This is a genomic window from Saccharothrix isguenensis, from assembly GCF_052936305.1.
The window spans coordinates 7,827,976-7,942,103 of sequence record NZ_CP193626.1; the positions used below are offsets into that span (position 1 = coordinate 7,827,976).

General features: G+C 70.2%; 105 protein-coding genes and 1 tRNA gene (2 of these 106 only partly in view). 50 read left to right on the forward strand and 56 right to left on the reverse strand.

The genetic code is table 11. The annotated features are described in order from the left end of the window. A protein-coding gene (gene clpB, locus ACRAKI_RS35525) for an ATP-dependent chaperone ClpB (protein ID WP_447004832.1) crosses the window boundary here: on the reverse strand, positions 1-1,560 show its 5' portion. The gene continues 1,023 nt to the left of window position 1, outside the view; 1,560 of the gene's 2,583 nt are visible here — the first part of the coding sequence; it begins with the start codon at positions 1,558-1,560; its stop codon lies beyond the left edge, outside the window. A gap of 195 nt (positions 1,561-1,755) precedes the next feature. Between clpB and ACRAKI_RS35530 the strand changes: the two genes are divergently transcribed. After that, the gene (locus ACRAKI_RS35530) at positions 1,756-2,136 is read left to right on the forward strand and encodes a VOC family protein (RefSeq protein ID WP_447004833.1); all 381 of its coding nucleotides are present in this window, start codon (positions 1,756-1,758) and stop codon (positions 2,134-2,136) included. Between the two features lie 589 nt (positions 2,137-2,725). Further along, positions 2,726-3,829: an FAD-binding oxidoreductase gene (locus ACRAKI_RS35535; RefSeq protein WP_447004834.1), complete on the forward strand. Its 1,104-nt coding sequence runs from the start codon at positions 2,726-2,728 to the stop codon at positions 3,827-3,829. A 211-nt stretch (positions 3,830-4,040) separates the two neighbouring features. On the opposite strand, the gene ACRAKI_RS35540 is transcribed toward ACRAKI_RS35535, so the two are convergent. The 5 genes from ACRAKI_RS35540 to dnaK all read right to left on the reverse strand — a co-directional run bounded on the left by ACRAKI_RS35540 (position 4,041) and on the right by dnaK (position 9,006). Further along, the gene (locus ACRAKI_RS35540; RefSeq protein WP_447004835.1) at positions 4,041-4,400 is read right to left on the reverse strand and encodes an alpha/beta fold hydrolase; all 360 of its coding nucleotides are present in this window, start codon (positions 4,398-4,400) and stop codon (positions 4,041-4,043) included. Between the two features lie 306 nt (positions 4,401-4,706). Beyond that, positions 4,707-5,135, reverse strand: a complete 429-nt coding sequence (locus ACRAKI_RS35545; protein WP_447004836.1) for a heat shock protein transcriptional repressor HspR — start codon at positions 5,133-5,135, stop codon at positions 4,707-4,709. Then, on the reverse strand, positions 5,132-6,307 hold the full coding sequence (dnaJ, locus tag ACRAKI_RS35550; protein ID WP_447004837.1) for a molecular chaperone DnaJ: 1,176 nt from the start codon (positions 6,305-6,307) through the stop codon (positions 5,132-5,134). The genes ACRAKI_RS35545 and dnaJ overlap by 4 nt, the downstream gene beginning before the upstream one ends. An 18-nt stretch (positions 6,308-6,325) precedes the next feature. After that, positions 6,326-7,159 carry a nucleotide exchange factor GrpE gene (grpE, locus tag ACRAKI_RS35555; RefSeq protein WP_447004838.1) on the reverse strand — a complete coding sequence of 278 codons (834 nt, stop codon included), beginning with the start codon at positions 7,157-7,159 and terminating at the stop codon, positions 6,326-6,328. Further along, on the reverse strand, positions 7,156-9,006 hold the full coding sequence (gene dnaK, locus ACRAKI_RS35560) for a molecular chaperone DnaK (RefSeq protein ID WP_447004839.1): 1,851 nt from the start codon (positions 9,004-9,006) through the stop codon (positions 7,156-7,158). Before dnaK ends, grpE (ACRAKI_RS35555) begins: the two co-directional genes overlap by 4 nt. Before the next feature lie 264 nt (positions 9,007-9,270). On the opposite strand from dnaK, the gene ACRAKI_RS35565 reads away from it, so the two are divergent. Further along, a complete protein-coding gene (locus tag ACRAKI_RS35565; RefSeq protein WP_447004840.1) occupies positions 9,271-9,441 on the forward strand; it encodes a hypothetical protein in 171 nt (56 codons plus the stop codon). Here the strand turns inward: ACRAKI_RS35565 and ACRAKI_RS35570 are convergent. The 4 genes from ACRAKI_RS35570 to ACRAKI_RS35585 form a co-directional block, all read right to left on the reverse strand. Beyond that, on the reverse strand, positions 9,438-10,226 hold the full coding sequence (locus ACRAKI_RS35570) for a DUF4097 family beta strand repeat-containing protein (protein ID WP_447004841.1): 789 nt from the start codon (positions 10,224-10,226) through the stop codon (positions 9,438-9,440). The genes ACRAKI_RS35565 and ACRAKI_RS35570 overlap by 4 nt on opposite strands. A 228-nt stretch (positions 10,227-10,454) precedes the next feature. After that, positions 10,455-11,024, reverse strand: a complete 570-nt coding sequence (locus ACRAKI_RS35575) for a hypothetical protein (protein ID WP_447004842.1) — start codon at positions 11,022-11,024, stop codon at positions 10,455-10,457. A gap of 23 nt (positions 11,025-11,047) precedes the next feature. Then, entirely contained in the window at positions 11,048-11,581 is a 534-nt protein-coding gene (locus tag ACRAKI_RS35580; protein ID WP_447004843.1) for a TetR/AcrR family transcriptional regulator, read from the reverse strand. Beyond that, the gene (locus ACRAKI_RS35585; RefSeq protein WP_447004844.1) at positions 11,568-11,693 is read right to left on the reverse strand and encodes a hypothetical protein; all 126 of its coding nucleotides are present in this window, start codon (positions 11,691-11,693) and stop codon (positions 11,568-11,570) included. The genes ACRAKI_RS35580 and ACRAKI_RS35585 overlap by 14 nt, the downstream gene beginning before the upstream one ends. Positions 11,694-11,832: 139 nt before the next feature. Between ACRAKI_RS35585 and ACRAKI_RS35590 the strand changes: the two genes are divergently transcribed. Next, positions 11,833-14,106, forward strand: a complete 2,274-nt coding sequence (locus tag ACRAKI_RS35590; RefSeq protein ID WP_447004845.1) for a (Fe-S)-binding protein — start codon at positions 11,833-11,835, stop codon at positions 14,104-14,106. A gap of 111 nt (positions 14,107-14,217) precedes the next feature. On the opposite strand, the gene ACRAKI_RS35595 is transcribed toward ACRAKI_RS35590, so the two are convergent. Further along, positions 14,218-14,595: a phage holin family protein gene (locus ACRAKI_RS35595; RefSeq protein WP_447004846.1), complete on the reverse strand. Its 378-nt coding sequence runs from the start codon at positions 14,593-14,595 to the stop codon at positions 14,218-14,220. Between the two features lie 95 nt (positions 14,596-14,690). Here ACRAKI_RS35595 and ACRAKI_RS35600 point away from each other — a divergent pair, with 95 nt between their 5' ends. Further along, the gene (locus tag ACRAKI_RS35600) at positions 14,691-15,674 is read left to right on the forward strand and encodes a cation diffusion facilitator family transporter (protein WP_447004847.1); all 984 of its coding nucleotides are present in this window, start codon (positions 14,691-14,693) and stop codon (positions 15,672-15,674) included. On the opposite strand, the gene dcd is transcribed toward ACRAKI_RS35600, so the two are convergent. Further along, complete coding sequence (gene dcd / locus ACRAKI_RS35605) at positions 15,671-16,252, reverse strand: dCTP deaminase (RefSeq protein ID WP_447004848.1); 582 nt, start codon at positions 16,250-16,252, stop codon at positions 15,671-15,673. The genes ACRAKI_RS35600 and dcd overlap by 4 nt on opposite strands. Positions 16,253-16,290: 38 nt before the next feature. Here dcd and ACRAKI_RS35610 point away from each other — a divergent pair. Both ACRAKI_RS35610 and ACRAKI_RS35615 read left to right on the forward strand, forming a co-directional pair. Then, positions 16,291-16,361: transfer RNA gene (locus ACRAKI_RS35610), tRNA-Gly, on the forward strand. Between the two features lie 291 nt (positions 16,362-16,652). Continuing rightward, on the forward strand, positions 16,653-17,228 hold the full coding sequence (locus tag ACRAKI_RS35615; RefSeq protein WP_447004849.1) for a Uma2 family endonuclease: 576 nt from the start codon (positions 16,653-16,655) through the stop codon (positions 17,226-17,228). Positions 17,229-17,554: 326 nt separating this feature from the next. Here the strand turns inward: ACRAKI_RS35615 and ACRAKI_RS35620 are convergent, their stop codons facing one another. The 5 genes from ACRAKI_RS35620 to ACRAKI_RS35640 form a co-directional block, all read right to left on the reverse strand. Further along, positions 17,555-17,926 carry a helix-turn-helix domain-containing protein gene (locus tag ACRAKI_RS35620; RefSeq protein ID WP_447004850.1) on the reverse strand — a complete coding sequence of 124 codons (372 nt, stop codon included), beginning with the start codon at positions 17,924-17,926 and terminating at the stop codon, positions 17,555-17,557. A 1,223-nt stretch (positions 17,927-19,149) separates the two neighbouring features. Beyond that, on the reverse strand, positions 19,150-20,100 hold the full coding sequence (locus ACRAKI_RS35625; RefSeq protein ID WP_447004851.1) for a phosphotransferase enzyme family protein: 951 nt from the start codon (positions 20,098-20,100) through the stop codon (positions 19,150-19,152). Positions 20,101-20,132: 32 nt separating this feature from the next. Then, on the reverse strand, positions 20,133-20,531 hold the full coding sequence (locus tag ACRAKI_RS35630; RefSeq protein ID WP_447004852.1) for a DUF5313 family protein: 399 nt from the start codon (positions 20,529-20,531) through the stop codon (positions 20,133-20,135). Then, positions 20,528-20,977 carry a MarR family winged helix-turn-helix transcriptional regulator gene (locus ACRAKI_RS35635; RefSeq protein WP_447004853.1) on the reverse strand — a complete coding sequence of 150 codons (450 nt, stop codon included), beginning with the start codon at positions 20,975-20,977 and terminating at the stop codon, positions 20,528-20,530. Before ACRAKI_RS35635 ends, ACRAKI_RS35630 begins: the two co-directional genes overlap by 4 nt. A 200-nt stretch (positions 20,978-21,177) precedes the next feature. Continuing rightward, positions 21,178-22,692: a sodium:solute symporter family protein gene (locus ACRAKI_RS35640; RefSeq protein ID WP_447004854.1), complete on the reverse strand. Its 1,515-nt coding sequence runs from the start codon at positions 22,690-22,692 to the stop codon at positions 21,178-21,180. 243 nt (positions 22,693-22,935) lie between these two features. Between ACRAKI_RS35640 and ACRAKI_RS35645 the strand changes: the two genes are divergently transcribed. Continuing rightward, the gene (locus ACRAKI_RS35645; RefSeq protein WP_447004855.1) at positions 22,936-23,640 is read left to right on the forward strand and encodes a response regulator transcription factor; all 705 of its coding nucleotides are present in this window, start codon (positions 22,936-22,938) and stop codon (positions 23,638-23,640) included. A 202-nt stretch (positions 23,641-23,842) separates the two neighbouring features. Then, entirely contained in the window at positions 23,843-25,681 is a 1,839-nt protein-coding gene (locus ACRAKI_RS35650) for an acyl-CoA dehydrogenase (protein ID WP_447004856.1), read from the forward strand. 82 nt (positions 25,682-25,763) lie between these two features. Here the strand turns inward: ACRAKI_RS35650 and ACRAKI_RS35655 are convergent, their stop codons facing one another. The 4 genes from ACRAKI_RS35655 to ACRAKI_RS35670 form a co-directional block, all read right to left on the reverse strand. Continuing rightward, positions 25,764-26,534 (reverse strand): DUF1206 domain-containing protein, encoded by a 771-nt coding sequence (locus ACRAKI_RS35655; RefSeq protein ID WP_447004857.1) that lies wholly within the window; start codon positions 26,532-26,534, stop codon positions 25,764-25,766. Between the two features lie 82 nt (positions 26,535-26,616). After that, positions 26,617-28,974: a VanW family protein gene (locus ACRAKI_RS35660; RefSeq protein ID WP_447004858.1), complete on the reverse strand. Its 2,358-nt coding sequence runs from the start codon at positions 28,972-28,974 to the stop codon at positions 26,617-26,619. Between the two features lie 101 nt (positions 28,975-29,075). Beyond that, positions 29,076-29,396 (reverse strand): GroES family chaperonin, encoded by a 321-nt coding sequence (locus ACRAKI_RS35665; protein ID WP_447004859.1) that lies wholly within the window; start codon positions 29,394-29,396, stop codon positions 29,076-29,078. A gap of 9 nt (positions 29,397-29,405) precedes the next feature. Continuing rightward, positions 29,406-31,241: an NHL domain-containing thioredoxin family protein gene (locus ACRAKI_RS35670; RefSeq protein ID WP_447004860.1), complete on the reverse strand. Its 1,836-nt coding sequence runs from the start codon at positions 31,239-31,241 to the stop codon at positions 29,406-29,408. Between the two features lie 109 nt (positions 31,242-31,350). On the opposite strand from ACRAKI_RS35670, the gene ACRAKI_RS35675 reads away from it, so the two are divergent. After that, positions 31,351-31,827: a helix-turn-helix domain-containing protein gene (locus ACRAKI_RS35675; RefSeq protein ID WP_447004861.1), complete on the forward strand. Its 477-nt coding sequence runs from the start codon at positions 31,351-31,353 to the stop codon at positions 31,825-31,827. 3 nt (positions 31,828-31,830) lie between these two features. After that, positions 31,831-32,397 (forward strand): PIN domain-containing protein, encoded by a 567-nt coding sequence (locus tag ACRAKI_RS35680; protein ID WP_447004862.1) that lies wholly within the window; start codon positions 31,831-31,833, stop codon positions 32,395-32,397. A 1-nt stretch (position 32,398) separates the two neighbouring features. On the opposite strand, the gene ACRAKI_RS35685 is transcribed toward ACRAKI_RS35680, so the two are convergent. The 4 genes from ACRAKI_RS35685 to ACRAKI_RS35700 form a co-directional block, all read right to left on the reverse strand. Continuing rightward, positions 32,399-32,548 carry a hypothetical protein gene (locus tag ACRAKI_RS35685; RefSeq protein ID WP_447008622.1) on the reverse strand — a complete coding sequence of 50 codons (150 nt, stop codon included), beginning with the start codon at positions 32,546-32,548 and terminating at the stop codon, positions 32,399-32,401. Positions 32,549-32,630: 82 nt separating this feature from the next. Continuing rightward, on the reverse strand, positions 32,631-33,008 hold the full coding sequence (locus tag ACRAKI_RS35690) for an NTP pyrophosphohydrolase (RefSeq protein WP_447004863.1): 378 nt from the start codon (positions 33,006-33,008) through the stop codon (positions 32,631-32,633). A 419-nt stretch (positions 33,009-33,427) separates the two neighbouring features. Next, a complete protein-coding gene (locus ACRAKI_RS35695; RefSeq protein ID WP_184926356.1) occupies positions 33,428-33,574 on the reverse strand; it encodes a hypothetical protein in 147 nt (48 codons plus the stop codon). A gap of 248 nt (positions 33,575-33,822) precedes the next feature. Further along, complete coding sequence (locus tag ACRAKI_RS35700; RefSeq protein WP_447004864.1) at positions 33,823-35,016, reverse strand: AAA family ATPase; 1,194 nt, start codon at positions 35,014-35,016, stop codon at positions 33,823-33,825. Between the two features lie 123 nt (positions 35,017-35,139). On the opposite strand from ACRAKI_RS35700, the gene ACRAKI_RS35705 reads away from it, so the two are divergent. Beyond that, on the forward strand, positions 35,140-35,763 hold the full coding sequence (locus tag ACRAKI_RS35705; RefSeq protein ID WP_447004865.1) for an SIMPL domain-containing protein: 624 nt from the start codon (positions 35,140-35,142) through the stop codon (positions 35,761-35,763). A gap of 67 nt (positions 35,764-35,830) precedes the next feature. Here ACRAKI_RS35705 and ACRAKI_RS35710 read toward each other — a convergent pair whose 3' ends face one another. Together ACRAKI_RS35710 and ACRAKI_RS35715 are read right to left on the reverse strand one after the other, a co-directional pair. Continuing rightward, entirely contained in the window at positions 35,831-36,961 is a 1,131-nt protein-coding gene (locus ACRAKI_RS35710; protein ID WP_447004866.1) for an OmpA family protein, read from the reverse strand. A gap of 64 nt (positions 36,962-37,025) precedes the next feature. Beyond that, positions 37,026-38,294 (reverse strand): acetyl-CoA C-acetyltransferase, encoded by a 1,269-nt coding sequence (locus ACRAKI_RS35715; RefSeq protein ID WP_447004867.1) that lies wholly within the window; start codon positions 38,292-38,294, stop codon positions 37,026-37,028. An 87-nt stretch (positions 38,295-38,381) separates the two neighbouring features. Here ACRAKI_RS35715 and ACRAKI_RS35720 point away from each other — a divergent pair, with 87 nt between their 5' ends. Beyond that, entirely contained in the window at positions 38,382-39,707 is a 1,326-nt protein-coding gene (locus tag ACRAKI_RS35720) for a 3-oxoacyl-ACP reductase (RefSeq protein ID WP_447008603.1), read from the forward strand. Further along, the gene (locus ACRAKI_RS35725) at positions 39,707-40,528 is read left to right on the forward strand and encodes a MaoC family dehydratase (protein ID WP_447004868.1); all 822 of its coding nucleotides are present in this window, start codon (positions 39,707-39,709) and stop codon (positions 40,526-40,528) included. Before ACRAKI_RS35720 ends, ACRAKI_RS35725 begins: the two co-directional genes overlap by 1 nt. Here ACRAKI_RS35725 and ACRAKI_RS35730 read toward each other — a convergent pair. After that, a complete protein-coding gene (locus tag ACRAKI_RS35730; RefSeq protein WP_447004869.1) occupies positions 40,525-41,211 on the reverse strand; it encodes a TetR/AcrR family transcriptional regulator in 687 nt (228 codons plus the stop codon). The two genes, ACRAKI_RS35725 and ACRAKI_RS35730, sit on opposite strands and share 4 nt — an antisense overlap. Before the next feature lie 101 nt (positions 41,212-41,312). Here ACRAKI_RS35730 and ACRAKI_RS35735 point away from each other — a divergent pair, with 101 nt between their 5' ends. Together ACRAKI_RS35735 and ACRAKI_RS35740 are read left to right on the forward strand one after the other, a co-directional pair. Continuing rightward, positions 41,313-41,957 (forward strand): SCP2 sterol-binding domain-containing protein, encoded by a 645-nt coding sequence (locus ACRAKI_RS35735; protein WP_447004870.1) that lies wholly within the window; start codon positions 41,313-41,315, stop codon positions 41,955-41,957. A 7-nt stretch (positions 41,958-41,964) separates the two neighbouring features. Further along, positions 41,965-43,179: an acyl-CoA dehydrogenase family protein gene (locus ACRAKI_RS35740; protein ID WP_447004871.1), complete on the forward strand. Its 1,215-nt coding sequence runs from the start codon at positions 41,965-41,967 to the stop codon at positions 43,177-43,179. Positions 43,180-43,232: 53 nt separating this feature from the next. Here the strand turns inward: ACRAKI_RS35740 and ACRAKI_RS35745 are convergent, their stop codons facing one another. Both ACRAKI_RS35745 and ACRAKI_RS35750 read right to left on the reverse strand, forming a co-directional pair. Then, complete coding sequence (locus ACRAKI_RS35745) at positions 43,233-43,496, reverse strand: hypothetical protein (RefSeq protein WP_447004872.1); 264 nt, start codon at positions 43,494-43,496, stop codon at positions 43,233-43,235. A 54-nt stretch (positions 43,497-43,550) separates the two neighbouring features. Beyond that, positions 43,551-44,291, reverse strand: coding sequence for a DUF3885 domain-containing protein (locus tag ACRAKI_RS35750; RefSeq protein WP_447004873.1), 741 nt, complete (start codon positions 44,289-44,291; stop codon positions 43,551-43,553). A gap of 44 nt (positions 44,292-44,335) precedes the next feature. Here ACRAKI_RS35750 and ACRAKI_RS35755 point away from each other — a divergent pair, with 44 nt between their 5' ends. Then, positions 44,336-44,707, forward strand: a complete 372-nt coding sequence (locus ACRAKI_RS35755; RefSeq protein WP_447004874.1) for a VOC family protein — start codon at positions 44,336-44,338, stop codon at positions 44,705-44,707. Between the two features lies 1 nt (position 44,708). Here ACRAKI_RS35755 and ACRAKI_RS35760 read toward each other — a convergent pair whose 3' ends face one another. The 4 genes from ACRAKI_RS35760 to pdhA form a co-directional block, all read right to left on the reverse strand. After that, positions 44,709-45,608 (reverse strand): helix-turn-helix domain-containing protein, encoded by a 900-nt coding sequence (locus ACRAKI_RS35760; RefSeq protein ID WP_447004875.1) that lies wholly within the window; start codon positions 45,606-45,608, stop codon positions 44,709-44,711. A 250-nt stretch (positions 45,609-45,858) separates the two neighbouring features. Then, a complete protein-coding gene (locus ACRAKI_RS35765) occupies positions 45,859-47,241 on the reverse strand; it encodes a dihydrolipoamide acetyltransferase family protein (RefSeq protein WP_447004876.1) in 1,383 nt (460 codons plus the stop codon). Between the two features lie 10 nt (positions 47,242-47,251). Beyond that, positions 47,252-48,274: an alpha-ketoacid dehydrogenase subunit beta gene (locus ACRAKI_RS35770; RefSeq protein WP_447004877.1), complete on the reverse strand. Its 1,023-nt coding sequence runs from the start codon at positions 48,272-48,274 to the stop codon at positions 47,252-47,254. Next, on the reverse strand, positions 48,274-49,467 hold the full coding sequence (gene pdhA, locus ACRAKI_RS35775; RefSeq protein WP_447004878.1) for a pyruvate dehydrogenase (acetyl-transferring) E1 component subunit alpha: 1,194 nt from the start codon (positions 49,465-49,467) through the stop codon (positions 48,274-48,276). Before pdhA ends, ACRAKI_RS35770 begins: the two co-directional genes overlap by 1 nt. 473 nt (positions 49,468-49,940) lie before the next feature. On the opposite strand from pdhA, the gene ACRAKI_RS35780 reads away from it, so the two are divergent. From ACRAKI_RS35780 to ACRAKI_RS35805, 6 genes are all read left to right on the forward strand, one after another. Continuing rightward, positions 49,941-51,353: a M20/M25/M40 family metallo-hydrolase gene (locus ACRAKI_RS35780; protein WP_447004879.1), complete on the forward strand. Its 1,413-nt coding sequence runs from the start codon at positions 49,941-49,943 to the stop codon at positions 51,351-51,353. Between the two features lie 289 nt (positions 51,354-51,642). Beyond that, complete coding sequence (locus ACRAKI_RS35785; protein ID WP_447004880.1) at positions 51,643-54,324, forward strand: MGH1-like glycoside hydrolase domain-containing protein; 2,682 nt, start codon at positions 51,643-51,645, stop codon at positions 54,322-54,324. Positions 54,325-54,480: 156 nt separating this feature from the next. Beyond that, positions 54,481-55,299, forward strand: a complete 819-nt coding sequence (locus tag ACRAKI_RS35790; protein WP_447004881.1) for a transporter substrate-binding domain-containing protein — start codon at positions 54,481-54,483, stop codon at positions 55,297-55,299. 74 nt (positions 55,300-55,373) lie between these two features. Next, the gene (locus ACRAKI_RS35795; RefSeq protein WP_447004882.1) at positions 55,374-56,198 is read left to right on the forward strand and encodes an amino acid ABC transporter permease; all 825 of its coding nucleotides are present in this window, start codon (positions 55,374-55,376) and stop codon (positions 56,196-56,198) included. After that, on the forward strand, positions 56,195-56,956 hold the full coding sequence (locus ACRAKI_RS35800; RefSeq protein ID WP_447004883.1) for an amino acid ABC transporter ATP-binding protein: 762 nt from the start codon (positions 56,195-56,197) through the stop codon (positions 56,954-56,956). Before ACRAKI_RS35795 ends, ACRAKI_RS35800 begins: the two co-directional genes overlap by 4 nt. A gap of 59 nt (positions 56,957-57,015) precedes the next feature. After that, the gene (locus tag ACRAKI_RS35805; protein ID WP_447004884.1) at positions 57,016-59,175 is read left to right on the forward strand and encodes a hypothetical protein; all 2,160 of its coding nucleotides are present in this window, start codon (positions 57,016-57,018) and stop codon (positions 59,173-59,175) included. 97 nt (positions 59,176-59,272) lie between these two features. Here ACRAKI_RS35805 and mctP read toward each other — a convergent pair whose 3' ends face one another. From mctP to ACRAKI_RS35820, 3 genes are all read right to left on the reverse strand, one after another. After that, on the reverse strand, positions 59,273-60,907 hold the full coding sequence (gene mctP / locus ACRAKI_RS35810; protein WP_447004885.1) for a monocarboxylate uptake permease MctP: 1,635 nt from the start codon (positions 60,905-60,907) through the stop codon (positions 59,273-59,275). Next, positions 60,907-61,173: a DUF3311 domain-containing protein gene (locus ACRAKI_RS35815; protein ID WP_447004886.1), complete on the reverse strand. Its 267-nt coding sequence runs from the start codon at positions 61,171-61,173 to the stop codon at positions 60,907-60,909. The genes mctP and ACRAKI_RS35815 overlap by 1 nt, the downstream gene beginning before the upstream one ends. Before the next feature lie 119 nt (positions 61,174-61,292). Further along, positions 61,293-61,991 carry a GntR family transcriptional regulator gene (locus ACRAKI_RS35820; protein WP_447004887.1) on the reverse strand — a complete coding sequence of 233 codons (699 nt, stop codon included), beginning with the start codon at positions 61,989-61,991 and terminating at the stop codon, positions 61,293-61,295. A 110-nt stretch (positions 61,992-62,101) separates the two neighbouring features. Between ACRAKI_RS35820 and ACRAKI_RS35825 the strand changes: the two genes are divergently transcribed. The 3 genes from ACRAKI_RS35825 to ACRAKI_RS35835 all read left to right on the forward strand — a co-directional run bounded on the left by ACRAKI_RS35825 (position 62,102) and on the right by ACRAKI_RS35835 (position 65,108). Continuing rightward, positions 62,102-62,890: a LamB/YcsF family protein gene (locus tag ACRAKI_RS35825; protein WP_447004888.1), complete on the forward strand. Its 789-nt coding sequence runs from the start codon at positions 62,102-62,104 to the stop codon at positions 62,888-62,890. A gap of 125 nt (positions 62,891-63,015) precedes the next feature. Further along, positions 63,016-64,275, forward strand: coding sequence for a hypothetical protein (locus ACRAKI_RS35830; RefSeq protein ID WP_447004889.1), 1,260 nt, complete (start codon positions 63,016-63,018; stop codon positions 64,273-64,275). 5 nt (positions 64,276-64,280) lie between these two features. Beyond that, positions 64,281-65,108 (forward strand): septum formation family protein, encoded by an 828-nt coding sequence (locus tag ACRAKI_RS35835; protein ID WP_447004890.1) that lies wholly within the window; start codon positions 64,281-64,283, stop codon positions 65,106-65,108. Positions 65,109-65,159: 51 nt separating this feature from the next. Here ACRAKI_RS35835 and ACRAKI_RS35840 read toward each other — a convergent pair whose 3' ends face one another. The 7 genes from ACRAKI_RS35840 to ACRAKI_RS35870 form a co-directional block, all read right to left on the reverse strand. Continuing rightward, positions 65,160-65,624, reverse strand: coding sequence for a hypothetical protein (locus ACRAKI_RS35840; protein ID WP_447004891.1), 465 nt, complete (start codon positions 65,622-65,624; stop codon positions 65,160-65,162). A gap of 111 nt (positions 65,625-65,735) precedes the next feature. Further along, positions 65,736-67,547, reverse strand: a complete 1,812-nt coding sequence (locus ACRAKI_RS35845; protein WP_447004892.1) for a phosphoenolpyruvate carboxykinase (GTP) — start codon at positions 67,545-67,547, stop codon at positions 65,736-65,738. A 369-nt stretch (positions 67,548-67,916) separates the two neighbouring features. After that, positions 67,917-68,444 (reverse strand): hypothetical protein, encoded by a 528-nt coding sequence (locus ACRAKI_RS35850; RefSeq protein WP_447004893.1) that lies wholly within the window; start codon positions 68,442-68,444, stop codon positions 67,917-67,919. A 69-nt stretch (positions 68,445-68,513) separates the two neighbouring features. Next, positions 68,514-69,200 carry a hypothetical protein gene (locus tag ACRAKI_RS35855; protein WP_447004894.1) on the reverse strand — a complete coding sequence of 229 codons (687 nt, stop codon included), beginning with the start codon at positions 69,198-69,200 and terminating at the stop codon, positions 68,514-68,516. A gap of 110 nt (positions 69,201-69,310) precedes the next feature. After that, positions 69,311-71,137 (reverse strand): dynamin family protein, encoded by a 1,827-nt coding sequence (locus ACRAKI_RS35860; protein WP_447004895.1) that lies wholly within the window; start codon positions 71,135-71,137, stop codon positions 69,311-69,313. A 58-nt stretch (positions 71,138-71,195) separates the two neighbouring features. Beyond that, positions 71,196-71,576 (reverse strand): nucleotide exchange factor GrpE, encoded by a 381-nt coding sequence (grpE, locus tag ACRAKI_RS35865; protein WP_447004896.1) that lies wholly within the window; start codon positions 71,574-71,576, stop codon positions 71,196-71,198. Continuing rightward, complete coding sequence (locus tag ACRAKI_RS35870; RefSeq protein ID WP_447004897.1) at positions 71,573-73,129, reverse strand: dynamin family protein; 1,557 nt, start codon at positions 73,127-73,129, stop codon at positions 71,573-71,575. The genes grpE (ACRAKI_RS35865) and ACRAKI_RS35870 overlap by 4 nt, the downstream gene beginning before the upstream one ends. An 85-nt stretch (positions 73,130-73,214) precedes the next feature. On the opposite strand from ACRAKI_RS35870, the gene ACRAKI_RS35875 reads away from it, so the two are divergent. The 3 genes from ACRAKI_RS35875 to ACRAKI_RS35885 all read left to right on the forward strand — a co-directional run bounded on the left by ACRAKI_RS35875 (position 73,215) and on the right by ACRAKI_RS35885 (position 75,648). Then, positions 73,215-73,679 carry a hypothetical protein gene (locus ACRAKI_RS35875; protein ID WP_447004898.1) on the forward strand — a complete coding sequence of 155 codons (465 nt, stop codon included), beginning with the start codon at positions 73,215-73,217 and terminating at the stop codon, positions 73,677-73,679. A 121-nt stretch (positions 73,680-73,800) separates the two neighbouring features. Beyond that, a complete protein-coding gene (locus tag ACRAKI_RS35880; RefSeq protein WP_447008604.1) occupies positions 73,801-74,964 on the forward strand; it encodes a sensor histidine kinase in 1,164 nt (387 codons plus the stop codon). A gap of 27 nt (positions 74,965-74,991) precedes the next feature. After that, positions 74,992-75,648 carry a response regulator gene (locus ACRAKI_RS35885; RefSeq protein WP_447004899.1) on the forward strand — a complete coding sequence of 219 codons (657 nt, stop codon included), beginning with the start codon at positions 74,992-74,994 and terminating at the stop codon, positions 75,646-75,648. 70 nt (positions 75,649-75,718) lie between these two features. Here the strand turns inward: ACRAKI_RS35885 and ACRAKI_RS35890 are convergent, their stop codons facing one another. Both ACRAKI_RS35890 and ACRAKI_RS35895 read right to left on the reverse strand, forming a co-directional pair. Beyond that, a complete protein-coding gene (locus ACRAKI_RS35890) occupies positions 75,719-76,639 on the reverse strand; it encodes an SDR family oxidoreductase (RefSeq protein WP_447004900.1) in 921 nt (306 codons plus the stop codon). Further along, on the reverse strand, positions 76,639-77,208 hold the full coding sequence (locus ACRAKI_RS35895; protein WP_447004901.1) for a TetR/AcrR family transcriptional regulator: 570 nt from the start codon (positions 77,206-77,208) through the stop codon (positions 76,639-76,641). Before ACRAKI_RS35895 ends, ACRAKI_RS35890 begins: the two co-directional genes overlap by 1 nt. Before the next feature lie 65 nt (positions 77,209-77,273). Between ACRAKI_RS35895 and ACRAKI_RS35900 the strand changes: the two genes are divergently transcribed. Continuing rightward, positions 77,274-78,068, forward strand: a complete 795-nt coding sequence (locus tag ACRAKI_RS35900) for an HAD family hydrolase (RefSeq protein WP_447004902.1) — start codon at positions 77,274-77,276, stop codon at positions 78,066-78,068. Positions 78,069-78,141: 73 nt separating this feature from the next. Here the strand turns inward: ACRAKI_RS35900 and ACRAKI_RS35905 are convergent, their stop codons facing one another. Further along, entirely contained in the window at positions 78,142-78,576 is a 435-nt protein-coding gene (locus ACRAKI_RS35905; RefSeq protein ID WP_447004903.1) for a PPOX class F420-dependent oxidoreductase, read from the reverse strand. Between the two features lie 213 nt (positions 78,577-78,789). On the opposite strand from ACRAKI_RS35905, the gene ACRAKI_RS35910 reads away from it, so the two are divergent. From ACRAKI_RS35910 to ACRAKI_RS35920, 3 genes are all read left to right on the forward strand, one after another. Next, positions 78,790-79,710 carry an ABC transporter ATP-binding protein gene (locus ACRAKI_RS35910; RefSeq protein ID WP_447004904.1) on the forward strand — a complete coding sequence of 307 codons (921 nt, stop codon included), beginning with the start codon at positions 78,790-78,792 and terminating at the stop codon, positions 79,708-79,710. Between the two features lie 6 nt (positions 79,711-79,716). Then, complete coding sequence (locus ACRAKI_RS35915; protein WP_447004905.1) at positions 79,717-80,478, forward strand: hypothetical protein; 762 nt, start codon at positions 79,717-79,719, stop codon at positions 80,476-80,478. A gap of 155 nt (positions 80,479-80,633) precedes the next feature. Beyond that, positions 80,634-81,542 (forward strand): ABC transporter ATP-binding protein, encoded by a 909-nt coding sequence (locus tag ACRAKI_RS35920; protein WP_447004906.1) that lies wholly within the window; start codon positions 80,634-80,636, stop codon positions 81,540-81,542. Between the two features lie 11 nt (positions 81,543-81,553). Here ACRAKI_RS35920 and ACRAKI_RS35925 read toward each other — a convergent pair whose 3' ends face one another. Then, positions 81,554-82,744 carry a S8 family serine peptidase gene (locus ACRAKI_RS35925; RefSeq protein ID WP_447004907.1) on the reverse strand — a complete coding sequence of 397 codons (1,191 nt, stop codon included), beginning with the start codon at positions 82,742-82,744 and terminating at the stop codon, positions 81,554-81,556. A 229-nt stretch (positions 82,745-82,973) separates the two neighbouring features. Between ACRAKI_RS35925 and ACRAKI_RS35930 the strand changes: the two genes are divergently transcribed. The 4 genes from ACRAKI_RS35930 (at position 82,974) to ACRAKI_RS35945 (ending at position 86,993) form a co-directional block, all read left to right on the forward strand. Then, complete coding sequence (locus ACRAKI_RS35930) at positions 82,974-83,555, forward strand: hypothetical protein (protein WP_447004908.1); 582 nt, start codon at positions 82,974-82,976, stop codon at positions 83,553-83,555. A gap of 92 nt (positions 83,556-83,647) precedes the next feature. Continuing rightward, entirely contained in the window at positions 83,648-84,289 is a 642-nt protein-coding gene (gene trmB, locus ACRAKI_RS35935) for a tRNA (guanosine(46)-N7)-methyltransferase TrmB (RefSeq protein WP_447008605.1), read from the forward strand. A 145-nt stretch (positions 84,290-84,434) separates the two neighbouring features. Beyond that, positions 84,435-85,556 (forward strand): nitric oxide synthase oxygenase, encoded by a 1,122-nt coding sequence (locus tag ACRAKI_RS35940; protein WP_447004909.1) that lies wholly within the window; start codon positions 84,435-84,437, stop codon positions 85,554-85,556. A 276-nt stretch (positions 85,557-85,832) separates the two neighbouring features. Further along, positions 85,833-86,993, forward strand: a complete 1,161-nt coding sequence (locus ACRAKI_RS35945; RefSeq protein ID WP_447004910.1) for a sensor histidine kinase — start codon at positions 85,833-85,835, stop codon at positions 86,991-86,993. A gap of 64 nt (positions 86,994-87,057) precedes the next feature. On the opposite strand, the gene ACRAKI_RS35950 is transcribed toward ACRAKI_RS35945, so the two are convergent. After that, positions 87,058-88,401 (reverse strand): hypothetical protein, encoded by a 1,344-nt coding sequence (locus ACRAKI_RS35950; RefSeq protein ID WP_447004911.1) that lies wholly within the window; start codon positions 88,399-88,401, stop codon positions 87,058-87,060. Between the two features lie 171 nt (positions 88,402-88,572). On the opposite strand from ACRAKI_RS35950, the gene ACRAKI_RS35955 reads away from it, so the two are divergent. Further along, positions 88,573-89,874, forward strand: coding sequence for an amidohydrolase family protein (locus ACRAKI_RS35955; protein WP_447004912.1), 1,302 nt, complete (start codon positions 88,573-88,575; stop codon positions 89,872-89,874). Positions 89,875-89,940: 66 nt separating this feature from the next. After that, a complete protein-coding gene (locus ACRAKI_RS35960; RefSeq protein WP_447004913.1) occupies positions 89,941-90,525 on the forward strand; it encodes a hypothetical protein in 585 nt (194 codons plus the stop codon). On the opposite strand, the gene ACRAKI_RS35965 is transcribed toward ACRAKI_RS35960, so the two are convergent. Continuing rightward, on the reverse strand, positions 90,522-91,208 hold the full coding sequence (locus ACRAKI_RS35965; RefSeq protein ID WP_447004914.1) for an SDR family oxidoreductase: 687 nt from the start codon (positions 91,206-91,208) through the stop codon (positions 90,522-90,524). The genes ACRAKI_RS35960 and ACRAKI_RS35965 overlap by 4 nt on opposite strands. A 102-nt stretch (positions 91,209-91,310) precedes the next feature. After that, positions 91,311-93,350 carry a PhoX family protein gene (locus ACRAKI_RS35970; protein WP_447004915.1) on the reverse strand — a complete coding sequence of 680 codons (2,040 nt, stop codon included), beginning with the start codon at positions 93,348-93,350 and terminating at the stop codon, positions 91,311-91,313. Positions 93,351-93,623: 273 nt separating this feature from the next. Between ACRAKI_RS35970 and ACRAKI_RS35975 the strand changes: the two genes are divergently transcribed. Next, complete coding sequence (locus ACRAKI_RS35975; RefSeq protein WP_447008606.1) at positions 93,624-94,262, forward strand: HAD family hydrolase; 639 nt, start codon at positions 93,624-93,626, stop codon at positions 94,260-94,262. Between the two features lie 62 nt (positions 94,263-94,324). On the opposite strand, the gene ACRAKI_RS35980 is transcribed toward ACRAKI_RS35975, so the two are convergent. Beyond that, on the reverse strand, positions 94,325-95,416 hold the full coding sequence (locus ACRAKI_RS35980) for an inositol-3-phosphate synthase (protein WP_447004916.1): 1,092 nt from the start codon (positions 95,414-95,416) through the stop codon (positions 94,325-94,327). A gap of 74 nt (positions 95,417-95,490) precedes the next feature. Further along, entirely contained in the window at positions 95,491-96,036 is a 546-nt protein-coding gene (locus tag ACRAKI_RS35985; RefSeq protein ID WP_447004917.1) for a PadR family transcriptional regulator, read from the reverse strand. Between the two features lie 169 nt (positions 96,037-96,205). Here ACRAKI_RS35985 and ACRAKI_RS35990 point away from each other — a divergent pair, with 169 nt between their 5' ends. From ACRAKI_RS35990 to ACRAKI_RS36035, 10 genes are all read left to right on the forward strand, one after another. Then, entirely contained in the window at positions 96,206-96,610 is a 405-nt protein-coding gene (locus tag ACRAKI_RS35990) for a DUF5318 domain-containing protein (protein ID WP_447004918.1), read from the forward strand. Between the two features lie 94 nt (positions 96,611-96,704). Then, on the forward strand, positions 96,705-99,653 hold the full coding sequence (locus ACRAKI_RS35995) for a transglycosylase domain-containing protein (RefSeq protein ID WP_447004919.1): 2,949 nt from the start codon (positions 96,705-96,707) through the stop codon (positions 99,651-99,653). Between the two features lie 544 nt (positions 99,654-100,197). Then, entirely contained in the window at positions 100,198-103,968 is a 3,771-nt protein-coding gene (locus ACRAKI_RS36000) for an SGNH/GDSL hydrolase family protein (RefSeq protein ID WP_447004920.1), read from the forward strand. Then, on the forward strand, positions 103,965-104,387 hold the full coding sequence (locus tag ACRAKI_RS36005) for a hypothetical protein (protein WP_447004921.1): 423 nt from the start codon (positions 103,965-103,967) through the stop codon (positions 104,385-104,387). The genes ACRAKI_RS36000 and ACRAKI_RS36005 overlap by 4 nt, the downstream gene beginning before the upstream one ends. A gap of 348 nt (positions 104,388-104,735) precedes the next feature. Then, the gene (locus ACRAKI_RS36010) at positions 104,736-108,131 is read left to right on the forward strand and encodes a golvesin C-terminal-like domain-containing protein (RefSeq protein WP_447004922.1); all 3,396 of its coding nucleotides are present in this window, start codon (positions 104,736-104,738) and stop codon (positions 108,129-108,131) included. Positions 108,132-108,138: 7 nt separating this feature from the next. After that, entirely contained in the window at positions 108,139-109,053 is a 915-nt protein-coding gene (locus tag ACRAKI_RS36015) for a S8 family serine peptidase (protein WP_447004923.1), read from the forward strand. Continuing rightward, positions 109,050-109,391 (forward strand): hypothetical protein, encoded by a 342-nt coding sequence (locus ACRAKI_RS36020; protein ID WP_447004924.1) that lies wholly within the window; start codon positions 109,050-109,052, stop codon positions 109,389-109,391. The genes ACRAKI_RS36015 and ACRAKI_RS36020 overlap by 4 nt, the downstream gene beginning before the upstream one ends. Before the next feature lie 51 nt (positions 109,392-109,442). Continuing rightward, a complete protein-coding gene (locus tag ACRAKI_RS36025; protein ID WP_447004925.1) occupies positions 109,443-109,895 on the forward strand; it encodes a hypothetical protein in 453 nt (150 codons plus the stop codon). 112 nt (positions 109,896-110,007) lie between these two features. Further along, positions 110,008-111,567 (forward strand): glycosyltransferase family 87 protein, encoded by a 1,560-nt coding sequence (locus ACRAKI_RS36030; protein WP_447004926.1) that lies wholly within the window; start codon positions 110,008-110,010, stop codon positions 111,565-111,567. 79 nt (positions 111,568-111,646) lie between these two features. Continuing rightward, entirely contained in the window at positions 111,647-111,805 is a 159-nt protein-coding gene (locus ACRAKI_RS36035) for a hypothetical protein (protein ID WP_447004927.1), read from the forward strand. A 38-nt stretch (positions 111,806-111,843) separates the two neighbouring features. On the opposite strand, the gene ACRAKI_RS36040 is transcribed toward ACRAKI_RS36035, so the two are convergent. From ACRAKI_RS36040 to ACRAKI_RS36050, 3 genes are all read right to left on the reverse strand, one after another. Further along, on the reverse strand, positions 111,844-112,014 hold the full coding sequence (locus ACRAKI_RS36040; RefSeq protein WP_447004928.1) for a DUF397 domain-containing protein: 171 nt from the start codon (positions 112,012-112,014) through the stop codon (positions 111,844-111,846). A gap of 14 nt (positions 112,015-112,028) precedes the next feature. Continuing rightward, the gene (locus ACRAKI_RS36045) at positions 112,029-112,901 is read right to left on the reverse strand and encodes a helix-turn-helix domain-containing protein (RefSeq protein WP_447008607.1); all 873 of its coding nucleotides are present in this window, start codon (positions 112,899-112,901) and stop codon (positions 112,029-112,031) included. A gap of 152 nt (positions 112,902-113,053) precedes the next feature. Next, positions 113,054-114,128, reverse strand: partial view of a glycosyltransferase family 87 protein gene (locus tag ACRAKI_RS36050; protein ID WP_447004929.1) — the 3' portion only. 338 nt of this gene lie beyond the right edge of the window; 1,075 of the gene's 1,413 nt are visible here — the last part of the coding sequence; the start codon falls outside the window, past its right edge — the gene reads right to left on this strand; it ends in the stop codon at positions 113,054-113,056.

Sequence of the window (114,128 nt, forward strand, 5' to 3'; positions counted from 1 at the left end):
GCGGGTGGCCGCCTCCAGCTCCTTCTCCAACGCCGGGATGCGCCCGTACCGCAGCTCGGCGGCGCGGCCCAGGTCACCGTCCCGCTCGGCCCGCTCCGACTCGCCGCGCAGCTGCTCCAGCTGCTCCTTGAGGTCCCGGACCTTCTCGATCGACCCCTTCTCGTTCTGCCAGCGGGCGGTCAGCCCGGCCAGCGTCTCGCGCTGCTCGGCCAGCTCGGCGCGCAGCGCGGCGAGGCGTTCCACCGAGGCCGCGTCCGACTCCTTGGCCAGCGCCATCTCCTCGATCTCCAGCCGGCGCACCGCTCGCTCGACCTCGTCGATCTCGACCGGCCGGGAGTCGATCTCCATGCGCAGCCGGGACGCCGACTCGTCCACCAGGTCGATCGCCTTGTCGGGGAGGAACCGGGCGGTGATGTAGCGGTCGGACAGGGTGGCGGCGGCGACGAGGGCGGCGTCGGTGATGCGCACGCCGTGGTGCACCTCGTACCGGTCCTTGAGGCCGCGGAGGATGCCGATGGTGTCCTCGACGGACGGCTCGCCGACGAAGACCTGCTGGAAGCGGCGCTCCAGGGCCGGGTCCTTCTCGACGTGCTCGCGGTACTCGTCCAGCGTGGTCGCGCCGACCATCCGCAGCTCGCCGCGGGCCAGCATGGGCTTGATCATGTTGCCCGCGTCCATGGCGGACTCGCCGGTCGCGCCCGCGCCGACGATCGTGTGCAGCTCGTCGATGAACGTGACGACCTGGCCGGCCGAGTCGGTGATCTCCTTCAGCACGGCCTTGAGCCGCTCCTCGAACTCGCCCCGATACTTGGCGCCCGCGACCATCGAGCCGAGGTCGAGCGCGACGACCTTCTTGCCGCGGAGGCTCTCGGGCACGTCGCCGGCGATGATCCGCTGGGCCAGGCCCTCGACGATGGCGGTCTTGCCCACGCCGGGCTCGCCGATCAGGACCGGGTTGTTCTTCGTGCGGCGGGACAGGACCTGCACGACGCGGCGGATCTCGGTGTTCCGGCCGATGACCGGGTCCAGCTCGCCCTTGCGGGCGCGTTCGGTCAGGTCGACGCCGTACTTCTCCAACGCCTTGTAGGTGCCCTCCGGGTCCGGGCTGGTGACGCGCGCCGAGCCGCGGACCTTGCCGAACGCCTCCTTGAGGGACTCGGGGGTGGCGCCGTGGCGGCGCAGCAGGTCGGCGACCTGGCCGCCGTGGTGGGAGAGGCCCACGAGCAGGTGCTCGGTGGACACGTACTCGTCCCCCATCTCGGTGGCGAGTTCCTGCGCCTTGCTCAGGACGCGGACCGCTTCCCGGGAGAACTGGGGCGCGGACACGGACGATCCGCTGGCCGCGGGGAGACCCCTGGCGATCTGCTCCAGTTCCTTGTGCACCTGCGTCGGGTCCGCGCCGACGGCGGACAGGAGGGGCGCGGTCAGGCCGTCGCCCTGGGCCAGGAGGGCGCCGAGGAGGTGGACCGGGCCGACGTCGGGATTGCCCGCGATGGTCGCCGCCTGCACGGCGGCGGACACGGCCTGCTGGGTCTTCGTGGTCGGGTTGAAAGCGTCCATTCCTCACCTCGGTCGGTGTGCTTGCGCGCGTGGCCGGCGTTCGCACCAGCCTTCATCACGCACAACGTCAGAAAAGTTGAGCCAGTTCCGCTCAACCTAGTGGAAGTGGTGTGGCGTGGGCCACGACCCGCCCTGCCGGACGGCAGCCGTGGAAACTCGGGTGCGGCTGACACGCCCACACATGAGGATCCGGGCATGAGTTCCCTCGTGCACCACATCACGGTCGACTGCAAGGACGCCTACGCGCTGGCCCAGTTCTGGGCCCAGGTCACCGGCCGGCCGGTGAGCGACGACGACCAGCCGGGCGACCCGGAAGCGCTCGTGGAACTGCCGGAAGGGCCCGGGCTGCTGTTCATCCAGGTCCCGGAGGGGAAGACGGTGAAGAACCGGGTCCACCTCGACCTGCGGCCCGACACCACTCGGGATGCCGAAGTCGAGCGGCTGCTCGGGATCGGGGCGACGCTGGTGGACGACCAGCGCCGGCCCCACGGTCGCGGGTGGGTGGTGCTGGCCGACCCGGAGGGCAACGAGTTCTGCGTCGAGGTCAGCGCTGCGGAGCGTGCCGCGCTCTCCTGACGCACGTCACCCACCTGTCGCAACCGGTTGTCCACACCGATGCCTGAGTTGTCCACAATCCGCAGGTGAGCATCCACAGGCCCGTGCGGAAGCCCGCACTTGAGCGGTCCGCCGGCCGCCACTGGGGTGAACGTCCCGCCGTCGACTCGGCCCGCAGGGCGGAAGTGGGGTGGTGGCGTCTCAATCGGCCGTCCCGATCGGTGGCTCCACCACCGCCTCGGCCGGGCGCCGGGAACGGCCCTAACGGCGCTCACGTGCGCAGTCGTGCGCGGGCTGTGCGCGAGCCGTTCACCCAGGAGTGGGCTACGAGCTGGGAGTTCGGTATACGTGGAGGGGAATGTCCACCCTTTCGCAGGAGCAGCGTGTCACTGTGTGTAACTGCACTGCACTCGAAGGTGGCATCAAGGAACCGACCGGCCAGTTGGCGGGTTAGTGTCGCCTCGTCGGGGATGGATGCTTGACGAGGACGTAGCGCCCTTGCTGGCGCCGCCAGAAACGTGGAGACTGCGCCCGGACCATGACTGCGAACGCTGTGTTGAGCCCCTTCCCGAGCCCCCCACACCGAGAACCTCCTCCTGGTGTCACCGCTATGGTGCGGATGATCCGGGAGAGCTTCGCGGTGGTGGAGCCGCGCTCCGACGAGGTAGCGAAGTTCTTCTACGGCATGCTCTTCAGCCTCGCGCCGGAGACCCGCGAGATGTTCCCCGCGAACATGCAGGTCCAGCGCAGCCGGTTGTTGCGCGCCTTGGTCCACGTCGTGCAGATGGTGGACAGACCGGACGACCTGATCCCGTTCCTCCGCCAGCTCGGCCGCGACCACCGCAAGTTCGGTGTCGTCAACGTGCACTACGAGTCGGTCGGCATGGCCTTGCTGTCCGCGGTGAAGAAGTTCGCCGGGCCGGCGTGGACGCCGCAGGTCGAGATGGCCTGGGCCGAGGCGTACACGATCATGGCGCGGGCGATGCAGGAGGCCGCGGCGGCGGACGACGGGCCCGCCTACTGGCACGCGACCGTGCTGGAGCACCAGCGGGTGAGCTGGGACCTGGCCGTGGTGCGGCTGCAGCCCGATCACCCGGTCGGGTACCAGGCCGGTCAGTACGTGAGCGTGGAGACGCCGCAGCGCGCGCGGCTGTGGCGGTACTACTCGCCCGCCAACGCGCCGCGCGACGACGGCATCATCGAGTTCCACATCCGGTCGGTCGAGGGCGGGTGGGTGAGCCGGTCGGTCGTCGGGCACACGCAGCCCGGCGACGTGTGGCGCATCGGGCCGCCGATGGGCCGCCTGAGCGTCGACCGCAAGAGCGGCCGGGACGTGCTGATGGTCGCCGGCGGCACCGGTGTGGCGCCGATGCACGCGATCATCGACGAGATGGCCCAGTGGGGCGACAACCCGCGCGTGCACCTGTTCATGGGTGGGCGGACGCGGGAGGACCTGTACGACTTGGACAACCTCCAGCGGTTCGCCATGACCAACCCGTGGCTGACCGTCGTGCCGGTGCTGGAGTCGGACCCGGGTGCGCGCGGTGTCGAGCAGGGCACGCTGGCCGACGTGGTCACGCGCTACGGGGCGTGGGAGGAACGGGACGTGCTGGTGTGCGGCTCGCCGTCGATGATCCGCGCGACCGTGTCGCGGATGCTCGTCGCCGGGACGCCGCTGGACCGGATCAAGTACGACCCCTTCACCCTGGACTGACCTGGTCGCGGCACCGGTCCGGTCGTGGGCTGCCTGGTCCCGGCACCGGTCCGGTCGTGGGACTGCGCCGGCGGCGAGGGTTGCCGGTCGCGGGACGGACCGGCTGCGGGATGGGCCCGACTGCGCGACCGCCCTGGTCGAGATCTGGTCAACGGGACGGACTGGCCGCGCCGCCGGTCCAGGCGCGACCCCGTCGTGCGTGCGTGCCGGCTCAGGCAGGTCCCGACCACGCCGCGCCGAGCACCGCCGCCAGCGTCTCGGGCCTGCTGGTCTGGGGGCAGTGGCCGCCGTCGACCTCGATCGCCTCCACCCCGAGCCGTTCCCGCGCCGCACGGCGCATCCACGACGGGCGGAGGGTGCGGTCGTCGCGGGGCAGGACGTAGGTCGACGGGAGGCGCGGCAACTCGTGCACCTCGCGGTACGCCGAGGCGGGGTAGAAGAGGCGGAGGGACTGCAGGCCTGCCCGCACGTCGGCCAGGTCGCAGTCGTGGAACAGGAAGTACGCGGCGCGGGCGATGGCGGGCATCAGCAGGCCGGCGCCGGAGTGGCCGACGGGGACCGGGGCCGGCATGTCGCCCGCCTGGGCACGGGCGATCGCGGCGTAGTCGACGGCGCGCAGTCCGGCTGGTCGGTGGGCAGGTCCACGGCGACCGTGCGGTGGCCTCGACGGCGGAGCAGGTCCTCGACGGGGCGCCAGGCTGACGGCGACTGGGTCGTTCCGTGCACGAAGACGTAGTCCACGGGCCCCGGTCTGGCCGGGGTCCGGCGTCGCGGGGTTCCTCATGGTTCAACCGAGTAACGGGAACAGTGTTTCCGTACATATCTCGGCCATGATCACCCCATTGGGCGACACCGCGGTCAGCGCTCGGAGCGCCGGTCAGCGCTTGGAGTTCGGCTTCCAGACGACCAGGGCCGTCTCGTGGCGCACCGGGACCAGGTCACGGCGGTACGACGCGTGGACCGAGGCGGCGGCGTGCTCGGCGGCGGCCATGGCGGACGCGAGCTGCTCGGCCAGCTCGTTCACCCGGGCGCGCAGCGCGCCGACCTCGTTCTCCAGCTCGATGATCCGCTTGATGCCGGCCAGGTTCACGCCCTCCTCCTGGGACAGGCGCTGCACCTCCCGCAGCAGCACGATGTCGCGCATCGAGTACCGGCGCCCACCGCCGGAAGTGCGGCCCGGCGACACCAGACCCAGCCGGTCGTAGGACCGGAGGGTCTGGGCGTGCAGCCCGGACAACTGGGCCGCCACGGAGATGACGAAGAACGGGGTGTCCTCGTCGGTGCCGGGCGGGAACGGGAAGCTCACACCGACCTCTTCTCCAACAGGGCGTTGAGCTCGGCGCGCGGGTCGTGCTTCGCCGTCGCCGACGCGTAGCTCTCCAACGCCTCCCTCGCTTCGGCGTCCATGTTGTTCGGCACCGCCACGTTCAGCGTGATGAGCAGGTCGCCGACCTGGCCGTCGCGCTTGGCGATGCCCTTGCCCTTGGCCCGCAGCACCCGGCCACTGGCCGTGCCCGCGGGCACCTTCAAAGTCACCTTGCCCTCCAGCGTGGGCACGGTCAACGTCGTGCCGAGCGCCAACTCGGGGAACGTGACCGGCACGGTGAGGGTCAGGTCGTTGCCCGACCGCCCGAACAGCGGGTGCGGGTTGACGTGCACGCGCACGAACAGGTCGCCGTTGGGCCCGTTGTTGCGCCCTGGCTCACCCTGCCCGGCCAGCCGGATCCGCTGGCCGTCGTCCACGCCCGGCGGGATGCGGATGGTCAGCGTGCGGCTCTTCGTGCTCACGCCGTCGCCGCCGCACTCGGGGCACGGGTCGTCCACGATCCGCCCGGTGCCCCGGCAGTCGGTGCACGGCTCGGAGAACGCGAACGCGCCCTGGCTGCGGGTCACCAGACCGGCGCCGGCGCAGTTCCCGCAGGTCCGCGGCGTCGTGCCGGGACGTGCGCCGGAACCGGAGCACGTGCCGCAGGCCGCCGGGCTGGACAGGCGCATGGGCACGGTCGCGCCCTTGACGGCTTCGGTGAAGTCGATCCGCACGTCGGTCTCGACGTCCTCGCCGCGCCGCGGTCTGGCCGGCGACCCGGCCGCACCGGCCCGGCGGTTGAACAGGCCGCCTAGCAGGTCGCCGAGCCCGCCCATGCCGCCGGGCTGCTGCGCGCCCTGACGGCCGAACAGGTCGCCGACGTCGAACCCGCCGCCGCCACCGGTGCCGAACCCGCCGGGGAACCCGCCGCCTCCGGAGAAGAGGCGGCGGGCCTCGTCGTACTGCTTGCGCTTCGCGGTGTCCGAGAGCACGCCGTACGCCTCGGACACCGCCTTGAACCGCGCCTCTGCCTTGGCGTCACCGGGGTTGGCGTCGGGGTGCAGTTCCCGCGCCAACTTCCGGTACGCCTTCTTGATGTCGTCGGCCGAGGCGTCGGAGGTGACGCCCAGCTCGCGGTAGAAGTCCTTCTCGATCCAGTCACGAGCGCTCACGGACGCCGCCCCCCTTCGTCAATCCTGCTGGTGCTGCTCTTCGGCGGACTTCTCGGCGGACTTCTCGGTGGCCTGCTCCGCCGACTGGTCGACGGGCTGGTCGGCGGGCTCCGCGGCCGGCTGGGCAGCCGGCTCGTGGTCGGTCACCGCGACGAGCGCGGGCCGGAGCACGCGCTCGCCGAACCGGTAGCCGCGGCGCAGCACGGCGGTGACGGTCGGCCCGCTGACGTCCGGGGACGTGCTGTGCTGCACGGCCTCGTGGACGGACGGGTCGAACTCCTCACCCTCGTGCCCGAACGGCACCAGACCGGTGCCGTGCAGGGCGCCGACCAGCTTGTCGGCCACCGCCTTGAACGCGCCGGTGAGGTCCCCGTGCGCGCCGGCCCGCTCGATGTCGTCCAGCACGGACAGCAGCTCGCCGGCCACCTGCGCCTTGGCGGTGGTGATCACCAGTTCCCGGTCGCGGTCGACGCGCTTGCGGTAGTTGGCGTACTCCGCGGTCAACCGCTGGAGGTCGGCGGTCCGCTCGTCCAGCTGCACCTTCAGCTCGGCGCTCGGGTCGTCGGCCAGGGCCTGGCCCTGGTCCACGCCCGACTCCTGGTCCGACTGGTCGGGGGCGGCGTGCTTGCCACCCGCCGCGCCGAGCTCCGAGTCCGCGACGGAGTCCGCCAGGGAGCCGGACACGGAGTCGGACTCGGGGTCGAACGCGGGGCCGGGCTCGGCGCCCGACCCGGCGTCCGTCGCCTCGACCGGCGTGTCCTCGGGCGACGCGGTCCGCATCTCACCGGTGTCCGGGTCGACGCGCCTGCGGTCGTGCACCACGACGTGTGGCTGTTCCTCGGGCTGGGTCACTTCTTCTCGTCCTCGTCGACGATCTCCGCGTCCACGACGTCGTCGGCCTTGGGCGCGTCACCGGTGGGCGCACCACCGGCGGCACCGGCCGCGTCGGCCGTGGGGGCGTTGGCGTACAGGGACTGGCCGATGGCCTGGGACTCCGTGGCCAGCTTCTCCACCGCAGCGCGGATCTTGGCGATGTCCTCGCCCTTCAGCGCCTCGCTGGTCTCGGCGACGGCCGCGGCGACCTTGTCCTTGACCTCGGCCGGGATCTTGTCCTCGTTCTCCTTGAGGACCTTCTCCGTCTGGTAGACGAGCGTCTCGGCCTGGTTGCGGACCTCGGCCTCGTCGCGGCGGCGCTTGTCCTCCTCGGCGTGCGCCTCGGCGTCCTTGATCATCCGGTCGATGTCGTCCTTCGGCAGCGCGGAGCCGCCGGTGATCGTCATCCGCTGCTCCTTGCCCGTGCCCATGTCCTTCGCGGACACGTGCACGATGCCGTTCGCGTCGATGTCGAAGGTGACCTCGATCTGCGGGACGCCGCGCGGCGCGGGCGGCAGGCCGGTCAGCTCGAACATGCCGAGCTTCTTGTTGTCCCGGGCGAACTCGCGCTCGCCCTGGAAGACCTGGATCTGCACGGACGGCTGGTTGTCGTCGGCCGTGGTGAAGATCTCCGAGCGCTTGGTCGGGATCGTCGTGTTCCGCTCGATGAGCCTCGTCATCACGCCGCCCTTGGTCTCGATGCCCAGGGACAGCGGGGTGACGTCGAGCAGCAGGACGTCCTTGACCTCGCCCTTCAGCACACCGGCCTGCAGGGCGGCGCCGATCGCGACGACCTCGTCCGGGTTCACGCCCTTGTTGGGCTCACGGCCGCCGGTCAGCTCCTTGACCAGCTCGGCCACGGCGGGCATGCGGGTGGAACCACCCACGAGCACCACGTGGTCGATGTCGCCGACGCTGACGCCGGCGTCCTTGATCACGTTGTTGAACGGCGCACGCGTGCGCTCCAACAGGTCGTTCGTGATGCGCTGGAACTCGGCGCGCGACAGCGTCTCGTCCATGAACAGCGGGTTCTTGTCCGAGTCCACGGTGATGTAGGGCAGGTTGATGGAGGCGTTGTTCGAGCTGGACAGCTCGATCTTCGCCTTCTCGGCGGCCTCGCGGATCCGCTGCAACGCCATCTTGTCCTTGGTCAGGTCGATGCCGTTGGTCTGCTTGAACCGCTCGACCAGCCAGTCCACGATGCGCTGGTCCCAGTCGTCGCCACCGAGGTGGTTGTCACCGGAGGTCGCCTTGACCTCGACCACGCCCTCGGCCAGCTCCAGCAGCGAGACGTCGAACGTGCCGCCACCGAGGTCGAAGACCAGGATGGTCTGCTCCTTGTCGCCCTTGTCGAGGCCGTAGGCCAGGGCGGCGGAGGTGGGCTCGTTGACGATGCGCAGCACGTTGAGGCCGGCGATCTGGCCGGCCTCCTTGGTGGCCTGGCGCTGCGCGTCCTCGAAGTAGGCCGGGACGGTGATCACCGCGTCGGTGATCTCCTCGCCCAGGTAGGCCTCGGCGTCGCGCTTGAGCTTCATCAGCACGCGCGCGCTGATCTCCTGCGGCGTGTACTGCTTGCCGTCGATGTCGTCCGTCTTCCAGTCCATGCCGATGTGGCGCTTGACGGACCGGATGGTGCGGTCGACGTTGGTCACCGCCTGGTTCTTGGCGGGCTGACCGGTGAGCACTTCGCCGTTCTTGGCGAAGGCCACGATGGACGGGGTGGTGCGCGACCCCTCGGAGTTGGCGATCACCGTCGGCTCGCCACCCTCGAGAACGGCGACGACGGAGTTGGTCGTCCCAAGGTCGATGCCGACCGCTCGCGCCATTGGATTCCTCCTGGTAGTGCGTTTGTGAGAGCCCCGCGTTGAGCGGTACCGGCTCAAGTTTGCCAGCACTGGCGGACTTGAGTCCACCCGGCTCAATCTTTCTGCCTGTCCAACGACCGGGCGGCCTCCGGTGTTCCCGGGATGAGGTGATCCGGGACACTCGCGGCCAGGACCCGCTCGCCGACAGGTCGAGCCCACGTTCGCGGAGCACGTCGCGGAGCAGTACTCGGGGCGCGAGGAAGTGCTGCGGCCGTTGTCCGAGCGTTGGCGTCGCGGGTCGACCTGGGACCGCGGTTCACGACCGCGCCGGACAGCGCGCGCTTGACGCCGGGCGGCCCCGGCCAGTCGACCCACAAGGTGTCGCTGACCGGGGCGGACGAGGTGGGCGGGGAGGTGGAGGCGCTGCTCCCGGCGTCGTACGAGCAGAACGCCTAGGCGGCGCGCAACGTCACGTCGCCGCTGCCGGCGTGCAGCACGAGTTCGGCGGAGGCGTTCGGGTCGTTCGCGATCTCGACCTCCTTGTCACCGCTGCTCGCGCCCACGTTCACCTTGTAGGCGCCCTTCGGCACCTTGACGGTCAGGTTGCCGCTGCCCGTCTCGGCGCGCACCGAGAGCACGGCGGCCATCTGCACGTCGACGTCACCGGAGTGGGCGTCGACGGTCACCGCGCCGCGCATGTTCGCCAGTCGGGCGTTGCCGGAGCCGACCAGGGCCTGGGAGTCGCCGCCGACGTCCGCCACGTCCAGGTCGCCCGAGCCGATGTCGACGCGGACCACCCCGGACACGTCGCGGACCGTCGCGTTGCCGGAGCCGACCTCGACCTCGACGGCGGCCACGCCTTCGAGGCGGACGTCGCCGGAGTCGTTGACGCCGGAGATCCGGACGTCCTCGGAGGGGACGGTGACCTCGTAGTCGACCGAACACCGGTTGCCGCAGCCGTCCAGGACCAGGGTGGAACCCTCCATGCGGTGGCTGATGCCCTCCGGCTTGTTCGCGTCCTTGGGGTAGCTGACGTGCCGCCGGACCTCGACGTCGCCGCCGCCGCCCGCGCGGCTGCGGACCAGGACGTCACCCGAGCCGTTCTGGAGCCGGACCTCGGCCACCTGCCCGGTCACCGAGTGCTGGTCGTCGAAGCCCGACTGCACGAGCCGCACGCACGACGTGAGCGCCACCGCCGCGGCCACCACCACGACGGCCGTCAACGCGATCCGCTTTACCACCACTGCCCCCTCAGGCGTCAAGGTTGTTGACGTTCAAGTTAGGCGCGGCCGACCGGCCGGCACACCAGGAAGACCCCCGACCCCGTACGGGGGCTGGCCCTACCCCGCGCCTCGGGGACCGGCGGGTTCACGGTGTCTCGGCGGACCGCTCGCGGTGCCTGAGTGGACGGCTCGCGGTGCCTGAGTGGACGACTCGCGGTGCCTGAGTGGAGGGCTCGCGGAGGTGGGTTAGGCGAGGGCTTCCACGACGGTGCGGAGGGCGGGGGCGGAGCGGGCCGGGTCGCTGAGGAAGCGCTGGGAGGCGATCACGTGCGTGTCGGTCATCCGCTCCCACACCAGGCCCTGCACGGGCACCTCGGTGATGACCAGGCGGAACGGCTTCACGTACCGCCCGATCCGACCCTCCACCCCGCGCACGACCTCGCCGATCGGCAACGCGCCCCGCGACTGCACGTGCCGGTGTTCGTACTCCGCCGCAGCGGCGCCGAGCGCCAGCACGGCGCCCCGCAGTCCGGGCCGGATCTCCAGCGACGGCCCGGCCGGGTCGTCCGGCGCACCGCCCGGCAGGTCGGCGCGGGCGTGGTCGAGCACGTCCGCCCACCAGCCCAGCCACTCTTCAGCCGCCGCCGCGCGGTCGACGCCCGGCGGCACCACGACGGGCACCGACGGTTCGAGCCCGGGCAGCTCGGGCACGGTGTCGACCGAGAGCGCGAGCGTGTCGCGGATGAACAGCGCGGTGTTGACCACCTGACTCGTCCCGTGCGACACCTGCCACGACTCACGACCGGCGAACCTCATGCCACCAGTGTCCCGCGTGAAGGTCATCCGCCGAGCATCAGAAGGGACACAACGGGCTCCAAATCGTGCGCCATTGGGGGGAAATCCGCGATCAACGCCTGGATCAGCAGCCCGTCGAGGCCCGCGAGGAGCGCGCGCAGCGCCACCGGGTCCCACGGACCGGCCACTTCCGCCATGAGCGAGATCCACCGGCGCGCGGCCGGCCGGAGCTCGGGCCGGCGCGCCGCCAGGAGGTACAGCTCGTACTCCGCGAGCGTCCGGCCGCGATGCTCCCCGGCGGCGTCCGCGATGAACCGCGCCACCTCCGACGGTGTCAGCGGCATGTTGCGGAAGCTCGAAGCCATCTGATCGGCCGACCACGTCAGCGTCGCGATCAGCAGGTCGTCCAACGTCGCGTAGTAGTAGGTCGTCGACGTCGTCGGCACGTCCGCCTCGCGCGCCACGGAACGGTGGCTCACCCCGGCCACGCCGTCCCGTTCGACCACCCTCAGAGTGGCTTCCAGGAGCGCCTGCCGACGCCGGTCGCCGCGTGCCCGCCGACCGTCAGGCGCCCGCACCGCTGCCCACCTCGATGGCCACCACGCCGGCGATCACGAGCACCAGCCCGCGCGACACCGTGGCCGTGACCTCGCCGACGATCGCCACGGCCAGCGCCAGGTACACGAGCACGGGCACACCCCAACAAGTTGAACGTCCGTCCCACTACTCTACCGCCCGTATGTGATCGGCCACGTCCAAGTGGTTACCGGCCAGTAAGCGGGCGTAGGCTGCCGAGCCAGGAGAACGGACGAGAAAGGCCGCCACCACAATGGGAGCCCTCCAGCTCACCCTCGGCGCCATCGGCGTCGCCGTCAGCGTGTACGCCTGGGGCCTGTTCGTCGCCGGTGTCCTGCGGATGATCAAGATCATCCGGCTGGGGCAGCCCGACGCGACCCGCAACGGGCCGTTCGTGCCCCGCATGCGCACCCTGATCGTGGAGTTCGTCGCACACACCAGGATGGCCAAGCTCCGCAAGGTCGCGCCCTGGCACTGGATGGTGATGTGGGGCTTCCTGATCGGCTCCGCGGCGCTGTTCGAGGCCTACGGCGAGGTCTTCTACCCCGGCTTCCACTGGCCGATCATCGGCACCTGGTCGCTCTGGTCGCTGCTGGTCGAACTGCTCGGCCTCGGCACCGTGGTCGGTGGTGTGGCCCTGGCGGTCATCCGCCAGCTCAACCACCCGCGCCGCGCCGACCGGGTGTCCCGGTTCGCGGGCTCCGACTTCAAGGCCGCGTACTTCGTCGAAGCGGTCGTGATCATCGAGGGCCTCGGCATCCTCGGCGTGAAGGCGTTCAAGCAGTCCTCCGGCCTGGAGGACCCGCCGCTGTGGTCGTCGTTCGTGACCGCGCCGCTGTCCGAGATCCTGCCCTCGAGCCCGAACTGGGTCTCGATCATGGCGTTCATCAAGCTGCTGTCCGCCATGCTGTGGCTGATCGTGGTGGCGAAGAACCTGACCATGGGCGTCGCCTGGCACCGGTTCAGCGCGTTCTTCAACATCTACTTCAAGCGCGAGGACGACGGCGGTGTCGCGCTCGGCGCGCTGAAGCCGATGATGAGCGGCGGCAAGGTCCTCGACCTGGAGGAAGCCGATCCCGACAAGGACGTGTTCGGCGTCGGCAAGGTCGAGGACTTCTCCTGGAAGGGCTGGCTGGACTTCAGCACCTGCACCGAGTGCGGTCGCTGCCAGTCCCAGTGCCCCGCGTGGAACACCGGGAAGCCGCTGTCCCCGAAGCTCCTCATCACCCAGCTCCGCGACCACGCGTTCGCCAAGGCCCCGTACCTGCTCGCCGGCGGCAGCAAGGACATGGCCGGCGACGAGGTCGGCCTGACGAGCGACAAGTACGAGGACTACAAGAAGCGCCTCGAGTCCGTCGACGTGCTGGCGATGGCCGAGTCGGAGCGCCCGCTGGTCGGCACCGCGGACGAGCTGGGCGTCATCGACCCCGAGGTGCTGTGGTCCTGCACCTCGTGCGGCGCGTGCGTCGAGCAGTGCCCGGTGGACATCGAGCACGTCGACCACATCGTCGACATGCGCCGCTACCAGGTGCTGATCGAGTCGAACTTCCCGTCCGAGCTGGGCGGCATGTTCAAGAACCTGGAGAACAAGGGCAACCCGTGGGGCCAGAACTCCAAGGACCGCCTGGCGTGGACCGAGGGCCTGGACTTCGAGGTGCCGGTGTTCGACGGCGAGCTGGGTGACGCCGAGTACCTGTTCTGGGTCGGCTGCGCGGGCGCGTTCGAGGACCGGGCGAAGAAGACCACCCGGGCGGTGGCCGAGCTGCTGCACACCGCGGGCGTCAAGTACACCGTGCTCGGGCCGGAGGAGACCTGCACCGGTGACCCGGCGCGGCGCGCGGGCAACGAGTTCCTGTTCCAGATGCTGGCGCAGCAGAACGTCGAGGTGCTGAACACGGTCTTCGACGGTCGCGGCCCCGGCCAGCGCAAGGTCGTCGTGACGTGCGCGCACTGCTTCAACACGCTGGCCAACGAGTACCCGCAGGTGGGCGGCACGTTCGAGGTCGTGCACCACACGCAGTTGCTGAACAAGCTGGTGCGGGAGCGGCGCCTGGTGCCGGTGGCGGAGGTCGCGGAGGACATCACCTACCACGACCCGTGCTACCTGGGCCGGCACAACAAGATCTACGAGGCGCCGCGCGAGCTGGTCGGCGCGTCGGGTGCGACGCTGCGCGAGATGCCGCGCCACGGCGACAGGTCCATGTGCTGCGGCGCCGGTGGCGCCCGCATGTGGATGGAGGAGCGGATCGGCAAGCGCATCAACCTCGACCGGGTGGACGAGGCGCTGGGCACCGCGCCGTCGAAGATCGCGACGGGTTGCCCGTTCTGCCGGGTGATGTTGACCGATGGTGTGACGGCACGGCAGAACGAGGGCGCGGCGGGCTCGCACGTCGAGGTCGTGGACGTGGCGCAGCTGCTGCTGACGTCCGTGCGCCGGGGCCAGGCCCTGGAGCGCGGGGACGTGCCGACGGACGAGGCGCCCACCGGCACGCCGCTGCCGGACGAGGACAAGACGCCGTCCGGCTAGTCCCTTGTGGCCGGTCGCTTGTGGACGGTGAACGCCCCTCGGTCCTGTTCGGACCGGGGGGCGTTGTCGTGTTCCCGGGTTGTCGTGTTCCCAGGTCGCGGGACTCGGCCGTCAGTCGGTGATGCGGTCGTAGACGAGGTTCAGGATCCAACTCGTCAGGGCCACGATGATCGCGCCGAAGAACGCCGGCCAGAAGCCGGTGACGTCGAACGGCAGGCCCAGTTCGCCCGCCAGCCACCCGGTGAGCCAGAACAGCAGCGCGTTCACCACGAGGCCGATCAGACCGAGCGTGACCAGGTAGAACAGGCAGCCGAAGAACTTCACCAGCGGCTTGACCACCGCGTTGACCAAGCCGAAGAGCAGCGCGACGCCGATCAGCGTGCCGATCTTCGCCGGTGTCGACGCGCCCTCTCCCAGGTCGATGCCCGGGATGAGCGTGGCGACCCAGACCGCCACCGCCGTCAGCAGTACGTGCACCAAAATGCCCATGCCGCAGGCTAACGGTGGCGGCGGCCGTCCAAAAGGGTCGGACGCGACGGTGGTCACACCGGGCGGGGCCTGCCGTCGAGCCCTAACGTCGAACCATGGCACCTGACCACTCGAAGGGCGGTGGGAGCACGGTCACCGTCCTCCTCGCCCTGGCGGTGAACCTGGCCATCGCGGTGATGAAGGCGATCGCCGGGGTGATCACCGGGTCGGCGGCGATGATGTCCGAGGCGGCGCACTCGGTCGCCGACACGTTCACCGAGGGCCTGTTGCTGACGGCGCTGCGCCGGTCCGCCCGCCCCGCCGACCGCAGGCACCCGTTCGGGTACGGCAAGGACCGGTACTTCTGGTCGCTGCTCGCGGCGGTGTCGCTCTTCGTGTCGGGTGCGGTGTTCGCGCTCTACGAGGGCTTCCGGACCGTGTTCGGCGCGCCGGAGGAGCAGAACAGCCCGGTGGTCGGGTACGTCGTGCTGGCCATCGCGTTCGTGCTGGAGGCGGTGTCGTGGACGCAGGCCGTGCGGCAGGTGCGGCGGGAGGCGCGGGCCGAGGAGCGGTCGGTGCTCGCGTTCCTGCGGATGTCGGACGACCCGACGGTGAAGACGGTGTTCCTGGAGGACTCGGCGGCGCTGATCGGGCTGCTGCTCGCGTTCGGCGGGCTGGGCCTGCACCACGTGACCGGTTCGTCGGTGTGGGACGGCGTGGCGTCGTTGGCGATCGGGGTGCTGCTCGCGCTCGCCGCCTACACGTTGGCGTCGACCAACCGGGGGCTGCTGATCGGCAGGCAGGCCGACCCGGTGCTGGTGCGGGCGGTGTGGGCGGAGATGCGGGCGGCGCCGGAGGTCGAGCAGGTGGTGGACCTGCTGACGATGGCGGTCGGCACGGACCGGGTGCTGGTGTGCGCGCGGCTCGACTTCGACGACGCGCTGGGCGCGGCGGAGCTGGAACGGGCGTGCGTCCGCATAGACGCCGAACTGCGTGCCGCGCACGCCGAGCTGGACGAGGTGTTCCTGGAGCCCGTGCCGCGGAACGACCCGGACCTGCGGTCGCGCGTGCTGGCCAGGTACGGGGCGCTGGAGCTCTAGCGCTTGGTGTCGGTGCGGTGGAAGTTCAGGTACGCGCGGGACGGCGTCGGGCCGCGCTGGCCCTGGTAGCGGGAGCCGGCCTGCGACGAGCCGTACGGGAACTCGGCCGAGCTGCTGAGCCGGAACAGGCACAGCTGGCCGATCTTCATGCCGGGCCAGAGGGTGATGGGCAGGTTGGCGACGTTCGACAGCTCCAGCGTGATGTGGCCCGAGAAGCCGGGGTCGATGAAGCCCGCCGTGGAGTGGGTGAGGAGGCCGAGGCGGCCCAGCGACGACTTGCCCTCGAGCCGGCCCGCCAGGTCGTCCGGGAGGGTGACGAGCTCGAACGTCGAGCCGAGCACGAACTCGCCCGGGTGGAGCACGAACGGCTCTTCGTCGGCCGGTTCGACCAGCGAGGTGAGGTCGTCCTGCTGCATCGTCGGGTCGATGTGGGTGTAGCGGGTGTTGTTGAAGACGCGGAAGAACCGGTCCAACCGCACGTCGATGCTGGAAGGCTGCACCATGACGTCGTCGAACGGCTCCAGCACCAGCCGGCCGGAGCCGACCTCCTTGCGCAGATCGCGGTCACTGAGCAGCACGGTGACAGCCTATGTGTATGATCGGGCTCGCAGCACGCGCGGGTGTAGTTCATTGGTAGAACGACAGCTTCCCAAGCTGTAGAGGCGGGTTCGATTCCCGTCACCCGCTCAGGTAGACGAAGGCCCAGGTCAGCACCGGTTTTCCCGGTTGACCTGGGCCTTCGTCGTGTTCGGGCGCTGCCCGCTTCACCTCGTAGGTGGGACGAATCCCACCTCTGCCGTATCGTTGTTTGGGGCCCGCCCCGCGCAAGCGGAGGTGGTCCGCACCTGGCCCGGTTCACCCGGGACGCGAGCCCTTCCCGGATGCGCGGGCGCACTCGGAAGGCTCGTGCACCAGGTCGACGGATCTTCCTCCTGCGCGAGACGGGCTCACCGGCAGCAGCGCCTCGGAGGCCACACCATGACCAGTGCACGCCGCTTGGACGGCTACACGTTGGAAGATTGGGAGCGCCTTGAGCCTGCGGAGGGCCACCGCGTCGAACTGGTCGACGGGCGGTTCGTGGTGAGCGCCGCCCCGGCTGTCGCGCACCAACGCGTCGCGGATCGGCTCTGCCGGTTGCTGGACGACGCGGTCGCCGACGGCGGCATGGAAGCCGTGACGGCAGTTGGCGTGCGCGTGGCCCCGGGACTGGGTTACATCCCGGACGTGGTGGTGTGCACGGAGCTGGTGGAGACCACCGCCGTCGAGGTCGAACTGGTGGCGCTCGCGGTCGAGGTGGTCAGCCCGTCGACCGCGCGCCGTGATCGGTTGGAGAAGCCCGCCGCGTTCGCTGCCGCCGGAGTGCCTGCCTTCTGGCGGGTGGAAGTCGGTCGTGAAGGTGGGCCGGTCATTTACTGCTACAGGCTGGACCAGGGCGTGTACGTGGAAACCGTGACGCTCCAAGACGGCGCCACCGGCACCGTCGACGTTCCCGGCGGTGGAACCGTCACGTTCGACCCCGCCGACCTGATCGGCTCGCGCCGTCCCCGGTCGTGATCAGCCTGTTCCAGCAGTACGAGCCCCAGGACGACCAGCTCGTGCAACTACCGTGCGACAAGCACCGGTCCATAACGGGCGACACCGGTCATTCATGGCCGAACACCCCGCAGGTCGTGATTCGGAGCAGGACTGACTGATCGGGTTCCCAAGCTGTAGAGGCGGGTCCGATTCCCGTCCGCTCCAGTGAACGAGGGCCCAGGTCGGTTGACCGGGGCCTTCGTCATGGTCGGGCCGGCGGACCCGCCCGACTGGACGAGCGCACCCGACGCGCCGCGGTCGGGCCCCGTGCGGTCGTGATCGCGTGCTGCGGTGGCTCAGAGGGGTCACACGCCCCGCAGTGGCGGGTAGGGCTCGCCGGGTGGGTGCTGCGACCTGTTGGCGTCCTTGGCGTCCTGGAGCTGGTCCTCCAGGGTGACGATGCGACAGGCCGAGTCCAGCCCTGTGCCCTGGTCCACCATCACCCGGACGCGGGCGGCCAGGCGCAGTTGGCTGCGGGAGTACCGGCGGTGTCCCCCGACCGAGCGCTGCGGCTCGATCAGCTTGGCCTCGTCCAGGCTGCGCAGGAACCCAGCCGAAGTGCCGAGCATCTCCGCGGCCCGTCCCATGGTGTAAGCGGGGTAGTCGTCGTCGTCGAAACGCTCGGCCGTGGTCTGCGCGTCCGGCACCTGGTGGTCGTGGGCTTCCTGTGGGTTCATCGCACCTCCGCATCACGAGGGGCCCCGGCGCAGTAGCGCCGGGGCCCCGGGGTGTTGGGTTCCACTTCCACCTAGCCGACCGTGAGACCGGCTTCCTCTGTCCGCGCCACCCGCACTGGAAGCGGGCGCTGCGGGGATCGCATGTGCGTAACCGCAGGCCACCTTCGAAACCGATGGAACTGCGGTACCCGTCCGGCCGAGTTCAGCCGAAGCCGGGCGATCCGATGGTGTACAGCCCTTCCCTTTCCTCTGATTACTACTTCTCGCACTCTCACGCGACGGTCGGCACCGGTCCTGATGCACGTGCCGGAATCACTTCACCGACCACCCTTGGCCACCTACCTGGAGCCCCGTCCACTGATCGGCTCCGGCACACCTGGCCGTACTGCACACCTACTGCCACTCACCACAACTGATTTAACCGCTTGCCATTTCATCCAGTCGTCGGCACCGGGATCGTTCCTCCGGTCGTAACCGCCGATCAACCCTTGGTCCACTGCCGCGGAGGCCCCTTCACCGACTGGCCCCAGCACGTCCGACCGTCAAGCACCTAGCTCACGGGCAGTTCGTCATCTCCCGTGTCACTGACTTTCTCTCTTCCAACGAGGTGAATACTACACACACAGGCACGCGAATGTCTACCTCGGCGGTCACAGGTTTTCTGACTCAGGCAACAAAAGGCTCTCACCAGCGAAGATCGCTACGGCTGCTGGCGAAAAGTGCTCGGGGTGCACGACACCACGTACGAGCTGAACGTGGTGAGCGGCCGGCCGCGGGACCTGGAGGCGGACGACTGGCACCGCGGGCACGTCGACGAGGGCGAGTTCGCGACCGCGGTGCAGGAAGGGCGACCACGTGGTCTGTCCGCGCCACGATCAGGGGACATGGGGCACATGGTGTACGTGCGGTTTCAGAGGGCGGTCCGGCATGAGCGGGGGTTCTTCCCAGGGGTGTTCTGGCTGGTCAACAAGCTCGCCCGGGACGGGGTGCTGACCGACGGCGAGGAGCGGTTCCGGCGGGAGGCCAACGACTGGTACGACGCGGCGTACACGACGCCGTCGCACGTCGACCCGACCGTCTACGACCGGGAGCTGAACCCGGGCGCGGTGGCGTGGTTCAAGTCGTCGGCCCGGCACCTGGTCGAGCGGGTCGACGGGTACCTGGAGATCCTGACCGCGCACGGGGTCGCGTGGGAGCGGGTCGAGTCCACCGATCCCGCACGGCTAGCGGAGGCGGTCCACCCAGGAGTCCGACCGGACGAGGGACGTGCGCAGGTCGGCCAGCAGCTCCAGCGCGTGGGTGTGGGCGGCGGCTCGTTCGGGTGGGGTGACGGGGCGGTGGCCCAGTGCCCGCCACACCATCCACGCGGCACCGGCCAGGTAGGTGTGGAGCAGGCCGGCGAACGCGGCGGGGGACGCGGGTGGGCGGTGGCCGCCCGCGGCTTCGTACGACTTGATCACCGTGTCGAACGCGGCGCGGTCCTCGCCCAGCCCGCTGAAGTACAGCGCCGCACGGGTCAGCTCCCACTCCGCGTAGTCCGGACCCGCGCCGTCCCAGTCCACCAGCAGCGGTCCGTCCGGGGTCTCCAGGACGTTGTCCGGCTTCACGTCCCGGTGCGTGCCCACCGGCGTCAGGTCACCCGTGTCCGCGGCGATCGCGAGAGCCTCGGCGATGTCCGGCAGGTACCCGCGCACGGCGGCGGTGAAGTCGTTCGGCGCCTCGTCCAGCCACTCCAGCCACTCCTCGACCGGGTGCGGCTGCCGGTCGGGCGCGCCCGCGGCGGGAAGGGCGTGGAGGGACGCCAGGGTGGCGCCGACCCACGCCGAGACGTCCGAGGTCAGCGGCCCGCCCTCGTGCCACTCGTGCACCAGGTAGCTGGCGACCTCGTCACCCACCCGGACGTCCGCCAGCAGCGGCGCGGCCGGTTCGAGCGGGTGGACGGGGCGCGGCATGGGGAAGCCGCGCGCGTGGGCGGCCAGTTGCACCTCGGCGGACACCAGGTAGTCCCGCATCCACCAGTCCTCACGCGACCGGTTCAACCGCTTGACCGCCCACGTGCCCCGTGACGTGCGCAGGCGCCACATCAGGTGCGCGCGCCCACCCGCCACGGGCGTCCACGGTTCGAGGACGTCACCGAGCCCGAACGCCGCCGCCACCCTCGTCTGCCACTCCACACCGTCAGACGCTAGGCGACCCGCACGGAGATTCAGGACCCGTTTTCCGTCGAACGCCACACCTGCTCGTAGCGCTCCTGGTCGCGCTTCGTCCGCTCCTTGCGCACCTCCGCCGCCGCGCCCGCCGGGTAGCCGTACTTCGTCATCCGGTGGTCGGTGCTCTCGATCGCGTACGACACACCGAAGTACACGCCCACCACCAGCCCCAACGACCCGCACGCGACCGCCAGCGGCCACGGGGAACCCAGGCCCAGCACCAGCGCCAGCGTGATGGCCACCGTCAACGGCAGCACCTGGAGGAACATCCGCACGGCGAACCAGACCAGCCACGTCGGCTTCGTCGCCTGCCGGAACACCCACTCGCGGTGGCGCGGGGGGAGCCTGCCGCCGAGCAGGTACCACGCGCGCAGCGGGACGCCGGGCCGGCTCACGTCCGCTCCGTCGCGGCGATCACCCTGGTCAGCGCCGAGTGCAGGTCGCGCAGCTCGTCCAGCGACATGCCCAGCCGCTCCACCACCGCCGGCGGGATGGCCAACGCCTGGTCGCGCAGCGCCGCACCGGTCTCCGTCAACGTCACGGCGAGCAGCCGCTCGTCCGCCGCGTCACGCGACCTCGTCACGTACCCGATCGCCTCCAGCCGCTTGAGCAGCGGCGACAGCGTGGCCGGCTCCAACGCCAGCAACCGGCTCAGCTCCTTCACCGACAGCGGCGCGCGGCCCCAGAGGGCGAGCATCACCAGGTACTGCGGGTGGGTCAGCCCCATGGGCTCCAACAGCGGCCGGTACAGCCCGACCACGTTCCTGGACGCGATGGACAGCGCGAAGCAGACCTGCCGTTCCAGGGCCAGCGGGTCCTCGACGTTTTGTGCACTAATCATTAGTGCCCACACTACGTCGTGACCCGCGGTCCACGGATGCGACGATCACCACAGGGGGAACGGTTGAGGCGTCCGGTGGCCCACCGCCCGCGCAGCGGCTTCTTCGCCGACCGACTGCGGCTGTTCCTGCACCTCCGCCGTGCGGGCGCGATCGACGACGCGCCCGCACGGCGGAGATGACCGAACCCACGGTCAACAGGTCACGTGCGCGCGGGCACCTTCTCCTCGTCCGGGTCGGACCGCAGCGAGTCGACCAGCGCGTCCCGGTCCGCCGACGGCTCGGGCTTGAGCACGAGGCCGATCGCCAGGTACAGCACCAGCGACACGAGCAGCGGCCAGGACACGATCACCGCTTGGGTGACGAACTCGACCTTGTTCTGCTGCATCACGTACAGCACTGCCCACGTGCCGAGGCCGCCGATCACCGACGCCTTCGCGGCGGTCGGGCCGACCTTCCGGAACCACGGCAGCATGCCGAGCATCAACGGGATCGCGATCGGGCCCATCGTGGCCGCCACCAGCGCGATCACGACCTTGAGCACGAACCCCTTGGTGTCCGCGGTCAACGCGATCGTCATGCTCAGGCCGATGAACGCGAACGTGGTGACCCGCGCCAGCTGCAACTGCGCGGGCTCGCTGAGCCGCGTCACGCCCTTCCACAGCCTGGGCAGCATGTCCCGGGTGATGACGGCGGAGATCACGTTGGCGTCCGACGACACCATCGCCATGGTGTGCGAGAAGAACCCCGCCAGCACCAGACCGATCATGCCCGCGGGCAGCATGAGCTTGCCCATCTCGACGTACGCCTGCTCGGCGTTGCCCTCCATGCCCGGCACGATCAGCGGCGCCGCCCACATCGGGAAGAACAGCACCAGCGGCCAGAGCAGCCACAGCGCGCTCGACAGCAGCGCCGAGCGCTTGGCGGCGGCACCCGTGGGCGCGGCCATGTAGCGCTGCGCCAGGTTCCACATGCCGCCGTTGTACTCCAGCGTCTTGATCAGGAACAGCGCCATGAAGAAGATCAGCGTGTACTGGCCGGACAGCGGCTCGGAGTGCCGCTCCGGCAGCTGGTCCCAGATCTTCCACATGAAGTCGATGCCGCCGAAGTGCGCGGCGACCGCGACGAACATCGCGATGCCCGCCACGCCCTGGATGATGAACTGGCCGAAGTCGGTCAACGCGTCGGCCCACAGGCCGCCGAGCACCGAGTAGACCATCGTGACGGCGCCGACGACCGTGATGCCGAGCCAGATCGGGACGCCCGCGAAGCCTTGGAGCAGCAGCGAGACCGCGACCCACTTGGCCGCGATGTCGACCACCTTCAGCGCCGCGCCCGCCCACGCCATGATCTGCTGCGTCGGCACGTCGTAGCGGCGGGCCAGGTACTCCAGCGGCGACTTGACGCCGTGCTTGGAGCGCAGCCTGTTCCACGCGCCGGCCCACAGGAACGCGCCGATGCCGACGCCGAGCCCGATCGTGAGCGCCCACCAGATGTAGACGGTGAGCCCGAGGCGGTAGGCCTCGGCGGCGAAGGCCACGAACATGACCGCGCTGTAGCCGGACATGTGGTGCGAGATGCCGGACAACCACCAGGGCATCTTGCCGCCCGCGGTGAAGAAGTCGGAGATGTTCTTGATCCGCCCGCGTGACCAGTAGCCGATCGCCACCATCACGAAGAAGTACCCACCGACGACGACCCAGTCGAGGGTGTCCATGAGGCCTCCACGAGTGCTCGGCCCACGGGTGGCAGCGCGTGATTCGGGCGGCGGTGCGCGGCGTCCCACATGGGTGTGTGACGTAGGTCTTACGAGGCTGTTGCCTCCGGCGGAAGGCCGTGGGCGATCATTGAGTCACATTCGTGACTCTTGTTCATGTACATGACCAGCGAGACCGCCCATCTACGGAAAGTAGTGAGGTGAATCGGCGTCATGGCCGGTTCGCCGGCAGGTCGCACCGGCATGCGAACCGTTCTCAACGCGCGCCCGGTCGTGCCGGGCGCCGAGGGGCGAGGCCCTGGACCGGGGATCGCCCTGGTCGACCCACTGCCCCTGTTCCGCGAAGGACTGGCGGCCGTGGTCCGGCGAACACCGGCCATGCACTGGCTGGGCGCCACCGGACACCTGAACACGGCGGTGCGGATGCACGAGCGGCTGAGGCCCGACGTGCTGCTGATCGACTCGATGCTCGATCCGCAAGGTCACCTGGCGACCCTGCTGACCGGCAACGACTCGTCCCTGGCGGTCATCTCGCTGGTGCGGGAGCCGCACCGGACGGCGAAGTTCGTGCGCGCGACCCTGACCGCCGGCGTGAGCGGGATGGTGCCCCGGTCGGCCGAGATCGCCGAGGTGATGCAGGCGGTCGCCCGGACGCACCTGGACCGGACGTACCTCGACCCGACCCTCGCGCCGCTGGCCTCCGGGTTCACGCCGACCGCCGAGGCCGGCACGCGGCGGTCGCTGTCACGCCGGGAGTACGAGGTCCTGCAGCTGATCGCGGACGGACTGGAGAACCAGGCCGTGGCGAGCGAGCTGTACGTGTCGGTGGAGACCGTGCGCACCCACGTGAAGAACATCCTCCGCAAGCTCCGCGCCCGCGACCGCACCCACGCCGTGTCGCTCGCCTACCAGTCCGGCCTCCTGTCCGGCGGCGTCCTGCAAACCTGACCCGACACCCCGCGAGTCGTCCGCTCGGGCACCGCGAGTCGTCCGCTCGGGCACCGAACCTTCCGCCCGGGAAGTCCGCACCTCACGCCCGTCTGCTTCGCCACAACCCGTCGTTCGGCCTTGCCGAGGTTACTGACAGGTAATACCCTGTTGTTACCGGTCAGTAGGGGACCGCCCCGACCAGCATGGAGTGAGCGACGAGATGGGTCACTACAAGAGCAACGTCCGAGACCTCGAATTCAACCTTTTCGAGGTCTTCAACGTGCAGGACCACCTCGGCACGGGGCCGTTCGAGCAGTCCGACGAGGACACCGCGCGCGGCGTGCTTGCCGAGCTCAACAACTTGGCGGTCGGACCGCTGGCGGACTCCTTCGCCGACTCCGACCGCAACCCCCCGGTCTTCGACCCGAAGACCCACTCGGCAACACTGCCGGAATCGTTCAAGAAGTCGTACCAGACGCTGTGGGACGGCGAGTGGTACCGCCTGGGCCTGCCCAACGAGCTGGGTGGTTTCGGCATCCCGCCGTCGGTCCAGTGGGCGGCGTCCGAGCTGATCCTGGGCTCCAACCCGGCCGCCTACATGTACCTGGCCGGCCCGAGCTTCGCCTCGGTCGTGCACCAGAACGGCACCGAGCAGCAGAAGCGCTGGGCCGAGATCATGATCGAGCGCGGCTGGGGCGCCACCATGGTGCTGACCGAGCCGGACGCCGGTTCGGACGTGGGCGCGGGCCGCACCAAGGCCACCCTCCAGGACGACGGCACGTGGCACATCGACGGCGTGAAGCGGTTCATCACGTCCGCCGACCAGGACATGACCGAGAACATCATGCACCTGGTGCTGGCCCGTCCCGAGGGTCCCGGCATCGAGCCGAAGCCCGGCACCAAGGGCCTCTCGCTCTTCCTCGTGCCGAAGTGGCACTTCGACCCGCAGACCGGTGAGTCGACCGGCGAGCGCAACGGCGCCTTCGTCACCAACGTCGAGCACAAGATGGGCCTCAAGGTCTCCACCACGTGCGAACTGACGTTCGGCCAGCACGGCGTCCCGGCCAAGGGCTGGCTGCTCGGCGAGGTGCACGACGGCATCGCCCAGATGTTCCAGGTCATCGAGTACGCCCGCATGATGGTCGGCACGAAGGCCATCGGCACCCTCTCCACCGGCTACCTGAACGCCCTGGCCTACGCCAAGGAGCGGGTCCAGAGCGCCGACCTGACCCGGATGACGGACAAGACCGCGCCGCGCGTCACCATCACCCACCACCCGGACGTCCGCCGCAGCCTGATGCTGCAGAAGGCGTACGCCGAGGGCCTGCGCGCGGTCTACCTGTACACGGCGACGCAGCAGGACAAGATCGCGCTGGGCGGCCCGGACAAGGAGCTGGCGGAGAAGGTCAACGACCTGCTGCTGCCGATCGTCAAGGGCGTCGGCTCGGAGCGCGCGTACGAGCAGCTGGCGCAGTCGCTCCAGACGCTCGGCGGTTCCGGCTTCCTCCAGGAGTACCCGATCGAGCAGTACATCCGGGACTCCAAGATCGACTCGCTGTACGAGGGCACCACGGCCATCCAGTCGCTGGACTTCTTCTTCCGGAAGATCATCCGCGACAAGGGCCAGGCGCTCGGCTTCCTGAACGGCGAGATCCAGCAGTTCCTGGACAACGAGGCCGGCAACGGTCGCCTCAAGGAGGAGCGCGCGCTCCTCAAGCAGGGCCTGGAAGACCTCCAGGGCATGCTCGGCACGATGGTCGGCTTCCTGACCAGCTCGCAGGAGGACGTCCGGAACCTGTACAAGGTCGGCCAGAACACCGTCCGCCTCCTGATGACGGCGGGCGACGTGCTGGTGGGCTGGCTGCTGCTGCGCCAGGCCGACGTGGCGCTGGCCAAGCTCGACGGCCAGGTCTCGGCCAAGGACAAGGCGTTCTACGAGGGCAAGGTCGCGGTGGCGTCGTTCTTCGCCAAGTCCGTGCTGCCGGAGCTGACCGCGCGCCGCAAGATCGCCGAGGCCACCGACAACGCCCTGATGGACGTGGACGAAGCTTCCTTCTGACGCTTCTGGCGCTTCCAGCGCGAGGCACGGCAAGCCGAAGGGCGGCACCCCCCGACGTCGGGGTGCCGCCCTTCGGCTTCGGTCAGCCCTTGTGCGCCTTGGCGGCGGCGAAGCAGTACGCGCCGAAGCCGAGGAAGCCGAACGCGATCAGGGCCAGCGCGAACAGCCCGTACGGCTGCCCGGCCAACGTGTGCAGCGCCTTGTCCATCCCGCCGGACTCGGACGCGTCGGCGTTCACCGCGGCGAAGGCGACCAGGATCCCGATCAGGAAGTACGACGCGCCCTTGCCGATCCAGCCGACCCGGCCCAGCCGCTCGACCAGGGTCCGGCTGCCGTCGGGCAGCTCGGACATGTCCAGGTCGTCCTCGAAGGACTTCTTCACGCCCTTGCGCGCCACCATCACGCCCAGCCCGAGCACGAACAGCGCCACCGCACCGACCAGCACCTGCCCGAACGGCAACGCGAGCACGCGCGCCGTCCAGGTCTGCGACTGCTCGGTGCCGCTCTTCTGCGACGCCCCGGTCGCGTAGCCGATCGCCGCGATCCCGATGACCGTGCCGGTGACCGCCCGGCCGACCGAGCCGACCTTCCGGTACAGGCGCTTGCGCTGCTTGTGCACCCACCCGTAACCGGACACCGCCATGATGAGCTGCCAGCCCGCGAACGCGAACAGGCCGAACGCCATCACCCACAGCAGGACCGGGCCGAGGGACGTCTGGGCGAGGGTCGAGACCGCGCCCTTCTGGTCGGTCCGCTCACCCGCGTCGCCGAAGACCACCTGCGCCGTCAACACCGCCAGCAGCACGTGGACCAGTCCGTAGCAGACCATCCCGGCGCGCCCGAGCAACTGCACGGCGGGGTGTCTTCGAACCTCTTGCCCTGTGGTAGCCACGATCGGGTGATACCCCTTCGTGGCTACCGCGAACCGCGGAGCGTCAGCCCGCGGGCGGCGCGTCCGGCGGCTTCGCCTCGCAGATGATCTTGTGCGAGGGGTCGTACCGGACCGTCCGGCTCTCCGAGCGGGTCGCGCCGGTGCGCCGGTCGGTGATCGTGCGGGTGTCGGTGACGGAGAAGCCCGGCGCGCCGTTGCTCGGCGAGCACGGCTGGGTGGTGACCTTGCGCTCCTCCGGCTGCGTGTGGTCGAACTCCGCGCTGGTCGAGCCGGTCACGTCGTAGTTCTTGGTGCCCCACAGGACGATCTTCAGCGACGACGGCGTCCAGATCGTCTGGATCGCCACGCCCGTCTCGTCCGGGTTGGTGAACTTGATGTCGATCACGCTGTTGCCCGCCGGGTCCTGGAACACGGTGGCCTCGCGCCCCTTGGGGTACCGCGAGATCCAGTAGCTGTGCTCCTTGTGGCCCGCGTCCTTCATGCCCGCGTAGTAGTACGCGTTGTAGAGCGTGGTCGCGAACTGCGAGATGCCGCCGCCGACCGCGCGGCCGGGGATGCCGTTCTCGATGATGCCCGCGTCGACGTAGCCCTGCGCCCTGCCGCGCGGCCCGGTGTAGTTGTTCAAGCTGAACGTCTCGCCCGGCTTCACGATCGCGCCGTTGACCTTCTCGGCCACCACGCGGATGTTGACGCCGGAGTCGGGCGCGAAGCCACCGGTCTGGAACTCGCCGATGACCTCCTTGATGCCCATCTTGTTCGCCTCTTCGGTGGTCACCTTGGCCGGCGTGTGCTTGTACTCGGCCTTGATGGCGCGGTCGTTGTCGCGCTTCAGCACGTCGAGCACGGTGGTCAGGGACTTCTCCCAGTCGACGCCGAGGCCGTCGACCGACTCCTTGACGGTGGGCCGGCCGCCTTCGAACACGATCTCGGCGTCCTTGCCCTCCTTCTCCGTCTCCTTCAGCTGCGGACCGGCGTGCTCGACCACCTTGGCGTTGTCGACCTTGGCGGTCAGGCTGCCGTCGTCGGCGGGCTCGAACACCAGCACGGTGGCCAGCTGCTCGGGCGTGAGCGTCGCGTCCTTGCCCTCCCCGAGGATGATCAACGGCGCGGCGGTGGCGGGCTTGGCGACCTCTTCGAGGGCCTTCTGCACGCCCTCCTTGGTCGTCTTGACCGGGGTGGTGGCCACCGGCAGCTCGATCGTGCCGCCGTCCGCCCAGCCGGCGAGCAGCTTCTCGGACGCGCCGGGCACGTCCAGCTTCTGGCCCTGCTTCGGCTCGACCGCGATCGGCGTGGCGCCCTCGAAGCGGATGCCGCCCTCGGCGGGCTCGTGGTCGGTGGTGGCGCGCAGGCCTTCCAGCGTGGCGGCCAGCTTGCCCTCGTCGCTGCGGGTGGCGAAGCCGACCTCGCGGGAGGTGAAGAACGAGGTGATGCGGGTGACGGGGGACAGCGGCTGGCTGCCCGCGCGGTCCAGCGTGGCGGTCCAGTCCAGCTCCAGGCCGGCCGCCTGCGGGTCGACCTCGGTCTCCACGTCGCCCGCGCGCGCCTTCACCGGCGAGGCCAGGCGGGGGCCGATCTCCTCGCGCAGCTTCCGCTCGGCTTCGTCCCGGCTCATGCCCCCGATGTCGACGCCCGCGACGGACACGCCGCGCGGCACGTCGCCGCCGGAGATGAGGATGTCCAGGCCGTAGAGGAGGACCATCACGCCGAGCACGGCGGCGGCGATCAGGCCGCCCTTGCGCAGGCGCTTGCGGCGGGCGTCGGCCTCGTCGGTCGGCGCGGTGGCGTCGACCATCACCGGGCCGTAGACGGTGGCGTCCGGTTCCGGCCCGCCCACCGGCGCGGCGAAGACCGTGGTGGCCTCCGAGGGCGACGACGGTCGGTTGAAGCCGCCGGGCGGCGTGTTCGCGGGCCGGTCGAAGCCGCCGGGAGGGGTGTTCGCGGGCCGGTTGAAGCCACCGGGCGGCGTGGCCGGCCGGCCGAACCCGCCGGGCGGGGTGTTGATGGCCTGGGTCTGCTCGGCGGCGGAAGGCGGCGTCTGGGCGCGCGTCTGTTCACCGGCCGACGCGATCGCCTGGGTGGCGTCCGCGTCCCTGGCCGGCGGGTTCTGTTGCGCGTTGCGCGTCGGCTGCTGCTGCGTCACGTCGTGAGAGACGTCCTGGGGGGCCGTCGCGTTGTCCTGGCCGGGCGAGGAGGTGGTCACGTTCCGCACGGTCGGCGCCGGGTCGGTGTCCGCGTCCGGCTCCTCCTGCGGCCACGCGGCGTCCTCCTGGGGCCACTCGGCCTCGTCCACCGAACCGGCGGAGAGATTCCTCGTGCGCTCCGCAGCGGTGTCCGACGGGCGGACCGGCCTCATGGCCGTGGTCCGCTCAGCGTCGTACTCCGGTCGCTGGTTCTCCGGCACCGCTCCCCCTCTTGCTCTCCGCAAGGTCCTGGGACTACTTACCCGACGGTCGTCACACGCAGGTCACGGGCGCGCCGGACTCACGGGTTCCACCACAGATGTCACAGGTAAAGCCCGGTCCCGTGGTCCGTCCGCTCCGTGGCGGTGGCGTGCACGTCGCGTTCCCGCATGACCAGGTAGGTCTGACCCTGCACCTCGACCTCGAACTGCTCGTCCGGGTTGAAGAGCACGCGGTCGCCGACCTTGACGTGCCGTACGTTCGTGCCGACGCCGAGCACGTCTCCCCAGGCCAACCGCTTCGCGATCTGCGCGGTCGCCGGGATCACGATGCCACCGCTGCTGCGACGTTCGCCGTCTTCCGACGAGATCCGCACCATCACGCGGTCGTGCAGCATCTGGATCTCAAGCTTGACATCGGGCACCGGCAGAGTCTAGTGGTCGTGGTCGAGGCCACCCATCATCAGGGGTAGCCGGTGAGGTCCACCTCTTACCACACGGACGGGAACACCCCAGTCCTGACGTGCCAGTTTGCACACCGGGTGCTCGACCGCCGGGTCGTCCGTGCAGCTCGCGGCCTGGGCGACGACGTGCAGCACGCCCTCGGTGAAGCCCTCCGCGACGCGCAGCGTGCGGACGAGGTCGGTGCCGACGCCCGCGCCCGACTCCAGCAGTCCGGGCGGGGAGCTGGTGATCTCCAGCCGGGTGGACGGGCCGTACCGGTCGTCCAGCTTCTGGCCGCTCGGCGGGGTGAAGACGACGGCGAGCTCCAGGTCGCCCGGCGCGATCTCCGACGGCGGCCGGCGGACCTTGTGCGCGTCACCGCTGACCAGCCTCGTGCCGGGGGCGACGGGGCGTTCGAGGCGGTGCGCGGCGGAGGCGACGACGACCAGCTCGCCGTCCACCAGGACCGCGTCGGACGGCTCGGCGATGTCGGTGGCCAGGGTGGACACCTCGCCGGTCGCCGGGTCGTAGCGGCGGATGGCTCCGTTGTAGGTGTCGGCGATGGCGATCCCGCCGTCGGGCAGGACCGTCACGCCCAGCGGGTGCTGGAGGAGCGCCTGGTCGGCCGGGCCGTCGCGGTGGCCGAAGTCGAACAGGCCCTTGCCGATGGCGGTGTGCACGGTGCGGTCGGCGTCCAGGCGGCGCAGGGCGGACGTTTCCGAGTCGACCAGCCAGAGCGCGTCGCCGTCGGCCGCGAGGCCCGAGGTCTGAGCGAAGAAGGCCTGGTCGGCCGGGCCGTCGTGCAGGCCTTCGACGGTGGTGCCGGCGAGGCGTTCGAGGCGGCGTTCCAGCGGCTTGAACAGGCCGAGGGTGTGGTTGCCCGCGAGGGCGATGACGACTCCTCCGGCGGGTTCCCACCAGGCGACGTCCCACGGGCTGGTGAGGTGGATGCGGTCGGCCGGGCCGTCGGTGTCGCCGTCGCGCCACTGCTCGCCGGTGCCGGCGATGGTGGTGACCTCGCCGGTGTCCAGGTCGACGCCGCGCAGCAGGTGGTTGACCGTGTCGGCGACGACGGCGTGGTAGCCGACCCGGGCCGCGACGTCGTCGGGGAGGAGCGCGATGCCAGCGGGTTCGGAGAACGTGGGGCGCAGGCCGTCCCGCCGGCCGCGTTCGCCGGTGCCGATGCGCCTGATCACGGTCTCGCCGTCGAGGTCGAGCTCGACCAGGCCGTGGTGCGCGGAGTCGCTGACCAGGAGGGTGTTGGCGCCGGTCAGGACCGCCTTCGCGGGGAAGCGCAGCGCGGTGGCTTTCGGTGCCGGCGCGACGTACGGGCCGTCGCCGCGGTGGAGGGTGCCCTTCGCGTCGTGCTCGGCGACGATCTCGGACACGACCTGGCGCAGCGCGTCGAGGTGGCCCTCGCCCGCGGCGACGTGCACGACGTACCCCTCGGGGTCGACCAGCACCAGCGTCGGCCACGCCTTCACCGCGTAGTTCTGCCACGTCGTCAACTCGGGGTCGTCCAACACCGCGTGCTCCACCGCGTACCGCTCGACCGCCGCTTCGAGGGCCGCGGGCTCGGCCTCGTGCACGAACTTGGGCGAGTGGACGCCGATGGTGACCAGGACGTCGGCGAACTCGGCTTCGAGGGGCCGCAGCTCGTCGAGGACGTGCAGGCAGTTGATGCAGCAGAAGGACCAGAAGTCCAGCAGCACGACCTTGCCCCGAAGGTCGCTGAGCCTGATCTCCCGGCCACCCGTGTTCAGCCAGCCCCGGCCCACCAACTCGGGGGCGCGGACACGGGCGCGGCGGCGTTGAGCGGTCGTCACGTCGGGAGTCAACACGACTCGCACACCGACCTATTTCCGCGTCCACCATGTGGATGAAGGATCTTTCGTTTTGTTCGTTTCGCGTTACTGTGGCTACATGACAGCGACCATGGGAGAACGCACACTGCTGCCGCCTGCGAGTTCGGAAGCCCTGTCGTCCTGGGTCGCGGCGTTGGCCCGCCCAGGTGGCGGAACCGCAGCACTGCTCGCCCCGGACGGCACTCGGCTGGACCTGCCGGCTGAAGTGTTCGACGTGCTCCGCAGCGTGGTGGCCGCCATGTCCCAGGGGTTGGCGATCACCGTCGCACCCCAGCACACCATCCTGACCACGAGCGAGGCCGCGCAACTGCTCGGTGTTTCACGGCCGACCCTGGTACGGCTGCTCGAAGCGGGAGAGATTCCGTACGAGCAGCCGAACCGGCATCGGCGGGTCCGACTTGCCGACCTGCTCGCGTACCAGGAACGCGCCCGCCGGGCACGTGCGGTCGGTCTGGACGAGATGGTGCGGGCCGGTGAGGAGGGCGGCTTGTACGACCTGCCCCTGGACACGCCGTTTGAGCGGATGCCGACCGACGAGCACAGGTGATTCTTGTTCCCCGTCTTCCTCGACACCTGCGTACTGCTCAAGCCCTACCTGTGCGACACGCTTCTGAGCGTCGCCGAGTGCCGGGTCTACCGACCGCTCTGGTCTGAGGGTGTGCTCATCGAACTCGACCGCAACCTGCGCAAGCGCGGTGCGACAGCGGAACAGGTGGCCCACCGCATCGACCAAATGAGCCGCCACTTCCCCGACGCCCAGGTTCTGGGCTACGAGCACCTGATCGACTCGATGGAGAACCACCCCAAGGACCGGCACGTCCTCGCCGCAGCTGTCCGAGGAGGAGCCGAGGTTCTGGTGACCGAGAACTTGAAGGACTTCCCAGAGAGCGCGCTCCGGGAGTACGACGTCGTAGCCGTGCACCAGGACGACTTCCTACAGGACCAACTCGACCTGTTCCCGGACGCAGTCCACTCGGCGTTGCGGCGGCAGGTCTCCCGTTATCGCCGTGCTCCGCGATCAGTGGACGACCTGCTCGACGTGTTGGGCAACGAAGGGCACGGTTGTCCTGGGTTCGCGAATGCCTGTCGGCGACACCACAGCACTTGGAGGAGTTGACCTACTGGCAGCAGAAGGACGAGAAGTCCAGCAGCACGACCTTGCCCCGAAGGTCGCTGAGCCTGATCTCCCGGCCACCCGTGTTCAGCCAGCCCCGGCCCACCAACTCGGGGGCGCGGACACGGGCGCGGCGGCGTTGAGCGGTCGTCACGTCGGGAGTCAACACGACTCGCACACCGACCCAGTTCCGCGTCCAGGATGTGGACGGCAGCCCCACTGCGGCGCCGGGCCGCTCAGCGGGTGCGGCGGACTGCGCGGGGGCCGAGGACTGCGGCATTGAGGGCCGTGACGCGCTCGCGGAGGCCGCGGTCGGCGGTGACGACGGTGCGGGGGCGGTCGGGGTTGGCGCGGACCACGTCCACGATCGTGTCGTCGCCGGAGCCGGGGGCCGGGACGACGCGGACGCCGGGGATCGACTCGACGTGACGGGCCTCGCCCTCGACCACGAGGACCACTTCCAGCGGACCGGAGAGGGTCGGCAGGCCTTGTTCGGCGACTTCCACCAGGTCGTCGCGCAGCCGGGTGGCGGCGCCGGCCCGGTCGCGCCACCAGCCGTCCGGGACGGAGCCGACGACGTTGGCCGCGTCCACGACCAGGAGCGGAGGCGTCATCGGTTCATGCTCTCAGCAAACGTCCGAGAAACTGTCAGACCCCGGTGGCACGATGGTGTTGTCCACATGGGGGATGGAATGACCATTCAGGGGGAGCAAGTGATGATCAGGCGCGCCCGCAGGACGGACGACACCTGGAACGGCTCGGCCACCACCAGCTAGCCGGGGCATGGGAAACCCCGCGGTGCTGCCAGGTCGGGGGTCCGACAGCATCGCGGGGTCAACTGACACATCGATACACGATCGTGGACTGTTACACCCCATAGGGTGCGTGACCCAGATCACGTTTTGATGGTGACAAAGGCCCTGCCGCGCGGGAGGTGCGGCAGGGCCTTGCCGTTCCCCTCGCCGGTGCGCGGACGACGGGGCGCGCACCCGGTGTCGATCGGGTGGTCGTCACGCGCGCCGGGGGATCGCCCTCAGCGGAGGGACGACACCTGGGCCTGGGCGATCGCCATCAGCTCGTGCCGCATGGCCGGGGTGGACGCCATGTCGATCGCGCGGGCGACAGCCTTGCGGTTGCGAGCCTCGACACGACGAGCGCGGAGCTTCGCAGTGAAGTTCATCGGGGGTTCATCCCTCTCACAGTGCTTCTTCGGTGGTGTGCCTCAAGTATGCACCCTGACCACGGCCCAAGCACCCGATTTTCCGGTGAGATGCCGCACATACCGGCGAATCGTCGGCCGTCACCCGGAATCCCCCGTTGATTCGCCTGGCGTATACCTTCCGGACCGGACGCGGTCAGGCCAACTCCCCAGCGTGCGCGCCAGACCACGCAAGGCGACCGAAGCGGACGTACAACCGCAGGTCAGCGCTAGTCCTCACGCCCGAGCAGGAACCGGCCGAAGTGCGGCACGGTGAACGCGATCTGCCCCCGCTCGGCCGAGTACACGAGCCCCTTCTTGATCAGGCTGTCCCGCGCGGGCGACAACGACGACGGCTTGCGCCCCAGGTGGTCGGCCACCTGCGCGGTGTTCACGCCCGCGTCCTTGCCGTCGGTCAGCTCGGCCATCGCCCGCAGGTACTCCCGCTCGGCCGGCGTCGCCCGCTCGTACCGCGACCCGAAGAACCCGACCGCCAGCTCGGCGTCCGCCTCCGGCGCGGCCACCGCCACGTCCACCGCGGTGATCGGGTCGGCGGGCGCCGCGTCCCACGCCGCCTTGCCGTAGGCCTGGATGAAGTACGGGTAGCCGCCCGACGCGTCGAACAGCGCGTCCAGCGCCTCCGGCTCGATCCCCGCCTCCTCGCGGTCGACCGGCGCCAGCACCGCCCGGTCCGCGTCCTCCCGCGACAGCCGGTCGATCCGCACGTACCGGAACAGCCGCTCCGAGTACGACTTGGACGCCGACAGCACGGCGGGCAGGTGCGGCAGCCCCGCGCCGACCACGACCAGCGGCGCGCCGGACTGGGACAGCTCGTGGCACGCCGCGCACAACGCCGAGACGTCGTCCGCCCGCACGTCCTGCATCTCGTCGACCAGCAGCGCGACGCCGGTGCCGACGTCCTGCGCCAGCTCGGCGACCTCGGTGAACAGCTCCACCAGGTCGATCTCGATGTCGCCGGAGTCCGCCCGGCCGACGGCCGCCGGCACGTCGATCCCCGGCTGCCACCGGTCGCGCAGCTTCGCGTCCCTGGGGTTGGCCCGCAGCGCGAACGCCTTCAGCACCCCGAGCACCGCCTCCACCCGGTCCGGCGCACGGTGCCGCACGGCCAGGTCGCGGATCGCCCGGTGCAGCGCCGCCGACAACGGCCGCCGCAGCCCGGCCTCGGGCCGTGCCTCGATCTTCCCCGCGCCCCACCCGCGCTTGACCGCCATGGACCGCAGCTCGCCCAGCAGCACCGTCTTGCCCACGCCACGCAGCCCGGTGAGCACGAGGCTGCGTTCCGGCCGACCGCGCGCCACCCGTTCGAGCACCACCTCGAACGCGCCGACTTCCTTGTCCCGTCCCGCCAGCTCAGGTGGCCGTTGGCCCGCGCCGGGAGCGAACGGGTTGCGCACCGGGTCCATCCTCGGACGGTATCGAGGTGTCTACGACCGATCCAATACACGCGCCGTGTCGTCGGGTATCCGGCTATCTAAAGGAAAAGCTATACAGCGCTATCGAGGGCGATGGCCGGTAGCGTCGGCGTCATGGCTGAGGTGGTGACGAAGGGCGTCGGCAAGGTCGAGCGGACCGCCGACCGGGCCGAGGTGACGGTGAGCTTCGAGACGACGGGCTCGACGCGCGACGAGGCGGTGGCCGCGCTGACCGCGCGGATCGCCGGGGTGGAGCCCGCGTTCGCACGGCCGGGGGTCGAGGTGCGGTCGCGGCAGCTCAACGTGCACGACAACTGGGACGGCAAGCGCCGCTCCGGCAGCCGTGCCGCGCAGAACTACGTGATCCGGACCGACGACGTCAGCGGCCTCGACGACCTGCTGGCCGCCCTGGTGGCGGCCGAACCGACGTGGCTGAACGGGCCGACGTGGCAGGTCAAGGACGACGCGGACGCGGTCCGGGAGGCGCAGCGCGAGGCCGTGGTGGACGCGCGCCGCCGTGCCGAGGGCTACACCGAAGCCCTCGGGGCACGGCTCGGCCCGCTCCAGCGGCTGACCGACGGCGACGCCGAGATGTGGGCGGCCGAGTCGAACCGGATGATGGCGGCCGGGTACGGCGGTTCACCCGGCGTGCCGCCGCAGGTGGACCAGCTCAACCTGGAGGCCCAGCAGATCGTGGTCACGGTCCGCTGCACGGCCACGTGGACGCTCCTCGACTGAGTCCCCCGACTGAGTCCTCGGCCGGCTCCTCTGCTGGGCCGAGGACCCGCGGACCGCGCGGCCGGCATCAGCCGCTGGTCCTGGGCTCGACCAGCTCGACCACGACGGAGCGGTTGCGGGCCGCGGCAGCGGGGATCAGGTCGCCCGCGCTGTCGACGTCGACGGCCAGCGGTGCCGTGAAGCCGGCGCCGACCACCTCGACGAACGCGGACCGGCTGACGCCCAGGTCCACCAGCTCGGCCACCACCCGCTCACCACGCCGCCGGGTCAGGTCGACCGCCGCCTCGGCCGACGAAGAACTGGCGGTGCGGGCGATGACCCGCGCGGTGGTGCGGCCGTCGAACTTCTTCGCCACTTCTTCCAGCGCCTCCCGGGCGCCCGGCGCGAGCTCGGCGCTGCCCGCCTTGAACAGCACCGAGCTGGGCAGGTGCACCAGCGCGGCGTGGTTCACGACCTCGCCGAGGTCCACCGTCGGCACCTCGCCCCGGCCGATGGGCGCGCCGCCGGCCACCGGCTCCGTGTCGTGCGTGCAGCTCTTCGCCTTGAACTTCGCGCAGATGCCCATCCACAGGTCGACCAACGCCGCTCGCGCGCCGGGCGGCAACGCCTTCTGCGCGCCCGTCACCTGGCCGAGCCCGGAGAAGATCACGTCCTTGCCCGTCAACTCCGGCAGCGCGTCGTCCGGCACCGACTCGACGACCGCGGGGATGTCCAGGTCGAGGCCGAGCCGGGTCAGGTCGATCGGGTCGGTGGTCTGCAACCCGCTGCTCTGCAGCACGAGCACCGCCGGTCCCGACGCGGAGGCCATGTCCGCCAGCACTGCCAGCGGGTCGAGCCGCGCACTGGTGCCGCCGATCTGCGCGAGCCGGCCGGTCAGCCGGTTCAAGTTCTGCTCGAAGCCCAGTCGGCGCAGCGCCGAGTCGGTCTCCACGGCGTTGCCGTCCCGAACGGTGAAGTCCTCGTCCGAGTACGCGCCGCCGGCGGCGTCACCCTGCCGGTAGACGACGACCCGGGTGACACCGTTCTCGACGGCGGCCGACAGCCGGTCGACCACCGTCCTGGTGAGCTCGACGCGTGGTTCGTTGGCCGACGCGGTGACGCCGATGCGAATGGTGGTGGCTTCGCGGGACGCCTCCCCGCAGGCAACGCAGGATGCCGCCACGAGCACGACTGCGGCGAAGAGCCGTGAGTGGTTCATGCATTGGAAACGGAATGAGAACGCGTTGTGTTACGACTAACACCCGTTCGGAGTAGTGATCGGCCTACCGCTCCACGATCGCCGTAACCCCCTGGCCACCCGCGGCACAGATCGAGACGAGACCCCGACCCGAGCCGCGCTCGGCGAGGAGCTTCGCCAGCGTGGCCACGATCCGCCCGCCGGTGGCCGCGAACGGGTGCCCGGCGGCCAGCGACGAGCCGTTGACGTTCAGCTTCGACCGGTCGATCGCGCCGAGGGGGCCGTCGAGCCCGAGTTTGCCCTTGCAGAAGTCCGCGTCCTCCCACGCCTTCAACGTCGCCAGGACCTGGGACGCGAACGCCTCGTGGATCTCGTAGAAGTCGAAGTCCTGCAAGGAGAGCCCGGCCCGCGCGAGCATCCGCGGCACGGCGTGGGCGGGCGCCATCAGCAGGCCCTCGCCGCCGTGCACGTAGTCGACCGCGGCCGTCTCGGTGAACGTGAGGTAGGCGAGCACCGGCAGGTTCCGCGCGGCGGCCCACTCCTCGGACGACAGCAGCACGGCCGACGCGCCGTCGGTGAGCGGCGTGGAGTTGCCCGCCGTCATCGTCGCCCCCTCACCGCGACCGAACACCGGCTTCAGCTCCGCCAGCTTCTCCACCGACGAGTCGGGCCGCAGGTTCTGGTCCCGGGTGAGCCCCTGGAACGGCGTGACCAGGTCGTCGAAGAACCCGCGCTCGTACGCGGCGGCGAGGTTGCGGTGGCTGGCGGCGGCCAGTTCGTCCTGGTCCTCGCGCGGGATGCCCCACTCCCGGGCGGTGATCGCGGCGTGCTCGCCCATGGACAGGCCGGTGCGCGGCTCGCCGTTGCGCGGCACGTCCGGCACCACGTGCTTCGGGCGCAGCTTCAACGCGGCCCTGACCTTCGCGCCGGCGCTCCGGGCGCGGTTGAACTCCAGCAGCACGCCGCGCAGGTCCTCGTTCACGCCGATCGGCGCGTCGCTGGTGGTGTCGACGCCGCCCGCGATGCCGACGTCGATCTGGCCCAGGGCGATCTTGTTCGCCACCGCGATCACGGCCTGGAGGCCGGTGCCGCACGCCTGCTGCATGTCGTAGGCCGGCGTCTCGGCGGACAGCCTGCTGCCCAGCACGGCCTCGCGGACCAGGTTGAAGTCGCGGCTGTGCTTGAGGACCGCGCCCGCGACGACCTCGCCGAGCCGTTCGCCCTGGAGCCCGAACCGGCTCACCAGGCCGTCCAGAGTGGCGGTGAGCATGTCCTGGTTCGACGCTGTGGCGTAGGGACCGTTCGAGCGGGCGAAGGGAATGCGGTTGCCGCCGAGGATGGCTACACGGGCCATGTCGTCCTCCAGGTGGTGGGCGTGGTGGGACCAATGTTACCTACTCCCCAGTAGACTTACCTGCAAGTAGGGAGTGTGATGGTGCGCATGGATCGGTACCAGTCGTTCGCCAGGTCCGCCCTCGGGCGGTTCGTCGTGGGCAAGGTGGGCTTGCCCGACCCGTACCCGCTGCGCCGGCACTCACCCACCCAGCCTCCGCTCGACGGCCCCGTGCTGCTCGGTGGGAGCGGTCGGCTGGTGGAACCGGTGGGCGCGGTCGGGCGGTCGATGGGGCTCGACGTGGTCGAGACGGGCGGCTTGGCCGAGAAGGGCGACCGCTACGGGGCGTTGGTGTTCGACGCGTCCGGGATCGACTCGGTCGAGCGGCTGCGCGAGCTGCACGGCTTCTTCCAGCCGGTGATCCGGGCGCTCGGGCCGTGCGGGCGGGTGGTCGTCCTGGGCACGCCGCCCGAGCAGGCCGAGTCCCAGGTCGCGCAGCGCGCGCTGGAGGGCTTCACGCGGAGCGTCGGCAAGGAGCTCAAGCGGGGCGGCACGTCGCAGCTCGTGCACGTCGCACCCGGCGCCGAGGGCGCCATCGAGTCGACGCTGCGGTTCCTGCTGTCCGGGCGGTCCGCGTACGTGTCGGGGCAGGTCATCCGGATCGGTGCGGCCGACGTGGTGGCGCCGGAGGACTGGGACCGGCCGCTGGCGGGGAAGGTCGCGCTGGTCACCGGCGCGTCGCGGGGTATCGGCGCGGCGATCGCCGAGGTGCTGGGCCGCGACGGCGCGCACGTCGTGTGCCTGGACGTGCCCGCGCAGGGCGAGGACCTGTCGGCGGTGGCCAACCGGGTCGGCGGCACCGCGTTCCAACTCGACATCACCGCGTCCGACGCGCCGGCGCGGGTCGTCGAGCACCTCGTGCGGCGGCACGGGGGTGTGGACGTCGTGGTGCACAACGCGGGCATCACGCGGGACCGCACGCTCGGGCGGATGGACGAGGACCGCTGGGACGCGGTGACCACGGTGAACCTGGCCGCGCCGGAACGGGTCGACGAGGCGCTGCTCGCGGCGGACGCCCTGCGGCCCAACGGGAGGATCGTGGGCGTGTCGTCCATCGCGGGCATCGCCGGGAACGTCGGCCAGACCAACTACGCCACCAGCAAGGCGGGTGTGATCGGCATGGTCGACTCGCTGTCCGGGCGGGTCGCGGGCCGGGCCACGGTGAACGCGGTCGCGCCGGGGTTCATCGAGACGAGGATGACGGCCGCCGTGCCGCTGTTCATCCGGGAGGCGGGGCGGCGGATGAACAGCATGTCGCAGGGCGGGCTGCCGGTGGACGTGGCCGAGACGATCGCGTGGTTCGCGCACCCGGCGTCGGGCGGCGTGAACGGCAACGTCGTGCGGGTGTGCGGGCAGAGCCTGCTGGGGGCGTGATGGCGAACCTGACCTCGTTGTACGCCAAGGCCGTGCTGACCGGGTTCACCCGGCGCGGCACGGCGTCGGAGCCCGCTCTGCCGGAGTCCTCTTCGGACGCCGAAGTCATGGTCGACCGGGCGCACGTGGCCCGGTACGCCAAGGTGTGCGGGTTCGGCGTGCGCGACGAGCTGCCGATCACCTACCCGCACGTGCTCGGGTTCGAGCTCCAGCTCCGGCTGATGACCGGGCCGGGCTTCCCGTTCCCGTTGGTAGGACTGGTGCACGTGGCCAACCGGATCACGCAGCGCCGGCCGTTGTCGGTGTCCGAGCCGCTGTCGCTGCACGTGGCGTTGGCGAACCTCAGGCCGCACGAGCGCGGGCAGCAGTTCGACGTGGTGACGGCGGTGTCCGTGGACGGTGAGGAGGCATGGGTCGACGTGTCGACTTATCTCCGCCGGAGCCGTGGCTCGACATCCGGGCGGGACGTCTCGGAACCACCCGTCCCGACGGCTCGGTGGCGGCTGCCCGGTGACCTCGGACGGCGGTACGCGGACGTGTCCGGCGACCGGAACCCGATCCACCTGCACGCGTTGGCGGCCAAGGCTTTCGGGTTCCCCCGTGCCATCGCGCACGGGATGTGGTCGAAGGCGCGGTGCCTGGCCGCGCTCGAAGGCCGACTGCCCGACGCGTACGACGTGGACGTGCGGTTCAAGGCGCCGATCCCGCTGCCGGGGAAGGTCGACTTCTCGGCTTCGCCCACCGGTGACGGCTGGAGGTTCGCGCTGTGGTCGCGCCGACCGCACCTGGAGGGCGTGATCAGCGCGCTCCGACGGCCTTAGGCGTCTTCCGCGGCGTGCTCGGTCCTCCGCGACGGCGGGTGCCACACGTCGCCCGCCACGAGGTCGCCGAACCCCATCCAGACCAGGTTCATCAGCCGGGCGGCGACCACACCGGCCGGCTCCTCGGGGTTGTCGAGCCACCAGTCGGCGAGCGACTCGCCCGCCCCGACCAGGGCCGCGGCCAGCGACTCGGCCTCCTTGTCGCCCGCGCGCGGCACGTTGGCGAAGTCCGACGAGTGCACCAGCAGCGCCGCCACCAGGCTGATCGCCCGGCCGCGCATGTCGGCCAGTTCCGCGGCGAACGGGCCGCCCTGCGACGAGGCCTGGCGGTGCAGGACCTGCCAGCCGGCCCGGTTCGCGCCGACGAAGCCGAAGAACGCGCGGAGTCCGCTCCACAGCTGGACGTCCGGTGGCTCCTCGGCCTCGACGCCCTCCGAGATCGCCTCCATCATCCGGGTCGCCTCACGGCGGATGCAGGTGGCGAACAGCTCTTCCTTGGAGCCGAGGTAGGCGTAGAGCATGGGTTTCGAGATGCCGGCGACCTCGGAGATCTCGTCCATCGACGCGGCGTGGAACCCCAACCGCGAGAACACGTCCACCGCGGCGTCCATGATCTGCCGTTCGCGCACGGCGCGTGGCAGTCTCTTGGCCCGACCCGAGCGGACTGGTTGCTCTGCGTGCATCGCACCCCCTGGATGGCTGCGACAACATTACTCCGAGCCCCTTGCCGCCTTACCTACTCATCAGTAGTCTTACCACGCAGTAGGTAGCGGAGGTGTCTCACATGACCATCGACCTCACCACCGAGGCGGTCGCGAAACTCGGTCCTCGGGAGCTGATCTCCACGCTCCAGCAGGTCGATCCGGGCGATCCGGCGCTGAAGGACGTCGACATCGACGTGATCGCGCGCGGCATCGACCCGAAGAAGCTCGGCCAGGACGAGTTCGCGGATCTGCTCGAAGCGCTCGGCGTGTTGGCCGACGGCGGCGCCGACCTGGACCTGGCGAAGATGGACGCGCAGAACTTCGCGCGGATCATCTCGCGCGCCTCCAAGGAGCAGGTCGAGGCCGTCACGTCCCGGCCCGGTCTGCGCGAACGCGTGCTGGACGAGGTGTTCCGCCGCATGGAGGCGCACTTCCGCACCGACCGCGCGGGCGCCACTCGTGCCGTCGTGCACTTCCGGCTGACCGGCGGCGCCTCTTCGGAGGACGTGTACGAAGCGGTCATCGAGGACGCCACGTGCACGATCAACAAGGGCGAGACCCGTGAACCCCGGGCGACCGTGACGTTGGGACCGGTGGAGTTCCTGAAGCTCGCGACCGGCAACGCGTCCGCGCCGGTGCTGTTCATGACCGGCAAGCTCAAGGTCAAGGGCGACCTCGGGTTCGCGGCCGGGTTCATGACCCTGTTCGACATTCCGAAGGCGTGAGGGGATCATGGGCGGCTTTTCGCTGGAGCTGAACGAGGACCAGGTCGACCTGCGCGCATGGGTGCACGGCTTCGCGAAGGACGTGATGCGGCCGGCGGCGTCCGAGTGGGACGAGCGGGAGGAGACGCCGTGGCCGGTGATCCAGGAAGCGGCGAAGATCGGCCTGTACGGGTTCGAGTCGCTGGCGACGTGGTTCGCCGACCCGGTCGGCCTGACGTTGCCCATCGCGACGGAGGAGCTGTTCTGGGGTGACGCCGGGATCGCGTTGGCGCTGATGGGGACGGGTCTCGCGGCGGCGGGGATCTTCGCGTCCGGCACGCCCGAGCAGCTGGCCGAGTGGGTGCCGCAGTGCTACGGCAGCGCGGACGACCCGAAGCTGGCGGCGTTCTGCGCGTCCGAGCCGCAGGCCGGCTCCGACGTGGCGGGGTACCGGACGCGGGCCGTGCACGACGAGGCCACCGACGAGTGGGTGCTCAACGGGCAGAAGGCGTGGGCGACGAACGGCGGCATCGCGAACGTCCACGTGGTGACGGCGGTGGTCGATCCGGCGCTGGGATCGCGCGGCCAGGCCGGCTTCGTCATCCCGCCCGGCACGCCGGGGCTGTCGTCGCCGGGGAAGATCAAGAAGCACGGGATGCGGGCTTCGCACACGGCGGACGTGTTCTTGGACGACGTGCGCGTGCCCGGTCGCTGCTTGTTGGGCGGGAAGGAACGGTTGGACGCCCGGCTGGCGCGTGCCCGTGAGGGGCAGAAGGCCGGCGGTCAGGCCGCGATGGCGACGTTCGAGACGACCCGGCCGACGGTCGGCGCGATGGCGGTCGGTGTCGCGCGGGCGGCGTACGAGTACGCGCTGGAGTACGCGAAGGACCGCTCGGCGTTCGGCCGGAAGATCATCGAGAACCAGGCCATCGCGTTCGACTTGGCGAACATGAAGATGGAGATCGACGCGGCCCGGCTGCTGGTGTGGCGGGCGGCGTGGATGGGGCGCAACAACGTTCCGTTCACGGCTGGTGAGGGGTCGATGTCGAAGCTCAAGGCCGGCGAGGTGTCGGTGTGGGCGACGGAACGCGCGATCCACATCCTGGGTGGGGCTGGGTACACGCGCGAGCACCCGGTGGAGCGGATGCACCGTGACGCCAAGATCTTCACCATCTTCGAGGGGACCTCGGAGATCCAGCGGTTGGTGGTGGCCAGGGCCATTTCGGGCATGCACATCAAGTGAGTCGACCTTCCCGGGCCGTCGTCAGGCCGCCTGGGAAGGGATGGGTGTTCAGGTCATGCGCTGCCCGAGGTGTCGCCATCGTGCTCGCCGATCCGGTGCACCGCCGGCAGGGCGGTGGGCGGTTCCGGGAACGAGAGCGGGCTGGGTAGGTCGCCGCACGGCGGACTGCCGGCCGGCACGTGCAGATCCATGCTGGTCGACCCTGGCGCCCGGGGGCGGACCACCTCGGCCTTGTCGACCTGTGCCTGGAGGAGCGGGTGATCGGACAGGACGTGACGGAGCACGGTCCGCTCAGCCTCCGACAGTTCACGGGCCATGCCGTTGTTCCAGTTCCGCTCAACGGCACTGTGGTGGAGCCTCCAGCGGGTCGTTCACAGGCCCATTGGGTGTCGCGACAGCCACTCGGCGTGCCGGGCCTTCAGCGCGTCGCGCTCCTCGCTGGTCGGGAGCAGGACGTCGGCCCCGCCGTCGTAGGGATGGTGGATCCGGGTCATCGCCACGTCGGTGATCATCACGTTGGCCTCCACGTCGTCCGCCACGTCGCGGAGCAGGGGGTCGATCGCACCGGTGGTCCAGGGGATCCGTCTGGCGTACAGGTGCCAGTACGTCGGGTCGTCCCGGTCGGGGTCGGTGCAGATCGTGGTCCAGTAGTCGGTTCCGGGCTTCGGGTCTTCACGCCACCGCATGGTGATGACGTAGACGTCCTCACCGGCGAACAGCTCGTCCAGGGCGGTGTTGTAGCGATCCAGCACCGTGGCGTACTCGGCCTCGTTCTCGGCGTATCGCTTGGACTCCGGCAGGCTGTGGAAGCGCACCCAGCGTTCCGGGTACGCGCGCTTCAGGTCGTCGGCCGCCGGGTTGCAGCGCCGCCAGTTCCGGTTCCACTGGTGGAGCAGGTCGGGGATCGGGTGCGACTCGCGCAGCCAGTCGTCCAGCTGAGCGACGATGTCGGTCGAAGTGGGGTTCACTTCGACCGCAGCCCGCCAGAGGGGACCTGCCAGCTCCAGGACCAGCGCTTCACGGCGCACGTCCGAGTAGAGGGTGTACTCGATCGCCTGTCGGAGCCACCTGTCCTGGTGGTCCGCGACCCAGTGGCACACGGTGTCGTTCAACGGTCGTCCTTCGTGTCCCCGTCGACGCCGTTAAGGTCGGGCGCATGGTCGGGGTGTTGCAGTGCGTTGTCCTTGATTGCCCGGAGCCTAAGGCGTTGGCCGCGTTCTACCAGGGCATTTTCGGCGGTGAGGTGGACAAGCCCGATCGCCGTTGGACGGTGGACGACGCGTGGTCGACGCTGCACGTCGAGGGTGGACCGGTCCTCGCCTTTCAGCGTGCCGTCGACTACGTCGCCCCCGAGTGGCCTGATCCGGCCAAGCCGCAGCAGTTCCACCTGGACGTCGGGGTGAAGGACCTCGGCGTGGCCAAGGCCGAGGTCCTTCGACTGGGTGGGACCTTGGTCGACGATTCCCACGAGGTGTGGTGGGTGTTCACCGACCCCGCCGGCCACCCGTTCTGCCTGGTCCGGGAGTGAGTCAGTGACCCGCTTCGGCCAGCCAGCGCCGTTCCGCGCTGGTGTCCGGAACGGGGTTGTCCCAGCCGTTGATCGTCGCCAGCAACGCCCAGTAGCGCTCCGCCCTCGGATCGCCGAACTCGTCCAGGCGTCGGAACAGCTCCGGGCCCACCGGTACGTCCAGGGCCTCCGACCACTTCTCGTCGACCCTGGCGACGACCGCTGCCGCCTCGGGTGAGCCGGGGGCGATACCGGCGTCCAACGCCTCGCGGGCTTGGGCGATCGAGTACTGGAACGCCTCCATCTGCGAGTTGCCGGACATGTCCGCGCCTTCGGCCCGCAGCTCCTGGTGCCGTTCCGACATGTGCCGGATCGACGCCCGGAAGTCCGGGTCGCGCACCAGGTTCGCCAGTTCGACCCACGCCTCCAGCTGCTCGGTCGTCGGGTCGTCGGGCAGCTCGACCCTGACCGACCGCATCATCTGCTCGAAGCCGGGATCAAGCTCCAACCCGCCGAACACCTCGTCGAAGAAGTCGTCCAGGATCCCCTGCCGCTCTTCCTCGGACAGCCGCGCCAGTTCGTGCACTACCTCCACCTCCCCGTTCCGCGCCACGACCCGCAGCACGGCCCGGCGCAACCGGAGCGTGCGCATCTGCGCGTCGATGGCTTCCGCGTGCGTCCGGGCCACGTCGGCCACGGACACCTCCCGCGCCAACACCCGCTGCGCCGTGGGCAGGTCCACGCCCAGTTCGCGCAAGGTGCGCACGAGCTTGAGCCGCGCCAACCCGTCGACGTCGTAGGTGCGGAACCCACCCGCCGTGCGCCCCGCCACGGGGATCACGCCGGAATCGGAGTAGAACCGGATCGTCCGCGTGGACAGCCCGGTCATCCGCGCCAGTTCGCCGATCGAGTAGTGCGTCACGGGACCACCTTGAACTTTCCAGTCACTGGAACTTCAACTGGTTTACCGGACCACCGGAGATGCGCCGGGCCGGTGGAGGCGTCCGAGTCGACGAGCACCACCCGGACGGTGTGGCTCGAAGCCCGCGTCCGCGACCGAGGCGAAGCGGTTCGGGGACTGGTGCTCCGACCGGACGAGCGGAACGACCACTGACGACGGTGGGGCGGACCCGAGATCCGGGTCCGCCCCACCGTGGTCCGACAGCGGGAACTCAGTACGTCATCGCCACGCCGGGATCGGCGAGCAGGGCGCCCACGTCGGCCAGGAACTGCGAGCCCTGTTGGCCGTCGACCACCCGGTGGTCGAAGCTGAGCGCCAGCTGGCAGACCTTGCGCGGCACGACTTGGCCGTCAACTACCCACGGCATGTCCCGGATCGCGCCCAGGGCGAGGATCGCCGACTCGCCCGGGTTGATGATCGGGGTGCCGGTGTCCACGCCGAAGACGCCGACGTTGGTGATGGTGATCGTGCCGCCCATCATGTCCGCCGGGGTCGTCTTGCCGTCGCGGGCGGTCGTGGCGAGGTCGTCCAGGGCCACGGCCAGCTCGCGCAGCGACATGCCGTCGGCGTCGCGGACCTTGGGCACCACCAGGCCCCGCGGCGTCGCGGCGGCGATGCCGAGGTGCACGTAGTCCTTGTAGACGATCTCCTGCGCCGCCTCGTCCCACGTCGCGTTGACGTCGGGGGTGCGGCGGGCGGCCAGGACGACCGCCTTGGCGGCGAACGCCAACGGCGTGAGCTTGACGCCCCGGAACTCGCGGGTGTCCTTCAAACGGGCTCGCAGTTCCATCATCGGCGTCACGTCGACCGTCAGGAACTCGGTGACGTGCGGAGCGGTGAACGCGCTGTCCACCATCGCCTGCGCGGTCGCCTTGCGGACGCCCTTGATCGGGACGCGGCGCTCCCTGGTCCCGCTGTCCACGACGGACGCGGGCGGTGCGGTGGGTGCGACGGCCTGTTCGACGTCCTCCCGGGTGATCACGCCGCCCGGACCGGAGCCCGACAGGGCGTACAGGTCGATGCCCAGATCCTTGGCCAGCTTCCGGACCGGCGGTTTCGCCAGTGGGACGTAACCGCCCCGAGCAGCGGGAGCGGGGGCCGGAGGAGCAGCAGGAGCGGGAGCAGCAGGAGTGGGAGCGGGAGCAGGAGCAGCGACAGGGGCGGGAGCTGCGGCCACGGGCGCCGGGGCGTCCTTGCGCGCACGGCGTTTCGCCGCACCCGCACGTGGGCCGTAGCCGACCAAGGTCGCGATCCGGCCGCCCGGCATCTCCTCGCCGATCTTGCCGTTCGACTCCGCGGAGGCGGCAGCGGCAGGAGCGGGCGCGGGAGCGGCCGACGCCGAGCCGGACGGGTCCACGTCGATGGTGATGATCGGGACGCCGACCTCGACCGTCTGACCGACCTCGGCCAGCAACTCGGTCACCACGCCGTCCCAGGGGCACGGCAGCTCGACGGCCGCCTTGGCGGTCTCGATCTCGACGATGACCTGGTTGACCTTCACCGCGTCACCCGGCTGGACGTGCCAGGTGAGGATCTCGGCCTCGGTCAGCCCCTCTGCCGTGTCGGGCATGGGGAACTGCTTGAACTGCGGCACAGCTATCCCCCTACCAGGCCAGCGAGCGGTCGACGGCGTGCAGCACGCGGTCGAGGTCGGGGAGGAACTCCTCCTCCAACTTCGACGGCGGGTACGGGGTGTCGAACCCGGTCACCCGCAGCACCGGCGCCTGCAGCGAGTAGAAGCACTCCTGCTGCACCTTGGCCGCGATCTCGCTGGAGATGGAGGACTCGCTCGGCGCCTCGGTCACCACGATCAGCCGACCGGTCCGCCGCACCGACTCGTACACCGGCGCGAGGTCGAGCGGCGACAGCGTGCGCAGGTCGATGACCTCCAGCGAACGCCCCTCCTCCTCGGCCGCCGCGGCAGCCTCGACGGACGTCCGCACGGACGGCCCGTACGTCACGACCGTGACGTCCGTGCCGGTGCGGAGGGTGCGCGAGCGGAACAGCGGTCCGGGCGCGGCGGTCGTGTCGACCTCGCCCTTCTCGTAGTAGCGCCGCTTGGGCTCGAAGAAGAGCACCGGGTCGTCGCAGTCGATGGCCTGCTGGATCATCCAGTAGGCGTCGGCCGGGTTCGAGCACGTCACGACCTTGAGGCCGGCGGTGTGCGCGAAGTACGACTCGGGCGACTCGGAGTGGTGCTCGACCGCGCCGATGCCGCCGCCGAACGGCACCCGGATCACCATGGGCAGCTTGAGCCGGCCCTGGGTGCGGTAGTGCAGCTTGGCGACCTGCGACACGATCTGGTCGAAGCCGGGGAAGATGAAGCCGTCGAACTGGATCTCGCACACCGGCCGGTAGCCGCGGATCGCGAGGCCCACGGCGGTGCCGATGATGCCGGACTCGGACAGCGGCGTGTCCAGCACGCGCTGCTCGCCGAAGTCCTTCTGCAGGCCGTCGGTGATCCGGAAGACGCCGCCGAGCTTGCCGACGTCCTCACCCATCACGATGACCTTGGGGTTGGCCTCCATCGACGCGCGCAGGCCGTTGTTCAACGCCTTGGCGATGGTCAGCGTCTGCACCGCGGCGGGCGCGGCGGACGTGGGGCGGTCCATCGTCGGAGCAGCCATCAGTGCTCACCTCCCGCGAACCCGGCGTGGTACGCCAGGAACTCGTCGCGTTGCGCTTCCAGGACCGGGTTGCCCTCGGCGTAGACCTCGCTGAAGATCCGTCCGGGGGGCGGGTCGGGCAGGTTGACGCAGTAGTCGCGCAGCTCGATGGCGATCTGCTCGGCCTCGGCCTCGATGGACTCGAAGAACGCCTGGTCGGCCCACTGCTGCTTGACCAGGTGCACCTTGACCCGCTCGATCGGGTCCTTGAGCTTCCACAGCTCCAGCTCGTCGGAGAGCCGGTAGCGGGACGGGTCGTCCGAGGTGGTGTGCGCGTCCATCCGGTAGGTGAACGCCTCGATCAGGATCGGGCCGTTGCCCTGGCGGCACTCCTCCAGCGCCCAGCGGGTGACCGCGAGGGTGGCCAGCACGTCGTTGCCGTCGACCCGGATGCCGGGGAAGCCGTAGCCGCGGGCCCGCTGGTAGAGCGGGAGCCGGGACTGGCGCTCGGTGGGCTCGGAGATGGCCCACTGGTTGTTCTGGCAGAAGAACACCAGCGGCGCGTCGTAGACCGCGGCCCAGACGAAGCCCTCGTGCACGTCGCCCTGGCTGGTCGCGCCGTCGCCGAAGAAGCAGACGGTGGCCTCGCCGTCGGCGTCGCCCACCTTGCCGTCGAACTTCTGGCCCATGGCGTAGCCGGTGGCGTTGAGCACCTGGTTGCCGATGACGATCGTGTACGGGTGGAACCTGGTCGCGACCGGGTCCCACGTGCCGTTGTCCGTGCCGCGGAAGATGCCGAGCAGGTCGGTCGGCTTGACGCCCCGGGTCCACGCGATGCCGTGCTCGCGGTAGCTGGGGAACGCCATGTCCTCCGGGCGCATGGCCCGGCCGGCGCCGATCTGCGCGGCTTCCTGGCCGAGCAGCGGCACCCAGATGCCCAGCTCGCCCTTGCGCTGGAGGGCGTTCGCCTCGCGGTCGACGCGGCGGACGAGGACCATGTCGCGGTACAGCCCGCGCAGTTCCTCGGCCGTGATGTCGATGTCGAAGTCCGGGTGCTGGACGCGCTCGCCCTCGGGGGTGAGCAGCTGCACCAGGTCGGCGCCGCCCTCGTCTGTCGCTCGCAAGCCTGCGATCACCTGTTCGGCTGTCGGTTTGGCAGCAGTGGCCGGGGCGGCATCCGGCCCTGGGTGCGTCCATTTCTCGGGGGACGACATGCGCCTTGTCTCCTCGTCTACGAGACCGCCCGGTCGCTTGTGACGACACTGCGCGGCTGCACCGCCAGTCGCCGTGCCCCTCGGTGTCGGGGTCGGTCAACCGTCGGCGCTGACGGTGTTCTCATCCACATCCTGACATGGCACCACCCCCGATGGTGAGTCCCATCCCAGTTCGTAACTCTTCACGCAGCGGCCTGACGTGCGCCAACGATCGGAAGACCAATCTTCGGCAGTCCGAGTAGGCCGTTCGGGCATCGAACGCGCTTGTCCAAGTTATCGCTTGTTAACTACCCACCGTAGGGCTTCGCACACGGCCGGTCGGCGGGAAGTGCCCACGTCGGCCCGCCGTGCTGTGGATGGACTACCGACCATCGGCAGACGCACCATTTCCACCAAGCGAAATCTCCGCGTCCGCGGTTTCGGATGCCGCTCGCGGGGCCCGTTCGCGAATCGGGCCGTGACAGGATCGGGACGTGGACCGTTCAGCGCTGACCCGTACCGTTCGCGGGCTCTGGGAGGACGACATCCTCCCGAGCCTGTCCGCCTTGGTCGCGATCCCCGCGATCTCCCCGTCGTTCGACCCCGAGTGGGCTTCGCACGGCCACCTGGCCGCCGCCGTGGAGCACGTGCGCGCCTGGCTCGCCGACCGCGACCTGCCGGGCGCCACCGTCGAGGTCGTCCAGCTGCCGGACCTGACGCCGGTGCTGCTGGTGGACGTGCCCGGCACGGCGCCGACGTCCGACACCGTGCTGATGTACGGGCACCTGGACAAGCAGCCGCCGGTCGGCGGCTGGGGAGAAGGGCTCGGGCCGTGGACGCCGGTCCTGCGGGACGGGCGGCTGTACGGCCGGGGTTCCGCCGACGACGGGTACTCCGGTTACGCGGCGATCGCGGCGATCGAAGGGGTGCGGCAGGCGGGCGGCACGCACTCGCGGTGCGTCATCCTGCTGGAGACCGGCGAGGAGTCCGGGAGCCCGGACCTGCCGGCGTACCTGGACCACCTGCGGTCCCGGCTCGGCGACGTGTCGCTGGTCGTGTGCCTCGACTCGGGCGGCAACGACTACGAGCGGATGTGGCTGACCACGTCGCTGCGCGGGCTGGTGCAGGTCACGATGACGGTTCGGGTGCTGGAGGGCGGGCTGCACTCCGGTCTGGCGAGCGGGATCGTGCCGTCGTCGTTCCGGATCGCCCGGCAGCTGCTGGACCGGCTGGAGGACTCCGCGACCGGCGAGGTGCTGCTCCCGGAGATGCACGTCGACATCCCGGAGGACCGGGTGCTCGAAGTGCGTGACGCGGTGGCGAGCGCGCCCGGCGTGCTGGTCGGCAGCGTGCCGTGGGCGGCGGGGACGCAGCCGGTGGCGTCGGACGAGGTCGAGCTGGCGCTGAACGCCGGGTGGCGGCCGACGTTGTCGGTCACCGGGGCGGACGGGCTGCCCGCGCCGGACGACGCGGGCAACGTGCTGCGGCCGTTCACCACGCTGGTGCTGAGCATCCGGCTGCCGCCGACGGCCGACTCGGCGGCGGTGATCGAGGCGATGCGGCGGGCGTTGACGACGGACGTGCCGTACGGGGCTTCGGTGGAGCTGTCGCGGGTCGAGGCGGCGGACGGGTGGAACGCGCCCGCGCCGGCCCCGTGGCTGCGGGAGACGTTGGACCGGATCGGCGAGGAGGTGTTCGACGCGCCGTGGCGGACGGTGGCGCTGGGCGGCTCGATCCCGTTCATGGGGTTGCTGCCGGAGGCGTACCCGGAGGCGCAGTTCCTGGTCACGGGCGCGGTCGGGCCGGACTCCAACTGCCACGTGCCGGACGAGTGGCTGCACCTGGCGCAGGCGGCGCGGATCACCGAGGCGGTGGCCGTGGTGCTGGACGCGCACGCACGGCGTTGACGGACCTGTCCGCAGACCACTCGACCGGGTCCCACCTCACGCTCGGTGGCCTGTTCGGCTGCCATCCGGCCCCGGAACCCACGAACGCGGTCCTCGTCCGGTCCGGCGCCACCGACAACGCGTGCTGGACCACCCGCCCCGAGCAGTCCGCCCCGCCGTAGTGGCAGGCCGGCCCCAGGCACGGAGAGTGACGTCGACAGTCCACCGACAAGGTCTGCAAACACCGGTCAGGACTGTGACCTAACCGACCGGTAACCGGTTAACTGGATCGATGCCGCACACTGGCCGAGTGAACGAGCAAAGCCGGCAAGCCGAGCGGACGCGGTTGGCGGAGTCCGACTCGCCCACCGCGCCGTGGCGTCTCTGGGGCCCCTACCTGGCCGGACGCCAGTGGGGGACGGTCCGGGAGGACTACTCGGCGGGTGGGGACGCGTGGACGTCCTTCCCGTTCGACCACGCCCGCTCGCGTGCCTACCGCTGGGGCGAGGACGGCATCGCCGGCATCTGCGACGTGCACGGTTTCCTGAACCTGTCCGTCGCTCTCTGGAACGGGCGCGACCCGATCCTCAAGGAGCGCTACTTCGGGCTCACCAACGACGAGGGCAACCACGGCGAGGACGTCAAGGAGCACTGGTGGGTCACCGACGGCACGCCGACGCACTCCTGGATGCAGGTCGTCTACCGCTACCCGCAGGCCGAGTTCCCCTACGCCGAACTCCGTGAAACGGCCAGGCGCGCCGGCCGCAACGAGCGCGAGCCCGAGCTGTCCGACACCGGCGCGCTGGACGAGAACCGGTTCTTCGACGTCCGGATCAGCTACGCCAAGGCCGGTCCGAGGGACGTCTGCGTCGAGCTGACCGCCACCAACCACGGCCCGGACCCGGCGCCGCTGCACCTGCTCCCGCAGCTCTGGTTCCGCAACACGTGGGCGTGGGGCCGCGACGACCGGATGCCGAGGCTGACCGCGTGCACGCGGGACGGTTGGCGCCGGATCACCGCCGAGCACGGCGCGCTGGGCCGCTACACGCTGCACGTCGAGGGCACGCCGACCCTCCTGGTCACCGACAACGAGACCAACGAGGTCGAGCTGTTCGGCACCGCGAAGAACCCGACCCGCTACACCAAGGACGGGATCGACCGGTACGTCGTCGGCCGCGACCCCAAGGCGTGCCAGGTCATCGGGCCGGACGACACGGGCGAACCCGGCACGAAGGTCGCCGCCTGGTACTCGTTCGACCCGGTCGAGCCGGGCGAGTCGGTCACCGTGCGGCTGCGCATGGTGGAGGGCGACGGGCACCTCGACGCGTTCGGCCCGAGCTTCCAGGACACCGTGGACCAGCGGAAAGCGGAGGCGGACGAGTTCCACCACACCGATCTGGACCCGAAGCGCGCCGCCGTGGTCAGGCGCGCGCTCGCCGGTCTGATGTGGAACAAGCAGCACTACCGCTTCCGGACCAGCGAGTGGCTGGACGGCGACCCGGCGCAGCCCGCCGCGCCGACGTCCCGCAAGAACATGCACGCCCGCAACGCCCACTGGCGGCACTTCGACGTGGCCGACGTGATCTCGATGCCGGACGAGTGGGAGTACCCGTGGTTCGCCGCGTGGGACCTCGCGTTCCACACCGTGCCGTTCGCGAAGGTCGACCCGGCGTTCGCCAAGGAGCAGCTGCTCCTGCTGTGCCGCGAGTGGCTGATGCACCCGAACGGCCAGCTCCCGGCGTACGAGTGGGAGTTCGGCGACGTCAACCCGCCGGTGCACGCGTGGGCGGCGTTGCAGGTCTACCGGTCCGAGGAGAAGAAGGACCGCAAGTTCCTCGCCAAGATCTTCCACAAGCTGCTGCTGAACTTCTCGTGGTGGGTGAACCGCAAGGACGCCGACGGCAGCTACCTGTTCGAGGGCGGCTTCCTCGGCATGGACAACATCGGCCCGGTGAACCGGTCCGAGCCGATGCTCGGCCAGTGGCGGCTGGAGCAGTCGGACGCCACGTCGTGGATGGCGGCGTACAGCCTGCACCTGATGCAGATCGCGCTGGAGCTGGCCCGGCACGACGAGTCGTACGAGGACGTGGCCACGAAGTTCGTGGAGCACTTCCTGAGCATCGCCGAGGCGTCCACCCAGTTCGGTTCGGGCGGGCGCGGCATCTGGGACGAGACGGACGGCTTCTGCTACGACGTGGTGTCCCGCCGGCTGCCGGACGGGCACGTGGAGTCCCAGCCGGTGCGGGTGCGGTCGATGGTGGGCCTGATCCCGGTCCTGGCGTGCGCGGTGCTGGAGCCGTGGGTGTTCGAGGAGCTGCCCGATTTCGCCCGGCGGCTGGAGCACCTGCTGTCGAAGCGGCCGGAGCTCCAGCAGTTCCTGAGCCGCAGCGGCGGCGGTGCGCTGCTCAGCCTGCTGGACGAGCGCAAGCTGCGGCGGGTGCTGAGCCGGATGCTGGACGAGGGCGAGTTCCTCTCGCCGCACGGCATCCGCAGCCTGTCCGCGGCGCACCGCGAGGGCCTGGAGGTGCAGGTCGCGGACCAGGAGCACCGGATGGGCTACGAGCCGGGCGAGTCCCGCACGCCGATGTTCGGCGGCAACTCCAACTGGCGCGGCCCGGTGTGGTTCCCGACGAACGCCCTGCTCGTGGAGGCCCTGCGGACGATCGAGGAGTTCCACGGCGGAAGGTTCCACGTGGAACTTCCCACTCGCAGCACCCGCCACGTGACGGCCGGGCGGGCGGCGGACGAGCTGGTCGGGCGGCTGGTGTCGCTGTTCCTGCCCGACCACGACGGGCGTCGACCGGCCGACGGCAAGCGGATCGAGTCGACGGATTCACCCTTGTGGCGGGAACACGTGACCTTCAGCGAGTACTTCGACGGGGACACCGGCGAAGGACTGGGCGCGACGCACCAGACGGGTTGGACGGCCCTGGTCGCCAGCCTGTTGACGGATCGTCGCCGAACAGGCGCTGTGGGTGAAGCAACCGAGTGATTTGGGCCAAACCACTGAACATCTTGTCGCTATCTGTCACTTGTGACGCAAGATTCATGCACACCGAAGCTCTGTAACACGCACGTGCTGTGCACTCAGTCACCCAAGTGGCAGTATGCCGAACACTCGACCGACACAGTTACAAGGAGTGACGCCGTGGCTCGCCTCACCAGGCACGCAGCGCTCGCCCTGTTCCCCGTGCTCGCCTTGGCGGCCACGATGACGGCGTGCGCAACCAAGGTCAACACCGGCTCGCAGGACAACGGGTCCGGCATTTCGCTTGTCCAGAGCGGCAAGCTGGTGACCTGCACCCACCTGTCCTACAAGCCGTTCCAGTTCTCTCAGGGCAACGAGACCGTCGGCTTCGACGTCGACCTCGTCAACCTGGTGGCGAAGGAACTGGGCGTCAAGCAGGAAATCTTCGACACGCCGTTCGAGGCGATCACCTCCGGTGAGGTCTTCAACACCGGCAAGTGCGACCTGGCGGCGGCCGGCATGACCATCAAGCCGGACCGTGCCGAGGTCATCGACTTCTCCGAGCCCTACTTCGACGCCTCGCAGGCGCTGCTGGTCATGAAGGACTCGCCGGTCAAGAGCCTGGAAGACCTCCGGGGCAAGAAGATCGGCGTGCAGCTGGAGACCACCGGCGAGATCTACTCCAACGAGAACGCCGAGAAGTACGGCTACACGGTCGTCCAGTTCGAGGACCTGCCGCTGATGCAGACCGCCGTGCGCACCGGCGCGGTGGACGCCGCGATGAACGACAACGGCGTGCTGCTGGACTACGTCAAGGAGTTCCCCGAGACCGCCGTGGTCGCGGAGTTCGACACGCAGGAGAAGTACGGCATCGGCATGAAGAAGGGCAACACCGCCCTGAAGGCCAAGGTCGACGAGGTGCTGAAGAAGGCCAAGGAAAGCGGCGAGTACGACATGATCTACGAGAAGTGGTTCGGCAAGAAGCCGGAGTCGAAGTAGTCGGCTGACCGCGGGGCCGGTGCTGCCAAGCACCGGTCCCGAGCCTTGTCCACCCCACTCACGAGGTAACCCACATGGCACTCTCCAAGCGACAACGGGCCAAGGCGTTCCGAATCGCCCAGTACGCGCTGCTCGTCGTGGTCGCCGCCGTACTGGCGGTGGTCGCCGACTGGGGCGAGATCAAGCGCAGCTTCTTCAACCTCGACATCGCCGCGGAGATGTTCCCCAACGTCATCACCGTGGCGCTGAAGAACACGCTGGTCTACACCGCACTCGGCTTCGCGTTCGGCCTGGCCCTCGGCTTGGTGCTCGCGCTGATGAAGCTGTCGCCGGTCGCGCCGTACCGTTGGCTGGCCACGATCTACATCGAGTTCTTCCGCGGTGTGCCGGCGCTGCTGGTGTTCATCGCGCTGAGCTTCGGCGTGCCGCTGGCGTTCGGGCTCCAGTTCGACATCTACTCGACGGTCATGCTCGCGCTCGGCATCGTCGGCGCCGCGTACATGGCCGAGACCATCCGCGCGGGCATCCAGGCCGTGCCCAAGGGCCAGATCGAGGCGGCACGTTCGCTCGGCATGTCCAGCGGCCGGGCGACGATCACGATCGTGATCCCGCAGGCGTTCCGGATCATCCTGCCGCCGCTGACCAACGAGCTGATCCTGCTCACCAAGGACTCGTCGCTGATCTACATCATCGGCCTTGCCCGCGACCAGTACGAGCTGACCAAGTTCGGCCGCGAGACGCTGAGCCGGTCGCCGTCGTTGACACCGATCCTGGTGGTCGGGCTGTGCTACCTGATCATCACGCTGCCGCTGGGCCACCTGTCGCGGTACTTGGAGCGGCGCACGAGCGGCAAGAAGATCAGCACGCCGGAATCGACCGGGTTGGCGGTGTCCGCATGAGTGACCTGGCAGTGGAGATCACCGGGCTGAAGAAGTCGTTCGGCGCGCTGGAGGTCTTGAAGGGCATCGACCTCCAGGTCAACCGCGGTGACGTGGTGTGCGTCATCGGGCCGTCCGGCTCGGGCAAGTCCACGCTGCTGCGGTGCGTGAACCTCCTGGAGGAGCCGTCCGGCGGCAAGATCGTGGTGGACGGCGCCGAGCTGACCGACCCGGACGTGGACATCGACAAGGCGCGCACCAAGATCGGCATGGTGTTCCAGTCGTTCAACCTGTTCTCGCACCTGAACGTGCTGGCGAACCTCACGGTCGCGCAGCGCAAGGTGCTCAAGCGCAGCGAGCAGGAGGCGCAGGAAGTCGCGCTGCGGAACCTGGAGCGGGTAGGGCTCTCGGACAAGGTGAACGCCATGCCCGCGCAGCTGTCCGGTGGGCAGCAGCAGCGGGCGGCGATCGCGCGGGCGCTGTCGATGGACCCGGACGTGATGCTGTTCGACGAGCCGACGTCGGCGCTGGACCCGGAGCTGGTCGGTGACGTGCTCGGGGTGATGCGGCAGCTGGCCGACGAGGGCATGACGATGCTCGTGGTGACGCACGAGATGCAGTTCGCCCGCGAGGTGGCCGACCGGGTGCTGTTCATGGACGGCGGGTACGTGGTGGAGGAAGGGCCGGCCGAGCAGGTCATCGGCGCGCCCCAGCACGAGCGCACGCAGTCGTTCCTCGCCCGCGTGCTGGACCCGACGCACCAGGGACCGCGCGACTGACCCGGGACTGATGTCGGGCGTCCTTGCCAACGGGTCGATCGACCAGCATTGTCGATCACATGACCGATGTGGGGGCGCGGGGGCTGGACGTGTTCGATCCCAGCCCGCCGCGCTCCGCCCGGATGGCCGCGGCCGAGGTGCTGCGCGGTGTGGGTGAGCAGGACGGGACCTGGCGGTTGCCGCGGCGGCGGGCCGGGATGCCGCCGGTGGTCCGGGTGGCGGACCGGTTCCTGACCGGGGTGCTGGACCTGCGGGCGGTGGAGTTCCCGTACCTGCTGGAGTTCGTCCGCTGCCGGTTCGAGGAGCCGCCGGACCTGCGGCAGGGCAAGCTGGCCGGGATCGAGTTCGCCGACTGCTGGCTGCCGGGCCTGTCCGGGCGGAACCTGGGCAGTGCCAACGAGGTGTCGTTGGCCGGCAGCACGGTCGACGGCCTGGTGGACCTGGTGGACGCGGACGTGGCCGGGTCGCTGTCGTTGCGGGACAGCACGTTGCGGGTGCCGGACGGCATCGCGTTCCACGCGGACCGGTTGAAGCTCGCGGGCGGGTTGCTGGCGCAGCGGGTCCGGGTCGTCGGCGAGCTGCGGATGGCGGGCGCGCACGTCGGCGGGTACTGCAACTTCAGCGGCGGGGTGCTGGACAACCCGCTGGGCCACTCGTTCAACGGCACCGGGCTGCACGTCGGCGGCAACCTGCTGGTGAACGGCTGCACGCTGAACGGCACCATGCTGCTCGCGGGCGCACGGGTCGACTCGGCGCTGACCCTGCGCGGCACGACCGCGGCCGACGGGCGGGCGGACGACGACGCGCTGGACCCGCACTCCGACCCGAACGCCACCCTCGTGTTCGACCGCATCACCGTGGACGGCGACGTGCAGCTGGACCGGGGGTTCCGCAGCGCGGGCACGGTGCGCATGGTCAACGCCACGCTCGGCGGCACGCTGTCGCTGTCCGGTGGCGCGTTCGACTCGCTGGACGACCGCGAACCGGCCGGCGATCCGTCGACCGCCGACCCCACGGGCTACGGGCGCGCGCTGCACCTGGACGGCACGCAGGTCGGCGGCGACATCATCGGCCGCCAGGCCCGGGTGCGCGGCCAGTTCCGCATGGTCGACCTCCAGGCCAAGGGCAGCCTCATCCTCGACGGGTCCACGTTGGACAACCCGAGGGCGGACGCGGTGCTGGGCAACAGGTCCCGCATCGGCAGCAACCTGACCGCCCGCGAGGTCGAGGCGACCGGCGGGCTGGAGCTGCGCGGCGTGCACATCGGCGCGAACCTGGACCTGCGCGGCAGCCGGATCACGAAACCGGGCCGCTACCGGCACCAGCCGGCGGGCAAGCCGTCCGTCGACGTCGGCGGCGCGATCATCGGGCGTGACCTGATCTGCGCGGCCGGGTCGAAGGAGTTCGTCGCGCACGGCGGTGTGCGGGCCAGGCGGGCGCAGGTCGGCCGGATGGCCACGTTCGCGGGCTCGGTGCTCGGCGACAAGCTGGACGCGCACGCGTTGAACCTGCTGGGGATGCAGGTGCAGGAGCTCGTCGTGACGCCGGTCAGCCCGCCGCGCGGTGACGTGACGTTGCGGCAGGTGCGCTGCACGGTGTTGGACGACAACGAGTCCTTCTGGGGCGCGACCGGCCGGATCGACCTGGAGGAGTTCCGCTACGACTCGCTGCGGCACCCCATCGACCTGCGTGACGACGAGGAGGTCGACCGGCGGCTGCGCTGGCTGCGGCAGGCGATGCGGCGCACCTACCGGCCCAGCCCGTACGACCAGTTCGCCGAGATGCTGCGCGCCAGCGGCAACGACGAGCACGCGGCGACGGTGCTGGTGGAGAAGCAGCGGCTGCGGTACCGGGCCGTGGCGGAGGGCCGCCGCTGGCTGCGACCGCTGGTGCTGCTGTGGAGCTGGCTGCAACGCGCGATGGTCGGCTACGGCTACCGCCCGGCCCGCGCGTTGGCGTGGCTGGTGGTGGCGTGGCTGCTGGGCAGCATCTGGTTCGCCGCCGGGCCGGAGCTGCGCGAGATCAACGCGGACGACGAGCTGCAGTGGAACCCGTGGCTGTTCACCATCGACCTGGTGGTGCCGATCGTGGACTTCGGGAACAAGAACCGGTGGAACGCGGTGGGCGCGTCGCAGTGGATCGCGTCCGGGCTGATCGCGACGGGGTGGATCCTGGCGACCACGGTGGCCGCCGGCCTGTCCCGGATGTTGCGGCGCTGACCGGGGCGGCCCGCGTGGCGGACCCGTGCCGGTGCCTGACGGGCCCGCCCGCCCCGGAGGTCGGGCGGGCCCGCCGGCACCGCTCGGTCCGCGCTGCTCAGTGGAGGGCGATCGGCTTCACCCGGCCGCTGTCCTCGTCCGCGTGGTAGTCCTCGGCCTGCGTCTGGTCGGTCCCGTTGAACACCCGGGCCCGCTTCGCGATCAGCGTGACGACGACGGCGACCACCAGGTTGGCCACGATGGCGATCGCGCCGACGTAGATCTGCACGGCCGACCCGGCGAACGGGTGCCAGCCGAACAGGGACAGCTTGTCCAGCGGCAGCGCGGAACCGGCGAAGTGCGCCTTGCCGATGGCCGGGTTGCCGATGTTGTAGAGCAGGTACATGCCGTAGCCCATGCCGGCGATCCAGCCCGCGATCAGGCCCCACACGTGGAACCAGCGGGTGTACAGCGCGATCGCCACGGCAGGCAGCGTCTGCAGGATCATCACACCGCCGATGAGCTGCAGGTCGATGGAGAACTGCGGGTCGATGAACACGATGAACACGACCGCGCCGAACTTCACCACCAGCGACGCGAGCTTGGCCTGCTTGGCCTCCTGCGCGGGTGAGGCGTCCTTCTTCAGGTACTCCTTGTAGATGTTGCGCGTCCACAGGTTCGCCGCCGCGATCGACATGATCGCCGCGGGCACCAGGGCGCCGATCGCGATGGCCGCGAACGCGACACCGGCGAACCAGCCCGGGAACTCCTGGCCGAACAGCACCGGCACGATGGTGTTCGTGTCCGGGCGGCCGGTGGCCTGGTTGGTGATCGGCTTGACGCCGGCCGTGATGGCGACGAAGCCGAGCATCGCCAGCAGGCCCAGCAGCAGCGAGTACGCGGGCAGCGCGACCATGTTCCGCTTGATCACGTTGCGGCCCCGGGAGGCCAGGATGCCGGTCAGCGAGTGCGGGTAGAGGAACAGCGCCAACGCCGAGCCCAGCGCCAGCGTGGCGTACTGGAGCTGGTTGTTGCCGTTGAGGAGGATCCCGTCGGCCTTCGACTCGGTCGCGGCGTACTTCGCCTGCGCGGTGTCGAAGATCGCGCCCCAGCCGCCGAACTTGGACGGCAGGTAGATCACCGCGACCAGGATCACGATGTAGATCAGCGTGTCCTTGACGAACGCGATCAGCGCGGGCGCGCGCAGGCCCGACTGGTACGTGTAGAGCGCGAGGATCACGAACGCGATCATCAGCGGCAGGTGGCCGAGGATGCCGGAGCCGTTGAAGCCCATCGTGCGCAGCACGGCCTCCAGGCCGACGAGCTGGAGCGCGATGTACGGCATGGTGGCGACGATGCCGGTGATCGCGACCAGCAGCGCCAGCCAGTGCGAGCCGTAGCGGCCCCGGACGAAGTCCGCCGGCGTCACGTAGCCGTGCACGCGGGAGACGGACCACATGCGCACCAGCGGCAGGAACACGATCGGGTACAGGATGACGGTGTACGGCAGCGCGAAGAAGCCCATCGCGCCGGCGCCGAAGACCAGTGCGGGCACGGCGACGAACGTGTACGCGGTGTACAGGTCGCCGCCCACCAGGAACCAGGTGATCCAGGAGCCGAACTTGCGGCCACCCAGGCCCCACTCGTCCAGGTGGTCGAGGGTGTCGCCGGCCTTCCACTTCGCCGCGAAGAAGCCCAGGACGGTGACCAGCAGGAACAGCGCGCTGAACACCGCCAACTCGGTCCACTGCATTACTTGGCCCCCTCGTCCAGGTCGTCCACGTCCAGCTTGTCCGGCTTGCCCGTGACGACGGGCTCGTCCTTGGTCTTGATGTAGACGAGGCCCACGCAGAGGACGCCCACCGGGACCCAGACGAACTGGTACCAGTAGAAGAACGGCAGCCCGAACAGCCTCGGCTCATCGGAGTTGAACCACGGCGTGACGAGCATCAGGAGCGGAACCAGCAGGAGCAGGTTCCAGTTGCTCCAGCGGAGACCGGATTGTCGAGCTGACGGCATGTGCCCCTCCGTACGGCGGCAGTGACGCGGTGTCGCGCGATGCTAGGCCCGAGGGGCGACAGTCGTCACCCTGTCGAGTGGGTTACCGACCGGTGGAGTGTCCGGATCGTGACCAACTTTCAGTCGCCGCGCAGTCCGGTCACCAGGTGCTTCTCCGCCTGGTCGAGGTACGCGAGCAGCGCCTCTTCGGCCTGCCGAACCAGGCCGGCGTCCAAGCGCTCGACGATGGACCGGTTCTGCGGCAGGTAGTCGCGGTAGAAGTCCTCGTGGTCGCCCATCACGTGGAAGGCCAGGCGCAGTTCGGCGAGCAGGCGCTTCACCTCCTCGTCCAGCCGGGCGCTGCCGGCCAGGGCGGTGAGGGCTTGGTGGAACTTCACGTTCGCGGTGCCGACGCCGGTCCAGTCGTCCTCCTCGCGGCTGGCCAGGCCGAGTCGGACGGCGTCGCGCACGGCCTCCTTCGCCTGGTCGTCCGCGTCCGGCCAGCGGCGGATGGCGCCGCACTCGATGATCCGGCGGGCGGCGTACAGGTCCACGACGTCGGCCACGTCGGGGCGGCGGACGAACACGCCCTTGCTGTACTCGTGCACGAGCAGGCGTTCGTGGGTGAGCAGGCGGAACGCCTCGCGCAGGGTGTTGCGCGAGACGCGGAGGGCGTCGCCGAGCGCCTTCTCGTTCAGCTGCTGACCGGGCTTGATGTCGCCGTCGAGCACGCCGGCGCGCAGCTTGTCGGCCACGCGCTCGGCCGTGCTGGAGCGGTCGAGGTCACCGCGGTCCTTCGCGAGGGCGTTCAGCCAGCCGTCTGCCTCACCGGTCGTCATGCGACCGAGTCTAGAGACGGTGAACGAGGCTACTGCTCCACGAATCAAATGGAGGATTGAAGGATCGTTGAACGATCCTTACATTGGGTGGAGCGGTGAGGGGAGTGCCCATGGACCTGAACGCGGACCTCGGCGAGGGCTTCGGCCGCTGGGCGTTGGGTGATGACCAGGCCCTTGTCGGCGTAGTGACCAGCGCGAACGTCGCGTGCGGGTTCCACGCGGGCGATCCGGAGACGATGCGGCGGACGTGCGAGCTCGCGGCGGAGCGGGGCGTGGCGGTGGGGGCGCACGTCGGGTACCGGGACCTGCACGGCTTCGGCCGGCGATTCGTCGACGTGTCACCCGACGCGCTGACCGCCGAGGTGCTGTACCAGCTGGGCGGGCTGGACGCGTGCGCCCGTGCCGCCGGGACGCGGGTGGGGTACGTCAAGCCGCACGGCGCGCTCTACAACGCGCTCGTCACGCACGAGGCGCAGGCCGACGCGGTGGTGGACGCGGTGCGGGCGTACGACGCGGCGTTGCCGGTGCTCGGGCTGCCGGGTGCGGTGTGGTTGAAGCGGGCGCGGGTGGCGGGGCTGCCGGTCCGGTACGAGGCGTTCGCGGATCGGGCTTACACGGCGGTGGGGACGCTGGTCGACCGGCGGTTGCCGGGTGCGGTGCTGGTCGACGTCGGCGCGATCGCGGCGCGGTGCGTGGTGCTGGCGACGGAGGGGCGGGTGCGGGCGGTGGACGGGCGGGTGCTGCGGATGCCGGTGGACTCGATCTGCGTGCACGGCGACGGTCCGGGCGCGGTGGCGGTCGCTCGGGCGGTGCGGTCGGCGTTGACCGATGCGGGTGTGGCGCTGGGCCCGTTCTCCGGCGGGAGTTCCGAACTCCGGCGACACGGACCGGCCGGCTGAGCGTCGCCCGTGGTGGCAAGGCCGCGACCTGACCTGGGGGCGGAACGGGCGAAGAGTCGGGACGTGAAACCTGCGGCCCGTTCGGCGGGTTTCACGATCGGGCGGAGGTTCGGGAGTATCGCCCCGTGACCAGACGACTCCGTGCGGTGATCCCGTTCGCCCTTGGCCTGTCCCTCCTCGCCCTGCCGGGCGTTGCCCACGCGCAAGCCACCCCGTGTTTCGACCCGAACGCGCCCACCACCGTGGAGGAGCGGCGGTTGGACGATCGCCTGACGCCCGCCGGGCCGGAGGTCGGACCGGAGTTGGTGCGGCTGGGCGGCTTCGAGGACGACGTCAGCCGGTTCACCACCCGGCTGTGCGAGCCGATCTCCCGCTCCCAGGCCCTCCGGTTCACGCTGACCAGCGGCACGGAGCTGTGGCGGGCGGCGGTCGAGCGGGCACGGGTGGCGCAGGCGTGGGACGCCTATGACGACCGGCCGCTGTACTGGGCCCGGCTGATGGGCACCAAGGCGCTCCGGCAGTGGCAGCCGCGCGGGTGGCAGCTCACCGCCGCCGACCGGGCCAAGCTGGTCGACTCGTTCGACCGCGCCTCCCGCGGTGTCTCGGACCTGCGGTTCGCGGCGGCGGGCGCGCGGCGGATCGCGCTCACCGGGTTCGACCCGTTCCAGCTCGACGGCACGTCCGTGCGGCGCAGCAACCCGGCCGGGGCAGCGGCGTTGCGGCTCGACGGGAAGGTGATCGACACGCCGTCAGGTCCCGTGGTGGTGGAGGCGGCCGTGCTGCCGGTGCTGTGGGGCTCGTTCGACGACGGGGTCGTGGAGCGCTTCCACGGCGGGGCGCTCGGGTTCCGGCCGGACGCGCTGGTCACCGTCAGCCAGGGCCGGCCGGGGCGGTTCGACGTCGAGCGGTGGGCGGCCCGGTGGCGGGGCGGGTACCCGGACAACAACGACGTCGCCGCACGCGGTGTCGTGCCGGACGCGGCCGGGTGGCCGCAGCCGGCGCACGAGTTCATCGAGACGACCTTGCCGCACCAGCGGATGGTGGACGCCGGGACCACGCCGTTCCCCGTGTTCTACAACCGGTCGTTCTGCGAGTGGCCGGTGGGTGCCGTCCCGGGCACCGGCACGCCGAGCTGCCGCACCGACGAGCCGACGCCCGGTGCGGCAGCGGCGCAGGGCAGCGGTGGCGACTACCTGTCCAACGAGTCGATGTACCGGGCGAACCGGCTGCGGCTGGGCCTGCACGCGACCGCGACCGCGGGCGGCCACCTGCACACGCCCGTGCTCGGCCAGCCCGCCGACCCGACCGCGCTCACCGACCCGGCGTTCGAGCGGGAGCGCCGCGCCATCGCCGATCAGGTGACGGCGCTGGTGTCAGTAATCTGACCGACGTGAAGGGCTGGCGGGCGACGGTCGTGGCACTGTCCGCGCTGTCGCTCGCCGCCTGCACGGCCCAGGTCCGCGGCGTGCCGGACGCCGAGGTGGTCCGGCCGTCACTCACCCCGACCGTCGACCAGCTGCCGAAACCGGGCCAGTGCACCGACACCGGCCTCGAAGTCCTCGACTGCGCGACCGCGCACGAGGCGGAGGTGACGGAGGTCGGCTCGGTCGACCTGGGTGCCGAGCACCCGAGTGACCGCGACCTGCGCCGCGCCGTCCTGCCGCCGTGCCGCGCCGCCCTCACCGCGTACCTCGGCAGCGCCGACCACGACGCCACCCGCCTCCAGGCGCACGCGTTCTGGCCGAGCCGCGACGGCTGGGCGAAGGGCGACCGCTGGCGCGTCTGCACGGTGGTCGAGCTGAACCCGGACGGCGGCCGGGTGCGGCGCGAGTCCGGCGTGAAGGACCTCCTCAAGGCGGCCGGGTTCGCGACGGTGCAGCTGTGCGCGACCGCCTCACCGGGTGCGGCGAAGGACCCTGGGATCACCGCCTGCGATCAACCGCACAAGGCCGAAGCCGTGCCAGGAGTGCTCACTCTCGGCAATCCACAGGACCCCGCGCCGTCCCTTGACCAGGTGAACGCCCAGGCGGCCGAGCACTGCGCGAAAGCGGTGACGAACTACGTCGGCGCACCGCGCGAGGACGTCTTCGCGTCGTGGCGGGCGTTCGGCAGCCAAGCCTGGTCCGAGGGCTACACGTCGGCGGTCTGCTACGCCGAGGCGACCCGTCCGTTCACCGGCCGGCTGTGGGGCCTCGGCGCCAACCCGCTCCCCGACTGATCCACACCGACCCACAGGCTGTGCACAGCTCTGTCCACAACCTGTGGACAACTACCGCCGTCGCCAAGCCAGCAACACCAGCAACACGCCCACCAGAACGGGAGCGCCGCTCGCGAACACCGGCTTGAGCACCGGCAAGAACGTGACAGTGCCCAGTTCGTACAGCACCGAAGCGGTCAACGCGATGACGCCGGCGGTCAACGGCGCGGCTGGGGACAGCTTCCCCAAGCCCACCACTCCCACCACCAGTCCCGCCAGCCCCAGTGCCACCAACCCGCGGACGCGCACCTCGTCGAACTGGTCCAGTCCGTAGCCCCAAGCGAGCCCCGCGACGGGCGCGGCGAGCGCACCGAGCACGAAGCCGCCCAGCTGCCACCAGGCCGACACACGCGTCCGAGCGGGCGCTGCCGTTCCCCCGGCCGGGTAGTACCGCACGTTCCCCCTACTCGGCCCGTCCTGCGGTTCGGGCGGGCCGTCGTAGTGCAGTCCGCCGAGGAAATCGTCCTGCTGGGTCACCCTTCATTGGTACCTCCGGACGAACCGGAAATCACCCAGAGCAACCAAAAAGAGACCCGGTGGACGCCGTTGGCCACCGGGTCTCACGCCATGGAGCGTGGGGGGAAGTGCTCAGCCGAGCCGGAGCTTCAGCGCCTCCAGCTCGTCGCGCAGCGAGGTCGGCACCTTCTCGCCGATCTTGGCGAACCACTCCTCGATCATCGGGATCTCGGCCCGCCACTCGTCGGCGTCGAACTTCAGCGCCGCCTCGACGTCCTCGCGCGACGCGTCCAGGTCGGACAGGTCCAGTTCGTCCGCCGTGGGCACGTGGCCGATCGGCGTCTCGACCGCGGCGGCCTTGCCCTCGATGCGCTCGACGGCCCACTTCAGCACGCGCGAGTTCTCGCCGAACCCGGGCCACAGGAAGCGCTTGTCGTCGCCCCGGCGGAACCAGTTGACGTAGAAGATCTTCGGCAGCTTGTCCGCGTCGGCCGACTTGCCGGTGTCGATCCAGTGCTGGAAGTAGTCACCGGCGTGGTAGCCGATGAACGGCAGCATCGCCATCGGGTCGCGGCGCACGACGCCGGTCTTGCCGACGGCGGCGGCGGTCGTCTCGCTGGACAGCGTGGCGCCCATGAACACGCCGTGCTGCCAGTCGCGCGACTCGGTGATCAGCGGCACGGTGGTGGCCCGCCGGCCGCCGAAGAAGATCGCCGAGATCGGCACGCCGTTCGGGTCCTCCCACTCCGGCGCCTTGATGTCGCACTGCGAGATCGGCGTGCAGTAGCGGGAGTTCGGGTGCGACGACAGCTCCTCGCTGTCCGGCGTCCAGTCCTGCTTCTTCCACGAGGTCAGGTGGGCCGGCGGCTCGCCCATGCCCTCCCACCACACGTCGCCGTCGTCGGTCAGCGCGACGTTCGTGAACAGCGAGTTCCCCTTCTCGATGGTGCGCATCGCGTTGGGGTTGGTGTGGTAGTCGGTGCCGGGCGCGACGCCGAAGAAGCCGTTCTCCGGGTTGACCGCGTACAGCCGGCCGTCCTCGCCGAACCGCATCCAGGCGATGTCGTCACCCAGGGTCTCGACCTTCCAGCCCGGGATGGTCGGCTCCAGCATGGCCAGGTTGGTCTTGCCGCAGGCGCTGGGGAACGCGGCGGCGATGTAGTACGCCTTCTGCTCGGGCGAGGTCAGCTTGAGGATCAGCATGTGCTCGGCGAGCCAGCCCTCGTCCCGCGCCATCACCGAGGCGATGCGCAGCGAGTAGCACTTCTTGCCCAGCAGCGCGTTGCCGCCGTAGCCCGAGCCGAACGACCAGATCGTCCGCTCCTCCGGGAACTGGGTGATGTACTTCGTGTCGTTGCACGGCCACGGGACGTCGTCCTGGCCCGGCTCCAACGGCGCGCCGATCGAGTGCAGCGCCTGGACGAAGTCGGCGTCGCTGCCGAATCGCGCCAACGCCTTCGTGCCCATGCGGGTCATGATGTGCATCGAGACGACGACGTACTCGGAGTCGGTGATCTCGACGCCCAACATCGGCTTCTCCGCGTCGAGCGGACCCATGCAGAACGGGATCACGTACATCGTGCGACCGCGCATCGAGCCCCGGTAGAGCTCGGTCATGATCGCTTTCATCTCGCCCGGGTCCATCCAGTTGTTCGTGGGGCCGGCGTCGGCCGGGTCCACCGAACAGATGAAGGTGCGCTCCTCGACCCGGGCCACGTCCGTGGGATCCGAGGCGGCCCAGAACGAGTTGGGTTTCTTCTTCAGCGGGACGAAGGTCCCGGCGTCCACGAGTTTGGCGGTGAGCCTGTTCCACTCTTCCTGGGAGCCGTCCGCCCACACCACTTCATCGGGGCAGGTCAGCTCGGCGACCTCGCGCACCCAGGACAGGAGGCGCGGGTGGTCGGTGGGTGCCTGGTCGAGACCGCGAATGGTCACTGCCGTCATCTCGTCTCGTCTCCTAGCTGAGCGCCAGCCCACGGTGGACGCCGTTGTCCTGGTGGGACGTCCTCGGGAATGGCTCCGCCCGCCCGGTGGAGGGCGTGCCGTTTAACGGGATAGACGGAGGTTAGCCGGGTTAATCACCGGTAACGCACGTCTGACCTGTCGGCTGGCTCACAAAACCGATTCTGGAATCGATTCAGCACCCGATCACCACAAATTGCGCTGTGACCTGGGCTTTAGTTCCGGGAATGCAAGGGCGGGCCGGTGCGTCGATCACCACAGGACCAGGTGTACGGACGGTTACGCGTGAGAGCGCTCTCACATCCGGACGCAAGAATTGCTGCGACGAAACGCCCGGATTTCTCGACCGTTTCAGGAACGGCGGTCCGGCGGTCCCGTCAACTCGTTCAGCGCCCGTTCCACGTGCGCCACAAGGGATTCACCGGGACGCGCGGCCAGGCGTCGCCGGCGGGTAGCCGTCCCCTGCGGTCGGTCACCGGTCGAGGCGCTTGTAGTACTGGACCTGGGGGAACGCGGTGAAGCCGGCGCGTTCGCAGGTGCGGCGGGCCGGGGCGTGGCCGGGATCGCCGCCCGTGCCGACGACGGCGAGCGTTGGCGGTCGGGGTCGACGGCCGGCATGGGAATCTCGCCATTCCCCATCCGGACCGCGACGAAACCTACTGCGCGGTTTTCCCGGACGTCCACCCACACGGCTGTCGCGTCGTCCCGGCACACGTCTTCGACGGCTTTCGCCTGCGTCGGCTCCCAGTCGGGGAAGAGCGCTTCGTAGATCGGCACGCCCAGAACGGCGCGGAACGAGTCGAACACCGGGGCCCAGGCGCGAACGGGGAACTCCACGACGGTGGGGATGTCGTCGGCAGCCAGAGGGCGGATGACCATGCGGCCATCATCGCCACCCGCCGCCCCCGTCCGCACCCGGGTTCGCCGCGAGGTCCACCCGGTTCCCGGTCAGTTCGGGCTGATCCACTGGCCGGTCACGGCGTCGATGCGGACCACGCCGGACACCGTGACCTTCTCCTCCGACCAGGCTTCGTCGCTGTCGGGCGTGTACTTGCCGTCCTCGCCGATGCGGCCGTGTTCGACCTGCGTCCACCCGTCGTCGCCGGTGTGCTTCGAGACGGTGACCTCGCCGTCCTGGGTGATCTCGGTGGCCAGGTCGGCCTTGCCGTCACCGTCGGCGTCGGTGAAGAGCCAGGTGTCGCCCTCGTCGTCCCGCACCACCGCCGTGTCCGCCCGGCCGTCGCCGTCGGTGTCCTCCGTGGCCGGACCGACGTTCTGGTCGGGGCCGTCCTCGACGTCGACCACGATCGACTTGCCCGCGTTCGCGTTCGTCTGGCGGCTGTGGTCGTCCGACGGCTCCACGGCGATCCACTCGCCGGAGTCCTCGTCGAACTGGGCCTGGCTCGTCAACTCCCCGTCGGCGTCGAACGTGCTCATCAGGTCGGCCTGGCCGTCGCCGTCCGTGTCGCTGAACGCGAGGTGCCCGCCGTCGTCGGTCTCCACGACCGCGCTCTCGTCGACACCGTCCTGGTCCAGGTCGTAGGTCGCCTCGGCGGTGTACTCCTCGTCGCTGACCGTGACCTTCAGCTCGCCGTCGGTCGCGCCTGTTTCGTCGATGTACACCCTGTGTCCCACCCCTCCTGCGTTCTTCTCCAGGTAGGACTCACGTTATGCCTGTTCGGTTCCGTTGCGGAAGCCACGTCACCAGACCGGCAGTGGGAGGGCGTCATTCCCGCCGGCTGCGACTACAGGTGCTGACCGCGGTCGCGCACAGCCCTGATGCGGGCCAGCAACTCGTCCACCTTGGCCCGGCCGGCGGTCAGTTCGGCCACCCGTCGCGTCACCGCCTGCAACGCACGGGTGCGTTCCCCGGCTTCCATCCGCAACGCCTTGTCGACCTCGCGCAGCTCCGCCTCGATCGCGTCGACCCGCTTGCCCAGCGCGTCGTCCAGCGCCAGCGACAGCTGCTGCTCGGCCTCGATCAACTGCTCCGCCACCAACTGGTCCACGGTGGACCGCGCGTCCGCGATCGCATCCGACAGCCACTGCTTGAGGTGCTGCTTGTCGGCCGAGTGCTTGCGGGTCCGGGCCATCCACCAGCCCGCGCCTAGCCCCAGCGCGATCGTCACCGGCAGCACGATCGGGTTCAGCGCCGCCACCCCTAGACCGGCCAGCGGCAACGCGGCCAGCCGGCCCGCGCCCAACCCGCCGGACACGCCCATGAACACGAGCAGCTTGTCCTCGGCCGTCGGCGCACGCTTCTCCGGCGGCCTCAGCACGACCGGCGGCGTCACGCCCCGCGCGAACTGGCTGCGGATCACGGCCAGCTCCTCCGTCGAGAACAGGTCCGCCAGCGCCGAGTCCGCCACCTTCGACAGCCGCACCGCCAACCCGGCGCTGATCCGCCCGGACACCACCTGCAACGCCGCGTCCACGTGCTGCGGCAACGCCGCCAGCCGGTCGCGGTCCGCCGCGTCGATGGCCGTGCGGAACCACGTCTGCACGTCCCGCATCTGCCGACTGACCTCGTGCGCCCCCTCCACCCGCGCCCGCTGCACCTCGCCCCGCAACCGGACCTGCCAACTGCGCGTGGACGAACGGCGCTGCGAGTTCAGCTCGTCGCGCCGTTCGCGCAACGTCTCGGCTTCCTCCTCGCCGAACGACAGCGCGCGCTTGTCCGCCTCCTGACGCGCGATCAGCTCGTCCAGCACGGTCGCCAGCGCGCGCAGCCCGTTGGCCTCGCCGAGCATCGCCGCCCGCCCGACCACCAGTTCCTGCAACGCCTCCTGCAGCTCCCCGATCCCTGACCGCTCGCGCAGCATCGCCGCCGCGTCCGGGTTCGGCGCCTTGGCAGCCAGCTCGAACATCCGCGACGACACGGGGTGGAACGTGGCCCCGCGGAACCGGGGCGCGTGCTCGGCCAGCAACGCCTGGTCGGCCTCCAGCACCTGCCGCCAGCCCCGGTACTGGTCGACCTTGGTCAACGCGAACACCACGGTCTCCACGCGTTCGCCGACCGTGCGGAGGAAGTCCAGCTCACCGCGGGTGAACGGGGCCGAGGCGTCCACCACGAACAGCAGCGCGGTCGCGGTGGCGGCGGCTTCGGCCGCCAGCTCGCCGTGCACCGAGTCGAGCCCGCCGACCCCCGGAGTATCCACAACGGACAGTCGTTCCAGGAGCGGGATCGGGGCGTCGACCTCCACGTACCGGGGCGGCAGCATCCCCTCGGGCAGCTCGTGCGCCGCCGACACCCAGTTCACCAGCTCGGACCGGTCGAACGGCACCGGTGACATGGACCCGGCGTAGCAGGCGCGCGCGTCCCACTCCTCGCCGTACCGGAACACCAGGTACGTCGCGGTCGCCACCTCGGCGTCCACCGGTGACAGGCCCGGCGTCGCCAGCAGGGCGTTGACCAGCGAACTCTTGCCCCGGTTCGTCTCACCGACGACCACCACCGACGCGGGACCGGCTCGGCGCGTCTCCACGAACGACGCCGCCTCGGGATCCAGCGCGCGCACCAGGGTGGTCAGCTTCTCCCTGGTCTGCCGAACGGTCTGCGGGAGCGTGCTCATCGGGCCTTCGTCCTCGTCGGGCTCATCGCGCGGCGCGGCTCGTCGCGCGCGGCGCGGCTCATCGCGCGGTGTAGACGGTGACGATCGGCGCGCGCAGCGTCCGGCCGCGATCGGCGAACCCGACCACTTCGGTCTCGGCGACCACGCCGTCCAGCGACGCGTCGTCCGTCGGCGCGGTGCCGCCGGCCTCGTGCCGGGACGGGTCGAACCGCTCGCCGTCCGGCCGCACGGCTGTCACGCCGATGGCCGCCAGGCCCTCTTCCAGGCGTTCCACGACCCCGGCGCTGCGGGCCCGGTCCAGCGCGTAAAGGCACAGCTGCACCAACGCGCGCCGCTCCGCCAACGCCTGGTCGAGCAGCTCGCCGGCGATGGTGTGCTCCAGCGTCGTCGTCTCCACAGCGTGGTCGGACGCGGACGCGCCCGGTTCCGTTCCGCTCATCGCCGTCCCCGCAGTTGTTGCCAGATCAGGAAGTACGCCCGGTGCACCACGTGCGCCACCCGGCTCTGCGCGGGCGTGGCGCCGAACGAGGCGAAGGAACGCCACCAGCCCGCCCGTTCCAGCGCGTAGGCCATCAACTCCCGGGGCGGGCGGCCGCGCAGGCCGAGCTGCTCGGACAGGTCCGGCGAGCTGCCGAACCGCAGCACCTCTTCCACCAGGTCGTTCGGCATCGCCACCGCGCCGGACGCGACCAGCGTCAACGCCTCCAGCAGCCGCAGCTGGTGCGCCTCGGGCTTGGCCAGCAGCACCTCGATCGCGTTGTGCACGCGCTGCCGCTCGTTCGGGTCGCCGGAGGCGGCGGCCAGCGACGTCACCGAGGCCAGCGCGGCGGCGGCCTTGATGCCGTCGGCCCGTGACCGGAACACCGCGTTCAGCTTGGCGCGCACGCCGTCCAGCCCGGAGGCGTCGAGCAGCTTGCGGCGCAGGGCCCCCGCCGTGATGCCCGGTTCGGCGTCGACCGCTTCGAGCGCCTTGCCGATGCCGTACAGGTCGAGCTTCTCCAGCAGCCGGGTGCGGGTGCCGACCGGCACGTCGCACTCCCAGCTCACGAACAGGTCCGCCGAGATCAGCATGGTCTCGCGGGTCGCGTCGTCCAGGTCGGCCAGCCGGCGCAGCGCGTCGGCGTCGGCCGACGTGAACCCGCCGGTCTCGGTGGACTCGGCGACCAGGCCGATCACCGGCAGCACGTCGGCGACCCGCGGCTTGAGGGTGTGCGCCTGGCGTTCGGCGAGCAGCACGGCGGCGCGCCACGTGTCGCCGTCCGAGCCTTCGACGGTCTCGGCGGCGATCGTGTCCGCCTTGTTCAGCACCGCGATCGCGTTCACGGGGCCGGCCTCACGGCTCGCGGTGGCGGCGGTGAACGCGGCCAAGGCCTGCTGGTCGTCCGCGCGGACGCCCTGCGTGACGACGTACAGGACGGCCTCCGCACCGGCCACCGCGTTCCGGGACACCGGGTCCAGCTCGGCGGAATCCGCCCCGGACGCCGACCCGACGTCCGAACCCGCGCCCAGCAACGCCTCGGTGCGCGCCACCGACGCCGCGTCCAGCGACCCCAGGCCGGGGGTGTCGATCACGGTCAGGTCCCGCAGCACCGCGTTCGTCAGGTACGCCTCGATGTGCGACACCTTGTCGATGTCCACTCCGAGGTCGGGCGGGATCGAGCCGTTCGACTCGAACGGCAGCACCTGCTTGCGTCCGTCGGTGAACACGACCTCGATCCGGTCCACCGTGCCGTACTGGAACCGGGTCACCAGCCGGGTGCACTCGCCCACGTCCGTGGGCGCGACCCGCCGTCCGATCAGCGCGTTGACGAGCGTCGACTTCCCCGACTTGATCCGACCGGCGACGGCGACCTGCAGCGGCGCGGACAGCCGGCGCAGCACCTCGCGGAACCCGGCCGCGGTCGCCGGCGACACCTGGGGCTGGAGGCCGACGCACAGGTTCGCCACCGCCGCCGAGAGCGGACCGGCGAGCTGCTGGGCCTGCGTCGTCACGCCGGAGATCGTGCCACGTCAGTTCGTCGTTCGGTTTGCGAGCACGACCACCGGGGTATTTCGGCGATCGACGAGGAGGTGCGCCATGGAACAGGGCTATGCGGTGTTCCTGCTGCTCGGCGTGGTGCTGGTGCTGGTAGACGGCCAGCTGATCTACCGCGGCGGCAAAGGGTACATGAACCGCGCTTACGGTGACCCGGAAGCGGCGAAGTCGATGACCAGGCTGGCGACCGTGCTCTTCCACCTCGTGGTGCTCGGACTGCTGGCCATCGTCTCGATCATGTCCGTGGACACCGGTGACCCGGTCAAGGACGTCGTGGTGAAGCTCGGCGTCATGCTCCTGGTCCTGGCCGTGGTGCACGCGGTGACAATGTTGATCCTGGGCCGAATCCGCGACCGGCAGCTTCAGCAGCAGCTGGCCGATGAGATGGCCGAGGAGCACCGGCAGTACGAGGAGCAGCGAGCGGTGCCCCCGCAGACCCGCGTCGAGCCCCGGGTCCCCCGTGCCGAGGAACTGATCGACCCGACGCAGGTCAAGACCAAGCGGTAGGCACGTCGTCACGTGTCCACGCTCATCCGCCTTGAGGACTAGCCGCAGGTCAACCCGTGGCGCGACGCGCGCCCGGCGGACCGGTACCTAACCTGGTCACGTGCGGCGACTGAGCCTGTGGATGCGAGCGCACCCGGCCTTCGGGGACTCCCTGATGGCCGGGTTGCTGCTCGTGTTCGACCTGGCCACGCTCGCCGCCGACGGCATCCCCGTGCCCGGCTCCACGCTGCTGTTCGTCGGCGCGATGTTGATCGTCCCGGTGGTGTTCCGCCGGAAGTACCCGCTCGGCTCGTCGTACGTGATCCTGTTCGGCGGCGTGGTCCAGCTCTTGACCCACGGCGACCTCGTCACCGGGTTGCCGTTCCGGCTGGCCGACTTCGCGCTGGCCATCGCGCTGTACACGGTGGTCGCGTACGTCGGCCGCCGACAAGGCCTGCTGTACGCGATCTGGCTGGCCATCGGCACGTTCGTGTGGGCGCTGTGGGCGATGGACGCGACCTCCGAGGCCGCGTTCATGGTGTTCGTGATCGCGGTCGTGTTCGGGTTCAGCTGGGCGATGGGCGAGTTCGTCGGCGCGCGCCGGGCCTACCACTGGGAGCTGGAGCAGCGGCTCAAGCTGCTGGAGAACGAACGGGACCAGCAGGCGCGGATCGCGGTGGGCGAGGAGCGGTCGCGGATCGCGCGCGAGCTGCACGACGTGGTCGCGCACGCGGTGAGCGTGATGGTGGTGCAGGCGGACGGCGCGGGCTACGCGATCAAGACCAACCCGGACCTGGCCGAGGCGGCCGTGCGGACCATCGCGGACACCGGGCGGCAGGCGTTGACCGAGCTGCGGCGGCTGCTGGGCGTGCTGCGGTCGGAGGACCAGTCCGGCACCCAGTGGATGCCCCAGCCCGGTGCCGGTGACCTGCGCGAACTGGCCGAGAACTGCCGTGCCGCCGGGTTGCCGGTGCGGCTGGAGACCGTGGGCGACGTCGACGCGCTGCCCGCCGGTCTGGGGCTCGGCGTGTACCGGATCGTCCAGGAGGCGTTGACGAACACTCTGAAGCACGCGGGTGCGGGCGCTTCGGCCACCGTCCGCGTCACGCGGGCCGAGGATCAGGTAGAGGTGGAGGTGGCGGACGACGGGTTCGGCACGCCCTACGACCTCGTCGCGGTGTCCGGCGGCAACGGGCTGATCGGCATGCGGGAACGTGCCGGCGTGCTCGGCGGGTCGCTGGAGGCGGGCCCGAACCCCGGCGGCGGGTGGCGGGTCCGCGCCGTGCTACCGCTGGTCCCGTCATAGGGTTCAGGTGTCTGTGAAGGGAACGGTGTGATCCGAGTACTGCTGGTGGACGACCAGGAGCTCATGCGCATGGGCTTCCGGATGGTGCTCGGCGCGCAGGAGGACGTCGACGTGGTCGGTGAGGCGGCCAACGGGCTCGACGCCGTGCACCTGGCGGAACGGCTGCGGCCCGACGTGGTGCTGATGGACGTGCGGATGCCGGTGCTCGACGGGGTCGAGGCGACCAAGCGGATCGCCGAGGCGGGCACCGCGAAGATCCTCGTGATGACCACGTTCGACCTGGACGAGTACGCGTTGTCGGCGTTGCGGAACGGCGCCTCCGGGTTCCTGCTGAAGGACACGCCGCCGGGTGACCTCGTGTCGGCGCTGCGTGCGGTGGCCAGCGGCGACGCGGTGGTGTCGCCCTCGGTGACCAAGCGGCTGCTGAGCCGGTTCCTCGGCGACGGCGGCGGCGAGCTGCGGGACGCGGCGGTGCTGGAGGCGCTGACCGAGCGGGAGCGCGAGGTGCTGGTGCTGATCGCCAAGGGGCTGTCGAACACCGAGATCGCGCGGAAGCTGTTCCTGTCGGAGGCGACGGTGAAGACGCACGTCGGCCGGATCCTGGCGAAGCTGGAGCTGCGGGACCGGGTGCAGGCCGTCGTGCTGGCGTACGAGACGGGCCTCGTGCGGCCAGGCGACGTCTGACCCGGTCCCTTCGCTCAGCGGGTGCTCAGCGCGGGTGCTCGGCGGTTCGACGGCTCGGCGGTTCGGCGGTTCAGCGGTACTCGGCGGCGTCCGCGGTGGTCGGGTCCACGCCCGGCTTGAAGACCTCCTCGTACCACCGGCCCCAGTCGGGCCGTGAGCCGTCCAGGTCGGTGAAGCCGTACTCGCGCATGAGGGTCCACGACGCGAGCGCCTTGCCGGTGAACCGGTGGCGGTCCGGATCGGCGGCCAGCGCCGCCACGCCGCGCCCCAAGTAGTGCGGCGTCTCGGACAGCGCGTAGTGCGGCTCCTTGGCGATCGCGTCGCGCCAGTTCTCCTCCGTCACGCCGAAGTGCTCCAGCATCTGCTCCGACCGCAGGAAGCCGGGCGTGACGGCGACGGACGTGCCGCCGAACGGCTCCAGCTCCTTCGCCATGACCGTGCCGAACCGCCGGATCGCGACCTTCACCGAGTCGTACGCCAGCGACTCGCTGTAGAAGTCGTCGCTGTCGCCGTCGGTCACCTCGACCAGCAGCCCGCCCGGCTGCCGCACCAGCAGCGGCAGCAGGCGGTGCAGCGCGACCAGGTGCGCCTGCACGCTGTTGCGCCACATGCGCAGCTGGCGGTCCAGGTCCTGCTCCCAGAAGACCTTGAACTCGGTGTCCGCCTCACCGCCCCACACGTCGTCCACCAGGACGTCCAGCCGGCCATCCACTTCGGACTCGATGCGGGCGCGGAACGCGTCCACGTCGGCGGGCGCGGTGAAGTCGCAGCGCACCGCGATGCCGCGGCCGCCCGCCGCCGTGACCAGCTCCGCGGTCTCCTCGATCGTCTCGTCCCGGCCGATCGGCGACTTCTGCTCGCGGGTCGACCGGCCGCCGACGAACACCGTCGCGCCCGCCGCGCCCAACTCGACCGCGATCGCCCGGCCCGCTCCTCGCGTCGCCCCCGTGACCGCCGCGACCTTGCCCCGGAGGCCTTCCAGCTCTGCCATCATCTCCCCTTCCACGCGTCCAGCACCGCGTCCACGTCCTGCTCCAGCCGGTCGGCCAGCGCGCCGCGCGGCCGGACCGACCAGTCCATCGACACGCCGTAGAGCAACCCGGTGAGCACCCGCGCCGCACGTTCGGGCGACGGACCGTGCGGAAGATCCACCCGTCGGGTGATGTCCAGCACGGTCTGCTCGGTCGCCGCGTACAGGTCGGCGAGCAGCGCGCGCAGCTCCGGGTCGATCAGGTCCACGCCGAGCTGCGCCAGGTGGTTCTGCGCCTCGGCCGGCTCCGTCATGCCCTCGAACCACGACAGCAGCGCGGCCCGCAGGCCGTCGACCGGGTCTTCACGTGCGGCTGCCTCGCGCATCCGTCGCGTGATGTCGGCCGTGGTCTGCCTGGTCAGGGCCTGGAGGAGGCCGCTCTTCGACCCGAACCGCTGCGCCACCGTGCCGACCGAGACGTCGGCCCGCGCGGCCACGTCGGCGATGGTGAAGCCCGGTCCCTTGCGGCCGATCACCTGTGCCGCGGCGACCAGCAGGCGTTCGTCCGTGATCGTCTTCGGTCGTGCCACGTGGTTATTGAACCATGATTCAATAACGGTCGCCGGCGATGTGGTCGCCCAGTAGGGTGACGTCAGTGACCTGGAGACCACGCCTCATCGCCCTGGACATCGACGGGACCATCACGCCGGTCGGCCGCGAGGACATCGCGCCGGCGGTGCGTGCGGCGATCAGGCGCGCGGTGGACCACGGCGCGCACGTGGTGCTGTCCACCGGTCGGAGTCTCGTCGGCACCTGGCCGGTCCTCGAGGACCTCGACCTGCGCGGGACCACGGCCCTCTGCTCCAACGGGGCGGTGTGGTGGGACACCGATTCCGGCGAGGTCGTGCGCAAGGTCGAGTTCTCGCCCGGTCCGTCCGTCGAACGCCTGCGCGGCGAGTTGCCCGATTCGGTGTTCGCGGTGGAGGTGACGGGGGTGGGGAGCCTGTCGCTCGGGCGGTTCCCGGACCGCGACCTGTGGGGCGAGGTGCGCGAGGTGACGTTCGGAGAGCTGGCGGCGACGCCGACGTCACGGCTGGTCATGCGGTGGATCGGGCGGACGCCGGAGGAGCTGGCGTTGCGGATGCTGGACATCGAGCTGCCCGGTGTGTCGGCTTCGTGCGACCACACCCAGCCTTGGCTGACGCTGTCGCCTCCCGGCGTGACCAAGGGGGCGGCGCTGGAGGATCTGCGGCGTGCGCTCGGGGTGTCCGAGGAGGACACGCTGGCCATCGGGGACGGCTCGAACGACGTGGCGATGCTGCGGTGGGCGGCGCACGGCGTCGCGATGGGTCAGGCGCCGGCCGCCGTGCAGGCGGCTGCGGATGCGGTCACGGGGACGATCCTCGACGACGGCGCGGCGGCCGTGCTGGACCGCTACTTCGCCGCTTGACCTGCGTGCGGTCGGACGACTCGCCCTGCCGGAGTGGACGACTCGCGGTGCCGGAGTGGAGGACTCGCGGGGGTCAGTCGGCGACGGCGATCTTGGCGACCACCTTGGCGTCGCGGATGCGGACGACCACCTCGCCGGGCACGGCGTTGCGCTCGGCGTACTCGTTCGCCCGGTTCGCGCCCATGTACCGGGCGCCGATGCGGCCCGCCCAGTAGCGCACCTGCTCCGGGTCGTCCTCGACCTCGGCCCGGCCGGACACCGTGACGAACGCGAACGGCGGCCGTTCGTCGTCCAGGCAGACCGACACCCGCCCGTCCCGCGCGATCGCCTTGCCCTTGATCGACCCCAGGGACGTGGTGAACACGAGCGTGCCACCGTCCAGGTCGACCCACACCGGCGAGACGTGCGGCGACCCGTCCTTGCGGACGACCGCGAGCTTGCCGGTCCGCGGCGGTGTGGCCGAAACGAACTCGCGCCACCAGCCGTCAGGTGCCTCGGTGTAAGCCATGACCGCACACGGTAGTTGCAGCCCGTCCCTGAGAGTCGGCCGGTTCCCGCCTCAGGGACAACTCAGGGTGGTCACCGATTACTACGACCGAGGTCTTGACCACGATAAGACTGAAGTCGCACGGCCCAGTCAACTACAGACCGATGTGCAAGACCTCGTGGACAGGGCAAGGTTTACCCGAGTCCGGGGGATGTGTCGTCCAGGGGAGAGATCATGATCGAGGCTATCGGCCTCACCAAGCGCTACGGGAAGACGGTTGCGGTGGACAACCTGTCCTTCGCCGTCGAACCCGGTCGGGTCACCGGTTTCCTCGGCCCCAACGGCGCGGGCAAGTCCACCACCATGCGGATGATGCTCGGCCTCGACCGGCCGACCGCGGGACAGGTGTTGATCGACGGCAAGCCGTACGCGCAGCTCGACCGTCCCCTGCGGACCGTCGGCGCCCTGCTCGACGCGAAGTGGGTGCACCCGAACCGCTCGGCGCGGGCGCACCTGCAGTGGATGGCCAAGTCCAACGGCCTGCCCGACAAGCGGGTGGACGAGGTGCTGGACATGGTGGGCCTCGCCAAGGTCGCCAAGCGCCGCGCCGGCGGGTTCTCGCTCGGCATGTCGCAGCGCCTCGGCATCGCGGGCGCCCTGCTGGGCGACCCGAAGGTGCTGCTGTTCGACGAGCCGGTCAACGGCCTGGACCCGGAGGGCATCCTCTGGATCCGCCAGTTCATGCAGGGCCTGGCCGCCGACGGCCGCACCGTGCTGGTGTCGAGCCACCTGCTGTCCGAGATGGCGGTCACCGCCCAGGACCTGGTGGTGATCGGCCGCGGCAAGCTCATCTCGCAGTCCAGCACCACCGAGTTCGTGGAGCGGTCGACCGAGAACTCGGTCCTGGTGCGCAGCCCGCACGCGGACAAGCTGGGCGCGATGCTCATCGACAAGGGGTTCACCGTCCGTGAGGACGAGGACGGCTCGCTCGTCGTATCGGGTGCGGCCAGTGACGAGATCGGGGACATCGCGGCGGCGAGCGGCGTGGTGCTGCACGAGCTCAGCCCGCAGCGCGGTTCGCTCGAACAGGCATTCATGCAGCTCACCGGCGATTCTGTGGAGTACCACGCCGAGCTCGCCGAGATGGGGAAGTGACCACCGATGACTCTGCTCGCCGTTGAACGGATCAAGCTCTTCACCACCCGCTCGCCCTGGTGGTGCATGCTGCTGGCACTCGGACTGACCCTCGGTCTGACCGCGGTCATCGCGGCGAACTGGGACAACGCCCCGATGCCGGTGATCGGCGCGGTGTTCGCCCACACGTTCGGGCTGTACGTGGTCATGGTGATGGCGGCGCTCGCGGTCACCACCGAGTACCGCTTCGGCACCATCAAGTCGACGTTCCAGGCGGCGCCGGACCGCACGTCGCCGATGATCGCCAAGGCCGTCGTCGTGGTGCTGCTGTCCGCCCTGGTCGGCTTGGCCGCCTCGTTCGGGTCGTGGGGCCTGAGCTGGCTGCTCGCGCAGGACAACTCGCAGCTCGCGCTGACCTCCGGCAACGACTGGCGGCACGTCGCCGGCGTCGGCCTCGTCTACGGCGCCGGCGCGCTGCTCGCCCTGGGCATCGGCGCGCTGGTGCGGCAGACCGCCGGCGCCGTGTCGATCATCCTGGTGTTCGCGCTGGTGCTGGAGAACGTGGTCGGGCTCATCCCGAACATCGGCGACGACATCCAGAACTGGATGCCGTTCCTGGTGGCCCAGAAGTTCATCCTGGGCGACCCGGACGTGAGCGGCATCCCGGACGGCGCCGGTCCGCCCGCGATCGGCGAGTTGAGCCCGTGGGGTTCGTTCGGGTACTTCGCCGGCATCGCGCTGGTGATCTACATCATCTCGCTCGTCGTGGTGAAGCGACGGGACGCGTAAGGGGACGCGTGACGGGTAGGCCCGTGCCGCCGGCATTCGGGGGCCGACGCACGGGCAGCCGGGGGAGGAAGGGGGAGCTCGGGTCACCATCGGGGGTGGCCCGGGCTCTTCTCCCTCAGGTTTCGCCACAAGCGTTTGATCGGACGGGAGATGTCATGATCGAAGCGACCGGCCTCACCAAGCACTACGGCAGGACGGTGGCCGTGGACGACCTGTCGTTCACCGTGCGACCGGGCCGGGTCACCGGCTTCCTCGGTCCCAACGGCGCGGGCAAGTCCACCACCATGCGGATGATCCTGGGCCTGGACCACCCCACTCGCGGCCGGGTCACCGTGAACGGCGAGGACTACCGGACGCTGCACCAGCCGCTGCGCGTCGTCGGCGCACTCCTCGACGCCAAGTGGGTGCACCCGAACCGGTCGGCGCGAGCGCACCTGCACTGGCTGGCCCGGTCCAACGACATCCCCACCGCGCGCGTGGACGAGGTGCTGGAGATGGTCGGCCTGACCCGGGTCGCCAAGCGCCGCGCCGGCGGGTTCTCGCTCGGCATGTCGCAGCGGCTGGGCATCGCCGGCGCGCTGCTCGGCGACCCCGAGGTGCTGATGTTCGACGAGCCGGTCAACGGCCTGGACCCGGAGGGCATCCTCTGGATCCGCCAGTTCATGCACCGGCTCGCCGACGAGGGCCGGACCGTGTTCGTGTCCAGCCACCTGCTGTCGGAGATGGCCCAGACCGCGCAGGACCTGATCGTGATCGGACGCGGCAGGCTCATCGCGCAGACCAGCACCGAGCAGTTCATCAAGGACGCCACCGAGGACACGGTGCGCGTCCGCACGCCTCAAGCCGACCGACTGCGCGAGTTGCTGAGCGGACGCGCCCGGGTCGCCGATGCCGCGGCTTCCGACGGCGCGCTGGTCGTGCACGGGGTGGAATCGTCGTTCATCGGCGAGTTGGCCGCCGAGAATGGCATCACGCTGCACGAGTTGAGCCCGCAACTCGGTTCGCTGGAGGAGGCCTTCATGCAACTCACGAAGGAATCCGTCGAATACCACGCGCACGAGTAATCGCGAGCCGGTCAGCGCCGGTCACCGCGCCAGAAGTCGTCGGACGGCGGCGGGATCTCGGTGACGACCGGAACGGGGGTGCGGCGGACCCGGTTGCGCCGGACCAGCAGCAACGCCACCGCGAGCCCGACCGCGGCGAGACCACCGACCGCCACGAGCACGGTGGTGTTGTCGGTCCCTTCGGACGGCGGCGCGGGCAGGCCCTCGACCGACGTCCGCGGTGGCGGTGCGGACGACGTGCGCGGCGGCGGGGCCAGCGGGTTCCGCTCCACGAGCGGCACGTCGGCGGTCAGCGCCGCCACCGGGTCGACCTGGCCGAACCCGGTCTGGTTGTCCCGTCCGGGCGCCATCAGGTCGGTCGCGGTGGCGATGAGCCGGTTCACCACGTTGCCCGCGTCCAGGTCCGGATAACGGGCCCGGACCAGCGCCGCCGCGCCGGAGACCAGCGCCGTCGCCGCGCTCGTGCCGTCGACCCCGGCGTACCCGGTGCCCTGGACCTTCAGCGGCATGGCGGTGACGATGCCCTGCGCGGGCGCGGCCAGCACCGCCTCCGGGCCGGTGTTCGACTCCGGCCACGGCCCGTTGCCCTCGACCGTGCCGGAGACCGCGATGACGCCCTTGATGTTGGCGGGCGCGCCGATGTGCTCCTCGCCCTCGTTGCCGGTGCCGGCGACCACCACGACGTCGTGGTCGAACGCGTAGTTGATCGCGCGCAGGAGGTCCGGCGTGAGCGTCGCGACCGATGTCAGGGACAGGTTGACCACGTCCGCGCCCTGGTCGACGGCCCAGGTCACGCCCTCGGAGACGGACGCGGTGGTGAACCTGTCGCCGTCCGCGCCGACCGAGACCGGCAGGATCATCGCGCCGGGGGCGACGCCGAGCGCACCGCCGTCCACGCCCCGGCCGGCGATCAGCGTCGCCATGGCGGTGCCGTGGCCGTCGTTGTCCGCGGTGCCGTCCGTGCCGCTCGCCGTGCCGAACCCCCTGCCGGGCAGCAGCGCACCCGCGAGGTCCGGGCGGGTCGCGTCCACGCCCGAGTCCACCACCGCGACGACCACTCCGTCACCGCGCGTGATCGCATGTGCCGCCGGCACGCCGAGGGCGGCCAGGTGCCACTGCTGCTCCTCGATCGTCTGCGCCCCGGCGACGCCCGGAATCATCAACGCGATCATGATCGCGGCGATCACCGCTCTCCCCGTCACCCAATTCCCCTTGTGCTCGGGATCACAAATATTCCATGTCGGTCATGTTTCACAGTTCTGGATTCGGGCAAGCGGAGTAAGCCGTTCGTTAAGACGTCGTGAACTCCGGCACAGGTCCATGACAAGAGCATCTGAACCCGGTCAGATGGAAGTGCGAATCGTGAGGTGGGCGCCTGCCCGCACGCGAATTCGGATACCCCCCGTCAAGGAACCCTCCGGAGGTGAACCCGTGACGGTGCTTGATCCGGACCTGAACGCCGACCGCTCGTCGGCCGGGCCCAAGGAACTGCCACGGCAACGCGACCACGCCCTTCGCGTCGAACCGATGCTGGCGCTGGAATGGTCGCACGCTATCGAAGCCGCAGGAGGCGTCGGTGTCGCCGACTCCCCCGCGCAGACCCGTCGGGCCTGGATCCACCGGGCCGACGAACAGCAAGTGCTCGCGCTCTTCCGCGCGATGGGCAAGGACGCACCGGCACCCTGGTGGCTCCGCGCCCTCGACCGGGGCAGGATCGCCTCGCGCGCGGCGGCGTTCGCCCTGGAGGACGAGATAACGAGCCTGCTCGGCAGCCGGCCGGGTTGGGTGTTCGTCCCGTGGGCGACCGAGGGCGAGGTCGGCTACTGGGAGTTCGTACCGTCGGAGAGCGGCGTGTACGGCCCCGCCGAGCCCACAACAGTGCAGTTCACGGACCGGCACCCCGGTTTCGTGGACCTGCTCCCGGCGCACCGGGGCCCCGGTCAGCGCCAAGCCATCGAGTTCACCCCGGCCGAGCTGCGTGAGCAGATCGAGGACCTGGAGAACATCGCCTAGCGCACCACCTAGGCTGTACGCCCGTGACGTCCAGCCACCAGCGACCGCAGCACCACCGATCCGTCGTCAGCTACGTGCAACGCGGCGAACGGATGACCGTGGGGCAGCAGCGCGCATGGGACCGCCACTGGGAGCGCTTGGGCCGAGAGGTCAAGGCGCTCCCGGCCGGTCCCGTGCGATTCGACGAGTGGTTCGGCCGCGAGGCCCCCGTGGTGCTCGAGATCGGCTCCGGGATGGGCGAGACGACCGCCCAGCTGGTGGCCGCCGCGCCCGACGTGAACTACGTGGCCGTCGAGGTCTACAAGCCCGGCCTGGCGCAGCTCCTGCTGCGCGCCGAGGCGCTCGGCGTGACCAACCTGCGGGTCCTGCGCGGTGACGCGGTCGACCTGCTCACCGACCACGTCCCGCCCGGCACGCTGTCCGGCGTGCGGATCTACTTCCCCGACCCGTGGCCGAAGAAGAAGCACCACAAGCGGCGGCTGGTCCAGCCGGAGTTCGTGCACCTGGTCGCGACGAGCCTGCGTCCGGGCGGCACGCTGCACCTGGCCACCGACTGGGAGGAGTACGCCGACCAGATGCTGGCCGTGTGCTCGGCCGAGCCGCTGCTGCGCAACCGGCACGACGGGTGGGCGCCGCGACCGGAGTGGCGTCCGGTGACGAAGTTCGAGCAGCGCGCGGTCGAGGAAGAGCGGATCAGCCACGACCTCATGTTCGAGCGGAACGAACTCACCTGACCGTGGCATGGAGTCCGGGCCCGGTCCGACCGATGCGACGACTGCGAGTCGCCTCGTCACCGGATCGAGTGGACTCTGTTGATCACCCGATGTGCCCCGTCTGGCAGTGACGTGTGACACCGTTCCGCCACTACGGTTGCCGCCCGTGACCGTAGTTGACAACGAACCGATAACGTTCGACGTGGACGCGGCGGAGGGCTTCCTCCGCATGTTCCACATCGCCCACCCCGAAGCAGGACCCGTCGGCCCCCGGCTGGGCCGGATGCGCGACGAGGTCGCCGAGACCGGCACCTACCGGCACACCACCGAGGAGCTGTCCTACGGCGCGCGCATCGCGCTGCGGGACTCCGGCTGGTGCACCAGCGGCGTGCCGTGGCGCCGGCTCAAGGTCCGCGACCTGCGCGGCTTCCGCAACGCCGCCGCCGTGGCCGGCGAGTGCGTCGAGCACCTGCGGCTGGCCACCAACGGCGGCGAGATCCGCCCGCTGGTCACGGTGTTCGCGCCGGACACGCCGACCGCGCCCGGACCGTGCATCTGGAACGAGCAGCTGATCCGGTACGCGGGCTACGGCGACGGCACCGGGGACCGCCGCTACACCGGGTTCACCGACGCCGTGCGGGGCATGGGCTGGCGGGCGCCGGTGGCACCCGGCCGCTTCGACCTGCTGCCGCTCGTGGTGGAGACCGCGCACGAGGGCGCGAAGCTGTTCACCGTGCCGCCGGACGTGGTGCACGAAGTGCTGCTCGAACACCCCGAGCTGCCGTGGTTCGGCCGACTCGGCCTCCGCTGGCACGCGGTGCCCGTGATCACGAACATGCGGCTGACCATCGGCGGCATCACCTACCCCGCCGCGCCGTTCAACTCGTGGTTCGTCGGCTCCGAAATCGGCGCCCGGAGCCTGGCCGACGAGAACGCCTACGGCGCCGCCAGGCCCGTCGCCGAGGCGCTGGGCCTGGACACGTCCACCGAGCGCTCCCTGTGGCGCGACCGCGCCGTGGTGGAGCTGAACCGGGCCGTGCTGCACTCGTTCGACCTCGCCGCGGTCACCATCACCGACCACCACGCCGAATCGCGCCACCGGCTGTCGTGGCTGCGCTCCCGGCAGCGCACGTCCGGCAACCGCCCCGCGTTCCGACTCGACCCCTCCGCCGCCCTCCGCGCCCGGACGGGCGGCCCCGCCCGCTTTTCCCCCTCGCCTTCGGAAACGACCCGACCCCATTCCCCCGGACGGCTCGCCGAACTGCTCCGGCAGCGCGTCCAGGGTTGAGCCGCACGGCTATTCCTGGGAATCGATCAACAACCCCGACAACGCCATCAACACCAGCACCAGCAGACCCAGCACGGCGCCCGCCCAAGTAGCGACCACTCCGAACATCGTGTTCCTCCGTTCCCCGACTCGCACCTCCAGAGTCACCCGAGAATTCGTCATCCGACATCGGCCACCGGTGTGTTTCGCGTAGCGTTCGGGTCAGCCTTGTGGTTGACACCCCACCCGACCGGGGGCGGACGCGCGGTCCGCCGCGAGGACCTACCGTGACACCCCGTGGAGAGCACTCACCTCGGGTGGCGGCCCTTGATCCGCCGCCAGTGGCCGCTCGCCTGCGCCCTCCTCTTCTTCCTCGGCAGCGAGGTCGTCGGCCAGGCGGCTTGGTGGCAGCTCCCGGGCACCGCCGTGGTGTGCGCGCTGGCCGTGCTCGCGCCCCGGCGCCCGTTCGACGCCGCGCTGGCCGCCGCGACGGCGCTGGCCGCGACTTCGATCATGCTGCGGGTGCTGGACGTCGTGCCGGAGGTGCCGATGGTCGGCGGGCTGGTCGTGTCCGAGACGGCGGCGGTGATGGCGATCACCGCGGTCGTGGTGCGGCACGCGCCGCTCGTCCGGGCCGTGGTGGGTGTGGTCGTGCTCGTCGTGGCGTCCGCCGGCACGGGTGTCGTCCGGCCGGACTACTGGGCGCGGCACTGGCCCGACTACAGCACATCCCCCTGGCAGCACATGATCGGCGGCGGGGTGCTGCTGACGCTGTCGGTCGGCACCGGGCTGTACTTCCGGGCCCGTGACCGGGAACGCGCCACCGCCGTGCGGGCCGAGGTGGCGGCGGCGCAGCACGCCGAGCGCATGGCGTTGGCGCGTGAGCTGCACGACGTGATCGCGCACTACGTGACCGGGATGGTGGTGCACGCACAGGCGGCGCAGGCCGTGCCGTCCGCCTCGCCGGAGGTGCTGCCGATCATCGTGCGCAGCGGCAACGAGGCGTTGACCGAGATGCGGCGGCTGGTGGGGACGTTGCGCGGCACCGACGGGGACGCGCCGACGGTGACCAGCGACCTGGCGGACGACGTGCGCGGGGTGGTGGAGCAGTCCGGTCAGCGGGTGCGGCTGCACCTCGACCTTCCGGTGCCCGTGCCGCCGTCGTTGGGGCGATCGGTGCTGCGGCTGGTCCAGGAGTCGTTGACGAACACGCGGAAGCACGCCGGCGGTCTGTCCTCCGTGGACGTCTCGGTGGTGGTGGCGGACGGGGTGGTGCACGTGGTGGTGGCCGACGACGGGCGGGCGCAGAGCGCGGACCCGGCCGGTGGGACCGGCGGGTACGGGCTGGTGGGCATGCGGGAGCGAGTCGAACTGCTCGGCGGCCGGTTCAGCGCGGGTAGGCGGGCCGGTGGCGGGTGGGAGGTGCGGGCCGCGCTCCCCGTCGCCGAAGACCGGTGACCCGGCGGCTCGGTGACCAGGTGACCCGGCGACACGGTGGCCCGGTGGCCCGGTGGCCCGGTGGTCAGCGCGACATGCGGCTGGATTCGGGGAGTTCCGCCGGCAGCGGGTAGGTGAAGGGCCGCGGCGGGTCCTCCACGGCCAGGTGGCGGTCGGTGACCGGCTTGTCCGGCTGCGTGCGCCGGGTCTGGTCCGGGATGGTGGGCCGGTGGTCGTCCGGACTGGTTGCGTCGCCGGTCAGCCTGGCGTTCTGCTCGCGCAGCTCTTCGACCTGGTGCTCCAGCTCGCTGATCCGCGCCTGCGCCTCGCGGTGGACCCGCACCACCGTCCACAGGAGCTGGTAGGCGTTCCGCTCGCCTGGCTCCGTCGCTTGTGGACCGGACGGCTGGGCCTTCGGCCGCCGGGCTTTCGGCCGCTGGGCTGCCGGCGGTCGAGTCGCCGTCTCCTGGACCCCGGTCTTCGGTGACGACGTCTTCTGAGCCGCTGGCTTCTGTGGCGCCGGCTTCGGGGGTTTCGGCTTCTGCGGCCCCGTCTTCTGCTGCCCCGTCTTCTGGAGCCCTGCCTTCTCGGACTCTGTCTTCTCGGGGTCTGCCTGCTGGGCCGATGTCCTGTGGGGTGCGGCCTTCTGGGGTTCCGAGGGCCTGGGCTTCGGTCGCGGAGACGCCGGTGGTCGCGGCACCGGCGGCTCGGACGTCTGCGGCTGGGCTGCGGCCGGACGGAGCGCTTCCGATTCGGGCGCTGCGACATCAGGCGCCGTGAAATCGGGCGCCGTGGTTGCGGGCACTGGGGCATCAGGCGCTGGGGCACTGGGTGCTTCGGCAGTGCGGGCAGGCTGGTCGGCCGCCGGTAGCCGGGGTTCGGGCACCCGGGTCTCGGCGTCCGTCTCGGGCAGGCCGTGCTTCCGCGCCCAGCCCGGCCCACCGATCACCGTGGTGGTGATGTTGTCCATCCCTGCCTCCAACCACTGCGGACGGTGGAGCTCGGCGTCGTTCTCCACCCCGGCGGCGAGGCAGTGCAGGTAACGGGCCGCCGCCAGTACCTCCAGCGCGCGCCGCGGGTGCACGGCGTCGTGGATCAGGTCGGCGATCCGGTCCCACGGCGGCATGCTGTCGGCCCTCGCGTCCACGCCGATCCAGCGCGTCACGTCCGCCCGCACCGCGCCGAGCGACCGGCCCTCCGCCCAGTGCCCCGGCACCCGCTCCGCACGCCGGAGGATCCGCCGGTACGCGGAACCCATCCGCCCGTGCTCGTCCACCAGGTGCACCAGCAGGAACAACGCCAGCCACCGGCGTTCCCGGGACAGGTCCGGGTCGGTGAAATCGGCCTCCGACCGGAGGACCGCCACCGCGGGCCGTTCCCGACCACGCCGCTCGCCGGACTCACCGTCACTTCCACCGTCACGAGCCACTGCCACTCCTTCGCCGGATCAGCGGGACCACCACCTCACCCAACGTTCCGGAGGCTACGTCCGTCCGGCGTCCGACACCGCTCGGAACGGTCAAACCCACTGTTCGGGTTACCGTGCGCCGTACGCCGCCATCTCGTGTGTCGCTCGATCGGGTGCGGCAGGATCGGGGACATGTCACTGCGTCTGCACGCCCCCGTCGTCCTGCCCTGCGATCCCGCCTGCACCGTCCTCCGCGACGCCGTCGTCGACGTCGTCGACGGCCGGATCGCGCACGTCGGCTCGGCGACCGGTGCGCCGGAGTTCACCGGGGAAGTCCGCCGGGTGAGCGGCATCCTGATGCCGGGTCTGGTGAACGCCCACGCGCACAGCCCGATGGTGTTGTTGCGCGGCATGGGCGGCGACCTGCCGCTGCTGCGCTGGCTGCACGAGGCGATGTGGCCGGCCGAGGCGAAGATGAAGCCCGAGGACATCCGGGTCGGCATGCTCCTCGGCGCGGTGGAGATGCTCCGCAACGGCGTGACCACCAGTGCCGAGATGTACTTCCACGGCGAGCAGTTGGTGGACGCGGTGCTGGCGGCGGGGTCGCGGGTGCTGTTCGGCTCGGCGATCATGGACCTGCCGGGGCTGCCGTGGCGGCCGATGACCGGCGAGATCACCCGGTGGATCGACGCGGACGGGCTGCGGTTCGGGCCGGACGAGCGGATCGAGCTGAGCTACGGGCCGCACTCGGCGTACATCCTCACGCCGGAGGCGTTGGGCGAGATCGCCGGTGAGGCGCGCGAGCGCGGGGCGTTGTTGCAGGTCCACGTCGCCGAGTCGGCGGAGGAGGACGTGGCGCAGCGCGCGTCGCACGGCTCGGTGCCGCGGTTGCTGGAGCAGGCGGGCGTGCTCGGCGGGCGGGTGCTGTCGGCGCACTCCGTGCACCTGTCACCGGAGGACGTGCAGATCTACGCCAAGCACCAGGTCGGCATCGCGCACTGCCCCGGCTCGAACACCAAGCTGGCGTCCGGCATCGCGCCGCTGCGGTCGTACATCGACGCGGGCGTGCCGGTCGGGTTGGGCACGGACGGGCCGGCGTCCAACGACGACCTGGACCTGTTCGAGGAGGCCAGGTTGGCGGCGCTGCTGGCGCGCGTGACGTCGCAGGACGCCACGGCGATGCGTGCGGCGGACGCGTTGCTGCTGGCCACGCGGGGTGGGGCGGCGGCGTTGGGCCGGGACGACCTCGGTGCGCTGGAGCCCGGCCGGTGGGCTGACGTCGTGCACGTGGACGTGGACGACCCGGCGTTCGCGACCGGGTTGGACGCGCCGGACGAGCAGGTGCTCGCGAACCTGCTGTGGGCGTCGGGGACCCGGCGGGTCAAGGACGTGTGGGTGGCGGGCAAGCAGGTCGTGGCGGACGGCGAGACCACGAACGTGGACCGTCGTGAGGCGCAGGCCGGCGTACGCGAGGTAGCGGCCCGACTCCGGTAGGCAACGAATCGCGCGCTCGGCGCGTCTCCGGGGTGGGGAAGTCGAAGCCACCTATCAGGGGGACACATGATTCGCAGGACGTTGGGTGCCGTGCTCGCGGCGGCGTTGCTGGTGGGGTTCGGCGGCACGGCGGTCGCGGCGGAGTCGGAGGAGTTCGCCTGGCCGCCCGCCGACATCACGCCGGTGCACGAGACGGTGGCGCAGTTGGAGGTCCGCACGGCCGGGTTCAGCGCGCGTGAGGTCGAGTTGGTGCCTCAGGTGGTGCGCGGTGCCTCGGACGTGCGGACCGGTGCGTGGGGTCATGAGGCGGCGGGGCTGTTCGACGGGCAGCAGTACGTGAACAACGACGTCCGGTTCACCACGCCGCGCGGTGCGGGGAGGTTGTTCGTCCAGGTCCACGCGCCGGGCTTCTTCACCACCGCGCCGGCCGGGATCTGCGAGATGACGACGTGCACCGGATCGGCGCGGTCGGGGGACGGCGGTCTGGTGCTGTTCACCGAACACGCGTCGGGTGAGTGGGGCGCGCGCACGGCGTACAGCTACCGGCCGAACGGCGAGGTCGTGTACGTGTCGACCGACTACCCGTCGGTGGTGTCCAACCGGCAGCTGGCGCTGTTGGCGACGGACCGGGCGTTCACCTTCGCGAGCTAGCGGGGTCGGGGCTGGGGACGGACGACGATCTCGGTGACGTGGGCGTCGTCCGTCGCGTTGACGGCGGTGGCCACGGCCCGTGCGACGGAGTCCGCGTGCAGGTAGAGGTGCGGCTGGTAGTCGCCGCTCTCCTGCTCGCGGACCCCGCGCTGCATGTCGGTGTCCACGCGCCCGGGGTGGATTGACGTGACGCGGAGGTCCTCCTCCTCGGCGCGCAGGACGTCACCGAAGGCGCGCAGGGCGAACTTGCTGGCGGCGTACGCGCCCCAGTTCGGGTTGGCGCGCAGCCCGGCGCCGGAGTTGATCAGGACCACGTGACCGCGGGCGGCGCGCAGGAGCGGCAGTGCCAGCCGGGTCAGTTCGGCGACCGCGACGACGTTCAGCTCCAGGGTGCGGCGCCAGACGTCGGCGGTCGTCTCGGCGAGCGGGCCGAGTTCCGCGATGCCCGCGCTGTGCACGAGGACGTCCAGGCGGGTGAGGTCGGCGGTGGCGGCGGCCATCGCGCCCGGGTCGGCCAGGTCCACCGGCCAGGGGCGGGCGGACTCCAGCGACCCGGCCAGCCCGGCCAACGCGGCCTCGTCCCGACCGCCCAGGAGCAGGTCGTGGGTCGGGGCGAGCACGCGGGCGACAGCCGCACCGATGCCGCGCGACGCACCGGTGATCAGGGCAACGGGTCGGGTCATGGCACGACCCTAACCGGCGAGTTCGACGTGCCCCACCGGAGGACTCGCGGTGCCTGAGTGGAGGGCTCGCGTGTGGTGGCGCGAGCCCTCCGACCTCGGGGATCAGCCGCAGATGCGGCCCTTGTCCTTCTTCCACACCGCGACCACGGACGGACGCGGCTGGGAGGCGCCGCCGTCCGGCCAGTGCGACAGCGGGTTCTGCGCCGACGCGCCGTCGATCTCACCCGGGTGCTGCACGGCCACCAGCACGAAGTCGTCCTCGATGACCGGCCCGCAGGTCTCGGCGCCCTTCGGCACGGTGAGGAACTGCTTCACCCGACCGCGGTACGGCCCCTCGACCGGCACCGCGAACAGGCCGTCGTTGGACTTCAGCGCGTTGCCGTCGGTGGAGATCCACAGGTTGCCCTGCGAGTCGAACGCCACGTTGTCCGGGCACGAGATCGGCGACACCTGGGTCTTGTCGTAACCGCCGAAGTACGTGTCGGACGACGTCGGGTCGCCGCACACCAGCATCAGCTTCCAGGAGAACGTCGTGGCGGTGTTGTCGCCGCGGCGCTCCTCCAGCTCCAGCACGTGCCCGTGCCGGTTGTTGGGGCGCGGGTTCGGCTCGGTGGGGCCTTCCTTGCCCGCCTTGCCGCGGTCGGTGTTGTTGGTCAGCGCCGCGTACACCCGGCGGTTGCGCGGGTTCGGCTCGACGTCCTCGGGACGGTCCATCTTGGTCGGGCCGACCTTGTCCGCCGCGAGCCGGGTGAAGATGTAGACCTCTTCGGCGGTGAAGCCGGGCACGAACGACCGGTCGCCGCTCGCCAGCGGGATCCACTCGCCGGTGCCGTCGAACTCGCCGTCGGCGGGCAGCTTGCCGGTGCCGTCGATCTCGGCCGCCGGGCTGTCACCGGTGAACTTGGCGACGTACAGCGTGCCGCTGTCCAGCAGCTTCTTGTTGTGCTCACGGGCGTGCTTGCTGTTGCCCCGCTTGAACTTCCCGTCGGACACGAACTTGTACATGTAATCGAAGCGCTCGTCGTCGCCCATGTACGCGACCACGCGGCCGTCGGCGGCGATGATGACGTTCGCGCCCTCGTGCTTGAAGCGGCCGAGAGCGGTGTGCTTGACCGGGGTCGAGTCCGGGTCGAGCGGGTCGATCTCGACGACCCAGCCGAACCGGTTGACCTCGTTGGGCTCCTGCGCCACGTCGAAGCGCTTGTCGAACCGCTCCCACTTGCGGCCGGACGCCGCGCCGCGCAGGCCGTACCGGGCGAGCCGCTCCTGGGCCACCGGGTCGGTGACCGAGCCGGCGTTGCCGAAGTACTGGTTGAAGTTCTCCTCGCCGGACAGGATCGTGCCCCACGGCGTGACGCCGCCGGCGCAGTTGTTGAGCGTGCCCAACACCTTCGTGCCGGTCGGGTCGGCGGACGTCTTCAGGTGCGCCGAACCCGCCGCCGGACCGGTGACCTTGAACTCCGAGGTCGCGGTCAGCCGCCGGTTGTAGCGCCGGTCCACCTTGGGCACCAGCCTGCCGCTGCGCCTGTCCCGCTCGACCAGCACGACGGACGCGCCGTGCGCGGCCCACGCGATCTCGGTCTGCTCGCGGGTGGGGTTGTTCTCGTCCCAGTCCTTGAAGAGGAACTCCTCGCTGGTGTACTCGTGGTTCGCCACGAGCAGCCACTGGTCGTGCCTGCCGACCGGGACCAGGCCGAGGAAGTCGCAGTTGTAGCCGAACTGCCGCGCCTGCGCCGCCGCGGTCTGGCGGTCGAAGTCGAACTCCGGCGCGCCGGGCAGCACCGGGTCGCCCCAGCGCAGCACGATGTCCTGCTCGTAGCCCTCGGGCGTGACGACGCGGTCCTCGGTGTTGGGCGCGACGGCGGCGAAGTTGAGGCCGTCCTTGCGGCGTCCGCCACCCAGGTCGGCGTCGACGACGGGCCGGGGCTTCGCGGCGGCGCTGCCCGCACCGACCAGCCCGACACCCGCGCCCGCGACGGCGAACACCGCGCCCGCCTTCAGCAGCCCGCGCCGGCGCACGACCTCGCCGACGACGTCACCGAAGTAGGCGTTGTCGGAGGTGTTGGGGGCCTCGTGCGCGCACGCGTCGCCGCAGCGGTTCTTGCAGGTGATCGCCGAACGCCCGAGGGGATGGTTGGCCAAGAGGGGCAGCAGGCGACGGCCCCGATCGGTGGATGAGGACACGCGGACCTCCGAAATAGCTCAGTGGGAACTCGGCGACCGTAGGAGTGGAACGCCTCCGCCAGCGGACTTCGAGGTGAACTCAAGGCGAACTCATCAACCTTTAGCCGACCGGAACCACCTGGTCACCGTGCGTGCGTGGGGCGGATCGAGGTTGTGCCGAACGGTGCACGGCGCTTCGGGCCGTCCATTCGACACAGTCCATCCGACACCGTTCACAGTACGGTCATGGGTGTGGATGCTGTGGTGTTCGACCTCGACGGCGTGCTGGTGGACTCCGAACGGATGTGGGACGAGGTGCGGCAGGCCTTCGCCGCTCGACACGGCGGCGCCTGGCTGCCCACGTCGACGCGGGCGATGCAGGGCATGAGCACACCGGAGTGGGCGACCTACCTGGTGACCGAGGTGGGCGTCCGGCTCACCCCCGCCGAGACCGCCGCGGGCGTGATCGGCGAGATGGCCGAGCGCTACGCCGAGGGACCGCCGGTGCTGCCGGGCGCGGTGGAGGTCGTGCGCGAGGTGGCGTCCCGGTACCCGGTGGCCATCGCGAGCTCGTCCCCGCCGGTGCTGATCAAGTCGTTCCTGGCGGCGACCGACCTGACCGACGTGGTGCCGGTGGCGCTGTCCAGCGAGCAGGCGGGTGCGGGCAAGCCGGCGCCGGACGTCTACCTGCTGGCCGCGTCCAAGCTGGGCGTCGAGCCGGGCCTCTGCGCCGCCGTGGAGGACTCGACCAACGGACTGCGCTCGGCCCTGGCCGCCGGCATGACCGTGTACGCCGTCCCCAATCCCCACTTCCCGCCGGATCCGGGGGTGTTGCGGCACGTCACGGTGTTGCGCGAGCTGACGGACCTGCCCGCTGCCCTGGCCCGTTGAACGACGGCACCCCCCGCACGTCGGCGGCGAGCCGAGTGCGGGGGGTGCCGTCGTTCGAGCGGTCAGCGCTCCGCGTCACCGCGGATGAACGCCTCGACCGACTGGTGCGCCTCGGAGTCCGAGTACTGCACCGGCGGGGACTTCATGAAGTACGACGACGCCGACAGGATCGGGCCGCCGATGCCACGGTCCAGCGCGATCTTCGCGGCGCGCACCGCGTCGATGATGATGCCCGCCGAGTTCGGCGAGTCCCACACCTCGAGCTTGTACTCCAGGCTCAGCGGCACGTCACCGAACGCACGGCCCTCGAGCCGCACGTACGCCCACTTGCGGTCGTCGAGCCACGCCACGTAGTCCGACGGTCCGATGTGCACGTTGCGCTTGCCCATCTCGCGGTCGACCTGCGACGTCACCGCCTGCGTCTTGGAGACCTTCTTGGACTCCAGCCGCTCCAGCTCCTTCATGTTCAGGAAGTCCATGTTCCCGCCCACGTTGAGCTGCATCGTCCGGTCGAGCTGGACGCCGCGGTCCTCGAACAGCTTGGCCAGCACGCGGTGCGTGATGGTGGCGCCGACCTGGGACTTGATGTCGTCGCCGACGATCGGCACGCCGGCCGCGCGGAACTTCTCCGCCCACACCGGGTCGGAGGCGATGAACACCGGCAGCGCGTTGACGAACGCCACCCCGGCGTCGATGGCGGCCTGCGCGTAGAAGCGGTCCGCGTCCTCCGAGCCGACGGGCAGGTACGACACCAGCACGTCGACGTCGGCGTCGCGCAGCGCCTGCACCACGTCCACCGGCTCGTCGTCGGACTCCTCGATGGTCTCCCGGTAGAACCGGCCGAGCCCGTCGAGGGTGTGACCGCGCTGCACGGTGACGCCCAGCGGCGGCACGTCCGCGATCTTGATCGTGTTGTTCTCGCTCGCCCCGATCGCCTCGGAAAGATCGGTGCCGACCTTCTTGGCGTCCACGTCGAACGCGGCGACGAACTCGATGTCGCGCACGTGGTAGTCACCGAACCGGACGTGCATCAGACCGGGCACCTTGGCGGCCGGGTCGGCGTCGCGGTAGTAGTGGACACCCTGCACCAGCGACGCCGCGCAGTTGCCGACCCCGACAATGGCCACTCGAACGGTGCGGCGGTTGTCGCCCATGCCGAGTCCTCCTTCGTTCTTCCGTGTTCGCTTACTCGGGCGTTGCTTCTTCGGGGTTTGCTTCTTCGGGGTGCTCATTGGTCCTGCTCGCGCTGTTCGGCCTGCTCATGGGCGATCAGCTCGTTCAACCACCGCACCTCGCGCTCGGTGCTCTCCAACCCGAGCCGGTGCAACTCCCTGGTGTACCGGTCGATGCGCTCGCTGGTCGCTGATAACGAGGTGCGCAGCCCCTCACGACGTTCCTCGACCCGCCGACGCCGGCCTTCCAGGATGCGCATCCTGATCTCGACCGGGGTGCGCGAGAAGAACGCGAGGTGGACGCCGAACGAATCGTCGTCCCACGTCTGCGGGCCCGCGTTGACCAGCAGGTCGGCGAACCTCTCCTTGCCCTCGGCGGTGAGCCGGTAGACCTTGCGCGCCCGGCGGCCCCACCGGGCCGAATCGTCCTGGGGGACTTCTTCGACGATGAGCCCACCACGTTGCAACTTGCGCAGCGTGGGGTACAGCGTTCCGTAGGAGAACGCGCGGAACGCGCCCAACAGCTCGTGCAAACGCTTGCGCAGCTCGTAGCCGTGCATCGGCGCTTCGTGCAGCAGGCCGAGGACCGCGAACTCCAGCACGGGGCACCTCCTCGCACCAGTCGGCGCCGATGTGTGTGCTCAGTATATCGGGCCGATACATCCACGCATCCCGACGCAGTGTCACGTCGCCCACAGTGGCCCCCTGGCTTCGGCGCACTGCCCCGAACGGCCCATCGACCGGATTGGGGCGGCACGTACTCTGGTCGTCGTGTTGACCCAACGCCAGGTCGTGGACTACGCCTTGCAGCGCCGTGCGCTGCTGGCGGAGGTCTACGCGGGCCGAGTGGGCACGATGGAGGTCTGCGACGCCGGCCCGTACCTGCTGCGAGCTGCGAAGTTCCACGGCCAACCGAGCCAGGTGACCTGTCCGGTGTGCCGGAAGGAACCCCTCACCCACGTGTCCTGGGTCTACGGCGACGAGCTCAAGCACGCGGCCGGGTCCGCGCGCACCGTCGACGAGCTCACCCGCATGGCGAACCTTTTCGAGGAGTTCACCGTGTACGTGGTTGAAGTTTGCCGCACATGTAGTTGGAACCACCTGGTGCAGTCATACGTCCTGGGTACGCGTGGCCTGGATTCCGCCAAGCCGCGCAGGAGGACCGCGGCGGAGTGAACCGGCTCCGGCCACGGGCGCCGCTCCCACGAGGAGCAGGGGCGTACGACCACCGAACCGCGTGCAGGAGCACGCTGGTCTGGGAGGCCATTTCGTGAACGACCAGCATGACGACAGGCATCGTGGCGCGGAGCCGCAGTGGCCGACCGGGGAGGACCCGGACGGCGGCGGCGTGCACTCGCGCCACGGAGCCGGGGATCAGCCGGAGCGTCCGAACACCCCGCCAGGTGGTTTCGCACGCACTCCGGTCGACGGCCCCGGCCCTCGACACGGCACCCCACCGGGCGGGTTCTCCCGTCCACCCACACCGCCGGGCGGCTTCGCCCACCCGGCCACCCCGGCGGGGGGCCTCCCGCCGGCGGGAGGAACGCCACCCGGCGGCATCCCCCGGGGCGGCCCACGCCGACCCGTCGGTCCCGGCGGCCCCGGCGGCCCCGGCCCGAACGGCGGCTTCGCACCGAACGGCGGTCCCGGCCCGAACGGCGGCAGGCACGGCTCGCCCGGTGACGGCCCCGGTCGTCCCGGCCCCCGACCAGGCGGCCTCGACGGCCCCGCGGCGGCCGGCAGCGTGCCCGGCGGCCCGCCCCAGCGCCCGAACACCCCTCCCGGCGGCGTGCGTCGACCCGGCGCGCCCGGTGGACCGGTGCCGCCCGGCGGCCGTCCGCCGATGGCCGGCCCCGGCGGGCCCCGCAGACCCGGCGGGCCGGGTCCGGAACGGCGTCCCGGGGAAGAGCCGACGGACCTGCTCCCGCCCGTGTACCAGACCACGCCTCGCGAGCCGGAACTCCTCACCCACCGCGAGGACGAGGTCGAGGTCGAACCCTTCTACGACGACGAGTACGACGAGGAGCTGACCGAGAAGGAGGCCCGCGCCCTGCGCCGGAAGAAGATCTGGCGCAAGGTGCGCCGCACCAGCTACGTCGCCTTCGGCATGATGCTCCTCACCCCGGTCGTCGCCTTCGCCGTCGCCTACCAGGTCGTGACGGTGCCGAACCCGGAGGTGGTCGCGGCCGAGCAGGACAAGGCGATCACGATCCTCTACTCCGACGGCTCGGTGATGACCAAGATCGCCCAGGGGGACGCGAACCGCACGCTGGTCAAGTACGACGACCTGCCGGACTCGATCAAGGACGCGGTCATGGCGGCCGAGGACCCGACGTTCATGACGAACGTCGGCTTCGACCTGACCGCCATCGCGCGCGCCGGGTACTACCAGCTCAAGGGCGAGCAGAGCGGTGGCTCCGGCCTCACCCAGCAGTACGTGAAGCAGGCCACCGAAGAAGACGGCATGACCCTGAGCCGCAAGTTCAACGAGGCCGTCACCGCGTACAAGATGTCGCAGCAGCAGGACAAGAAGGACATCCTCACCGCGTACCTGAACACGATCTACTTCGGCAAGGGCGCCTACGGCATCAAGACCGCCGCGAAGGCGTACTTCGGCCACGACGATCTCAAGAACCTCACGCACTCGCAGGCCGCCCTGCTCGCGGGCATGATCCAGAACCCCGGTCGCGACTGGCAGCCCGCGTACCTGCGCGAACGCTGGAACTACGTGATGGACCAGATGGTCAAGCACAAGATGATCGAAGCGACCTACCGCGCGAGCGAGCAGTTCCCCGAGCCCCTGCCGGGCGCCGACCAGTCCGGCCTCAGCGGGCCACGCCTGCACATCCTCCAGCAGGTCAAGCAGGAGATGGTCGACATCAAGTGGCCGGTGGAGAAGCTCAAGAAGATCGGTGGCACCGTCCAGACCACCATCGATCCGCCGATGCAGCTGGCGGCGGAGCAGTCGGTGGCCGAGGTGCTGGCCAACCAGACGCCGGGACTCAAGTCCTCGCTCACCGCCATCGACCCGCACACGGGCGCGGTGAAGGCGTACTACGCGGGTGAAGACGGTGTCGGGTTGGACTACGCGAAGGGCACGCTGCAGGAGGCGGGCTCGTCGTTCAAGCCGTTCGACCTGGTGGCCGCCCTCAAGGCGGGCAAGGGCCTCGGCTCGACGTACGACGGTCGGTCGCCCAAGACCTTCAACAACGTCGGGGACAGGCCCATCACGATCCGCAACTCCTCGGACCCCGGCAACTCGTGTGGCGAGTACTGCTCCATCCGCAAGGCCATGGAGATGTCGCTGAACACCGTGTTCTACGAGATGGTCCTCGAGATCGGCACCAAGCCGGTCGCGGAGGCGGCGCACGGTGCCGGCATCCCGAAGACCGTGAACATGGGTGGCGTGGAGAAGCAGCTGCTGGTCAACGAGAACGGTGGTCCGCCGAACGCGGGTATCGCGATCGGTGGTGGTGAGGCGCAGGTGCGGCCGTTCGACATGGCTTCCGCGTACGCCTCGTTCGCCTCGCGCGGGGTCTACCACGAGCCGTTCTTCATCTCGAGGATCCTCGACAGCGAGGGCAAGGCGCTCCACCATCACATCGACAACACCCGGCCCGCTTTCGACTCGGACCCGATCATGAGCCGGGACATCGCCGACAACGTGACCGAGTCGCTCAAGCCGGTGCTGACGTACGCGAAGATCCCGTGCGCGGAACGGGAGTGCGCCGGCAAGACCGGTACGCACGAACTCCCGGACAACGCCGGCCAGAACTCGAAGGCCTGGATGGTCGGCTACACACCCTCGCTGTCCGCCGCGGTGTGGATGGGCCGCGACATGGGGAACGAGCCGTTGCAGGACGCCAGGGGCAACCCGATCTTCGGTGGCGGTCTGCCGGGCCAGATCTGGAAGAAGTTCATGGACAAGGCCCTCGCCGGAACGGCTGCGGAGACGTTCGCGAAGGCCAAGCCGCTGCACCAGTACAAGGAACTGCCGAAGCCGACGCCCACCACCACGGCGACGACGACCACGGAGAAGAAGAAGGAAGACGAGGACGAGGAGAAGACGACGACGACCGAGGCGACCACGACGACTCGGACGCCGCCGACGACGACCCGCACGTCGACCCCGTGCCGGCCGCTCTGCCCGCCGACCACGACGGAAGCGACTGAACCCTCTCCGGATCCGATCGGGGGCGGTACGCCACCAACGAGGTAGCGCACCGTTCTACGCACGTCAGGAGGGGTCCGGCCGAGTGCCGGGCCCCTCTTGCGTTTCCACCGTGTTCACCCTGTCGGGGCAACCGTCGATGGAGAAATCGACATTAGCGACCACACTAATGGACCAGTGTGATCTGAATCATTATTGACCGGATGTACCTCGTGCAGTTTGCTGGCATACGGAGGGACATCACTACCAGGGGGATACAGTGGACATGGCTCACGCAGGTCATTAGAGGCTCGACAGGTCTTCCTTCGAATTCCGGTGCGGCACAGGCAGTGCCACCGGCTTCCCTCAGCACCTGAGCAGCACATCCTGCTCAAGGTCGGCCATGCCACGCAGCCATCCTTGACCGCCGCTGCTTTCGTCTCTGGCGAGCGCGCACCAGCGCGTACACCCACACCGGGCGCCGTCCGAAATTCATGGCTCCCAGCCTCACTATTTGGCGACCCCGAAAACTTACAGGTGCGATTCACCGAGCCCTGAATATCCATAGCCGCCACCGGGGATTTGGATCGACTTCACCGGAAGGGTGAGGAGAATGCGCACGGCAATCCTGGGCACGACGATCGCGCTGTTACTCGGCTCCACCACCGCGGTCCACGCCGAACCCACCAAGCCACCACCGCTCGGCGCACCGGGTATCGCAGCCGGGCATGCGCCGACGAACACCGACGACCAGCTGGGACGCGGCTGGCGCGAGTCCACCGACCGCGCTTGGACCACGACCGGCGACGCCGACGGCTTCCACGTGCTCGTGGCCGACGCGAAGACCGGGTACGCATGGCGCACTGCCGCGACGCTGTCCGAACCTGGCCTCGTCGCGGACCAGTGGATCGGCAACGCGTGCCTGACCGCATCCGGCACGCGGGCCGCCGTGGTCTACGCGCCGCGGACGTTCACGAACGAGGTGTCGCTGGTCGAGCGGGGCGGGTTCACTGCGGTGGTGGACCTCGACACGGGAGTGGTCACCAAGCTGGCCGTCAGGTCGAGCCTCGCCTACTTCAGCCCCGGCTGCGGTGCGGGCGAGTCGGCTGTGATCACCCAGGACGGCGGTGAGGAGCGCGGGAAGACGCGGTTGATCGCGCTCGACGCCGCCATCGGCACGCTCGCCGAGCCGATCGAACTGCCCGGCCAGGTGACCTCGGCGGTTCCCACCGTTGACGGGATCGTCGCGGCCAATGGGCGGAACCTGGTGCGAGTTTCACCCGACGGACGGTCGACCACGATCAGTCGCTCCGGCGGCGTGCCGTTCCACGTGCACCCGGACGACCGGGGCGGGGTGGTCTACCTGGACCGCACCGGCGATGAGGTGCAGGTCAGGCGGGTGGCGCCGGACGCGTCGACGAGGACGCTGGCCACCGGCAGGTCGGGTGAACTCGGGGTCACCGCTGGTCGTGCCGGTCGGGTGTTCTTGACCGGCAAGGCGGAGCAGCTCTCCGGACTGCCACCGTCGGTGTCCGCGGTGGACGTGCCGCGCGACGCGACTCTATCGACCGAGGGCCGGACAGCTCTCGTCCGAACCGGCGTCCGCACGGCGGTCGGGCCGGCGGAGGTGGACTTGGACCTGAAGGTGCTGGGCACCGGCAAGGTGGTGCCGACGACCGTCTCGCCGGACGCGGAGGTCTCCGACGGCGCATCGACCGGTCGGGCTCCGAGCCCGGCGCTCGGCGGCGCGGTGTCGTCGACCGGCTCCCTGACCGATCCGGTGGACGCGGACCGCACGTGCTCGATCCCGCGTGCCGACCCGAACAACCAGGTGACCCAGCCGACGGCAGACCAGATCGAGTGGGCCGCTGACCGCGCCGTGCTGGGCTCGCTGGAGAACACCACCGGCGCGCAACGCATGTTCCCGTCGATCCCGCTGTCGGGTGGCGAGAAGGTGCCCCCACAGATCCTGCTCGGCATCATGGCCCAGGAGTCGAACCTGTGGCAGGCTGCGCGTTTCGCGCTGCCCGGTGTGTCGTCGAACCCGCTGATCGGCAACTACTTCGGCCTGTCGATCTACAACAGCGACCCGACGGACGACTGGGCGATCCGCTGGGACGAGGCCGATTGCGGTTATGGCGTCACGCAGGTCACCGACGGCATGCGGATGGCCGGCCGGACCCGACCGAACGAGCAGGCCCTACCCGCCGACCAACAGCGTGCGATCGCCTTGGACTACAAGACGAACATCGCCCGAGGCCTCCAGATCCTCCAGGAGAAGTGGAACCAGACCCGGTCCGCCGGGATGGTGCTGAACAACGGCAGCCCGCGCAAGATCGAGAACTGGTTCTTCGCAGTCTGGGCGTACAACTCCGGCTTCTACCCCGACAAGGGTGACGGGTCGCCGTGGGGTCTCGGCTGGTTGAACAACCCGGCGAACCCCCGCTATCCCGGCGACCGCAAGCCGTTCCTGGAGGACGATCCCGCAGACGCCAAGAACCCGCAGCTTTGGCCGTATCCCGAGAAGGTGATGGGCTGGGCCGCGCACTCCATCGAGACCTCCTCCGGTCCCGGCTTCGCACCCGCTTGGTGGAACCGCGTGGCGGACCGCAGGCTTGTGAAGCCCCCGGTGGACCACTTCTGCACGGCGGAGAACCACTGCAAGCCCGGTGAGAAGATCCCCGCGCCTCCACCAGGCCCCGGTGAGGATTCCGAACCCGCCGGCCCGTGCGACCACCGCGACGCCAACGGCAACACCGACCTCAAGTGCTGGTGGCACACGACCACCACGTGGAAGACCGACTGCGACTACCAGTGCGGCAACTGGAACTTCACCTACGATGGCACCGACGGTCCCCGCCCCGACGGGACCAACTACCCGCCGCAGTGCACGCAGAACGGTCTGCCCGGCGGCGCGCTGATCATCGACGACGTGAACGAGGCCGTCGCGCCGCACCAGTGGACACCGCTAGGCCGCCGCTGCACCCGGACGTGGGTACAGCAGGGTCGGTTCGACCTGGAGTTCCAGAACGCGTCCGCCAAGACCGACTTCCACCAGATCGGCGCGGCGTTCGACAACCACTTCTACTTCGCCCACACCAACACCAGCGGGGTGAGCGAGCCGGGCCGCGTGACCGGGACGTGGACGCTCGGCTCGGCGCTCCACGGCTGGGCGCGCGTGTTGGTGCACCTGCCCGACCACGGCGCGCACACCCAGCAAGCCAAGTACGACGTGCTCCTCGGCGACGGCCGGGTCAGGAACCGGTTCCTGTCCCAGGCCACCGAAGAGAACAAGTGGGTCTCCCTCGGCGTTTACCGGTTCGTCGGCACACCCCAGGTTCGGCTGTCCACCACGACTCGGGACGGCAAGGGTGTCGACGACGTCGCCTGGGACGCGATCGCCTTCCAGCCTCTCCCCGGCAAGCCGAAGCACATCGTCGCGGCCTTGGGCGACTCGTACGCATCAGGCGAGGGTGCGGGCGAGTACTACCGGGAGTCCGACGACAACCACGGCCACGAGCGGTGGAACGCCTGCCGGCGCAGCAAGGGCGCGTGGAGCCGCAAGGCTGTCCTACCCGGCGAGACGCTGACCACCGGCGCGCTGGCGGACTCCTGGAGTTCGCGGGTCGAGCTGGGGTTCGTCGCTTGCTCGGGTGCGAACATCTGGAACCTCCGCGGTGCCACTGTGCCGAGGTCGTGGAACGAACCCTGGAACTACCACTACGGCGAAGGCCAGTTCCACGAGATGTCGCAGGCCGAGAGCGGGGTCCTCGACGAGAACACCACTCTGGTGACGCTGTCGATCGGCGGCAACGACGCCGGCTTCGCCCAGGCCATGACCGAGTGCGGCGGCCTGGGGAACTGCGCGACTGACGACACCTTCCTACCGCGGTACAAGGCGAAGATCGATGAACTGCAACCGGCTCTCGGCAGCCTGCTCACCGCGATCCGAAGCAAGGCGCCCGACGCGGAGGTCGTGGTCATGGGCTATCCCGAGGTGTTCAGTCGCACGGTGAAGTGCGCCGGCTCCTGGTACTTCGACGGCACCGAGGTCACCGCACTGGCGCAACTGGGTGCCTACCTCAACGACAAGAAGCGCCAGACCACGGCCACCGCGGGCGCCGGCTTCCACTTCGCCGACCCGGTGCCGGCGTTCGTCGGGCATGGTGGGTGCGACACCGACGAGTGGATCAACAAGATCATCCCGGGACCGAACGGCGACGGTGACTTCCACAAGGGGGACAAGGTGTCACCGTTCTGCTTCTGGGACGTGCTCGGTGGCGCCTGCTTGAGCCGCGAGTCCTTCCACCCCAACTCGGCGGGCGCCTCGGGGTACGCACGGGTCTTGGAGGGCAGCTTGCGCGACATCGGTTACGGGACATGACGGACACCGGCGGTCGGTCCGGTCGAGCGCGGTGGGCGACCCGGCTCGGTTGGGCCGCGGTTGCCGGGTTGGCGCTGGTCGTGGTGGCCATGCTGTGGGTCGTCACGACGGTGACCGGCGACGATCCGGGCGAGCGAGCCGACCAGGCGCTGGCCGCGGCGCTCGCGGACACCACCGAACGGCTGCGGGTGAGCGCGCTCGACGGGGAGCTGACCGACGAGGAAATCGTGTCGGCGACGTCGGCCGGTGAGTCCTACCGACCGGTCGTGAGCCGGGACGGCGGGGTGACCGCCTTCGCCGTGGAACTGCACGGCGTGACCAGCTCGGCGTTCGGCTCGGCCGGCACCGACCGGTGCTACCGGTTCACCGTCACCGGTTCCGGCTCCGTCACGGCGGTCGAATCGGACGACTGCCGGTAAGCGGGCGGCTGGAGAGCCTCACCAAGGTCGATGGCACCATCGGCAACTGGTCGACAGGTGGCGTGTTAAACGTCGACCGACCCCCGGTGAACGTCTCACCAGGTTCATATTCAGCCACACCATCTGCCACAGTCAGGAATTCGACGCGACGCGCATCCCGCACATCACCGGAACAGTCGTTGACAAGCCGTCGCGATCACCGGTTGACTCAAATTGCAGTCCAACCCCGATGACATCCGGGGACAACCTCGGAGCAGAACCGGGTTCAGCCTTCCCGGAGAATGCGGAAACACGTCGGGAATCGCTCGAAAGAAACGGCAGGAAATGCGTAGGACAACCAAACGAAGAATGCCCCTCACAACATTGGCGGCCACGCTGGCGCTGGTGGCCGTCGGCACGCCCGCGTTAGCCGCGCCGAAGCCGCCCAGCCTTCCCGAGCCCTCTCCTCGTCCGGCCGACACCCAGGTCGAGCCGCCGGTGGTCGCGGCCGAGAAGCGGCAGGAACTGCTCGGCGACAAGTGGCAGTCGTCCGGTGACCGCCTGTGGACGACGACCGGCGACGGCGACGGCTTCCACGTACTGGTCGCCGACGCGAAGACGGGCTACCAGTGGCGCACCGCCGCGACCCTCGTCAACCCCGCGGCCGACGCCGACATCTGGATCGGCAACGCCTGCGTCACCGGTTCCGGTTCGAAGGCCGTGGTGGCCTACGCGCCGAGGACGTTCACCGATGACGAGGCACTGTCTTCCCGCGGTGCCTTCACCGCAGTCGTCGATCTGGGCACCGGCGCGGTCACGAACCTCCCGGTGCGCACCACGCTCGCCTACTTCAACCCCGGCTGCGGCCTCGGCGAGGAGGTGGCGCTCACCCAGGCCGCCGACCTCGACCTGGGCAAGACGGGTCTGCTCACGGTGGACACGGCCACCGGCAAGCTCAGCGATCGCACCGAGGTCGCGGGCCAGTTCACGTCGGCCGTGCCCTTCCAAGACGGATTCGCGGTCGCGGGTGGCACGGGTGTGCTGAAGATCCGCAGGGACGGCGGGAAGGAGCGGATCGCGCGCACCCACGGCGTGCCGTTCCAGCTCAAGCCGGATGCCGAGGGCGGCGTCGTCTACATGGCGGACGAGGGCGACGGGAACGTCAACGTCCAGCGGTCCACCGGTGTGCGCGGCAAGGTGTCGCTGGTCGCCCGTGGCCCGGTCGCGAAGCTCGGGCTCACGGCGAACACGCGCGGCGATGTGTTCATCACCGGCGACGCGAAGCTGGAGGCCCTGCCGGCGGTGGTGCGGAAGCTCGACGTGCCCGCGGGCTCGACCGCGTCGACCACCGGCGAGATGGCGCTGACCGCGGTGGAGCCGAGCAAGGGTTCGGTGCGACCGCAGCCACAGGTCTGGAACCTGCGCGCGAAGAGCCTGAAGACGGGCAAGGACGTGGCGTTCGGAGTGAACCCCGCGGACGTCCTGACGCCGCGGGAAGTGGAGCCGGACCACACCTGCGCGGTGCCTCGCAACGACCCGTCTGTCCAGGTGCTCCAGCCCAAGCCGCGACAGGTCGAGTGGGCCGCCGACATGGTGGTGCGCGGCAACCTCAACCTCCACCGACCGTCAGGCTGGTACGGCAACCCGGGTGGTTACCACCCCGAGCTGATGTTCCCGCCGAGGCAGATGGCGAATTCCAACGGTCAGGCGATGCCCGTGCAGGTGTTGCTCGGCGTCACCGGCCAGGAGTCGAACCTGTGGCAGGCGAGCAGGCACACGCTGCCCGGTGAGACCGGCAACCCGCTGATCGGCAGCTACTACGGGCAGAAGCTGTACGACGTGGACGAGGACAACGACTGGGACATCGACTTCGCCGGGGCGGACTGCGGCTACGGCATCACCCAGCTCACCGACGGGATGCGCCTGGCGGGCATGGAGGGAGGCCATCCGGCCGCCCTGCCGGTGAACCAGCAGCGGGCCATCGCCACGGACTACGCGGCGAACCTCGCGGCCGGGATGCAGAAGCTCCAGGACAAGTGGAACCAGGTGCAGGCCGCCGGGATGAAGGTGAACGACAACGACATCATCAACCTGGAGAACTGGTTCTTCGCACTGTGGGCGTACAACTCGGGTTTCTACCCGCAGAGCGGCGCCGGCCAGCACAACGGCGCATGGGGCCTGGGCTGGGCCAACAACCCGGCCAACCCGCGCTATGACCCGAACCGGGATTCCTTCGGGGAAAACCCGCACGACTACGCCCGTCCGCAGTATTGGCCGTACCCGGAGAAGGTCCTGGGCTTCGCCGGTAACCCGCCCTCTACATGGGAGAACGAGAACACCGAGGTGCCGATGTTCTTGTACGGCTTGTGGCCCGGCGGCGCCGGTAATGCGGACACGCCGGGTACTGCTGCATACAATAAGCGCCACGTGAAGCCGGAACGTCACACGTTCTGCACGGCGGCGAACAACTGCGTGCCGGGCGCCAGCTACACGCCGACCGACCCCGCGGTCGACGACGACCCCGCAGCCGACACAGGCCCCTGCGCGCACAAGAACGCGGTCGGCCAGTACGACCTGAAATGCTGGTGGAACCAGTCCGTCGCGTGGAAGCCCGGCTGCAACGGCTGCGGCTTCGAGTTCATGCGGTTCAGCGTCGCAACCCACCCCAACGAGGAAGCCGCCGGTAACAGCTTCCCTCCCACTTGCCCCACGGCGGAGCAACTCCTGCCGGAGCATGGCAGATCTCCCCGCAGCATCGTCGTGGACCACTCCGCGCCGACGCGCCGGCCAGGCTGCCGGCAGCTGGCAATCCAGGGCAATGGAGGGCTGTCGTTCACCTACGACAAGCCGGCGGCGTGGGTGGACCTGCACCAGCTCGGCACGGGCTTCGGCGGGCACATGTGGCAGAGCTACACGAAGTCGGCCACGAAGTCGTCGGGTGACGAGTCGGCCGAGCTGAAGGCCGTCACGACAGGCACCTGGTTCCTGCACGGGAAGTTGCGCACCAAGGCCACCGTGAAGGTGTTCATCCCGGCGCACGGCTCAGGCAAGACGACCAAGGCCGTCTACAGGGTCAAGACCGCGCAGGGCGTTCAGCAGGCGACGATCAACCAATCGCTCTACAGCAACCAGTGGGTGACATTGGGGGACTTCCACTTCAACAACATCCCCGAGATCTCGCTGTCGACGCTCACCGGGGAAGCCGGCAAGAAGGTGGCGTTCGATGCAGTCGCGTTCATCCCGCAGACGCAGAACCAGCACCCGGACGACCGCCTCACCCGGTTCCTGAACAGCACGACGGGCAAGTGCATCACGCCTGCCGAGACGTTCGCCAACCCTTCACCGATCGTGCAGACGCCGTGCCTCGGGAACATGAGCGACAACTGGCTGATCCGGTACTGGGGGTTCAGCGAAACACCGAACCCGACCGGCGGAGCACCGCTGCCAACCTGGCATTACCAGTTCGTCCACGAGGCGACGGGACTCTGTCTGGCCGCCCACCAGGCAGAGACAGGCGCCAACCGGCAGGTACGGGCGCAGAACTGCGGTAATCCCGTGGCCAACCCGGATCGGAGCTGCGATGACCCCGCGCTGAACCCGGACACGTCGTGGAAGGCGATCGGTGTCTCGATGACGTACCCCTCGGGTGCGCTCACCCACGACTGCACCGGCCTGATGGTCATGCCGGCAGGCGGTAGCCACGCGGACGAGGCACCCATGGCCCTGACCTACACGCACCAAGCCGGCACGACCTGGGACTGGTGACGCGCGGATGATCACGGCGCTGGCGGCGGTCGCGTTCTGGGTCGTGCAGTTGGGCCTGGAGCAAGCGTGGGCGCACACGGACGGGTCCGGGGTGACCGTGGCCGTACTCGACACCGGGGTCGACCCCGGCCACGCCGACCTCGCCGGGGTCGTGCTGCCCGGGGCCGAGTTCCCCGAACTCGGTTCCGGGGCGCGGGACACGTCAGGGCATGGCACGGACATCGCCGCGTTGATCGCGGGGCGGTCGGGCGTGGCTCCCGGTGCGCGGGTCCTGCCGGTGAAGGTCACCGGCGGCAGCGCGGCCGCGAACGCGGCGCTGAAGTGGGCGGTCGACCGCGGAGCGAAGGTGGTGAACCTGTCGCTCGGCAGCGGTGCCGGGTCGTTCGACGAAGGGCTGCGGTACGCCGCCGAGCACGACGTGCTCGTCGTGGCCGCGGCTGGCAACACCGGCACGGACAGAGGCGTCACCCCTCTCGCTCGCGGCGAGGCCGTACTCGCCGTGTCGGCGGTCGATCGGGACGGGCGATTCCGGCCCGACGTCAGCGTGTCCGGACCGGAAGTCGTATTGGCCGCTCCAGGGGTGGACGTGCCGACGTCGCGGGGCGATCGCAGCGGGACCAGCTACGCCGCCGCGATCGTCTCGGGCACGGCGGCACTGGCGCGGGCGCGGTACCCGGACCTGACAGCCCCTGAAGTATTCCGACTGCTCACTAACACCGCCAAGGACGTGGGCCCTATGGGGCGGGATCCGCAGTACGGCTTCGGCATCGTCGATCCCGCTCGCGCCCTGGCAGCCGCACCACCCAAGTCGAACGCCCTGGGTGTCTGGACTTGGCCCTTTGCCGGAATTTTCGGCGTGACCGTGGCCGGATTGGCGATCCGCAGAAATATCAACCGAAATCGAAGCGGAGACAGCAGATGAAACGCCGCAAATTGGCACACATGGTTGCAGCGATGATGCTCGCACTCACCTCGCTCACGGCAGGGTCTGGCATCGCCAACGCCGCCGCCTGGAACTGCTACAGATACGAGGTGTGCACCACCGCGGTGTATGACGTAGGTGTTTACACCGTACCGAATGGCGCTTACATGTACACCGTGCCAACAGGCGCGCTGGTAGTGATCACGTGTTACGGGTACGGTGCCGGGAATGCCATTTGGTACAAGGCAGGGCGGGACAACTGGGCCCAAGCGTGGATGCCCGGCCACGGCCTGGCCACCGGACACGACCCGAATCCGCTGGTCCGGTACTGCTACTGAAGACGTAGTTGTTGCGGTGGTGGTGTTAACCTCCGCGCGTACGCTCAGACCGTGATCCGAGGCGTGCTGGTCGTGGTGGCTACGGTTGTGGTCACCACGGCCGGCTGTGCTTCGGAAGTCGACCTCGCGTTCGACTACGCCACGGGCGATGCCCGGGACGACGCGGAACGCGGTCGGTCACGGACCGAGGGGGCTGCCCGCCGACTGCCGGAACGCGGGCCGGAGGCCGCGTTGGCGGAAGCGGTCGCCGGGGATCCGGACCGGGTGTTCGGCAGCCGAGCCACGGCGAACGGGTTCGAACTGGACGCCGTGTACTACGGGCAGGGCCAGGCTGGCGGTGGGTGGACCGCCGAGAGCAGATCCGTGCGGCTGTGTGTGCGGTTCACCGCACGTCTGGAACCGACCCCGGTGGTGGCGACCTCGGACGTCGAGTGCGCCGCCTCGTTGCCATCGTCGGTGTCCGGCTTCGGCGCGGTCGACCGGACCGTCCGACTCACCGACTGAGAGGTGCAACCCGGTCGTGGCCGGCAAGAGCCGCGAGCCGTCGGGGTCGAGGCGGGCTCGGGGTGCCGGACCTCACAACCTCCTGCCGTCCGTGCCCGTAGCATCCGTGCCCGTGGCCAGCCCTTCGCAGCACCCGCAGGCGAACGCCGACGACGCCGACTCGCTCGGTCCGGACGAGCGGATCAACCCGACGTGGACCGAACCGCTGGCGCGGACGGCGAGCAAGCCGCTGGGCGGGCCGGTCGGCAGGCACGCGCTGGTCGGGCGGCACTGGTTCTGGACGCCGTTGCGGGTCGTGCTGCTGTTCGCGGTGGTGACGCTGGCGCTGTCGTGGTTCCAGAAGTCGCCCTGCATCCAGCAGTACGTGGACGACAACGGCGTGGTGCAGCTCGACTGGCGGGGCAGCAAGCAGTTCACCGCGATGTGCTACTCGGACACCGTGCCGTTGTACACGGCGGAGCGGCTGGACAAGCCGGACACGTTCCCCTACAAGACGTCGTGGATCGACGACGAGGGCAAACCCACGGCGCACGTGCGGTACATGGAGTACCCGGTGCTGACGGGCATGTTCCAGCTGCTCAACGCCCGGATGGCGCAGGGGTGGACGGTGATCGCCTCGTCCGGGTGGCTGCCCAACCCGATGACGGTGATCGTGTACTTCAACATCACCGCGCTGTGGCTGGCGCTGGCGTGGCTGGTGACCGCGTTCGCGGTGGCGCAGCTGGCCAGGCGGCGGCCGTACGACGCGGTGCTGGTGGCGGTGTCGCCGCTGGTCATCGTGCACGCGTTCACGAACTTCGACACGTTGGCGACGGCGTTCGCGACGGCGGGCATGCTGGCCTGGGCGCGGAAGAAGCCGGTGCTGGCGGGCGTGCTGCTGGGGCTGGGCGGCGCGGCGAAGCTGTATCCGCTGTTCCTGCTCGGGCCGTTGCTGCTGCTGTGCTGGCGGTCGGACCGGCTGCGGGCCGGGTTGACGACGTTGGGCGCCACGATGGTGACCTGGGCGCTGGTGAACGCGCCGATCGCCTTCCTGTACCCGGACGGGTGGCGCGAGTTCTTCCGGCTCAACACCGAACGCGGGGTCGACCCGGACTCGCTGTACAACGTGGTCGCCCAGTGGACGGGGTGGCCTGGCTTCGACCCGGGCCTGGCGCACGGGCAGGCGCCGGAGGTGCTGAACACGGTCAGCGCCGTGCTGTTCCTGGTGTGCTGCGCGGCGATCGGGTTCGTGACGCTGTCCGCGCCCCGGCGGCCCCGGTTCGCGCAGCTGGCGTTCCTCGTGGTGGCCGCGTTCCTGCTGACGAACAAGGTGTGGAGCCCGCAGTACTCGCTCTGGCTCGTGCCGCTGGCCGTGCTCGCCCTACCGCGGTGGAAGCTGCTGCTGGTGTGGATGACCGTGGACGCCCTCGTCTGGGTGCCGCGGATGTTCTTCTACCTGGGCGTGGACAACAAGGGACTGCCGATCGACTGGTTTCTCGGCGCGGTGGTGGCGCGGGACGTCGCGGTGATCGTGCTGTGCGGGTTCATCCTCCGGGAGATCTACCGGCCCGCACTGGACAAGGTGCGGCAAGCCGGCGACGACGACCCGTGCGGAGGCTTCATCGACGGCGCACCGGACCGCCGGGTGCTGCGTTTCAAGTCCCGCCGCGAGACCGTTCCCGGCAATCTTTGACGATCTCCAGTAGGAGTACCGCTCGATCGGGACACTGGTACGGACACGGGTCACAGCGGCTCATCGGGGGGACGGACCGATGGGAGTGGTCGCGCTCGGGCTGACGTTCGTCGCCGCAGTGATCTGGATCACGGTGGCGTTGGCGCCGGTGCGGAACGTGCCGGCGCGGCTGGCGCTGTTCGCCGCGCACATCGGGCTGTCCGCGTGGGCGGTGGCCGCGACCGCCGCGGTGCGCTGACGGCGCGGCCGGGGTCCTCGGGGATTCCGGCCGCGCGGTCAGCGCACCGCCGCCAGGAAGCCCCGCCACGCCGGCGGGCTGACGGTGAGCCGGTCGCCTTCGGGGTTCTTGGAGTCCCGGAGCCCGACCGACCGCTCGCCGTGCGCTACCTCGACGCAACTCTGGCCGGCGGTGCTGTAACTGCTGATCCGCCACTCGGTCGAAGTCATGCGCGCCCCTCGATTCAGTAGGGGATCGTCTCCCCAGACAGCTCGTCGATCACCCGACCGATCAGCTTCGCCGAGCGCCCGACGTCCAGCGCATCCGCGATCAACCGGTCGAACGTGACGTTATACCGCTCGATCTCCGCCTGTTCCTCCATGAAGAGGCCACCGGTCTGGTTCTCCAAATAGATCACGTCGGGGTCCTGCCGGCGATCCGCGAACTGGGCGATCTCGAACGGACCGTTCATCGCCGGGTGCTCGCCAGCCGAGTACGGCAGGATCTGCAAGGTCACTGACGGTTGATGCCCCAGTTCGAGCAGGTGCTGCAACTGCTCACGCATGACCTGTTCGCCACCGACCACTCGCCGGATGGCCGCCTCGTTCAACACGACCCAGAGACTCAACTCGCCGGTTCGGACTCGTTCCTGACGAGCCAACCGGACCTCGGTGTAGCGCTCCGGGGTGATGTCGGCCCGCCGTCGCGTGGCCCGGTTCACCGCGTTGGCGTAAGCCTCGGTCTGCATCAGTCCGGGGACCACTTCGGCCTGGTAGACGCAGATCCGATTCGCTTCGGCCTCCAGGTTCGCGTAGTTCATGAACCTCGCGGACATGACATCGGAGTGCCTGTTCCACAGGTTGCGTTGGCGGGACTCCTTGGCCAGCGCGATCAGCGGTTCCCACTCGCTGCGCGGGATGGCGAGGTAGTCGAGCACCGCCTTCACCTCCACCGGTCGGATCGAGAGGAAACCGGCCTCGATCTTGGAGATCCGGCCTTGCGTGCAGTCGAGGACTTCGGAGATCTCGACGTGGGTGCGGTTCGCCGCTTCCCGGAGTCGACGCAACTCGTGCCCGAGTCGACGCCGACGCAAGGTGCTCCCCCGTGGCGCGGTCATGGTGATGCCTCCGCTCGAACTGGCGTGTGGATGACGACCACCTTGGCCTGAGCGGTGGTGCTTGAACCACTTCGGCGGCGTGAATCCACCCGTTCGAGAGCGATATTCCCGGCGGGATATTCCAAATGTGCGCCGGCGCAACGCTTCGCAGGTCAGGAGGCTGCGGCGGGTTCCGAGCGTGGGCGGCGGCGGACGAACTTGCGGTCCTGGAAAGTCACCTCGGAACGCAGGAAGACGAAGAACAAAGCCACCAGGAGCGCCGCGCGGCCCCAGACGCCGATCACCACGGCCTGCGCCGAGAACCCGTCGTAGATGCCCGAAGGCTCACCGAACTCGATCGCGTAGTACCACCGGAAGATGCCGACGCCCATCGCGAAGTCGGCCGCGAAGTACGCCGCGACCCAGGCCCAGTTCACCCGCAGCAGCACGAACATCGGCACGAGCCACAGCGTGTACTGCGGCGAGTGCACCTTGTGCAGCAGCAGGAACCCGCACAGCATCGCCGCCGACACCGGCACCCACGGGTAGCTGCCCTCACGCGCGTACCGCCGCCACCCGATCCAGCACGCCAGCGCGAACGACGCCACGATCCCCACCGGCGACAGCACGCCGACGACCGTCTGCATCGTCACGTCCGACATGAACGGGCGCATCGACCAGAACCAGATCGAGTTCGTGGTGATGTCCACCCGCCGCAGGCCCTGGAACGCGAACGACGCCTTCCAGCCCTCCAACCCGACCACCACGAACGGCAGGTTGATCAGCACCACGGTCAGCACGGACGCCAGCGCCACCCGCGACGCGCCCACCCAGTCGTACCGGACCCCGCGCGGCAGCTCTCGACCGCCCGGACCGCCGGTCAGCACGTACAGGCACAGCGGCAGCACGAAGATCGCCGGGTAGATCTTGAACGCGAAACCGATGCCCAGCAGCACCGACGCGACCACCGCGCGTACCACCAACGGCCGCTCACGCCGCCCCCAGCCCCGGTGCACGACGTACACCGCCGCCACCGCGCAGAACACGACCGGCAGGTCCCAGTTGTGGAACGCGTACAGCACCATCGGCGGACCGAGCGCCCAGATCAGCGCCCGCCACCGGCTCAGCTTGCCCAGCAGCCACGCGGTGGCCAGCCCGAACGGCGCCATCAGCAACGCCGAGAACAGCAGGAACGCCGCGTCCGTCTGCGCGAAGATCGCACCGGCCCAGATCAGCAGCCCGGTCAGC

Excerpts from the sequence above, each read along its gene's own strand:
- ACRAKI_RS35530 (WP_447004833.1), top strand. The coding sequence starts at position 1,756 with ATGAGTTCCCTCGTGCACCACATCACGGTCGACTGCAAGGACGCCTAC.
- ACRAKI_RS35535 (WP_447004834.1), top strand. The coding sequence starts at position 2,726 with ATGGTGCGGATGATCCGGGAGAGCTTCGCGGTGGTGGAGCCGCGCTCC.
- ACRAKI_RS35540 (WP_447004835.1), bottom strand. The coding sequence starts at position 4,400 with ATGCCGGCCCCGGTCCCCGTCGGCCACTCCGGCGCCGGCCTGCTGATG.
- dnaK (WP_447004839.1), bottom strand. The coding sequence starts at position 9,006 with ATGGCGCGAGCGGTCGGCATCGACCTTGGGACGACCAACTCCGTCGTC.
- ACRAKI_RS35575 (WP_447004842.1), bottom strand. The coding sequence starts at position 11,024 with ATGAGGTTCGCCGGTCGTGAGTCGTGGCAGGTGTCGCACGGGACGAGT.
- ACRAKI_RS35590 (WP_447004845.1), top strand. The coding sequence starts at position 11,833 with ATGGGAGCCCTCCAGCTCACCCTCGGCGCCATCGGCGTCGCCGTCAGC.
- ACRAKI_RS35595 (WP_447004846.1), bottom strand. The coding sequence starts at position 14,595 with ATGGGCATTTTGGTGCACGTACTGCTGACGGCGGTGGCGGTCTGGGTC.
- ACRAKI_RS35600 (WP_447004847.1), top strand. The coding sequence starts at position 14,691 with ATGGCACCTGACCACTCGAAGGGCGGTGGGAGCACGGTCACCGTCCTC.
- ACRAKI_RS35615 (WP_447004849.1), top strand. The coding sequence starts at position 16,653 with ATGACCAGTGCACGCCGCTTGGACGGCTACACGTTGGAAGATTGGGAG.
- ACRAKI_RS35620 (WP_447004850.1), bottom strand. The coding sequence starts at position 17,926 with ATGAACCCACAGGAAGCCCACGACCACCAGGTGCCGGACGCGCAGACC.
- ACRAKI_RS35635 (WP_447004853.1), bottom strand. The coding sequence starts at position 20,977 with ATGATTAGTGCACAAAACGTCGAGGACCCGCTGGCCCTGGAACGGCAG.
- ACRAKI_RS35640 (WP_447004854.1), bottom strand. The coding sequence starts at position 22,692 with ATGGACACCCTCGACTGGGTCGTCGTCGGTGGGTACTTCTTCGTGATG.
- ACRAKI_RS35645 (WP_447004855.1), top strand. The coding sequence starts at position 22,936 with ATGCGAACCGTTCTCAACGCGCGCCCGGTCGTGCCGGGCGCCGAGGGG.
- ACRAKI_RS35650 (WP_447004856.1), top strand. The coding sequence starts at position 23,843 with ATGGGTCACTACAAGAGCAACGTCCGAGACCTCGAATTCAACCTTTTC.
- ACRAKI_RS35675 (WP_447004861.1), top strand. The coding sequence starts at position 31,351 with ATGGGAGAACGCACACTGCTGCCGCCTGCGAGTTCGGAAGCCCTGTCG.
- ACRAKI_RS35690 (WP_447004863.1), bottom strand. The coding sequence starts at position 33,008 with ATGACGCCTCCGCTCCTGGTCGTGGACGCGGCCAACGTCGTCGGCTCC.
- ACRAKI_RS35695 (WP_184926356.1), bottom strand. The coding sequence starts at position 33,574 with ATGAACTTCACTGCGAAGCTCCGCGCTCGTCGTGTCGAGGCTCGCAAC.
- ACRAKI_RS35700 (WP_447004864.1), bottom strand. The coding sequence starts at position 35,016 with ATGGACCCGGTGCGCAACCCGTTCGCTCCCGGCGCGGGCCAACGGCCA.
- ACRAKI_RS35705 (WP_447004865.1), top strand. The coding sequence starts at position 35,140 with ATGGCTGAGGTGGTGACGAAGGGCGTCGGCAAGGTCGAGCGGACCGCC.
- ACRAKI_RS35710 (WP_447004866.1), bottom strand. The coding sequence starts at position 36,961 with ATGAACCACTCACGGCTCTTCGCCGCAGTCGTGCTCGTGGCGGCATCC.
- ACRAKI_RS35715 (WP_447004867.1), bottom strand. The coding sequence starts at position 38,294 with ATGGCCCGTGTAGCCATCCTCGGCGGCAACCGCATTCCCTTCGCCCGC.
- ACRAKI_RS35720 (WP_447008603.1), top strand. The coding sequence starts at position 38,382 with ATGGATCGGTACCAGTCGTTCGCCAGGTCCGCCCTCGGGCGGTTCGTC.
- ACRAKI_RS35725 (WP_447004868.1), top strand. The coding sequence starts at position 39,707 with ATGGCGAACCTGACCTCGTTGTACGCCAAGGCCGTGCTGACCGGGTTC.
- ACRAKI_RS35730 (WP_447004869.1), bottom strand. The coding sequence starts at position 41,211 with ATGCACGCAGAGCAACCAGTCCGCTCGGGTCGGGCCAAGAGACTGCCA.
- ACRAKI_RS35735 (WP_447004870.1), top strand. The coding sequence starts at position 41,313 with ATGACCATCGACCTCACCACCGAGGCGGTCGCGAAACTCGGTCCTCGG.
- ACRAKI_RS35740 (WP_447004871.1), top strand. The coding sequence starts at position 41,965 with ATGGGCGGCTTTTCGCTGGAGCTGAACGAGGACCAGGTCGACCTGCGC.
- ACRAKI_RS35745 (WP_447004872.1), bottom strand. The coding sequence starts at position 43,496 with ATGGCCCGTGAACTGTCGGAGGCTGAGCGGACCGTGCTCCGTCACGTC.
- ACRAKI_RS35755 (WP_447004874.1), top strand. The coding sequence starts at position 44,336 with ATGGTCGGGGTGTTGCAGTGCGTTGTCCTTGATTGCCCGGAGCCTAAG.
- ACRAKI_RS35770 (WP_447004877.1), bottom strand. The coding sequence starts at position 48,274 with ATGGCTGCTCCGACGATGGACCGCCCCACGTCCGCCGCGCCCGCCGCG.
- pdhA (WP_447004878.1), bottom strand. The coding sequence starts at position 49,467 with ATGTCGTCCCCCGAGAAATGGACGCACCCAGGGCCGGATGCCGCCCCG.
- ACRAKI_RS35795 (WP_447004882.1), top strand. The coding sequence starts at position 55,374 with ATGGCACTCTCCAAGCGACAACGGGCCAAGGCGTTCCGAATCGCCCAG.
- ACRAKI_RS35800 (WP_447004883.1), top strand. The coding sequence starts at position 56,195 with ATGAGTGACCTGGCAGTGGAGATCACCGGGCTGAAGAAGTCGTTCGGC.
- ACRAKI_RS35805 (WP_447004884.1), top strand. The coding sequence starts at position 57,016 with ATGACCGATGTGGGGGCGCGGGGGCTGGACGTGTTCGATCCCAGCCCG.
- mctP (WP_447004885.1), bottom strand. The coding sequence starts at position 60,907 with ATGCAGTGGACCGAGTTGGCGGTGTTCAGCGCGCTGTTCCTGCTGGTC.
- ACRAKI_RS35815 (WP_447004886.1), bottom strand. The coding sequence starts at position 61,173 with ATGCCGTCAGCTCGACAATCCGGTCTCCGCTGGAGCAACTGGAACCTG.
- ACRAKI_RS35820 (WP_447004887.1), bottom strand. The coding sequence starts at position 61,991 with ATGACGACCGGTGAGGCAGACGGCTGGCTGAACGCCCTCGCGAAGGAC.
- ACRAKI_RS35825 (WP_447004888.1), top strand. The coding sequence starts at position 62,102 with ATGGACCTGAACGCGGACCTCGGCGAGGGCTTCGGCCGCTGGGCGTTG.
- ACRAKI_RS35845 (WP_447004892.1), bottom strand. The coding sequence starts at position 67,547 with ATGACGGCAGTGACCATTCGCGGTCTCGACCAGGCACCCACCGACCAC.
- ACRAKI_RS35850 (WP_447004893.1), bottom strand. The coding sequence starts at position 68,444 with ATGGTCATCCGCCCTCTGGCTGCCGACGACATCCCCACCGTCGTGGAG.
- ACRAKI_RS35860 (WP_447004895.1), bottom strand. The coding sequence starts at position 71,137 with ATGAGCACGCTCCCGCAGACCGTTCGGCAGACCAGGGAGAAGCTGACC.
- grpE (WP_447004896.1), bottom strand. The coding sequence starts at position 71,576 with ATGAGCGGAACGGAACCGGGCGCGTCCGCGTCCGACCACGCTGTGGAG.
- ACRAKI_RS35875 (WP_447004898.1), top strand. The coding sequence starts at position 73,215 with ATGGAACAGGGCTATGCGGTGTTCCTGCTGCTCGGCGTGGTGCTGGTG.
- ACRAKI_RS35880 (WP_447008604.1), top strand. The coding sequence starts at position 73,801 with ATGCGAGCGCACCCGGCCTTCGGGGACTCCCTGATGGCCGGGTTGCTG.
- ACRAKI_RS35890 (WP_447004900.1), bottom strand. The coding sequence starts at position 76,639 with ATGGCAGAGCTGGAAGGCCTCCGGGGCAAGGTCGCGGCGGTCACGGGG.
- ACRAKI_RS35905 (WP_447004903.1), bottom strand. The coding sequence starts at position 78,576 with ATGGCTTACACCGAGGCACCTGACGGCTGGTGGCGCGAGTTCGTTTCG.
- ACRAKI_RS35910 (WP_447004904.1), top strand. The coding sequence starts at position 78,790 with ATGATCGAGGCTATCGGCCTCACCAAGCGCTACGGGAAGACGGTTGCG.
- ACRAKI_RS35915 (WP_447004905.1), top strand. The coding sequence starts at position 79,717 with ATGACTCTGCTCGCCGTTGAACGGATCAAGCTCTTCACCACCCGCTCG.
- ACRAKI_RS35920 (WP_447004906.1), top strand. The coding sequence starts at position 80,634 with ATGATCGAAGCGACCGGCCTCACCAAGCACTACGGCAGGACGGTGGCC.
- trmB (WP_447008605.1), top strand. The coding sequence starts at position 83,648 with ATGACCGTGGGGCAGCAGCGCGCATGGGACCGCCACTGGGAGCGCTTG.
- ACRAKI_RS35955 (WP_447004912.1), top strand. The coding sequence starts at position 88,573 with ATGTCACTGCGTCTGCACGCCCCCGTCGTCCTGCCCTGCGATCCCGCC.
- ACRAKI_RS35960 (WP_447004913.1), top strand. The coding sequence starts at position 89,941 with ATGATTCGCAGGACGTTGGGTGCCGTGCTCGCGGCGGCGTTGCTGGTG.
- ACRAKI_RS35965 (WP_447004914.1), bottom strand. The coding sequence starts at position 91,208 with ATGACCCGACCCGTTGCCCTGATCACCGGTGCGTCGCGCGGCATCGGT.
- ACRAKI_RS35980 (WP_447004916.1), bottom strand. The coding sequence starts at position 95,416 with ATGGGCGACAACCGCCGCACCGTTCGAGTGGCCATTGTCGGGGTCGGC.
- ACRAKI_RS36000 (WP_447004920.1), top strand. The coding sequence starts at position 100,198 with ATGCGCACGGCAATCCTGGGCACGACGATCGCGCTGTTACTCGGCTCC.
- ACRAKI_RS36005 (WP_447004921.1), top strand. The coding sequence starts at position 103,965 with ATGACGGACACCGGCGGTCGGTCCGGTCGAGCGCGGTGGGCGACCCGG.
- ACRAKI_RS36010 (WP_447004922.1), top strand. The coding sequence starts at position 104,736 with ATGCCCCTCACAACATTGGCGGCCACGCTGGCGCTGGTGGCCGTCGGC.
- ACRAKI_RS36015 (WP_447004923.1), top strand. The coding sequence starts at position 108,139 with ATGATCACGGCGCTGGCGGCGGTCGCGTTCTGGGTCGTGCAGTTGGGC.
- ACRAKI_RS36020 (WP_447004924.1), top strand. The coding sequence starts at position 109,050 with ATGAAACGCCGCAAATTGGCACACATGGTTGCAGCGATGATGCTCGCA.
- ACRAKI_RS36035 (WP_447004927.1), top strand. The coding sequence starts at position 111,647 with ATGGGAGTGGTCGCGCTCGGGCTGACGTTCGTCGCCGCAGTGATCTGG.
- ACRAKI_RS36040 (WP_447004928.1), bottom strand. The coding sequence starts at position 112,014 with ATGACTTCGACCGAGTGGCGGATCAGCAGTTACAGCACCGCCGGCCAG.
- ACRAKI_RS36045 (WP_447008607.1), bottom strand. The coding sequence starts at position 112,901 with ATGACCGCGCCACGGGGGAGCACCTTGCGTCGGCGTCGACTCGGGCAC.